The following is a 115343-nucleotide window of genomic DNA, read 5'->3' on the forward strand; positions in this document are numbered from 1 at the left end:
GGCGTGTAGTAGCCGGTAAACTGCACGTTGCCGTAATTGTCGACGCCTTCCATCTGGTAAGCGCTGAGGCCATACTGGCTCAGCATGCGCGTGTCGGCGCCGGACGCCATCCAGCTTTGCACCGCCTGATAAGTGCTGTTGTTGCGATTAAACAGCGAAGGCGACGCGTACTTGATCTCCATCAGCTGATCAGAATAATCCTTGGCGTTGACCGGCGAACCTTTGGCGTTGGGCTGATTGACCAGCTCCAGCGATTGATCCAGACGGCCGTCTTTATATTGCTGACCCCGATCGGTCGGCTTGGACGAACAGCCCGCCAACACCGCCACCATCAACCCGCCAAGCAGGTATTTGCCCCAACGTCCTTTCATCGCGCACACTCTCAAACTGATATGATCTACCGGCTGAACGATAACAAACGCTCATTGATAAAGGAATCGCTGCAAATAAAAAAACCCGCACGGAGGATGGTGATGAAAAAGAAGGCAAATTGCGGGCAAATTCAGCAGAAAAACGGGTTTAGGGCAATAAAATGCAAAAAGGGTTTGCAACAAAACGCATGGAGAGTATAGTGCGCATCCATCGGACGCGGGGTGGAGCAGCCTGGTAGCTCGTCGGGCTCATAACCCGAAGGTCGTCGGTTCAAATCCGGCCCCCGCAACCAACCGATGCCGCATTGGCGGTATTTTTCGTTTGGTTTCGATAACAAAGTATTACACGGACGCGGGGTGGAGCAGCCTGGTAGCTCGTCGGGCTCATAACCCGAAGGTCGTCGGTTCAAATCCGGCCCCCGCAACCAACCGAATGTCGTACCAGCGGCATAACATGAACGGTGGTTTCGTAGTAATACAGCATCAAGACGGACGCGGGGTGGAGCAGCCTGGTAGCTCGTCGGGCTCATAACCCGAAGGTCGTCGGTTCAAATCCGGCCCCCGCAACCAACTCTTGATGACAACAGATAAGCACCCTGACGGGTGTTTTTTTGTATCTGCAATCCGCGAAAATAGCCGGACTCGCGCCCGGCCCTGCCGTTATCGGCTCGCCAACGCGCCGCCGTTGGCGAAATAAGCCTTAATACCCGCCAGAATCGACTCCGCCACCTGCTGTTGGAAATGGCTGGTGCGCAGCTTGCGCTCCTCTTCGATGTTGCTGATAAACGCCGTCTCCACCAAGATCGACGGGATATCCGGCGCCTTTAACACCGCAAAACCGGCCTGATCGACGCGATTCTTGTGCAACCGGTTGATTTTGCCCATCCGATTCAACACTTCCTTGCCGAACTTCAGGCTGTCGTTGATGGTCGCGGTCTGGATCAGATCGAACATGGTGTGGTCGAGATAGCGGTCGCCGCTCTTGCTGACGCCGCCGATTTGGTCCGACGCGTTCTGTGTCTGTGCCAGGAACTTGGCCGCCGAACTGGTGGCGCCCTTGGTGGACAACGCGAACACCGATGAACCGCGCGCCGCGCGGCTGGTAAAGGCATCGGCGTGAATCGAAACGAACAGGTCCGCACGCTGCTTGCGCGCCTTGGCGACGCGCACCTTAAGCGGGATAAACACGTCTTCGTTGCGCGTCATGAACACCTTCATGTTCGGCTCGCGCTTGATCATGGCGCTCAGCTTGCGGGCAATCTGCAGCACGATGTCTTTCTCGCGCGTCTTGTACTTGCCGATCGCACCGGGATCTTCGCCGCCGTGGCCAGGATCCAGCATGATGACGATTGGCCGATCGCGCCCCGCCTTGCCGGCCTGCGGCGCTTCCGGCGGCAGCGTGCGCTCCAGATCGCCCTTGTTGTAATCTTCCAGTAACGCCAGTAGCGGATCATACTCCTCACCGCCGCTGCCGACCTTGGTCGGATAGAGATCCATCACCAGACGGTTGCGATACTCCGGCACCGGCGCCAGCGTGAAAATATGCGGGCTGACGCTTTGTTTGAGCTCCAGCACCAGCCGCACGGTATTCTGATCAAACTGGCCAACGCGCGCCTGCTTGAGATAAGGATCGTCGGCGCGCACCTGCCCGGCGATGCCTTTCAGCACGCTGTTGAGGTGAACGCCTTCAATATCCACCACCACGCGATCGGGATTGGTCAGCGCAAACTGCTTGTATTTGAGTTCGACGTTGGATTCCAACGTGACGCGGGTATAGGTGGAGGATGGCCAGACGCGCACGGCGATCACGTGCGATGATGCGGCGAAGCCCGTACGACTCACACTCAGCAACCAGCTGGCGGCAACGCCCTGTAATAAACGACGGCGGCCCAGATTGTGATTAGAGTTTGGCATGCGGCTCCGGCAGTAATAGCTGTTTACAACAGATGAAAAAAACACCAATGAAATGGGGATGCCGAAAACTTTAACCAATCATTCCAGCCCTGTCATCAGAAAATCTTTTTATGGTTTTTCAATTTATTAACGATTTAGCGCCCTTAGCGCACTCTTCATGACGATTTCCCACTTGCCATCGGCACAATAAAAGAATAAAAATACAAAAATACCGTATAAATATGCAAAGAGGTTTGGCCGTGAAGGAACGTAGTACAGAGCTGGTGCAAGGATTCCGTCACTCAGTCCCCTATATCAACGCCCACCGCGGCAAGACGTTTGTCATCATGCTCGGCGGGGAAGCCATCGAACACGAGAATTTCTCCAACATCGTCAACGATATCGGGTTGCTGCATAGCCTGGGCATTCGCCTGGTGGTGGTTTACGGCGCGCGGCCGCAAATCGACGCCAATCTGGCTCAGCATAACTATGAGCCGATCTACCACAAACACACCCGCGTGACCGACGCCCATACGCTCGAACTGGTCAAGCAGGCTGCCGGCCTGCTGCAGCTCGACATCACCGCCCGGCTGTCGATGAGCCTCAACAACACGCCGTTGCAAGGCGCGCATATCAACGTAGTCAGCGGCAACTTCATCATCGCGCAGCCGCTGGGCGTCGATGACGGCATCGACTACTGCCACAGCGGCCGCATTCGCCGCATCGATGAAGACGCAATCCACCGTCAGCTCGACAGCAACGCCATCGTGCTGATCGGCCCGGTCGCGGTTTCGGTCACCGGCGAGAGCTTCAATCTGACGTCAGAAGAAGTGGCTACCCAGTTGGCGATCAAACTGAAAGCGGAAAAAATGATCGGTTTCTGCTCCTCGCAGGGCGTAACCGATGCCGAAGGCAATATCCTTTCCGAGCTGTTCCCCAACGATGCGCAAAAGCGCCTTGAAGAGCTGGAGGAAGGCGGCGATTACCATTCCGGTACCGTGCGTTTCCTGCGCGGCGCGGTGAAAGGCTGCCGCAGCGGCGTGCGCCGCAGCCACCTGATCAGCTATCAGGAAGACGGTGCGCTGGTGCAGGAACTGTTCTCGCGCGACGGCATCGGCACCCAAATCGTGATGGAGAGTGCCGAACAGGTGCGCCGGGCGACGATCAACGACATCGGCGGCATCCTGGAGCTGATCCGGCCGCTCGAGCAGCAGGGCATCCTGGTGCGTCGTTCGCGTGAACAGCTGGAGATGGAGATCGACAAATTCACCATTATCGAACGCGATAACCTGACTATCGCCTGCGCGGCACTGTACCCGTTCCTGGAGGAAAAAATCGGTGAAATGGCCTGCGTGGCGGTGCATCCCGATTACCGCAGCTCTTCGCGCGGCGAAATGCTGCTGCAGCGGGTAGAAAACCAGGCGCGGCAGATGGGGTTGAAGAAGCTGTTCGTGCTGACCACCCGCAGCATCCACTGGTTCCAGGAGCGCGGATTCACTCCGGCGGAGGTCGACGTGCTGCCGATGCAAAAACAGGCGCTGTACAACTACCAGCGCCGTTCCAAAATCCTGCTGGCCGATCTGTAATCCCTGCGGGCGCGGCCGTTCCTTGCCGCGCCCTTTTGCCGCTTATTCCGCTGTCTGCAGCCGTTCAGCCAGCCCGCTGCGACGCTGGGTCGGCGTGCGAATGGCCCGCAACAGCACCGCCTCCGTAGCGTACAGCGAGAGCTGCTTGCGCGCACGGGTGATCGCGGTATAAACCAGCTCGCGCGTCAGCACCGGCAAGAAGTGATTCGGCAATACCAGGACCGTATGGTCAAACTCCGATCCCTGGGACTTGTGCACCGTCATGGCATAGGCGGTTTCATGCGCCGGTAAACGGCTCGGCTGCACCGATTTGATGCTGCCGTCCGGCAGTTGGAAATGCACGCGCAGTTCCCCCTGTTCATCCGGCAGCGTAATGCCGATATCCCCATTGAACAGCCCCAGCGCGCTGTCGTTGCGGCCGATCATCACCGGCCGCCCTCGGTACCAGCGGCCGAGCACGCCCGGCTTACGGTCGATCAGACCGGCGCGCTGCAACCCGAGCTCAATGCGCTCGTTCAGGCCGGCGACGCCGAACGGCCCTTCACGCAACGCGCACAGCACCTGGAAACGGCCAAAGGCCGCCAGCACCGTCGCTGCGTCCGCGCCTTCGGCGGTCAGCCGTAGAGAATCGCGATAGCCCGCTACGCAGGCATCCAACAGCGCCTGATACTCTTCACTCGTCGCCAGCGCATAGCCCGCGACATCGCCGAAACTGCCCTTTAGTGCCGCCAGCGCGCGATCCCCGGCACCGGCGTTAACCGCCAACGCCAGTTGGCCGATGCCGGAGCGGGCATCGAAGCGATAGCTCTTGCGCAGCAGGCATAGGCTGTCACGCACCGCCGCTTCTGCGTCAGCCTGCTGCCCTTTGATCGCACAACCGGTCAGGCGGCTCAGCTCTGCCGCGCGCACATCGCTGTATCCCTGCTCGGCAAAACGGCAAATGTCCCCCAACACCGCACCGGCCTCCACCGAGGCCAACTGGTCACGGTCGCCAAGGAAAATCACCCGTGCCTGGTCGGGCAGCGCGGCAATCAGGCGCGCCATCATCGGCAGATCGACCATCGAGGCCTCATCCACCACCAACACATCCAAATGCAGCCGGTTGCCGCGGTGATAGCGCATGCGCTGGCTGTTCGGCTGCGCCCCCAACAAACGGTGCAGCGTCGCCGCCTCGGTCGGGAACAGCGCCTGCTGCGCCGGGGCCAGCGCCAGCTGGCGGCTGGCGCTGCCGAGCGACTCCGTCAGGCGCGCCGCCGCCTTGCCGGTCGGCGCCGCCAGCTGAATGCGCAAGCGAGCGCTTTCATCCAGCTGTACCAGCGCCGCCAACAGTTTGGCGACGGTGGTGGTTTTACCGGTGCCCGGCCCGCCGGAAATGACCGCAATACGCCGCGTTGCAGCCACCGCTGCGGCGATTTTCTGCCAGTCGGGCTCGTCGCTCGCCGCGCCGAACAAGCGATCGAGAATGGCACGCAGCTCCGCCTCCGGCACCGCCAGCGATTCGCCTTCACCACCGATAAACGCCGCCACTTCACCTTCGTTTTGCCACATGCGCTGCAGATATAAACGCGGCCCGCGCAGCACCAACGGCGTAGCGCCGCTGCCGTCTCCGACCGCCGCACTGGCCGCCAAACGCTGTTGCCAACGCGCGCTATCCGGTCGCCCGGCGGTTTCCCACATCGCCAGCGCCAGCGCCGGCTGGCGCCCTTCAAACAGGGTGTCCGCCTGCAGTTGATCCAGCATCAGGCAGACGTGACCGGCCCCTGCCTCTGCGCTCAGGCAGGCAGCGGCCAGCAAAATATCGGGTTCGTCTTCGCTCGCCACCACGCGGGCAAACTGCACGTCCAGCGGCCGCAGCGCGCCAAGCGCCACCGCCTGCTCCAGCAGTGCGATCATGATTCTTCCTCCGCCGCCGCAGCTTCGCCGCTGAACAAGCGATCCATTCCCGCCACCAGCTCAAACTCGGGGAGACAGGTGAAAATGCCGTTGCCCGGGTGCGCCGCATCCACGCCGCGCAGGAACAGATAAATCACCCCGCCGAAGTGGCGCCGGTAATCATAATCCGGCAGCCGATGACGCAGATAGCGATGCAACGCCAGCGTGTAGAGCTGGTATTGCAGATCGTAACGATGCTCCGCCATCGCCTGCTCCATCGCCGGCCGGGTATAAGCGCTGCTGTCTTCCCCCAGCCAGTTGGACTTGTAGTCCAGCAGGTAGTATTTGCCCTGCCAACAGAACACCAGGTCGATAAAGCCTTTCAGCATGCCCTGCACCTGATGGAAATCCAGCGCCGGGCAGCGAGCGGAAAGCGGATCGTAACGCTTCACCAGAGCATCGAGCTCCTGCGCCTGCAACAGCCGGTTAATCGGCAAATAGAACTGCAACTCCGCCTGCTTGTGCTGCGGCGTTAGCGCCGCCAGCGTCACGCCGCTGCCATCGAGCGGCGTGTTGAGCAACACCTGCATCCACGTCAGCAAAATCGGCTGCCAGTGTTCAGCGAACCCTTGCTGTTGCAGCTGTTCCAGCAGCCACTGTTCGTCGAGCGGCTGGGTGAAGTCCAGCGTTTCAAACAGGCTGTGCAGGAAGGTGCCGGGCGTCGCGCCGCGCGGGAAAGTATGCGGTGTAAGCGCTGGCTCACTTTCTTCCCCCCGCTCGCCGGCGGCGTCGATATCCAGACGCGGCAGCAGATCCTGCATCAGGCTCGCGCCGTGCTGCTGCAAACCGGTATAGCTGGTCACCCGCCAAAAATCCTGGATCCGCCGGGTAAAGCTTTTCGCCGCCAGCGCTTCGGCCAACGCCGTCTGGGGCTGCCAGGGCACCTCGTCCGGCGATTCAACCAGCGACAGCGCAATGCCGCCACCCGCCAATTGCTGCAGGCGCTCCTGCAGATACACGGCGTCGCCGGGCTGCCCGCCCTGCACCAGATAACCCAATGCGCTGCGGTGCAGATCGGTATCGCCCTGCTTCTTGCGCGTGCCCTGGAACAACGGCGCGATGCCGATGCTGCAGTGGTACACCGAGCGGGTCAGCGCCACGTACAGCAGACGCAGGTCTTCCGCCAAGCGCTCCTCCTCCGCCCAGGCCTGGCTCTCTTCATTGGCATCGAGATCCAGCAACGCCTGGAAACTGTGGCGATCGTGATACAGCGCCTGCTGCTGCTGGCGGAAATTGCCGACGAACGGCAACCACACCAGATCGAACTCTAGCCCCTTGGACTTGTGAATAGTGATCACCTGCACCAGATGCCGGTCGCTCTCCAGCCGCAGCTGCTGATTGTCGGACTGGCGATTGGGCTGGGCGATCTGCTGCGCCAGCCAGCGCACCAGCGCATGCTCGCTGTCGAGCTGCGCCGCCGCTTCCTGCAACAGCTCTCCCAGATGCAGCACATCGGTCAAACGCCGCTCGCCGCCGGGGCTGGCCAACAGGTTCTCCGCCAGCTGGCGCGCTTTCATCACCTCGCTCAGCATCGGCAACACGCCACGGCGCAGCCAAAGCGTGCGGTAATTATCGAATTCGTTAACCAGCGCGTCCCAGGCGCGCTCATCGCGGCTCAGGCCGTCCAGCGTCGGCGCATCCAGCCCCATCAGCCCGGTGGCCATAGCGCTGCGCAGCGTGCGTTCCTGCTCCGGTGCCAACACCGCCTGCAGCAACCACAGCAGGTCTTTGGCTTCCGGGGTGTCGAACACGCTGTCGCGGTTGGACAGGTAGACCGACGGAATGGACAATGCGCTTAGCGCATCACGCACCAACGCCGCTTCATTCCGGCTGCGCACCAGCACCGTAATATCGGAGGCTTGTACTGGCCGAGATTCCTTGCCGCCATGCAGCCGAGCCAGCCCCTGTTGCCCGGCGCTAAGCCAGTCGCGAATTTGCGTGGCGCACAGGCGCGCCATCAGCTGTTGGTAATCGCTTACACCCGCGCCTTCCCCCTGCTGCAGCCAGAACTGCATCGCCGGTTGCAGCTTGCCGTGCAGCTCAAACGCCAGCCCTTGGTTCTTTTCCGCCGCGTTGACCTCGATAAAGGGGATTTGGCCGAACAGGAAAGGTTTTTCTACCTGAGAAAACAGGTGATTGACGCTGGCGACCATCGACGGCGACGAGCGCCAGTTGGTCTCCAGCGTATAGTGGGCGCTCACCTCTGAACGCGCACGCATGTAGGTGAAGATGTCGGCTCCGCGAAAGGCGTAAATAGCCTGCTTGGGATCGCCGATCAACAGCAGGCCGCAATCGGGCCGGCCGACGTAAAGCTTTTGGAAAATACGGTATTGCTGCGGATCGGTATCCTGGAATTCATCGATCATCGCCACCGGGTAACGCTGGCGGATCGCCTGCGCCAGCTGTTCGCCACCGCCGCTTTGCAGGGCGCCGTCCAACCGGCTGAGCAGGTCGTCAAAACCCAACTCGGCGCGCTGGCGCTTTTCCTGCTGAATGGAGGTGCGGATTTCGCTGAGGGCACGCGCCATGATTAAATCACGCAACGTCAACGGCTCATCGAACAGCTCGTCGATCGCTGTAAACAGCGCATGGCGCGGCGGTTCGCCTTTCTTGGTCTTCTCCAACAGCACCGACTGGCGAAACTTGTCCAACTCCTTCGGCAACTGGTAATCCTGGGTTTCCTGCCCGCTCCATTCGCCGACCTTGTTCAGCCAGTTCGGCAGGTGCTTGCTGCTGTAGCTGCGCTTATCGACGCCGGACTGAGCGATCAATGCCTCCAGATCGCCCGCCGCCGCCCGCCATTGCGCCTTGATGGCGTCGATGCGCGCAACGATCTGCTCATGGCGCATCAATACGGTTTCTTCGTCTTTCGGCGGCCGACGCAGCGCCGGCGCTTCGCCGTGCAGATAACCGGCAAGATCTGCCAGCAACGCTTCCGGGCCGCTCCACTCCTGGCTGATCGCACGCGCCACGCCCAGCGGCAACGGATAGCAATGACGGCGCCAGAAATCTGCACAGGCCTGCCGCCGCAGCGGCAATTCGTCTTGCACCAGCGTTTGTTCAAACAGCATGCCGGACTCGAAAGCGTTGTGGGTCAACATCCGTTGGCAAAAACCGTGGATGGTGTAGATCGCCGCTTCGTCCATTTGCCGCTCCGCCGCCAGCAACTGTGAGGCGGCGTCGCTCAAATCGTCGATTTCTTCCATCAGCGCCGAAAACAGCGGATTGGCGCTGACGCCCCGCACGCAGGCGATGCGCAGCCCGTGAATATTGTCGCGGATGCGCCCGCGCAGCTCCTCGGTGGCGGCCTCGGTAAAGGTCACTACCAGGATTTCTTCGACCGTCAGCGGACGGGGAAACGCCGCTTCACCGCCCAACCCCAGCAGCAAACGCAGATACAGCGCGCCGATGGTGAAGGTTTTGCCGGTGCCCGCCGACGCCTCGATCAGGCGTTCGCCGAACAGCGGTAACGTCAGCGGCTCCAGCCTTTGCGGGGCGATTTCCGTCATGGCGTCGCCACTTTGCGCGGCAGGATCTGCTGCAATGCAGAGGCGTTCGGATAGGTGACCCAATCCTTAGGCGCCGCGTAATCCGCTTTGTCTTGCCCGCTGCCACTGACCTGCGACAGCACCGCCAGCCCTTGCGGCTGGATCACCGCCTGATGGAAATAATCCGCCAGTTTGGCCGGCGTCAGCTGTTGCACCTGCGCGATCAGCTTCTGCCGGGTATCGAAAGCGAAATTGCCGCGATCGAAATCGTTGGCGAACCGGCTGGCTTCCTCACTCAACGTTTGCGGCCGCTGCTTCAGTTCATTGATCAGCGCCTGTTTGTATTGTTCAAAATCGGCCTCGCTCATTTCACGCAGACGCTTCTCGGTTTTCGGGTAGAAATCCTGATAGCGCTGGTACAGGTAGGCCGGCTGTTTGCTGTTGCTCTGCAGCAGGAAGCCGACGCCCCACTGGCGCCCCACCGACATCGGGAAGGCGAAGACCGCATACCCCAATTGCTCCTGAGTACGCAGCTGGCTGTAGAACCACGGCTGAATGATCTGCCCCAGCAGCGAGCTGTAGGCCATGCCGGTCACTTCGTCGTAGCCGGTCGGCACGTAGACCGCCGCCAGCGCCGAATCGGTGCTGCTGCCCACCTGTTGCAGGTTGGCCAGCTGATCCTTGTCCACCACCACGTCTTCGCCGTGCCACCATTCGATGCCGGTACAGCCCAGACGATGTTTCAGCGTCGACGCCAGCGTATCGACCTGTTGCTTGCTCATGTTGCCCACCACCAGCAGCTCCGGCGTGGCCTCGGCCAGCAGGCTGTCGCGATAGGCCAGCACGTCTTTCAGCGTCAGCGTCTTCAGCACTTCGCGGCGCTCGCTGCGCTCGGAGTACGGCACGCGTGAAACCATTTGCACCGGCTGAATGGCCAGCTCGAACGCCTTGCCCTTCTCGGCGGCGTCCAACTGCTCCAGATACCAGGACTTGGCCTGCGCCAGCTGATCTTCCGTCGGCGTGAAGCTGGAATAGCCCTCGATCAGCGCAGTCAGCAACTGCGGCAGACGCTGGGTAAAGCCGTTGGCGTTAAACATCAGACCGTTATTCGGTGAGGTCGAGAAGCTCAACCCGCCGACCGACGCCTGATAACTCAGCTGATCCAGCGCGAGGCCGGCCAGATAATCCGTCAGCGAGAACAATACCTGGTTGCGCGCGGAATCCATGGTTTTGGCGTTGCGGAAAGCGACGGTGACGTCGGCCTTCGGCTCGTCGGCAAAGTAGCGGCTCGGCATGTACAGCACGCGCAGACCGGGTTTATCCACCACCATTTCCGGCTTTTTGAACTCGTGCGACGGCTTGGTCAGGGTAAAGTCATCCGGAATGTACGGGTTGAGCGCCGGTAATGACAGGGAAATGCCGCTGCCCAGTTGCTGCCACTGCGTGAAGCGCTGCGGCGTGATTTTGTCGACCTGGTAAGGCGCATTGACGAAATAGGCCGTCTTGTTGTGCGGTTCATCCGGGCTGACGAACCAGATGCGCGCATTTTGCGGCGTCATGGCGTCCAGGCGTTCGGCGATCGCCTTAGGATCATAGCGATCGGCCAGGTAAGGCGCGTCCAGCGCATGCTCAACCGGCACGCGCAGCATGGTGTCCACCAGCCATTCGATATAGTCCATGTCGCGCGTGATCGAGGGATAACGGAAGTCCAGGTTCAGAACATGCGAGATTTCATCGAAGTAGCTCTGCTTGATGCCTTCGCTGCGCAGCATTTTCAGGTAATTGAAGATGGCGGCGACGACCTCGTCGCGCTTGGCCAGGCCTTTGTCGGTCAGGGAAACGCTGATGGCGAAGACGCCGCCGTTGCGATCCACCATCGGATCGGCGCCGGCATTGATGGCGTCCGCCAACCCCTGTTTCTGCAGCCAGTCGGACAGCGTGTTCTTGCTGCGGTTGCCGATCAGGTAACTGATGTAGGTATCGGTTTTGCTGCGAAACGCGGCGCTGTTGTTATCGATGCGGAACTCGACCTTCAGCTGCTTGCGCGGCTGCGCCGGGACATAGTGAATGATGATGCCTTGCTGTTCCGGCGTGACGGCCGGCACGGTGATCGGCGGCACGCTGGCGTCGTGATTCGGCACGCGGCCAAAGGTTTTCGCCGCAATGTCAGCCAGCTGCGACAGCGGCTGATTGCCGTACAAAACGCCCATCATCAGGTTGGCGGAATAGTAGCGCTTATAGAAGCCGGTCAGTTCATCGTGCAGCTTGCTGTCCGGCTTGTCTTTCAGCGTGTCGAGATTGCCGCCGGAGAAGCGCGCGCTTGGGTGCGCCGGGTTAAGAGTTTCCGCGCCGACCTGCGCCATACGCATGCCGTCGCGCGAACGCGCCATCGTCAATTCGGCATTCACCGCGTTGCGCTCGCGATCGGCGTTGCCCGGATCGAGCAGCGGCTCGGCAATGGCGTCGGCCATGCGATCGACCGCCGGCTCCAACGCGTCATTTTCCACTTCCAGATAGAAGGCGGTGCGATAAGAGGCCGTACTGGCGTTGTGGCTGCCGCCGTGCTTTTTCAGGAATTCGGACAGGTTTTCCGGCTCTGGATAGCGTTTGGAGCCCATCAGCACCATATGCTCCAGATAGTGCGCCAACCCCAGTTGGCTGTTCGGATCTTCGAGAGAACCGACCGGCAACGCCAGCGCCGCCAGCGACTTCGGCGCCTGGGCGTCTGACACCAGCAGCACCGTCATACCGTTAGCCAGCTTGATCGCCTCGTACTGGCGCGGATCGTGCTCGCTCTTGTTGATCTTCTCCGCCAGCGGTTGCCATCCTTGCGCGGCCCAACTCAACGGTGCCCAACACATAGCCAATAATACTAGCCCGGCGATACGGGCCAACTGTCTGCGCATATCCAAAATAAACCCCTATTCCGACGTCGCTACGCCCACTCCCTGACGTTGGCGACGTGCATCAAAATCACATAACCAAATCTGTACTCGCCGAGTTCTCCGCCAGTATGTCGGCCTGAGAAACGGCGGGTATATGCCTGTACGTTATGTAAGACCGGGAATCACCCCAATGGTTGAATATAACCTTCGTTATTTTTACCACCTCGCGCCGCACAGCACCACCGGGGGATTGTTACCCCAGGTTATGTCGCGCCACCGGCAGCAGATAACGCTCTGTTTCGGCCAGTATTTGCGCTAAGTAGTCATTGTCTAACTGTCGGAACACTCGCTGCACGTAGGGATCTTCCCCTTCGCCGGGAATGCGCTGATCGCCCTGCCAAGCCTGCAGCAATTTGGCGCGGGCCTTAATTTGCGCGTCTTCCTCCCAGTCGATTTGCTGTGTTTCCGGCTGATAGCACTGACTCAGCCATGCCCAGCCGCTCTTGTTCAGCAGCAACAGCGGCTGACACAAACCGCGCTGATAGCCCGCCAGCAGTTCCGCCAGCTGCGCTTGCGCATCTTCAGGAGCCAGCGCGGCAAAGCGCCAGGCGGAGTTCTTGCGGCCGTAAATGCGGCTCTCGCCGGTGCCGCCGGCGCAGCAGTACACCAGATGCTCCAACCACAGCAATATGCCGTCCACCGCCGATAGCGTGGCGGGCCGCCAGCGCAGCAGGCCGTCATCCTGCACCTGATGCAACCAGCCGCTGAGGCGCACGCCGGCTATCTCGATATCCAGCTCCAGGCTATGGCTCGGTGTGCGCTCCGCACGCACCTGTTCGGCCAGTTCGCTCATTTCTTCCTGCTGCTTTTGCCAATAGATTTCGCCGAAAGCGCCATAAGGCAAGCCGCCGGCGGCGCGCACCCGCTGGAATAGCCGCTCGGGATCGTCGCCGTCGATCAGGGTATTCAGCAGTTGGCTGTTGAATTGGTAGCGGCTGAGATTATCCAGCGTGAAGGGCTCTTCGTCCGGCAGTTCGGTCTCTTCCAGGATGAAACTGACGCCCAACCGCAGCTGGAAGAAGGCGCGAATCGGATGACGGTAAAACCGCAGCAGCTCATCCAACGAGACCTGCTGCAACGCCTCGGCGGGCAGCGGTTGGTTAAAGGCCGGATGCGCCGCGCCACGCCCGTCGGCGGCGGGCAACCACTCGGCGGCATAGCTTTGCTCCTCCGAGCCCGGCAAGAAATTCTCGGCGGCGAACGGCATGCGCGCGTGCCACGTCAACAAGTGCTCGCCAACCCGTTGGGCGCTGTCGTCCGCGCTGAGCTCTTCATCTCCCGGCAGACAATAGCTTTGTTCGAGGTACTCCAGCAGCTCGGTCACCAATACTGAAGGATAGCGCGGGCTGTTGTCTTGGATGGAACGGCCGATGAAGCTGATATACAGCCGCTGTTGCGCGGACAGAATCGCCTCCAGGAACAGATAGCGGTCGTCATCGCGGCGGCTGCGGTCACCGCGTTTGACCTGTTGCGCCATCAGATCGAAGCCCAGCGGCGGCAGCGTGCGCGGATACACGCCGTCGTTCATACCCAGCAGGCACACCACCTTGAACGGAATGGAGCGCATCGGCATCAGCGTGCAGAAGTTGATTTGCCCGGCGAGGAAGCGCTGGCTGATGCGCTCCTGATCGAGCCGCGCCGCCAGATCGTCGCGCAGAATGGTCAACGGCACCTCATCGGGATAGCGGGCCGCCAGGCCAAAATTGATGGCCTGCTGCCATTGCTGCTCGATCAATGCCAGCACCACTTCGGTGTCGCTGTCCGCAACGAAGAAAGCATCCAGCAGTTGCCGGCACAGCGGCAGCCACGCGTCGAGCGAGCGCGCCTCGCTCAAGATTTGCCGCCAATGGCTGAGCTGCGCCAGCAGATCCGCCAGTTGTCCCGCCAGTTCGGCGACCAATCCGCTCGACTCGTCGTAAGGAAAAATGCCCTGCCAATCGCCGGCATTGCTGTCCATCGCGTAGCCGAGCAGCATGCGCGTAATGCCGAAGCGCCAGGTATGCTGGCCAGTGGCGGGCAGATCCAGTTCGCGCACATTATCGTCGTCCAGGCCCCAGCGTACGCCGGATTCACCCACCCAATGACGCAGCAGGCGTAACCCCTCTTCGCCAATGGCGAAACGGGCGGCCAGGGCCGGCACCTCCAGCAGCGCCAGCACCTGCTCCGAAGTAAAGCGGCTTTGCGGCAGATCGAGCAGAGAAATGAACGCCTGCAGCGCCGGATGCGCCTGGCGTGCCTTACGGTCGGAAATGGCGAACGGCAGGTAGCGCTCGGCGGGGGCATTGCCGAACACCGCCTGAATGTAAGGCGTGTAGCTGTCGATATCCGCCACCATCACGATGATATCCCGTGGCGTCAACGAGGGATCCTCCGCCAGCATGGTCAGCAGCCGATCGTGCAATACCTCCACTTCCCGCTGCGGGCTGTGGCAGGCGTGCAGGCTGAGGGAACGGTCTTGCGGATCGAGCGGGCGCTTGCTGAAGCTGCTTTCCAGCGTATCCGCCGTAATGCCGATTACCGCATAGTCTTCCAGCTCCAGCATATCGCGCTGAACGGCGTGCAGCATGGTATCGGCCGGGATATCGACAAAGGCGTCGACCTCTTGCGCCCCCTCCATCTGCGACAGCAGATAGAGGTGATCGCGCCCCAGCTTGCCCCAGGAGGCCAGCAGCGGGTTGCTGAGCTGCTGCTGCCCTTCGGCGTCAAACAGATGCGCCGCGTCGCCAGGCTCGCGAAACAACCCCTGTTCGCGCGCCTGATGGTAGTGACGACGCTTGCGGCTCTGCAAGCGGGCCAGGAAAGCGTAATCCTGAATGTCGCCCCAATAGTAGCGGCAGGGGTTGGTGAACATCAGGTGGATATCGATATGCCGCCCCAGCGCCTGCAGCGCCTCCAGATAAACCGGCGGCAGCGCTGAAATACCGCAGATAAACACCCGCGGCGGCAAACCGGCCGGACACGTTGTCGCCTGCTCCAGCGCGTGGATAAAGCGACTGTACAAATTGGCGCGATGCCATTCAGGCTGCCCCAGCTCGCGCGTGTATTCCACCAGACGCACCCAGAGCGGCGCCTGCCATTGCTGCGCCTCCGCCAGACCGTCGATGCGCTCGCCGCGCTGCCAGCTCTCCAGCCACTGCGGGCGGTAAACCAAGTATTGGTCGAACAGGTCAGCTACCCGGCCGGCCAACTGGTGGATTTTACGCTTGTCGCCGTCATCGGTCAGATAGTGCTGCAGCGGCGCGAACGCCGGCTGGGTCAGCATCTCCGGCAGCAGCCACATCAACTTCCAGGTCATGGCGTCCTTGCTGAAGGCGCTCTCTTTCGGGATATCCGGCAATACCCGGGTGAACATGTCCCAAATGAAGGTCGCCGGCAGCGGAAACGCGACATTGGCGGCGATGCCGAACTGTTCCGCCAGCTGCATTTGCAGCCATTGCGCCATGCCGGGGCTCTGCACCAGTACCACTTCCTGTTGAAAAGGATCGGCCAACGGATCTCTGGCTATCAGCGCGCTGGTCAGCGTTTTCAATAAATCCAGCTGATTGGAATGATAAACCGTGAACATGAAGGCTCCTTTAAAACAAGATACGTACCGGCTCAAAAACGGGTGCAATACCAGCGGCTCAGCGTCGCCCACTGCCGCTGCGGCGTTTGTATACTGGCCGTCAATCGGCGGCACCCCACATCAGCACCCTCGAGCACCGTCTCGCGTCGCCAGCCTTCCGGCGGCGGTTCAGCATCGGGCCGCCCGGTGACGGCAAACGCTTCAAGCTGCTGGTGCGCCAATATCCAGGCTTGCCGGTAGTGCCACTGGCGCTGGAACGACTGCAACAGCACCTGATGATACTGTAACAAGCCAAGCAGCGACACCGAGAACAGCAAAGCCGCCACCAGCACCTCCGGCAAACTGAAGCCGTTGCGGGATATCCGCCGTACGCGAGCATTAGCCGTCACAGTCGGCCAGCCTTTTCTCAGGGCAAAAATCCAGCCGGCCATCGGGCTGCGCCAAGATCCTGCTGGCAACCTCCGCCCCCTCAAACGCACCCAACTGATAAAGCCATAACGGCTCACCGCCGCGCATCTCGCCCCGGCCGCGCACCATCACTACGCCCGCTCTGGCAGATAACCGGGCGCAGGCCGTCAGTTCCGCGCGTTGCCGGCATGACCAGGCCCCTGTAGCCAAATCGGCGCGTGGCCAGCGCTGGATCATGCCCCAACTCAGCGCCGAAGCGGCCTGATTGTAAGCCTGGAGGTAACGTTGCTGATCGGCCGCCAGCAACAGAGCGTTGTCCAATTGCCGATGCTGAGCATTGAGCAACATCAGCCCCAACGCCAGCAGCAACATCACCGCCGCCAGGGTGCTGCCGCCTTGCTGAGTACGCCGGTTCATGGCAACGCCGCCATCTCAACGCTCCCGTTCAGGCTGCGCCCGATACGCGCATCGCCGACAGAGCGCCCCGCCAGGCTCAAACGGGCCAACACGGCCCCGTGCTCCCCCCGTTCGATCGCCACATGAAACCGCTCAATGCGCACTTCGTCACGATCGAGCAACCGCTCCCAGCCGCCGCCATCGCATTGGTTTACGCCGCGCTGCCCTTCCAAGCCGCCATTACGCAGCCGATAACCGAAGTAGCCCGCATCTTCACCCGACGTGAGCCATTGCCCGCTGCGCGTGATGTCGTAGGCGACGATGACGCAGCTCCCCGCCGCCTCTCCCGCTGCCTGACCGATCAACAGCGGACGCCCGGCGCACTGTCCGGCGCAAAAACCGGCGCGGCGCAGGTCTTTCTCGATGTTGAACGCCAGCTGCCGCAGCGTTGACTCCAGCCGGAAATGCTGGCCGACGGCCACGTTTTGCTGGCGCAGCAGCGGGTAGGTTTTCGCCGCGCCGAGCGCGATCACGCTACCGAACACCAGTGCCAGCATCACCTCCGGCAAAGTAAAACCGCGTTCTAAGGTCAACATAGCCCGATGCCCCTTATCCGATGCCCTTCGCTGCACAAACGCAGCCTTCCCCGCGCGGACAGCACCAGCCGCAGGCCGCCAGCATCGTTACTGAGAAGAATGTGCCCCGCCTGGGCGGTATTGCGCAAACCGTAAAACCCGATCTCTTTGCCGGTGTAGCCCCTCAAAACGACGTCGGGATAAGGCGATGAAAAGACCGGCCCCTCGGCGGAAGCGCAATCCGGCGGCGGCGCACCACCGCCCAGGCACCAGGGGGCGCCGTGCTTGAACCACAGCAGCGTCGTGCGGTTGCGCCCGTTAGCCTCCGCCTGCAATCGCAGTAAAAACGCCAGCAGCTGCTGGCCGGTGTGCTCCAGCCGCAGCGCTTGCTGATGGTGGCGCCATTGGCCGACGCCCCAACCGGTGAGCATGCCGGCGATCAGGAGCGCCGCCAGCAGCTCAATCAGCGTCATGCCGCGCTGGCGATCATCGATGTTCGATAGCGTATTTTCGTTCATGCGGCCAGTGTACGGAGGACCACAAGGCGGTAAAGCCGTATGCGCAAGCCTTGCGGCAAGCTGCGCAAGGTTTTTTCTGTAGCGACAAGTGGCGACAGTAAAATGCGGCGCGCAATGCGGATAAAAAAAGGGGGCGCAATCGTGCGCCCCCTGGTGTGATGCGGTTAAGGTCAGATCGCGACCGGCGCCTTGATGGCCGGATGCGGATCGTAACCTTCGATCTCGAAGTCTTCGAAGCGGTAATCGAACAGCGAAGCCGGCTTGCGTTTGATCACCAGCTTCGGCAACGGGCGCGGTTCACGCGTCAGCTGCAGCTGAGTCTGCTCCATGTGATTGCTGTACAGGTGAGTATCGCCACCGGTCCAGACGAAGTCGCCCACTTCCAGATCGCACTGCTGCGCCATCATGTGCACCAACAGCGCATAGCTGGCGATGTTGAACGGCAGGCCAAGGAACACATCGCAGGAACGCTGGTACAGCTGGCAAGAGAGCTTGCCGTCCGCCACGTAGAACTGGAAGAACGCGTGGCACGGCGCCAGCGCCATCTGGTCCAGCTCGCCGACGTTCCAGGCGGAAACGATGATGCGGCGCGAGTCCGGATCTTGCTTCAGCTGTTGGAGCACGTTGCTCAGTTGATCGATCTGACGGCCGTCCGCCGCGCCCCAGGCGCGCCACTGTTTGCCGTAAACCGGGCCGAGATCGCCGTTTTCGTCGGCCCACTCGTCCCAAATGGTGACCTTGTTGTCACGCAGGTAGGCGATGTTGGTATCGCCGTTCAGGAACCATAACAGCTCATGAATGATCGAACGCAGGTGACATTTCTTGGTGGTCACCAACGGGAAACCTTCCTGCAAATTGAAACGCATCTGGTGGCCGAAAATCGACAACGTGCCAGTGCCGGTACGGTCGGCTTTAGGGGTGCCCTCGGCGAGCACCTTGTTCATCAAATCCAGATACTGTTTCATTTGTCCCTCACGACACTTGTTGCTGCGGGCGACGACGGTACGCCCAAATCATCATAATAACACCGGCCACCACCATTGGGATGGACAGGATCTGCCCCATGCTGATCACGCCGTCAAACAGGCCGAGCTGAGCATCCGGCTGGCGGAACGCTTCGACGATGATGCGGAATGCGCCATAACCGATCAGGAACAGGCCCGATACGGCGCCCATCGGCCGCGGCTTGCGAATGAACAGGTTCAGAATGATAAACAGCACCACGCCTTCCAGCAGCAGCTCATACAGCTGCGACGGATGGCGCGGCAGCACGCCGTACTGATTCAGCAGCGGCAGCAGGGAAGGATCGGCGGCGGCGAGAGCCACGTCTTCGCTGCGCGAGCTTGGGAACAGCATCGCCCAAGGGGTGTCGGTGGTCACGCGGCCCCATAGCTCGCCGTTGATAAAGTTGCCGAGGCGGCCGGCGCCCAAACCGAACGGAATCAAAGGCGCGATAAAATCGGAAACCTGGAAGAAGGTGCGCTTGGTGCGGCGAGCGAACCAGAACATCACCAGAATCACCCCCATCAAACCGCCGTGGAACGACATGCCGCCATCCCAGACTTTAAACAGATAGAGCGGGTTATCCAGGAACAGCGGCAGGTTGTAGAACAGCACATAGCCTACGCGGCCGCCGACGAATACGCCCAGGAAACCGGCGTAGAGCAGGTTTTCCACTTCATCTTTGGTCCAGCCGCTACCCGGCTTGTTGGCGCGGCGCACCGCCAGCCACATGGCAAAAACGAAGCCGACCAGGTACATCAGGCCGTACCAATGCAGAGAAACCGGGCCAATGGAGAAAATGACCGGATCAAATTTAGGAAACGCCAGATAGCTATTGCTCATCTATCACCACAACATGTCTGTTATTTTTCCCCATGCGGGGGCGGCAGGTGCCAAACGGCGACGCAGGTTATCCCACGCCCTTCAAGCGGCAGCGTTGACCGCTGCGGTTTGCAGGGCGACGAGCATGCGCCGCGCTGAGGTTGCGCATCATAACATAGGCTTAACGCGGTCCGGTCCGGCTGAGCGGGAAAAGTTCTGTAAAAAAATTACCGCCTGCGGCGGTTATCTGCCGCCGCGAATCAACCCGCCCATGCCGCGTCGTTCCATAAAAGCCGCCACCAAATGGCGCACTTCGGTGGTCATTTGGGTGTTCAACACCCGGTGCGCCAGCACTTCGGCGTCGGACAGCTCGATATGCCGCAGCAGGTATTTGATGCGCGCCACGCTGCGGCCGTTCATGCTCAGATTGCGGTAGCCCATGCCCACCAGCAACAGCGCGCCCATGGGATCGCCGGCCAGTTCGCCACACAGGCTAAGCTGCAACCCCGCCGCCTTCCCCTGTTCGGCGATCAGCTTAAGCACCTGCAGCATCGCGGGATGCAGGCTGTCATACAGCGAAGCCACCCGGGTGTTGTTGCGATCCACCGCCAACAGATACTGGGTTAAATCGTTGGTACCAACCGAGATGAAGTCAACGCGCCCGGCCAAATGCGGGATCAGGAAAATCATCGACGGCACTTCCAGCATCACGCCGATTTTCGGTTTCGGTATCCCGTAGCCGAGCACCTCTTCCACCTCGCGCCCGGCGCGGTCAATCAGGCGTTTGGCCTCGTCGACCTCTTCCAGGCTGGTGACCATCGGCAGCAGAATGCCCAGATTGCCGGTGCCGGCATTGGCGCGCAGCATGGCGCGAACCTGAATCAAAAAAATCTCCGGCTGATCCAGGGTGATACGGATACCGCGCCAGCCCAGACAAGGGTTCTCCTCACTGATCGGCATATAGGGCAGTTGCTTGTCGGCGCCGATGTCTAAGGTGCGCAGCGTGACCGGTTTGCTCGGGTAAAGCTGCAGCATGCCCTGGTACTGCGCGACCTGCTCCTCTTCGGAAGGGAAGCCGCTTTGCAACATGAACGGGATTTCGGTGCGGTATAGCCCCACGCCATCCACCCGGCCGCCCAACAGCTGCTCATGTTCCGGGCTGAGACCGGCGTTCAGCATCACCTGAATGCGTTCGCCGCTTTTCAGCTGCGCCGGTTGCTCGACGTCATCTTCCGCCAGTTTGCTCAGCTCCAGCTCTTCGCTGATCAGCCGCTGATATTCCTGCACCAACACCGGCTCAGGATCGACCAGCAGTTCGCCGCGATAACCGTCGACGATCAGCAGCCGTTGGCTGAGCAGAGAAGGTTGGATGTCAGCGCCCATCACCGTCGGCACCCCCATCGCCCGCACCAAAATCGCCGCATGCGAGTTGGCGGCGCCGTCGCGCACCACCACGCCGACCAGGCGATCCTGCGGCACCTCGGCCAGCAATGTCGCGGTCAGTTCATCCGCCACCAGCACGAAACGCGCCGGCCACTGGGTGGCGCCCTGAGTGGTGTCGTCGAGATGGAACAGCAGGCGCTGGCCGAGCGCGCGCAGGTCGCTGCCGCGCTCGCGCATGTAGGTGTCCTGCAATTTGGCGAACTGCTCGGCAAAGGCTTCTATCACCTGTTTCACCGCCCACTCCGCCACTGAACCGTTGTCGATTTCGGCGAACAGTTCGCGCTTGAGGCGGGCGTCGTTTAACAGGTGAGAATAAAGATCGAAGATCGCCGCGCTCTCTTTTTGCGAGCTGGCGGCAAAACGCTTGCTGAAACGGCGAAATTCCGCGCCGGCCTCTTCCAGCGCCAGCGTCAAGCGTTCGCGTTCGCTGGCGGTGTCCAGCGTCGACGCGCGGTAAACCTGATCGAGCGACGGTTGGCTGCTGTCCTGCCACCCTTCCGCTACGGCTACGCCTGGCGAGGCCGCCAGCGCGCGCACGCGCGTTTGGCGATACTGGCCGAAAATAGCATTCAACTGCGATTGTGAAAGGATCCCGGCCATCTGCGTGGCCAGAGTCACCATGAATGACTCTTCGCTTTCGTCGAACTGGCGCAGCTCACGCTGCTGCACCACCAACACCCCCAACAGCTGGCGCCGATGAATGATCGGCACCCCAAGGAAGGATCGGAAGCGATCCTCTTTCACCTGCGGAACGTATTTGAAGCTGGGGTGGCTTTGGGCATCGGCCAGGTTGATGGGCTCGGCCCGGCGGCCGACCAACCCGACGACGCCCTCGTCAAACGCCAATGCGATAGTGCGCCCGCGCGGCTTTTTCAGCCCGCGCGTGGCCATCAGGTAATAGCAGCGACGGTCATTATCCGCCAGGTAGATGGAACAGACTTCAGTGTCCATCGCCAGACAGGTTTCATTGACCAGCAGATCCAGCGCATCCGTCAGACTGGCCGCCGCGGCCACCTTCTCTACAATTTCTCGCAAGCGCGTGAGCATAGTCTGCTTAACTTAACCTCTCTTTCGGCGATAAGCGGGAGCCTGCCGCGGCGCCGCTTGCTCTTGCATCGGCATCACGGTCACGGCGAATTCTTTCATCACCCGGCGGTAGACGTCGCGTTTAAACGACACCACCTGGCGCACCGGATACCAGAAGCTCACCCAGCGCCAACCGTCGAACTCCGGCGTGCTGCTGCGCTGCATGTTGATATCAGCGTCATTGCACAGTAGCTGCAACAAAAACCATTTTTGCTTTTGGCCGATACAAACCGGCTTTGTGTCCCAACGCACCAAACGTTTCGGCAATTTATAGCGCAACCAGTTGCGGGTCGAAGCCAGGATGCGCACATCCTTTTTATTCAGCCCCACTTCTTCGAACAGCTCACGGTACATCGCCTGCTCCGCAGTTTCACCAGGGTTAATCCCACCTTGGGGAAACTGCCAGGAGTGCTGACCGTAACGGCGGGCCCATAAGACCTGCCCCTGACGATTACAGATTACGATACCAACATTCGGGCGGTAGCCATCATCATCGATCACCGGACTACCTCGATAAGCTTAAATTCGCATAGATATCCTGATTGTTTCACACAAGCTACAGGCGGTAAACCACTGCTTTACGGTGCTGCGGGCCGGATAACATTGGGATAACTCACAGATATGGGCAAAGTTATAAACATACCCCAGCATTTCAGAGCGGTTTTATTCACTTTTTCTGTGGATAGGTGTGTGCAGAACTCGAGGGATAAGCCGGTAAAACTCTCAAACCCTAAAATCGGCCTTTATCGCCAAAAACATACATTAACTTCAAAAACAAAAAGTTAACCAATGATCCGCAGTTATATACAGGGCAAAAATGTGATCTATGCACGGTAAGGATCTTACCCTGGCGAAAGATCCACCAACGCCGTTTTTATCCACAGATTATCCGGGCAAGTTACGCACAAAACGGACAAATTCGTAAAAACCCGCCCGAGTCAAGGCTGTAAATTGAACCAGTGATCGGTAAAAATTTGGGTTATCCCATAAATCTGTGGATAAATAGGTGTAAGATCCTGTTTATTGTCGGTGGCTTCAGGTGAACAAGCCCCGCACGCGCATTGCCGCTCACATCGGGAAAGAAAAAAAGTCATGTAAAATCATGCTACTATTATTCTTTTCCCCAGGCGATAGCGGCCATCGTCCGCCGTGTATAATCGCAGTACATTTTTCAACCAAATTCGACAGGCTTGATTTATGGCGTTTTTATCCCCTTTGCCGCCCCCGCCGGAAAATGAACGGCAGCTGTTCGAGCGCGCTCAGGCGCTGGCCGGCTTCAGCTTCGGCGAACTGGCCGCCCGCGCACAGTTACCGATCCCCAAGGATCTGAAACGCGATAAGGGCTGGGTGGGCATGCTGCTGGAGTTGTACCTCGGCGCCATGGCCGGCAGCAAGCCGGAGCAGGATTTTCCCGAGCTGGGCATCGAGCTGAAAACCATCCCTGTCGACGCCGCAGGCAAACCGCTGGAGACCACTTTCGTCTGCGTGGCCCCGCTCACCGGCAACAGCGGCGTTACCTGGGCCAGCAGCCACGTTCGCCACAAACTGGCGCGCGTCCTGTGGATCCCGGTTGAAGGCGAGCGCCAAATCCCGCTGGCCGAACGCCGCGTCGGTTCGCCGCTGCTGTGGAGCCCGAGCGCCGCAGAAGAAGAGAGGCTGCGCCGCGATTGGGAAGAGTTGATGGATCTGATCGTACTCGGCCACGTAGAGCACATCACCGCACGCCACGGCGAGGTGCTGCAACTGCGACCCAAAGCGGCCAACAGCAAGGCGCTCACCGAAGCCATCGGTGAGCAGGGGCAACCCATCATGACGCTGCCGCGCGGTTTCTATCTGAAAAAGGGTTTTACCGGCGCATTGCTGGCAAGACATTTCTCGATCTAAGCGATTTCGTTTAACTCTGGTTTAGCTAACCCTGTCAGCGCCACGATAAACGCGTATAATTCACGCTTTGCATTTATTAAGTATTAAGGTGTGCCGGGCAATGTTCGAATGGATTATGGATCCCAATGCCTGGTTAGCGTTAGGCACGCTAACCATTCTTGAGATCGTACTGGGTATTGATAACATCATTTTTCTGTCGCTGGTGGTGGCCAAGCTGCCTAAAGCGCAACAGAACAAAGCTCGCCGACTAGGTCTGGCCGCCGCCATGCTGATGCGTCTGGCGTTGTTGGCCTCTATCGCCTGGGTGATCCGCTTGACGCACCCGCTGTTCACCGTACTGGATCACGCCGTTTCCGCCCGCGATCTCATTCTGCTGCTGGGGGGATTGTTCCTGATCTGGAAAGCCAGCAAAGAGATCCACGAAACTATCGAAGGTTCGGAGGAAGAGCACCACACCAAGGTGCACAGCTTCTTCGGCGCTATCGTGCAGATCATGCTGCTCGATATTATCTTCAGCCTGGATTCGGTGATTACCGCCGTGGGCCTTTCCGACCACCTGTTCATCATGATGGCGGCGGTGGTGATCGCCGTCGGCGTGATGATGTTCGCCGCCCGGCCGATCGGTGAATTCGTCAATCGCCATCCGTCGGTAAAAATGCTGGCGCTGGCGTTCCTGATCCTGGTGGGCTTCACGCTGATGCTGGAAAGTTTCCAGGTGCACGTGCCGAAAGGCTACATCTACTTCGCCATGTTCTTCTCCATGTCGGTAGAAGCGCTCAATCTGATGCGCAGCAAGAAAAACCGCTCGCCGGAATAAACCCTATACGAAAGCCGCCCCCGGCGGCTTTCGTCCCTTCGTTGACCTCTCATTTCACTTTTTCTTATCAGATAAAGACTTATCTGAGACGCCCTTCGCCGAGAGTTTGCTAATCTTGAAATAACAATGTTTTCTGCACAATCGAGGATCCGCAGGATGAAAAAGTGGGTAATGGCAGTGTCTGCGCTGGTCATGGCCGCCGGTTTGGCGGGATGTTCCAGCGACTACGTAATGGCGACCAAGGATGGCAACATGATCCTGACGCAGGGCAAACCGGAGATCGACAAAGACACCGGCCTCATCAGCTATAAAGATGAAAAAGGCAATCACCGCCAGATCAACGGCGATCAGGTTTCTCAGGTTATCGAACGCTAATTACCGCTCGCCGGCTATCGCCCATTCAAGCGCGGTAGCCCTCATTCGTGTCCGCACGGAATCCGCTTCCCCCATCTTCACCGCTTGGTTATAGTCAGGAAAGGCGACATCGCCGCCCGACGGACTTCGCGCCGTCTTCTGACATTGGGCTCCTGTTTTACCGGGCCGCGCGGCCCGTCAGCGCTAACAAGAAAGGAAGGCCGTTAATGCAATACCACCGTATTCCCCACAGTTCTTTAGAAGTGAGCGTGCTGGGACTGGGCACCATGACCTTTGGCGAACAGAACAGCGAAGCCGACGCCCATGCGCAACTGGACTATGCATTGGCCGCAGGCGTGAACCTGATAGACACCGCCGAACTGTACCCGGTGCCGCCCCGCCCGGAAACCCAGGGCCTGACCGAGAGCTATATCGGCAGTTGGATCAAGGCGCGCGGCAATCGCGAAAAAATCGTCCTGGCCAGCAAAGTCTCGGGCCCGGTGCGCGGCACCGACAGCAGCATCCGTCCGCAGCAGGCGCTGGATCGAAAAAACATCCGCGCCGCGCTCGACGCCAGCCTCAAGCGGCTGAATACCGACTATCTCGATCTCTACCAATTGCACTGGCCGCAGCGCGCCACCAACTGCTTTGGCAAACTCAATTATCAATACACCGATGACAAAGCCACGGTCACGCTGCTGGAAACGCTGGAAGCGCTGACCGAACAGGTGCGCGCCGGCAAAATTCGCTACATCGGGGTTTCCAACGAAACGCCCTGGGGCGTGATGCGCTACCTGCAGCTGGCGGAGAAGCACGAGCTGCCGCGCATCGTGTCGATTCAAAACCCGTACAGCCTGCTGAACCGCAGCTTTGAGATTGGCCTGGCCGAGATCAGCCAGCACGAAGGGGTGGAGCTGCTGGCCTATTCCAGCCTGGCGTTCGGCACCCTGAGCGGTAAATACCTCAACGGCGCAAAACCGGCCGGTGCGCGCAATACGCTGTTCACCCGCTTCAACCGTTATTCAGGGCAGCAAACCCAGCTGGCGATCGCCGAATACGTGGCGCTGGCCAAAAAACATGGGTTGGATCCTTCGCAGATGGCCTTGGCCTTCGTGCGCCAACAGCCGTTCGTCGCCAGCACCCTGCTGGGCGCCACCTCGGTGGAGCAGTTGAAAATCAACCTCGGCAGCCTCGATGTGGTATTGGATGAGGACGTGCTGCAGGCGCTTGAAGAGATCCATACCCGGTTTACCATTCCGGCGCCTTAATACAGCGAGGGCGCAGCCTGCGCTGCGCCCCGTTTCACCGCCGCTGCGACCACCACAGTGCGCTAATCGCCAGCGCAAACACCACGCCAAATCCGACGCCGACGCCCACCACCGGCACGCCCAGCTTCACCACCAGCGAATACAGCGCCAACATCAGCAACATGGCGGCGTTTTCACCCAGGTTTTGCACCGCGATCGCATTGCCGGCGCCGACCGAATGCTTGCCTCGTTCCTGCAGCAGCGCATTGAGCGGCACTACGAAGAAGCCCCCCAGCATGCCGATGATCGCCAACAAGACATAGGCATTGAGCATGGTGGTTTGCAGCGCGAATACCGCGACCGCGACGCCGATCAGGATCCCGGCCGGCATACAGCGCTTCACCGTCTTCAGCGTAATGAAACGCGCGGCACCGCCAGCGCCCACCACGATGCCGACGGCCACCATGGCGTTCAGCAGCGTCGGCGTGGCGTTATCGGCGATGCCGAGCGCCACCGGCACCCACAGCACCAGCAGAAAACGCAGCGTCACGCCGGCACCCCAAAACAGGCTGGTGCCGATCAGGGAGAAACGCGTCTGCCCATCGCGCCATAGCGTAACGCAGGCGGTAAAGAAGCTGTTCGTCATGGCCCGCGGGCGCCAGGAGGCCCCCGGGCGCGCCGCCGCCAGACGCGGAATATACAGGTTGGCAACCACCGCCCCCGCGTAAACCAAGGCGCAGGCCGCCAGCGCCGCCACCACATGCCAATCCGCCAGCATGCCGCCGGCCACCGAGCCGGTCAGAATGGCGGCAATGGTCGAGGCTTCCATCAGGCCGTTAGCCTTGACCAGCTTCTCGCCGCTGGTGATCTCGCCCAGAATGCCGTATTTGGCCGGTGAATATGCGGCAGCGCCTACCCCGACCAGGCTGTAGCCGAGGAACGGGTTGAACCCAAAGCAGATCACCAACGCCCCCGCCAGTTTCAGGGCGTTGGCGAACATCATCACCCGCCCTTTGGCGAAGCTGTCGGCGACCTGGCCGACGAACGGCGCAAGAATGATGTAGGTGGCGACAAAGGCCATCTGCAGGATCGGCTGGCTCCAGTCCGGATAAAGCTGCTGTTTGATCAGAGCCAGCGTGGCGAACAGCAACGCATTGTCGCCGAACGCCGAGAGGAACTGCGCGCTGATCACAGCGATCATGCCGCGTGACAACAAAGGGGACTCGGTCGAAGGATTCATCAGGCACTCTCCGGCTGTTCGGCCATGTGACGCAGGGTGACGAAATCGGGTTTGCCGCTGCCCAGCACCGGCAACGTTTTCAGCAGGCGGATATCACGTGGCACCGCCAGCTCCGGGCTGCCCAGTTCACGCGCCACCCGCAGCAACGCCTCGCGGGTGATGGCGGGATCGGTGGTGAACAGCACCAAGGCCTCGCCTTTGCTGCTGTCGCTTTTGACCGTGGCGGCATGCAATTTTTCCGGCGACAGCCGCTGCGCCAGCAGTTCGACGCTCTCCAGCGACACCATCTCGCCCGCCAGCTTGGCGAAGCGCTTCACGCGCCCGCGAATGGTGCAGTAGCCCTGCTCATCCAGGCTGACGATATCGCCGGTGTCGTACCAGCCCGGCTGCAGCACGCCGTTGGCATCTTCCGCCGCCGGCGGCTCCAGTTCGCCGGGGCGCTCAACCCGCAGATAGCCTTTCATGATATTCGGCCCCTTCAGCTGCAGGCGGCCGCCGTTATCGATCCCCGGCACCGCGATCAGACGCGCCTCCATCTGCGGCATGATGCGGCCGACGGTGCCTACCTTGGTCGCCAGCGGCACGTTGATCGACACCACCGGCGCGCACTCGGTTACGCCATAGCCTTCCAGGATGCGAATGCCGTATTTATCCTGATAGATCTGTTTGGTGCTGTCCGCCAGTTTCTCTGCGCCAGCCACCACGTAGCGCAGGCGGGCAAAATCATACGGATGGGCGAAGCGCGCATAGTTGTTGAGGAAGGTCGCCGTGCCGAACAACACCGTGCAGTTGCGGTCATATACCAGCTCCGGCACCACGCGATAATGCAGCGGGCTGGGGTAGAGAAAAATGCGGCTGCCTGTGAGAAGCGGCGTCAGCAGCCCCACCGTCAGGCCAAACGAATGGAATAACGGCAGCGAGGACATGAAGCGGTCGCGCGGCGTGAAATCGGCAATGGTGCGGATTTGTTCTACGTTGGCCAGCAGGCTGGCATGCGAATGCACCACGCCCTTGGGGTGGCCTTCAGAACCTGAAGTGAACAGGATCAGCGCCGCATCCTCCGGGCGTTGCGGCAACACCGCGCGCTGCGGCTGCAGCAAATGCCGCAGGATCCACAGCTTGTCCGCCAGCGTGACGGTGTCTTTCAGATCTTCCAGATACACCCAGTTGGCCTGCGTCACCTGCTCCGGCAGGTGGGTCAGCTTGCCCTTTTCCAGAAACTGACGCGAGGTGACGATGGTCTTGATGCCGGCGGCGAGCATCGCGCTGTTCAGGCCGTTGGCGCCGGCGGTGTAGTTGAGCATCGCCGGAATACGGTTGCGCAGCGAAGCGCCGAAGATCGCCGCCGCGGTGATGGTGGCATTCGGCAACAGCAGCCCGACGTGCTCCCCTTCGGCGGTAAAGCGCTGCAGAATGCGGCTGACGCCCAGCGATTTCTTGATCAGCGTCTGGTAACTGTCTTCTTTGAAAGCGATGTCTTCGATGCAGGGCTTGCGGCGCCCGTAGCGGTGCTGCGCCGCCAGCAAGGCATGGAACAGGGTCTGCGGTTCACGCGTATCCATCCGCGCCCGCATCATGATCTGCATCAGGCGATCGCCCGCCAGCGCACGGCGTTCGCGCGCACGCGGCGCCTCCGGCATCGGCAGCGTGGTCGGCGGCAAGATGCGGATGCTGATTCGCGGGAACCAGCGGATCTTGAACACCCCGGCCATGCGGCCGAACGGACTGAATTCGGGGCCGTCGATCCGCACCGGAACCACAGTGGCGCCCGATTTGGCGGCAATAAACGCCGCGCCGTCGTAAATTTTCATCAGCGCGCCGGTCACGGTGATGCGCCCTTCAGGGAACACCACGATCGGCCGCCCCTGTTCGACCATGCGCACCAGCTGCTTGATGGCCATCGGCTTGGTGGGGTCGAGCGAGACAAAATCGATGTAAGGCCGCAGCCAGCGCATAAACCAGCTCTCGCCGATGCTGGCGTAAACCGCAAACACCGGTTTAATCGGCAGGAACAGCGCCAACAGCACGCCGTCAAGAAAAGAGACGTGGTTCGGTGTAATCAGCAGTTTTTGCCGATCGAAGTGCTGGACGTCCCCTTCGACCCGTACCCGAAACAACAGGCGAAACAGCGCGCGCAGCAGTGAAAATATCATGCCCTTCTCCCTTGGCCATGGAGGCGTAAATCGTTGTAGGGAAAAGAATACTATATGGCGGGCAAAAAAAAACCTACGCATCCGCGTAGGTTGGTGCAATTGAAAATGGCTTCAGCATGCAAGGCACGCTGATTTCTCACCAATCAATACCTCTGGGATCACCTACTCTAGAGAGATGCCGTGCAGGAAACTACCGCCGAATCGCAAGAGTTCTGCTCCAAATGCAACCAGCTGTAAATTTCCCGCGACCGGCTGTAATAACTCAATGAAACTTAAACCTTCACGGCGACCAAAAGATAAATAATCGCCGCGGAGCCCCCTCTCCAGGTACGCGATCGGGCGCGCCTCGCTCAGCGAGCGCTAACCTCCACCAGACAGCTCATGGCATTCGGCCCCTGCGTCAGCGGCGAGGTGCCGATATCCAGCGTCAGCACGTTCGGGTTGCCCGCCTGTTCAATCGGTTGACGCTGCGCGCCAACGCCCGGATCGAACCAGGCGCCGGTCGCCATCAGCACCACCCCACGCGTTACACCGTCGGTCAGCGATACCCCCGCCAGGCAACCGCCGCGCGCGTTGCTGACCAGCACTTCGGCGCCGTCCAGCACACCGCGCGGCGCGGCGTCGTCCGGATGCATATACAGGGTTTCGCGTCCGGCGGTTTTGTTCCCCTGCGCCAGCGGCGCCGGATCCATCTGGCTGTGCAGACGATCGCTCGGTTGGATGGAGATCAGATGCAGCGGCCAGTTTTTGGCCTGCGGCGCCCCCAACCACTCCACCGGCGGTTGCCACTGTGGATGCGGGGCGAAATCCTGATAGCGATAACCGGCGATCCGCTCGCTGAACAGTTCAATCTTGCCGCTGGGCGTTTGCAACGGATTGGCCTGCGGATCGGCGCGGAACGCGTCGAAAAACACAAACTCTTTGGCGGGCGCGGGCAGTTCGACATAGCTCTGCCGCCAAAACGCCTCAAACTCCGGCCAGGCGACGCCGGCGCGCTGCTGCGCTACGCCGCATTGCCGGTAGATCTCTTCGATCCAGGCCCGTTCGTCGCGGTTCTCGGTGAAGCGTTCGCGATAGCCGAGACGCTCCGCCAGATCGGCGAAGATATCGAAATCGTTGCGCGCCTGGTGCTGCGGCGCAATGGCCTGATGCATCGCCAGCACGTAGCGATCGCGCGACGAGCCGCCGATATCGTTACGCTCCAGCGAACTGGTGACCGGCAGCACGATGTCCGCCATCTTGGCCGCCGCCGTCCACCAGATATCCTGGACGATCACCGTGTCCGGCTTCTGCCAGCCCTCCACCAGCCGATTCAACTGCTGATGATGATGGAATGGGTTGCCGCCGGCCCAGTGCACCAAATGAATATCCGGGTAGTGCCGCGTCTCGCCGCAAAATTGATAGGCTTCGCCGGGGTGCAGCAGCATATCGCAGATGCGCGCCACCGGGATCGCCAGCCCGGCCGGGTTGTCCCCGACCGGCATGGTCGGCGCGGGCGTGTCCACGCGCGGGTTGCCGACGCCGTTCATCGAACCGTGGCCGAACGAGAAACCGCCGCCCGGCAACCCCACCTGCCCCAGCATCGCCGACAGTGCGATCATCATCCAATAGGGTTGCTCGCCGCGGTGCGCGCGCTGCACCGAGTAAGAACAGGTGATGAAACTGCGCACGCCGATCAGCTGCCGCGCCAACAGCGCGATGCGGGCTGCCGGAATGCCGGTGATAGCGCTGGCCCAGACGGGGGTTTTCGCCACGCCGTCGCCGGCGCCGTTCAGGTAATCCGCCAGCTGCTGATAACCCACGCAGTGGCTATGCAGGAAGGCTTCGTCCTGAGCGCCCAGCCGTTGAATTTCGTAAGCCAGCGCCAACATCAGCGCCACGTCGGTATTCGGCCGGATCGGGATCCATTCCGCATTGACGAACTCGGGGCAATCGTCGCGCATCGGGCTGATGTTGATCACCGGCGTGCCCTTGCGCGCCAGCTTTTGCAGCCAGGGCTTGAGCGCATGCTCCGCCGCGCCGCCGGAAGAGACCTGGGCGTTTTTCAGCGCCAGCCCGCCGAACGCCACAAACAGTTCGCAGTGTTCCACCACGCTCGGCCAGCTGGTGACCCGGCCGGTGAGCGGCGAGAAAGTGCCGATCACATACGGCAGGAAGAACTGCGCCGCGCCCCAGCTGTAGTTGCCCTGCTGATCGACGCCGCCGCCGCCGCTGAAGTAGAACCGCCGCACCAGCGAACGCGCATGGTGCAGTCGCCCGGCCGATGACCAACCGTATGAGCCGGTAAACAGCCCGGAAGCGCCGTAACGGTCGCGCACCCGACGGTTTTCCTCCGCCACCAGATCGAGCGCCAAATCCCAGTCCACCTCGATGAAATCTTCTCTGCCGCGCAGCGTGCGATCGCTGCCTTCGCGCTTTTGCAGCCACGAACGGCGCACCGCCGGCTTGCGGATGCGCTTGTCGGAATAAACCATCGGCGCGATGGAATCGAGCAGCGGCGAAGGGTCAGGATCGTCGACGAAGGGTTCACAACGGATAAGCCGGCCGTCTTCAACCACGGCGGTATAGGCGCCCCAATGGGCGAGCTGCGGATAGCGTTTAATGGACATGGCGTTCTCGGCGCAAATCGGAATCCACAGACGTTACCTCAGCCTGTCGCCAGCGCCAACGTACAAATTGCGCTATCGTTCGGCCGGTGGTGGTTATGCGCGCAGCCACGAAGAGATTCTGCAACGGCCGCCACAAGTTGCGCACGACACCGCTTGCAGCCTCGGTTTTTTTCCGCAAGACTGGGGGATGTAAGCGATTACCCAGGATGTGTTGACTGATATGGCTACGATAAAGGATGTTGCCAGGCTGGCGGGTGTTTCCGTGGCCACGGTATCCCGCGTGATAAACCATTCCCCCAAGGCCAGCGAAGGATCGCGCACCGCGGTGCTGGCCGCCATGGAACAGCTGCAGTATCACCCCAACGCCAACGCGCGGGCGCTGGCGCAGCAATCCACCGAGACGCTGGGCCTGATCGTCTCCGACGTTTCCGATCCCTTTTTCGGCGCGATGGTCAAAGCGGTCGAACAGGTGGCCTACGCCACCCGCAATTTTCTGCTGATTGGCAACGGTTACCACGACGCCGAAAAAGAGCGCCAGGCGATAGAACAGCTGGTGCGGCACCGCTGCGAAGCCCTGGTGGTGCACGCCAAAAGGCTGAGCGATCGGGAGCTTTGCGACTGGATGCAACAAATCCCCGGCATGGTGCTGATCAACCGCACGCTGCCGGGTTTTGAAGCGCGCTGCGTGGCGCTCGACGATCGCTACGGCGCCTGGTTGGCGACCCGCCATCTGATCCAGCAAGGGCATCAGCGCATTGCCATCATCTGCTCCACCCACCAGATTTCCGACGCCACCGATCGCCTGCAAGGCTATCTCGACGCGCTGCAAGAGCATGGCATTGCGGTGGATGAAAAGCTGATCGCCTACGGCGAGCCGGACGAGATCGGCGGCGAACAGGCGATGACCGAGCTGCTCGGCCGCGGCCGCTCGTTCTCTGCCATCACCTGCTACAACGATCCGATGGCCGCCGGCGCGCTGTCAGTACTGAGCGATAACAGCGTCGACGTGCCGGGGCAAATTTCGCTGATCGGTTTCGATGACGTGCTGATTTCGCGCTATCTGCGGCCCCGCCTGACCACCATTCGCTACCCGATCGTGGCGATGGCCACCCAGGCGGCTGAGCTGGCGCTGGCGCTGGCCAATCGGCAGCCGCTGCCGGAAGTCACCAACATGTTCAGCCCGACGCTGGTGCGCCGCCACTCGGTCGCCACCCTCAACAACGCGCACGAACAGCCGTAATGACATCGCTGCATGGGTGAGCCGTCACCCATGCGTTCATATTGCGCAGCCCTCCGCATTTCCCGACTGTTGATTTTTTCCGCTCCCTGCGTTCGTGCATATTGTTCGAATAATAATCTTTACACTATATAGCATAAACGCTATATTCGGAGCGAATCATGTGGCAAGTGGTGACCGTCGAACGGTTCGACGACTGGTTTTTAGCGCTGAACAACGCCCAGCAAACCAGCATCCTGGCGGCGATCTTCAAATTACAGACGTTCGGCCCGCAGTTGGCGCGGCCGCACGCCGATACGCTGCATTTTTCCGACGCGGCCCGGCAGTTGAAGGAGCTGCGCGTTCAACATCGCGGGCGCCCTTTCAGAGTGTTTTTCGCTTTTGACCCACAGCGGCAAGCGGTGCTGTTGTGCGGTGGCGATAAAACCGGCGACAAGCGCTTTTACCAGCGCATGTTGCCCATCGCCGCCATGGAGTTTTCACATTATCTGGCCACCCGGAGGTAGTGCAGATGGCTAAACCTTTATCCCAATTGATCGACAAGCTCGATCCCGCCGTCGTTAGCGCAGCCAGGCAAAAAGCGGACAAGGAAATTTTCGAGCTGCGGCTGGCGATGCTGCGGGAAGAGCTGGCGGTCTCTCAGGTTGAATTGGCGAAGCGGCTCGGCATCAGCCAACCCTCCGTCGCCAATTTGGAAAAGCGCGGCAGCGAAATAAAACTGTCGTCACTCAAACGCTATATCGAGGCTATGGGCGGCACGCTGTCGCTGGACGTGCAATTGCCCAATGGCCAGCACCGCCGCATGACGCTGTGAAGCGGGCGCCAGGCGCCCGCCCGCTTATCAGATAAGCTCCAGCGCGATCAGCTCTTCGATGGTTTGGCGGCGGCGGATCAAACGCGGTTCGCCGTTTTCGAACAGCACTTCAGGCAACAGCGGACGGCTGTTGTAGTTGGAAGACATCGACGCGCCGTAGGCGCCGGTATCGTGGAACACCAGGTAATCGCCGATCTGCACCGGCGGCAGCTCGCGGGTTTCCACGCCGCCGCCCGCCTGCTGGGTGAACACGTCGCCGGATTCGCACAGCGGCCCGGCGATCACCGTTTCGCGCAGCGGCTTCCCCGACGTGTCGCGGCCATCGGCCGGCAACAGCGAAATATGGTGGTAGCTGCCGTACATCGCCGGCCGCATCAGATCGTTAAAGCCGGCGTCCACCAGCACGAAGTGGCGGCTGCCCATGTCTTTCACCGCCCGCACTTCGGCCACCAGCACGCCTGCCTCCGCCATCAGGAAGCGCCCGGGTTCAATCTCCAGCTGCACCGGGTGCCCCAAATGCGCGGCGATACGCTCACGCGCCCGGTTCCACAAACCGAAATAGTGCTCGGTATCGATCGCTTCTTCGCCGTACTGATAGGGGATAGACAGGCCGCCGCCGGCAGAAATGGCGCTGATGTCATGGCCGAGATCGATCACCTGCTGCACCATCGCGTCGCAAACTCGCTCCAGATGCTGGTAATCGACGCCGGAACCGATATGCATATGCACGCCGACAAGCTTCAGGCCGTAGCGGCGGATCTTCTCCACCGCCTGCGGCAGATCGGCATACCAGATGCCGTGCTTGCTGTTCTCGCCACCGGTGTTGGTTTTCTGGCTGTGGCCGTGGCCAAATCCCGGATTAATGCGCAGCCACACCGGGTGCCCCGCAGAAGCCTGACCGAGTTGATCCAGCATGTCGATGGAACCGGCGTTGACCGGGATCTTCAATTCGCTGACGCGCGCCAGCGTGGCGTGATCCAGCACGTCTGCGGTAAAGACGATCTCGCTCGGTTCGCCGCCCGGCTGAAAACCGGCCTGCAGCGCCCGCTCGATTTCACCCAGCGATACCGAATCCACCTTCACGCCCTGCTCGCGCATCAAGCGCAAAATATGAATGTTCGAACAGGCCTTCTGCGCGAAGCGGATGGTGTCGAAGTGGCGCAGCTGAGCGATGCGCTGGCTGATGATGTCGGCATCATAGGCCCAGACCGGGCAACCGAAACGCTGCGGCAAGGCCAGCAGGTTAGCGGCGTTCAACGCGGTGGAGGTGTCGTGCAACGGGCGTGGCATGGCGATATTCCCAATTCGAAAGTAACGGCGGATAAAGCCATAGTGCCGCACGCTGAATCGACTGGAAAATATCTATTTAGCCGTAGTCTATTCATTTATGATATGGCTTTCTTCCCCAGCCGAGCAGCCTCGCCATGCACAACATCTCTTTGCGACAGATCGAAATCTTTCGGGCGGTGATGACCACCGGCAACCTGACCGAAGCGGCGGCCCTGCTGCAAACCTCGCAACCGACCGTCAGCCGCGAGCTAGCGCGCTTTGAGAAGCTGATCCGGCTGCAGCTGTTCGACCGGGTGCGGGGGCGTTTGTCCCCTACCGTGCAGGGGCTGCGGCTGTTTGAAGAAGTGCAACGCTCCTATTACGGCCTCGATCGCATCGTCAACGCCGCCGCCGGCATTCGCCAGTTTCAGCAGGCGCAGCTGTCGATCCTGTGCCTGCCGGTATTTTCTCAATCGCTGCTGCCGGCGGTGTGTCGGCCCTTTATCGAACGTTATCCGGAAGTCAGCTTCAGCGTGATCCCGCAGGAGTCACCGCTGTTGGAGGAGTGGCTGTCGGCCCAGCGCCACGACCTTGGGCTGACGGAAACCGCCCTGACGCCGGCGGGTACCGAGCGAATGACGCTGATGACGTTGAACGAAGTCTGCGTGCTGCCGGCGGGTCACCCTTTATCGGCGAAAGACCAGCTGACGCCGCAGGATTTCGCCGGGCAAAACTTTATCAGCCTGTCGAGCACCGACAGCTATCGTCACTTGCTGGATGCGCTGTTCGCCGAACAGGGCGTCGAACGGCGCATGGTGATGGAGACCCACAGCGCAGCATCGGTGTGCGCCATGGTGAGGGCCGGCGTGGGCGTATCGATCGTCAACCCGTTGACGGCGCTCGACTATGCCGGCAGCGGGGTGCACGTGCGGCCGTTCAGCATCGAGGTACCGTTCACCGTCAGCCTGATCCGGCCGCTGCATCGCCCTTCTTCTGCGCTGGTCACGGCCTTTATCGACCATCTGCATCAGCAGGCGGCCGGTTTCCCCGCTCGGCTCGACGCGGCGATCAGGCGTTAGCCGGGCGCTTGGCGCGTTTAAAGGTCACCAGGCACAGCAGCAGCCCCAGCAGCGCTATCGCCGCCGCCGCCAGAGGAACGCGGGTCAATCCCAGCCCCTGCGCAATCACCGCTCCGCCTACCCACGCGCCGAGTGCGTTGCCGACGTTAAACGCCGCAATATTCAGTGTGGAAACCAGATTCGGCGCTTTCTTGCCGTAAGTCACCACGTTGATCTGCAGCGCCGGCACCGCGGCGAAAGCGGCGGCGGCCCACAGGAACAGGGTCATTTCCGCCGGCACCAGCGCATGGCTGGTCCAGTGGAACAAGGCGGCGAACAGCGCAATGGCCAGGAAAGTGCAGCTGAGCGTCAGCGCCAACCGCCAGTCAGCCAAGCGGCCGCCAACGATATTGCCCACCGTCAGGCCTACGCCCATCAGCAGCAGCGTCCAGCTTACGCCGCTCGCCGAGACACCGGTCACTTCGGTCAGCAACGGCGCGATATAGGTGAACAGCGCAAACATTGAGGCAGCGAACGCCACCGTCATCAGCAGCGACAGCCAAATGCCGCCGCCGCGCAACGCCGCCAGCTCTTTTTTCAGATCGGTCGGCGCCTCATCTTTTAACGCAGGCAGCTTGGCATACAGCGCCAACAACGACAGCACGCCGATCAGCGCCACCGCCCAGAAGGTGGAACGCCAGCCCAGCGCCTGCCCCAAGGCGGTGCCGAGCGGCACGCCCAGCACGTTGGCCAGCGTCAGGCCGGTGAACATCAAGGCCACCGCCGAAGCCCGTCGGTTGGGTGCCACCAGATTGGCGGCCACCACGGCGCCGATGCCGAAAAACGCGCCGTGGCACAGTGCGGTGATGATGCGCGCCAGCATCAGGAAGTTATAGCTGTATCCCAACGCGCACATCACATTGCCGATGATGAAGATCACCATCAGCAGCAGCAGCGTATTCTTGCGCGGCAGTTTGGCGGTCAACAGCGCCATGATCGGCGCGCCAATCGCCACGCCCAACGCATAGCCGCTGATCAGCCAGCCGGCCGACGGGATCGACACCTGCAGATCCCCCGCCACGTCGGGCAGCAGCCCCATGATGACGAATTCGGTGGTGCCGATGGCAAATGCACTTAATGCCAGTGCGAGCAAAGAAACAGGCATGGGTAACGCTCCCGGTCAACACAGCCCGGCGTCAGGCGCTCAGGGCTATTCAATAAACAAGCATAATCCCGGGCCACCCGCAGGGCGGCCCGAACAAGCGGGGTCAGATGAGATGTTCCAAGCGGAGGGATAATGCTTAACCCTATAATTAATAAGTTTTATTCTCGCTTTTCGCCCCACAGAAATAGCACGCGGCGCAGAGCGAAGACCAGCAGAGACAGGCGGACAGCGCACAAATCATTCAGCGCTGGGCGCTAAGCGCTTGAATGCGCTGACGATGAAAAATGTGTGCAAATGTTACCGCATTGTTAATTTCATCAGCGCAGCGTCGCCTGCCACTGCGGATCGCTGGCGAACCACTCCACCAGAAAGTCCAGCATGGTGCGCAGGGTAGCGGGCATTTGTCGACGTGAAGTGTAGATGCCGTAGATGCCCATCGACTGCGGCCGATAGCCCGGCAACAGTTCCACCAGCTCGCCGCTGGCCAGCAGCGGCGCCGCCGAATAATAGGGCTGCATGGAAATGCCTGCGCCCTGCACCGTGCCGGCCATCAACACCACCGACTCATTGGCGCTCAGGTTACCGCTGACCGCCACCGCCGATTTCACCCCCTGCGCGTCGAAATGCCACAGGCTTTTGCCGAAATAGGAGTAGGTCAGACAGTTGTGCAACGCCAGATCCTGTGGCTGACGCGGCGTGCCGTGCGCCGCCAGATAAGCCGGCGCGGCGCACACCACCGACGCGCAGCTGGACAGCGGCCGGGCGATCAGATTGGGATCCAGCTCATTGGTGATGCGTAGCGCCAGATCGATGCGTTCCTCCACCAGATTCACCGCCCGGTTGTTCATCTGCAGATCGACCGCCACCTGCGGGTGACGCTTCAGATATTGAGCGACGGCCCCCACCAGCGCCGTTTGCCCCAGCGACTGCGAACAGGTGATGCGCAGCAGGCCACGCAGCTCATCGCTCTGCCCTTCCTCCACCAGATCGATCTCCCCCGCCAACGCCAACATTTGCCGACATCGCTCAAGAGTGCGCTCACCGGCGTCGGTCAGACTAAGCTTACGGGTAGTGCGATGCAGTAAACGCGCTCCGGCCCATTGCTCCATTTGCGCCAGATAGCGCGTCACCATCGCACGTGACATCTCCAGCGTTTCCGCGGCGGCGATCATGCTGCCGCGATCGACGATGGTGACAAAAACCTCAGCGGCGGTAATGCGATCCATGATTAGTCCGATTTATGCAACGAATAATTGCTTATTATCCGGTTTTTCTATCGCTTTATGCAACCTAACATCATTACAACATTAACCGATACCTAAGGACCTCTGCCCATGTTTAAGAAATCACTGTTAACTCTGGCCTTCACCGGCGTCGCCACCCTGAGCGCTTACGCCACCGCTGCCGACACCCTGACCATGGAAGTGTATAACCCGGGCGAGAAAAGCGTGTTCCCGGTGTCTTCCGAGATCGTCAGCGGCAAACACGAAGTGGCGCTGATCGACGCTCAGTTCCAGCGCAACGATGCCGAAGAGCTGGTGAAAAAGATCAAGGCGACCGGCAAAAAACTGACCACCGTCTACATCAGCCATTCGGATCCGGATTTCTACTTCGGTCTGGACGTGATTAAGGCCGCCTTCCCGGAGGCGAAAATCATCGCTTCGCCGGGCACCATCAAGGACATCAACGCCACCAAAGACGGCAAAGTCGCCTACTGGGGCCCAATCCTGAAAGACAACGCGCCTAAAACCGTGATCGTGCCGCAGCCGCTGCAGGGCGACAGCTTCACCATCGACGGCCAAAAAGTGGAAGTGAAAGGTCTGAACGGCCCGACTCCCGATCGCACCTTCGTCTGGATCCCGGCGCTGAAAGCGGTAGTGGGCGGTGTCGCGGTCGCCGGGGACAATATCCATCCGTGGATCGCCGACAACCAGAGCGTGGAATCGCGCCAGCACTGGCAGCAGACGCTGAAAAACATCGAAGCGCTGAAGCCGCAGGTCGTCGTGCCGGGCCACTTCCTGCCGGGTGCAGCGCAGACGCTGGCATCGGTGCATTTCACTCAGAAATACCTGACCACGCTGGAAGCCGAGCTGCCTAAGGCCAAGGATTCCACCGCGCTGATTGAAGCGATGAAAAAGCACTACCCGACGCTGAAAGACGAATCGAGTCTGGAACTGAGCGCGAAAGTGCTGAAAGGCGAGATGAAGTGGCCGCAATAAGCGCCCGAGCGTGATTGAACCAGTCCTGGCGCGGCGGCGAACCGCCGCGCCAGGCGAGGAGCTAAGATGACCGAAACCACTTTGCATTACATTTTCGATCCGCTGTGCGGTTGGTGCTACGGCGCCGCGCCGCTGGTGAAAGCGGCTCAGAGCCTCCCAGGGCTCAAGGTCGTGCCGCACGCCGGCGGCATGATGACCGGCAACAACCGCCGTCAGATTACCGACGAATGGCGCAACTACGTCATTCCGCACGACAAACGCATCGCCGAAATGACGGGCCAGCCGTTCGGTGAAGCCTATTTCAACGGTCTGCTGCGCGACACCACGGCGGTGATGGATTCCGAGCCGCCGATCACCGCTATCCTGGCGGCGGAAAAGCTGGCGGGGCGCGGGTTAGACATGTTGCACCGCATTCAGCAGGCGCACTATCAGGAAGGCCGTCGCATCGCCGACACGCCGGTGCTGGAAGCGTTGGCGAAAGAGCTGGGATTGCCTTCGGCGGCGTTTATCGCCGAAATGCGCTTCAACAGCGGCGCGCCGACCGCGCAACATATCGCGGAAAGCCGGGCGCTGCTGGCCAAAGTGCAAGGCCAGGGCTTCCCGACCTTTGCACTGCAGGATAGTGATGGCCGCCTGCATCTGCTGCCGGCCGGCAATTATCTGGGCAATGTGGAAGCCTGGAAGAATCTGCTGGGCGCCGCCGCCCTGGCGTAACCCTGCTCGCCCCGGTCGTCGGGGCGGGTCATTCTACCCGCACGAACCGCCCTTCCGCCCGCACGTTGTGACCGAACCCGCAATCGCCCCGCGTGTGCATTTCCAACGCTTGCTCGCCGAACTCCATCGTCACGTCGCAGACCTGCGCGCTGTCCGACTCGTGCTGGTGGTAGACGGCCTTGCCGTGTGCGATCGGCAGCTCCGCGGAAAAGTCCCCCATGTTCGGCCCGTAATACAGCCCCATCTGCGGCATCGCGTAGCCGGAAAAATCGATCAGCCAGTGCTCGCCCTGCGGCTTAACCACCACTTCACTCCACACGCCGCGCCCGGCGTATTGCCAATACACGCCGCCCGGCCCCTGCGGCTGCGGCCGCTGCGCCAGACGTTGACGCAACAGGCTCAGGTTGTGCTGCGATTTATCGTCGTGCGGTGCCAGCGCCAGATAGGCCTGCGCCTTGAGCAATTCGCCGGCGTGCATCAGCGACAGCGCCACGTTGTTGTAAGCCGTGGCAACCGCCTGCTCGCTCAGGCCGCAAAATTCGCTCCAGGCCGCCTGATCGCGAAAGATGTCGGCGGCTTTGGCGTAATCCTGCCGCTGATAGGCCTTTTTTCCCAGTTCGGCGTAGCTCGCCACCTTTTGGCAGTCGGCAGCAATGTCCGGCTCGTCAATGTGCGCCCAGGCCCGGACGCTGGCGAAGACGCCGCAGGTCAGCAACAGGGGAAACCAAGCCTTCATCGTTTATCCTTTCTGCAAAAATTCGGCGCCAGTATAACCGCCCGGCGCCGGAGTGTATGCCGCAATTGCGATCGCCTGCATGGCCGCCGGCGATTCAACCGTATTATTTCAAACGGTTAGCGGAGTCAAAACTGCTTACAGTCACGGTTTGTTTGTTACCGGCCCGCGGCCCATGCTGAACAAAATGCCGCAATGAATGAGCCGCTATGAACGCAACCCCCTTGCAGAAACACGCCGTTTGGCAGCTGATCAAACCCTTTTGGGTGTCAGAGGAGCGATGGCGCGCCTGGATGATGCTGATCGCCATCGTCGTCCTGTCGCTTGGCCTGGTCTATATCAGCGTGCAGATCAACCAGTGGAACCAGGTGTTCTACGATGCGCTGCAGAACAAGAACTACCCAGTGTTCAAGGCACAGCTGTGGCGCTTTACCTATCTGGCGCTGATCTTCATCGTGCTGGCGGTCTATAAAATCTACCTGACCCAGGGGCTGCAGATGCGCTGGCGGCGCTGGATGACGGAAAAGTTCATGGATAAATGGCTGGCGCATCAGGCGTATTACCACACCGAGCAGCAGCAGATCGTCGATAACCCCGATCAGCGTATCGCCGAAGATCTCAACGTGTTGACCCAATATACCCTGTCGCTGTCGCTCGGGCTGCTCTCCAGCCTGGTGACGCTGTTTTCCTTTATCGACATTTTATGGCACGTCAGCGGACCGATGACCTTCGCACTCGGCCAGCACGCCATCACCTTGCCCGGTTATATGGTGTGGTTCGCGCTGCTGTATGCGGTGTTGGGATCGCTGTTGATCTGGTGGGTCGGTAAACCGCTGGTTATGCTGGGCTTCAACCAGGAACGGTACGAGGCGAACTTCCGTTTCGGCCTGATCCGCATCCGTGAAAACAATGACGCCATCGCGCTGTACCACGGCGAACCGCGCGAGGCACAGCAGTTGGGCGACCGTTTCGATACCATTCGCAGCAACTGGTGGGCGATCATGCGCATCACCCGGCGGCTGAACATCGCCACCAACTTCTACGGCCAGTTCGCTATCGTGTTTCCGCTGCTGGTGGCGGCGCCACGCTACTTCTCCGGCGCCATCCAGATGGGCGGCCTGATGCAGATCGCCTCGGCCTTCGGCCAGGTGCAGGGGGCGCTGTCGTGGTTTATCGACGCTTTCAACGATTTGGCGACCTGGAAAGCCTGCGTCAACCGTCTGGCGGGCTTCAACGCCGCCGTCGATCAGGTGCATCATCAGCCGCGCGGCATTCAGCTGCGGGAAGAGGCCGTCCATCCGTTAACGCTGGACAATCTCAGCCTGAGCTTGCCCGACGGCCAGCCGCTGCTGACCGGCGCCGAGATGACGCTGCAACGCGGCGATCGCCTGCTGATCGTCGGCCCTTCCGGCTGCGGCAAGTCGACGCTGCTGCGGGCCATCGCCGGCATCTGGCCTTACGGCGCGGGTGCCATCGGGCTGGCGGCCAACGCCAACACGCTGTTCCTGCCACAGCGCAGCTACATTCCGATCGGCACTCTGCGTGAAGCGTTGAGCTATCCGAGCCTGGCGACAGAATACAGCGACGCGCAGCTGATGCGGGTGCTGGAAAACTGCCGCCTGAAACACCTGCAGCGCTGGCTGGACACCTCCGCCAACTGGAGCCATCGCCTGTCGCCGGGCGAGCAACAGCGGCTGGCCTTCGCCCGCGCCCTGCTGATACGCCCTAGCCTCCTGTTCCTTGACGAAGCCACCAGCGCGCTGGACGATGAAACCGAGCAATTGATGTACTGCCTGCTGGTGGATGAACTGCCGGACGTGACGCTGATCAGCGTGGCGCACCGCAACAGCGTGGCGAAATATCACCAGACCTGCTGGCGCTTCAGCCGCGGCGAAGACCAACCGGCGCGCCTGGCGCTGAGCCCGTTGCCGGCATAACTCACGAAGCCGGGCGCGAGCGCGCCCGGTTTTCGTTCAGATGCCGTCGGCCTGCACGTTTTCGCATTTCACCCGGCGGCGCTCATGCCACAGGCTGGTCAGGCCGCGTTTACCGCACGCCAGCGCCACCTCGCGAAACTCATCCAGGCTCAACCCGTCGCGCTCCAGCATCATTTCCGCCGCCAGCTGCATATTCACGCCGGTCAGCACTTCACAATCCCCCTGCGCATCCGCCAGCTCGCAGGCGCTGCGAAAGGGCGAGCCGCCGAGCATGTCGGTGAGAAACACCACGCCGTCCGGCTGCGCCACTGCGACCAGCGCCGAACGCAAAGCCTCCCTGAGCTGCGCGGTGCTCATCTGTTCGGGGAAATCGACCGCCGCGCAGTGCGGCTGTGGCCCCACCACCTGTTCCACCGCCTGCAACAGCCCGCTGGCGAAGCCGCCGTGGCCGGTAATCACAATGCCTGGCATATTCCGCTCCTCACAAAATGCCGATAAATTTGCCCGCTACGCCGATGACTACGGTGACGCCAATCAGCTTCACCGGCGAGAATCCGCGCTTCATCAGGAAGAAAATGAGCAGCGTGAAACACAGCGGCAGTAAGTTGGGCATCAGCTTGTCCAGCACGTCGGTCTGCAGCGCCACGCTGGCCTTGCCGGCATGCATCACCAGCGGCGTGGACAGATGCACATACGAGGCCACCAGCGCGCCGATCACCGTCATGCCGACAATGGAGGCGGCGTGCGAAATACGCCGGGTGTGGGTCTTCAGCAGCGCCAGCGCGCTGGTGCCGGCCTGGTAGCCGTAGTGCGCCAGCCCGAAACGCAGGCCGAAGTGGAACAGGTTGAACAGCAGCAGGAAGACGATCGGCCCGAACAGGCTGCCCTCCAGCGCCAACGAAGCGCCTATCCCGGCGCAGATCGGCAGCAGCGTCAACCAAAACAGCGCGTCGCCGATGCCGCCAAGCGGCCCCATCAGCGCCACTTTCACCGCGCGGATGGTGGAGATCTTCTCCTTGTTCTGCTCCATTGCCAGCACCAGGCCGGACAGGAAGGTGACGTCGAACGGGTGCACATTGATAAACTCCATGTGCATCTTCATCGAATTGGCCAAATCCTGCGGGTTGCGGTGGATCTTGCGCAGCCCGGGGATCAGCTGATACAGCCAGCCGCCGGCCTGCATGCGCTCGTAGTTGAACGATGCCTGTAGCAGCAGCGAACGCCAGGCCATGCGGTTGATGTCGCCGCGCGTCAGCGCTTCGGCGGGCTGGCTGTCCAGGTAATCGTCCTGCTCCACCTGGCTGGTGGCCAGCGCCTGCGCCATACGCTGATCGGCCTTTTGCGCCAGCAGATCGTCGGAATCGTTAAATGCCATCTTCGGCGTCCTCCTGCGGAGCGGGCCGAGCCGTCGCCTCTGCCGCGCCGCGTTGCGTGTTGAAGAAGTCGATCAGAGCGATCGCCAGGGCGCCCAGCGCCACCGCCAGAATCGGCAGTTTGAGAAACGTGACCGAGATGAAACCGAGAATGAAATAGGCCACGTAGGTTTTTTTCATCATCACCTTCATCAGCAGCGAGAAACCGATCGCCGGCATCATGCCGCCCGCCACCGCCAGCCCGTCCAGCAGCCAGCCCGGTGCCTTCTGCACCATGGCGCTGGCCGCATCGGCGCCGAAGTAAATCGGCAGGAACGCCACCACGAAATAGAAGATGAACAGAATGCTGATGCCGAGGTAGTTCACCCGTTCGATGCCGCGCCAGTTCAGCTCTTTCACCATACGATCGCAGCGGTGCATCATCGGTGAGAACAGCGTAAACAGCAGCGTGATGCAGCCCTGCACCGCTATCGAGAACGGCACCGCCACGCCGATCGCCACTTTAGGATCGGCCTTGGTCAGAATGGCGAACGCGGTGCCGATCACCCCGCCGATCACCACGTTCGGCGGTTGGGCGCCCGCCAGCGGCACCATCCCCATCCACACCAGCTCCAGCGTGCCGCCCACCAGCAAGCCGGTGTAGACGTCGCCCAAAATCAGCCCCACCAGCGGCCCCATCACCACCGGCCGGTGGAAGTGGGTCAGGCCGTCGAACAGATCAACCCCCGCCAACCCGGCCAACAGCGCAATCAATAACGCATCCGTCAACATGCTTCCCCCCCAGGCTCAAAAGAGCAGTTTGCCGATCGCCTCGCCCGCCTCATCCGGCACCCGGCGCACTTCGCACTCCACGCCCAGCGCCGCAAGCGCGCGGAACGCGGCCACGTCGCCGTCGTCCAGCGACACCGTTTTGTGCACCTGCCGCTTCCCCTCGGCGAAATGCATATTGCCGACGTTGACGAAACGGATCGGCACCCCGCCGCGCACCAGCGTCAACACGTCCTGCGGCGTTTTGCATACCAGAAAGATCTTCTGTCGATCCGCCGCCTTGTGGATCACGTCGATGGTTTTCTGCAGCGTGAAATAACGGGTCTGCACCCCTTCCGCCACCACCATGTCCATCAGGTTCTGCTGCACCGGATCGGCGGCGGCCTCGTCGTTGGCCACCACCACCAGGTTGGCGCCGAGAGTGTTGGTCCAGGTCACGCCCACCTGGCCGTGCACCAGGCGATTGTCGATGCGGGTCATTAAAATGTTCGGCATGTCAGCGGCCCTCCGGATAGCAGGCGGCGTGGTAATCGTCGAGCACCTGCGTCACTTTATGCAGCACCCACTCCTGCGGATCGGCGCTCAATTCGCCGGCGTTCAGCGCCCGCGCCTGATCCGGCAGATACTGACTGAGCAGCGCCAGCGGCGCCGGGCTGCGGCGCAGGTTGTCCAGCAAGCCGTCGACCGCCTGCTGCACCTGCGGCTGCGGCCAGTAGTAACGCACCCGATCGCTCAGGCTGTAGTGGCGATCGAGGTACTGCTGGTGCGGCGTACCGTGGTAATAGCGGCTCCACTGTTGCGGCTGCTCGCGCATCACCTGTTCCAGCGTGGCGCACAGCTGCGCCGACTGGCGTTCCCCCAGCCATTCGCGTTCGATGCGATCGAGGGCGAACAGCGCTTCGCGCAGCGCAAAGGTCAGCGCCGGCCCCACCTTCAGGATGGCGAAATGATCGCGCACCAGCTGGCGATAGGCCTGCGGCGGTTGGTAGTCCGTGGAGTGCGCTTCATAGATCATGCCCGGCTGCCGTTCGATGAAATGGCTCAGTGCATCGGCGCGTTGCGGCTGGTAACGTTCGACGCTGTGGTGATCGAACTCGACGCCCGGCTGCACCACCAGCGCGATGGTTCGCTGCCAGGCATCGTTCAGCTCGGCCTTTTGCCAGGCGATACGGTGTGTTTCCAGGGTTTGCGCCACCGCCTGCGGCGTGGTGACCTGCAGGCCCGCCAGCGCTTCCTGCGCGCCGCCCGGCACCGGCACTTCGGTGCCGATCACATAGACCGGCGCTTCGCCGCCGCTCTGCGCCCAGGCGCGTTCCGCCACCGCGCACAAACGCGCTGCCCGCTCGGCGACAGCGGCATCCCCCAGAGGCGAGGGATCATCGGCGCACGACATGGAACAATCGAGATGAATTTTGCGAAATCCCGCGCGGACGTAATCGTCGATCAACGTTTCCGCCAGCGTCATCGCTTCCTGAGCCGGGCGATCTTGCCAGGCGTTGGGCCCCAGATGGTCGCCGCCCAGCCACACGCGCTCGCGCGCCAGGCCAACCTCATCCGCCAGCCGCCACAGCGCATCGCGAAACTGGGTCGCCGTTTGGCCGGTATAGCCGCCGAACTGATTGACCTGGTTGGACGTCGCTTCCACCAACACCGGCGTGCCACGGGCTTTGGCCTGCCGCAACGCGGCCTTCAGAACCCAGGGATGGGCGGAACAGACGGAAAAGATCCCGACCGGCATACCGGCCTTGTGCTGCTCGACAAGCTGTAACAACTGCTGCATGAAGCCCCCATGCAGGCGCCCTGCTACCGATCGGCGATGATGACCTCCACGCCCAGCTCGGTTAACGCCCGCTCGTAATCGTCCGGAAGACGGCTGTCGGTGATCAGCCGATGGATTTGTCCGGCTTCGCGAATCATGCAAAAGCTCTTGCGACCAAATTTGCTGGCATCCGCCACCGCGATAATCTCGCGTGCCACCTCGCACATTACGCGATTGAGGTGCGCCTCACCGGGGTGAGGCGTGGTGATGCCGGCGCTCAGATCGAACCCATCGACGCCCAAAAACAGTTTGTCGAATCGGTACTGACGCAATTGCTGCTCGGCAGCCGGACCGTAGAGTGAGTAAGAGTTGCGGCGCACGCTGCCCCCCAGCACCATGACCTCCACCCCGTCGTTTCCCGAAAGCTCGTAGGCAATGTTCAGCGCATTGGTCATCACCACCAGATCGCGCCGCCCCTTCAGGAACGGCACGATCTGCGCGGTGGTGGAGCCGGAATCGAGGATCAGCGCATCGCCGTCGCGCACATAGCCGGCCGCCGCGTTGGCGATCAGCGTTTTGACGTCGCGATTCAACCGCCCTTTGTCCCGCAACGGCCGATCGAAAGCGAATTGCTGATTGAGCATCGCGCCGCCGTAAGCGCGCAGCGCACACCCTTTTCGTTCCAGAAAGCGCAGATCGTTGCGGATCGTCACCGTGGATACCGCAAACTGTTTGCTGAGCTGCTCCACGCGCACGCTGCCGTGCTCGCATAACAGATCGATGATGTGTTCACGTCGCTTTGCGGTATTCACTGGCATGAGCTGCGGTCCTCAGGTTTCCGGCATCGCCGGGGAGAAGATGGCTTTCGCTCTACTGCGCTGGCATTACAGCAAAGCGAAAGCAATGAAATTGTGATCGGGCTTACAGCCCCGTTTTAGCAAAAAAATCGCCAAAAAACCTTTCGAATCGAAATAGATCGAAAAGTCAGGAAGCGGAATGGAGGCAAAGTGAAATGCCATGACGAGCGCGCACGCCGGAGAGCAGCCGCATGGGGGGAGAGAGAAGTGAAAGCGGCGCATGGCCCGCCCCGCGCCAGGACTTTTAGTTCACTCAGTGACCAGGATCACATAATGGCAATTATCCTGTCACCGACGGGGATTAACCGCCCCTATCACGCCGGCCCCTCCCCTTGTCAGCGTGAAGCATCTTCCCTACACTTGCGATCGGATACCGCCAATTTGGCGGTACGTAAGCGTTAACGTCAATCAACGCATCACGCCATGCAGCGCTGATTGACTGCATGCCCTGGTGCGAGGAACCCATGCCGCAACCCGCTTCATCCCCATCATCCAGCTTAACCCCGCGCCGCCGTTTACATCGCCCGGTACTGCTGATCGTCGGCATCATGCTGATCGCGGCCAACCTGCGCGCCGCCCTGACCAGCGTGGGCCCGCTGCTGGAGCAGATCCAGCAACAGCTGGCGTTATCCGCCACCGCCGCCGGCCTGATCAACTCGCTGCCGCTAATCCTGTTCGCCGTTCTTTCGCCGCTGACCCCGGCGCTGGCGAAACGCATCGGCATCGAGCGCACCCTGGGCCTCGCCCTCGCGCTGCTGGTTTGCGGCATTGCGCTGCGTTCCCTGCCGCAAGACGCCATGCTGTGGCTGGGCAGCATCCTGATCGGCGCCGCCATCGCCCTCGCCAACGTAGTGCTGCCGACGCTGGTGAAAAGAGATTTCCCACATCGCGCCGCCGCCATGATCGCCGCCTATGCGGCGGTGATGTCGCTGGTCGCCGCCATCGCCTCCGGCCTGGCGGTGCCGCTGGCTTCGCTGGGCGATCTCGGCTGGCGGTTCTCTTTGCTGTGCTGGGGGTTGCCCGCGCTGCTGGCGCTGCTGGTGTGGCTGCCACAGCTGCGACGCCCCGCCACGCCCGCAGTCAAAGAGCCGCTGTCGACGGAGCCGCAACGCTATCGTTCTCCCTGGGGCAGTGCGCTGGGATGGCAGGTGGCGATGTTCATGGGGCTGCAATCTATTGCTTTTTACACCATTATCGGCTGGTTCAGCGCCTTTGCCGCCAGCCACGGCACCTCGGCTCAGCAGGCGGGCTTCGAGCTGTTCGTGTATCAGGTGGTGGCGATCGTCGCCAACTTTGTGATGGTGGTGATTTTGCCGCGGGCGCGCGATCAGCGAGCGATCGCGCTGGGCAGTTCTCTGCTGATCTTTATCGGCGTCGGGGGATTATTGGTGCAACCCGCCAGCTCGCTGGTGTGGTTGACGTTCGCCGGGTTGGGCGCGGGGAGTTCGCTGGTGCTGGCGCTGTCGTTCTTCGGATTGCGCAGTCAGCATCATCACCAGGCGACGCTGTTATCGGGTATGGCGCAATCCGTCGGTTATCTGCTGGCGGCCTTGGGCCCCACCCTGTTCGGCCTGCTGCATGACCTGACGGAAGGCTGGCGTTTGCCACTGATCGTGTTGCTCTGTCTGACTCTCCTGCAAATGCTGTTCGGCGCATTGGCCGGCCGTAGCCGCCTGATCGGTTAGCGCCGCTGGGCGATAGGTCGCTCCGCCTCAGGGGCGTTATCCTGCCACAAATCTTCAATGAAGGCGCGCTGCTCATCGCTCAGCACCCATGAAGGCGGAATTTTGGACTGCGCGCGACGCCGAGCGCCCTCACGATTTTTAGCCTGCTTTTTGTTCACCAATCGTCTTCCTGCTCAGCTTACTTAATCAGTAGCCAGTAAATCACGGCAGCGGTTAGCAGCCAGAACAGCCCACAACCGATAAACACGCATAGCCATGCCTTACGTTTGATATTTGATCCATCCTTGCTCACCACAGCGCCCCTAACCAATAGATTAAACCATTCAAACGATGATTATTGATCTGTTTTAACGATCGATAAAGTAGTTTGTTCCTATGGATATTTAAAAAATCACTGCTACCCAAATACCTGCATTGCAGTATCAATGAGCACGGCACCGTGGATACCACTGTTATCGGCAGCCGATAACGCGTATTGATAGGCGAACGAACATACAGTGTGTCACACCTTTAATGGCTAAAATTAAACCACTGGTAAATAATTAGTCACTAAATCATTTGACTGGTCATAAGCCAAATCGGCAACAGGCGACGCTGAAGAAGAGGATGAAAATGAAGCGACGTACTGAATCGCATGAGGAGAAGCGCCGGCCCGTTTGGGTTTCGCCCGGGCCGGCGAGGATTAGCCAATTCGACTGACGGAGTCTCGGCTGGCGTGTTCACGCTCGCAGCCGGTCAGTTCGCGCAGCTGGCCGGAGCGCATCTCAAGCAACCGATCGGCATGTTCGAAATAGTGGTCGTCATGGCTGATGGCGAATACCGTTTTGCCTAACGCGCGCAACTCTGGCAACAGCTCGCGATAAAAAATACGCCGGAACTGCGGATCCTGATCCGCGGCCCATTCATCCAACAGCAGGATATCGCGCTGTTCCGCCACCGCCAGCAGCAGGGCCAGACGTTTGCGCTGCCCCTGCGACAGCTGCGGGTTGGTCACCCTGTCGCCGTCGAACTGCAGTTTGCTTTTCATATTCAAGCGCTCGAGCCAGACGGCGACCAACTCCGCATCGGGTTCGCCACCTTCCGGCCCTTGCAAGCGATCGAACTGATGAAAATCGGTGAAAATCGCCGAAAACAGCCGACGATAATCCGGCATATCCGCTGCGGTCTGGGCGATGCCATCCACAACGATGTGCCCGCTCACCGGCCGGTACAACCCGGTCAGCAGCATCGCCAGCGTTGACTTGCCGCTGCCGTTGCCACCGATCAAAAAGACCAGCTCGCCACGCCGCAGCGTCAGATTGAGCGGCCCGACGGCAAAACCGGGCTGCTGTTCCGTATCCGCATAGTGAAAAACCACGTCGCGCAGTTCCAGCGTCTGCCAGGCACGGCCGGTGGCGGCAGGGAACGCCGGTTGGTACTCGGCCAGGCGCAGCGTCTTCAGCTTGTTGAAGGCGACTTCGGCGCTGACCAGCGTCGGAAACGCTCCGACCGCCTGCAGTAATGGCGTGCGCAAGAACAGCAACGTCAGGGAATACGTGGCGGCTACCGTCGAGTTCGCCCATCCCAGGCTGTTGGCCATAAAGAACACCAGCCCGATCGCCCCCAACATCATGATATTTGACCAGTTGAGCGCACTCAGATGGAAGGTATCGGCGCGAATGATATGGTAGCGGTAAGCTTGCGCATCAGGCTGATAGACCTGTTCGTACAGCGCCTGCGCTCGCTTGCGGTTCAACGTCAGTTCCTTACGACCGTCAATCACCGATTCATAATGATGATAGAGACGCTCTTCTGACTCGCGCAAACTGGCCATATGGCGATAAACCCGCGAGACCAGACAACCGCTGCCCACCACGGTGATGGCGACCCACACCGCCGTCACCGCCAGCATTTTCGGTGACAGCCATCCCAGATAGGCCGCCGATCCCAGGGTTAAAATCACCCCTTGCACCAGTTCGGGCAAGCGCACGAAGGCGACGGTGATATTGCGCACATCGCTGGACAGGCTGGCCAATAATGAGGCGCTGCCTAGCTGTTCGAGACGTTCAATATCGGTATCCAGGATGCGCTTCACTAACTGCCCGCGCAGGCGGTAGACGAAGTAATGGCCCAAGGTCGTCAGCGCCAATTGCGAGCCCAGCGTGACCGCCATCAGCAATGCCAGCAGGGCAAGAAACATCGGCAGCACGGCCAATGCATCGCCGCCGGCGTCCATCAGGTATTGATTGATAAATGCAATGATACCGATGCCTAAGCCGGCGCTGGTCATGGTCAATGCCATCACCGCCAGAAAGGGCCAACGATACTGGTGATAAACCACCCGTAGCAGTTCCATGAAAAAACCTCTGAAGTCGCGATCTGGCAGGCATTGTAAGCGGCGCGAGAATGAGATCAAGACGAATTCTCATTGTTCGCGCAGCCTCTGATTTCGGCGTCGGGGGCATTTTGATGATTGCTTATTGAAACGAGAGACTTACACTGGCGCCACTTGCCGCTGAAGGGAACAGCCGATTATGCTCGCCACTCACGAATACGCCAACGACCTGATTCTGTTTGCCCTGATTGTCGACTGCGGGTCGTTCAGCAAGGCCGCGGAGAGCGCCGGCATCACCAGCTCGGTGGTCAGTAAACGCATCGGGCGGCTGGAAAAATCGCTGGGTGCCCGCCTGCTGTACCGCACCACCCGCAGCCTGACGCTGACCGAAAGCGGCCAGGCGCTCTACCAGCAGGCCAAAGAGATCGGCGCCAAAGTGCAGGAGGCGCTGTACGCCGTCAGCGAAAAGAGCGAAGAGTTGACCGGCACCATCCGCATGTCGGTGCCGACCATTTCGGGCGAGCTGCTGCTGAGCGAAAGCGTGGCGGAATTTTGCGCCCAGCATCCCAGCCTGAAGGTCGAAATGCGGCTGGAAAACCGCTTCGTCGATCTGGTGGAAGAAGGCATCGATCTGGCGATCCGGACCGGCACCATGCCGGATTCCAGCCTGATTGCCCGGCCGATCTTCGATTCCCGCTGGGTGATCGTCTGCTCGCCGGGCTACCTGGAAAGCCACCCGGAACCGCGCAGCGCCGACGATCTGCTTAGCCACAACTGCCTGACCTACACCTATCAGGAGAGCGGCACCGCCAACTGGCTGATGAAGCGGCCGGGGCGCAACGACATCTACGAGCTGCAGGTTAACGGCAACCTGTCGGCCAACAATGCGCGGGCGATCCGCAAAGCGGTGATCGGCGGCCACGGCATCGCCATGGTGCCGCGCTGCATGGTGTACGAAGACTTGCAGGACGGAAAACTGACGGAGATTTTGGCCGGCCACTGCGGCAAGGTGCTGGGCATTTACGCCGTCTATCCTTACACCCGCAATCTGCCGTTAAAAACTCGCCTGCTGATCGAACATATCATCGGTTCCTATCAAAATATCAGCCATTACTTTTGAGTTTTCTGCTCTGATTATTTCTCCATGGCCGGAAAATGCCGTGGGGATTACGGCATTTTTGGACATAATCTATTGAACATTACCGCTTAATTAATGTGAACTCGCGCATTCATCACACAAAAACCACTTCTATTAGTCTGATTTTAAACACATTAATTTAACCCCTCACACCGACGTTTTCCCCGCCGGCGGCGCCGTTCGCCGATGTTAAAAAATTACCGCATGGCATCGTCGCCAACGTTGTGATTAGAATAAAAATGTTGCGGTAATTAACCTTTCAGCTACATCTCTCTGCCCATAAAAATAATAACCCTGAGGATCTTATGCCCCTGCTTTTCAGTATTGCGCCCATCATCCTGCTGATCTGGATGATGACCAAAAGGAATGGCGTGCCCTCTTACCTCGCCCTGCCGCTGACGGCCGCCGTGGTGTACGCCGTACAGCTCTTGTGGTTCGATGCCTCGCTGCGGCTGCTGCATGCCCATATCATCACCGCGCTGGTGTCGACGCTGACGCCGATCACCATCATCGCCGGCGCCATCCTGCTCAACAAACTGATGCAGGTGAGCGGCGCGGAAAACGTGGTGCGCCGCTGGCTGGAAACCATCAGCCCCAATCCCGTGGCCCAACTGATGATTATCGGCTGGGCGTTCGCCTTTATGATTGAAGGCGCCAGCGGCTTCGGCACCCCGGCCGCCATCGCCGCGCCGATTCTGGTCGGGCTGGGCTTCAACCCGCTGCGCGTCGCTCTGTTGACGCTGGTGATGAACTCGGTGCCGGTCTCCTTCGGCGCCGTGGGCACCCCCACCTGGTTCGGCTTCGCCAATCTCGGCCTGTCGGACGCCAACCTGCTGGAGATCGGCCGACAAACCGCGCTGATCCACTTTGTCGCCGGTTTCGTCATTCCTCTGCTGGCGCTGCGCTTTATCGTTTCCTGGCGGGATATCCGCCGCAATCTGCCGTTTATCCTGCTCAGCGTACTGAGCTGCACCGTGCCCTATCTGCTGTTGGCCCAGGTGAACTATGAGTTCCCGGCGCTGGTCGGCGGCGCGATCGGCCTGGCGCTGTCGGTGCTGCTGGCGCGCGGCGGCATCGGCCTCGCCCGCAGCGACAAACCGCAGAGCGCCGGGCAAGCGGTGCCGTTCTTGCAGGTGGTCAAGGCCATGACCCCGACCCTGCTGCTGATTGCTATTCTGATAGTGACGCGCGTTCACCAACTGGGCCTCAAGGCGCTGCTCAACAACACCGCGCTGCTGTGGCAGGAAAATCTCGGCTGGCTCGGGGAGCTGCGCGTCAGCCGGGCGCTGATCGTCGAACTGCAACAGGTGCTGGGCACCTCCGCCGCCGCCGGCTACAAAACGCTGTATGTCCCGGCGCTGATCCCGTTCCTGCTGGTGGTGCTGCTGTGCATTCCGCTGTTCCGGCTGAATGGCGGCCAGGTGCGGCAGATGTTCAGTGAAACCGGCGGGCGCATCGCACGGCCCTTTATCGCCCTGTTCGGCGCACTGGTGATGGTCAACCTGATGATGCAGGGCGGCGACAACGCGCCGGTGATCCTGATCGGCAAAGCGCTGGCGGCGCTGACCGGCGACAGCTGGCTGCTGTTCTCGTCATTCCTCGGCGCGCTGGGATCGTTCTTCTCAGGTTCCAATACCGTCTCGAACCTGACGTTCGGCGGCATTCAGCAGTCGATTGCCCAGAGCAGCGGCCTCGACGTCAATCTGACGCTGGCCTTGCAGTCCGTCGGCGGCGCCATGGGCAACATGGTGTGCCTGAACAATATTATCGCGGTCTGCTCGATCCTCGGGATCGGCAACGCCGAAGGAAAAATCATCAGAAAGACCGTGCTGCCGATGCTGGCGTACGGCGGGATTGCGGCCGGTATGGCGGCGATCCTCACGCTCTGACCGACAACTCGTTATCGCAAGCAAGACAAGAAGGTAAACACTATGATCATCTCCGCGTCAACCGACTACCGGGCCGCCGCCCAGGCTAAACTGCCGCCGTTTCTGTTTCACTATATCGACGGCGGGGCCTACGCGGAGCATACGCTAAAGCGCAATACCGCAGACCTGGCCGATATCGCCTTGCGCCAGCGCGTGCTGCGCAATATGTCCGAACTCAGCCTGGAAACCACGCTGTTCGGCGAGCAGCTGGCGATGCCGGTGGCGTTGGGGCCGGTGGGGCTGACCGGCATGTACGCCCGCCGCGGTGAAGTGCAGGCCGCGCGCGCCGCAGCCCAAAAAGGCATTCCGTTCACCCTGTCCACCGTGTCGGTCTGCCCGATCGAAGAGGTGGCGCCGGCGATCGATCGGCCGATGTGGTTCCAGCTCTACGTGCTCAAAGATCGCGGTTTTATGCGCAACGCGCTGGAGCGCGCCAAGGCCGCCGGCGTGAAAACGCTGGTGTTCACCGTCGACATGCCGGTGCCGGGCGCCCGTTATCGCGACGCCCATTCGGGGATGAGCGGCCCTAACGCCGCCCTGCGCCGCGTGCTGCAGGCGTTTACCCATCCGCAGTGGGCCTGGGACGTCGGCCTGCTCGGCAAGCCGCACGATCTGGGCAACGTTTCAGCCTACCGCGGCAAACCGACCAGCCTGGAAGACTACATCGGCTGGCTGGGCGCCAACTTCGATCCGTCGATTTCCTGGAAAGATCTGGAGTGGATCCGCGAATTCTGGGACGGCCCGATGATCATCAAAGGCATTCTGGATCCGGAGGACGCCAAAGACGCCGTGCGCTTCGGCGCCGACGGCATCATCGTTTCCAACCACGGCGGCCGCCAGCTGGACGGCGTGCTGTCGACCGCGCGCGCCATGCCGGCGATCGCCGACGCGGTGAAAGGCGACATTACCCTGTTGGCCGACTCCGGCATCCGCAGCGGCCTGGACGTGGTACGCATGATCGCGCTGGGCGCCGACACCGTACTGCTGGGGCGCGCCTTCGTCTATGCGCTGGCGGCGGCCGGCGAAGCCGGCGTCGCTAACTTGCTGGATCTGATCGACAAAGAGATGCGCGTGGCCATGACGCTCACCGGCGCGAAAACCATCGCGGAGATCAACGCCGGTTCGCTGGTCAGAAACGCCTGACTCACAGCGGCTGCACGCCCTCCGGATAAGCGTTGTAGCTCATCTTGCTGATGAAAGCCCCGGCCGGCGACACCAGAACCCGGCCGGCGGCGTCCAGCCCGAGGAAGGTGCCGGTGCAGCGCCCGGAGATAAAGTCGAAGAAGAATACCGAGCACACCGGGATAATCTTTTCCCGGAAGGTGAACAGGAACATCTCTTCCTCAAATTTGTAGTAGGTGGCGTAGTCCATGTCGCCGTGGCCGAATTGCTCGCCGCGCAGGTTCTGCCAGGCGTAGCGCTCGGTGTTGACGTAAAAGTGTTCGTAATAGTGATTGGGGCTATAGACGTTCAGCGTGCGGTACCCGATCAGCTCGCGGGTCAGATGCGGCGCAACGCCGCCCGGTGCGATGCCGGCAATCCGGCCGATGTGGAAGCTTTGTTTGAGACGGGACCCCTTTTCCACCGTCTGTTCCGGCAACAGCGTGCTGCGCACCAGCAGCGCCCGGCCACTTTCACGGTTGAGCACCAGCGTCAGGCACTCGTTGCCCGGCGACTGCAGCGGAATATTGAAGAAATAACGTGCGGCGGAGGTTTGCACCTCTTCATAAGCGTCCTCGCCGCTCTCCCCGCCCCAGGCCCAAAGCACCCGCTGCCGATCGGCGCTGAAGCGCAGCGTGATTTCCCCGCCGTCTTCAAAGGCGATCTGCAACGTTTTGCCGCGCCAGTCCTGAGTGCCCGGCAGCCGGTTGGTGTCGATGCCGCGCGCGAAATCGTCGTAATTCTTCCAGTCCGGTTCGGCATTTTGATTCAGTACGGATGGTTCTGCTGACATCTTCGCTCTCCTTGATTAATGGGATGAAAGCCGCTTTAAACGTCGACGACGCCCGCCGGTTTCACCGCTCTGCGGTTCACCACGGCAGGAGCCGTTTCATCGAGAAAACAACTCAGTACGCCGGCGCAGACGGCGCCGGCAGCCGCCAGCCACATCACGCTGACCAACCCGTAGCGATCGGCGATCAGCCCGGCGATGAACGGCGCCAGACAGCCGCCAATCACCTCGCCGATCCCCATCACCAGCCCCAACGCGGTGGCGATACGGGCCGGCGACACCGTTTCAGAGGGGATGGTGGCCATAAACAGCGTGAAGCACCCAAGGCCGGTATAAGACAGGAACACCAGCACGCCCAGCAGCCACGGGTTGTCGACGTAGCTCAGGAACAGCGGGCAGCACACCGCCAACAGCGAAAAGAAGATCAGCGTCGGTTTGCGGCCAAGGCGATCGGAGATCGCCGGTACCGCCACGCCCCAGAAGACCCAGGCGGCGCCGATGGCGCTCATGATGCCGCCCATCGTGCCTTCGCCGAAGCCGCGGTCGGTCACCAAAAAGTTAGGGGTGAAGGTAATGATGATCATGAACCAGGTGACGAACACGCAGGAGATCAGAATGCACAGCGCAACGTTCTTGATTTTGAACAGCTCGCCGTAAGCGGCTTTGCCCGCCGCCTTGCCGGCCGCCGGCGCGGCGATAAAGGCGGGATCCTTTTTACCGTTCACATAGCGATAGATCAGCCACGCCAGAATGATGCCCGGCACGGCGGTCAGGTGAAACGCCATGCTCCAGCCCCACTTCTGCGCCAGATAGATGATCAGCGGCGGCGCGATAATGCCGCCCAGCAGCCCCGGCGCCGCGCCCTGGATCAAACCCATGTTGAAACCGCGGCGCTGCGGCTGCGATTTTTCCACCATCAGCGACTGGGCGATCGGCAGCACCGGCCCTTCGGCGATCCCCATCAGCGCTCGGAAGATCAATAACATGGCAAAGCCGCTGACCAGCCCCGACAGTGCGGAGAACAGCGAAAACACCAGGATCGATAGGATCAGCATCGGTTTGCGGATATTAAAGCGATCGGCGATAGCCCCCAATCCCGCGCCGGACAGCGCCCAGGTTAACGCCAACACCGCCGACAGCGTGCCGAGATGCACGTTGCTCAGCTTAAGGTCGGCGGCAATCATCGGAAACAGAAACGAGATGGTGAGGCGATCGACGAACACGCAGCCGAAGACAAAAAATAAAATAATCAGCAACCGGTTCTCTTCACTTAATGTTCCGCGTGGCCCTGGCGATGTATTCATAGCGTCATTGGTCCATAAGTTAACTTATGAATGGCGACCCGCCATGGCATAAGTGCGTTAAGCGTTCGGCCAAGGGAGAATTTGGCCATCCGTCACAACAACAACTCATTAACATGTTAATGACATAAAATTATCGCAAGCTGCGGACATGTCAAACGGCCGTTGAAAACGGCGTCGGGAGAACAAATCAGGCATTTTTCACCGCGCGTGAACGACATGAAAATAAATCAACTTTTTGTTTTTAATAAATAAACCAAATTTATTCGGCACTTTTTCTTTTTATAAAAGAAACCAAAGCCACGTGATTTATAAATACGTTAATAAACAAAACTTAATCCTTTCTTATAAATAGACGGTATCTTCCCTTTCATCGGCCTTATAACCCCACCCTCTTTATTATTTGAATCTGTTTGCTTTATAGCGACCATAATGCGAACGATTAACTCCATTGTGTTAATCAATAATCACGCGATGACATTATCAATGCTGAATAATAATAAAAGCGCAGGCCGTGACAAGAATCACAAACAGAGCTCCCTTTTTCATGCCCAGTGAACGGGTTATTACCGGCGCGGCTAGCTTATGCCAACTCGATCCAAACTCGGATGGAAAATGGCGGCATGATAAGCGGCAGACAACCCGCAAGGAGATGAACATGACGGCAAAACTGACCGAAGCCGGTTTCTGGCGCAAAACCGCCGACTCTTCATCGCGGCGCGAGCCGCGCGTGCTGATTCGGGTCTACGTCGACGAAGGCGAGATTGACCGTGCCATCGCGTTCTACGAGCAGCTGCACGGCGTGGAAGCGGATATGCGCTTCGACTTTCCCGAGCATCGGCTGGTGCTGGCGGCGGTGGGGCCGTTTCTGATTCTGGAAGGGTCGGAAGAGCAGCTGCGCCCTTTCCGCAGCACCGTCGGCACGCTGCTGGTCGATGACATTTATCCTTACCACCGGCGGCTGCTGGCCGCCGGGGCCGAGATCTTCTTCGGCCCGGTGGAGGTGCCCACCGGCGCCTGTTTCAATGCGCGCCTGCCGGACGGCACGATTGTCGAGTACGTGCATCACCGGCCGCGCGCGGACGAATAATCTGCCTCAGGGAAGCGCCGGCTTCATGGCGTAACCGCACAGGTCCTTGCGCAGGCTAAGCATATACAGCACGATCACCGCCGAGAACGGCAGGCCGCACAGCACCACTGCGGTCTGCATCGCGCTGAAGCTGCCGGCGTACAACAGCCCGGCGCACACCAGCGTGGTGACCGCCGCCCAGAACACCCGCAGCCAGGCCGGCGCGTCATCGTGAGCGGAACCGCCCTGGCAGGAGAGGTTGGCTATCATCAGCGTGCCGGAATCGACCGGCGTCAGAAACAGCACGAAGCTTATCACCACCACGAAACCGGCGGTCAGCTGGGTATAAGGCAGATATTCGAACAGCTTGAACACCGCCATCGGCGGATCGCTTTGCGCCACCTGTCCCAGGATCGCCTGCCCGCCTTCCAGCACCAGGCTGATGGCGGTATTGCCGAAGATCGACAGCCACGCCAGCGTGAACCCCAGCGGGATCAACAACACGCCGAAGATCAGTTCGCGGATAGTGCGCCCTTTGGAAATGCGCGCGATAAACAGCCCGACGAACGGCGCCCACGCCACCCACCAGGCCCAATAGAACAGCGTCCAGGCGCCCTGCCATTGGCGCGCCTTGCCGTACAGGTACATATCGAAGCTGCGGCTGACCAGCGAAGTCAGATAATCCCCGACGTTCTGCAACAGGCCGTTGAGCAGGTTCAGCGTCGGCCCGGCCAGAAACACGAACAGCAGCAGCAGGCACAGGAAGCCGACGTTGATGTTCGACAGCATGGCAATACCCTTCTCGACGCCGGTGATCGCCGCCAACGTGGCCACCACCATCATCACCACGATCAGTGCCAACAGCACGCCGGTGCTTTGCGGGATATCGAACAGGTAAAACAGCCCCGAGTTCACCAGCAGCGCGCCGATCCCCAGGTTGGTTACCATCGAGATGACCGTCACCAGAATGCCGAAACTGTCCACCAGATGGCCGACGCCGCCGTGGATGCGCTCGCCGAAGATCGGATACAGTGCGGAACGCAGCGCCAGCGGCAAACCGCGGCAATAGGCGAAATAGGCCAGCGCAGTGGCGATCAGCGCATACAGCGCCCAACCGTGCAGCCCCCAGTGCAGGAAGGTGAGTGCCATCGCCTGTCGCGCCGCCTGCACGCTGCCGCCGCTGCCTTCCGGTGGCGACAGGAAGTGATCCAGCGGCTCGTAGGCGCCGTAATACACCAGCGCAATGCCGATGCCCGACGAAAACAGCATCGCCACCCAGGAGGGGTAGCTGAACTGCGGCGGCTCGTCATCCTGGCTGAGGCGAATGTGGCCAAAGCGCGACAGCGCCAGCCAGAACACGAACGCCATGCAGGCGACCATCAACAACATGTAATACCAGCCGAACACGTCGGCCACCCAGTTCTGCGCAACATTCAGCCACTGTTTGCTGGCGGCGGGAAACAGCACAATCAACGCCCCCAGCAGCAATATCACCGCTGCAGAGCCGAAAAATACCGGGGCATTCAATCTGACAGGTTCTTCGTCAAGCGATGGAGGAGTTTTTATTGTCATTGGCAGGCTTCCATGAGGCGAAAGACTGACGATTTAAATGCAACTTTTATTTAACATTTAATCGTCATTTATTTGACATTTTTGCAGCATATAGAGTATTGATTGACCGTTCAATCAATCAAATCCAAAGTGTGATTGGCCTATCAGTTGAGGAAAATATGTACCGCAGAGACATTCCTGAGCAGCGCAAGGAACAGCTGATTAACGCCGCCTTCGAGGCTATCAGCGTGGTGGGACTGGCCGGCGTCACCCTGTCGCAGGTGGCGAAAGAAGCCGGACTGTCGACCGGCATCGTCAGCCACTATTTTGGCGATAAGGAGGGATTGCTGAGCGCCACCATGCGCAAGATCCTGCGCGATTTGCGCGACGCGGTGGCCGAGTGCCGCGCTCAGGCGGCGAGCGACAGCCAGTCGCAGCTGTGCGCCATCATTCAGGGCAACTTCCACCCCAGCCAAACCAACGCCATTTCCATGCGCGCCTGGCTCGATTTCTGGGCCGCCAGCATGCATCAGCCGGTGCTGCGCCGCCTGCAGCGCGCCAACGATCGGCGGCTCTATTCCAATATTTGCAGCCAGTTCCGCCGCGAGCTGCCGCTGCAGCAGGCGCGCGACGCAGCGCGCGGGCTGGCGGCGATGATCGATGGCCTCTGGCTGCGCGGCAGCCTGGCCGGGGATGAAACCGATCTGCAGCAGGATTACCGCATCGCCTGCGACTACGTGATACAACGGCTGCAGGCCGCTCCGTCGGCGGAGTAAACGGCGGCGTCAGCTCAGTTCGTGATCTTCGCTGTACTGGGTTTGCCACATCGCAGCATAGCGGCCGTTTGCCGCCAGCAGCGCCTCATGCCCCCCGCGCTCGACGATTTCTCCCGCCTCCAGCACGATGATCTCATCGGCGTCCACCACGGTGGAGAGCCGATGGGCGATCACCAGCGTAGTGTGGTTGCGGCTCACCTCGCGCAGGTGCCCCTGGATTTCGCGCTCGGTTTGGGTATCCAGTGCGCTGGTCGCCTCGTCGAACACCAGAATGGCCGGATTTTTCAGGATGGTGCGCGCGATCGCTACCCGCTGCTTTTCACCGCCCGACAGCTTCAGCCCACGCTCGCCCACCCGGGTATCGTAACCGTCAGGCAGACCGACAATAAAATCATGGATATGCGCCAACCGCGCCGCCCGCTCTATTTCTTCATCGCTGGAGCCGGTTTTGCCATAGCCGATGTTGTAGCGCAGCGTATCGTTGAACAGCACCGTATCCTGCGGCACGATGCCGATCGCCTGCCGCAGGCTGGCCTGGGTCAGCTGGCGAATGTCCTGGCCATCGAGGGTAATGGCGCCGCCCTGCACGTCGTAAAAGCGAAACAGCAGGCGCGACAACGTGGACTTGCCCGCGCCGGAGGCGCCGACCACCGCCACCGTGTGGCCCGCCGGTATGGCAAAACTCACCTGTTTGAGGATCGGCCGACGCACGTCGTAGCCGAAGCTGACCGCATCGAACCGCACTTCGCCGCGATCGAGACGCAGCGGCTGCGCATCCGGGCTGTCGACGATTTCGCGCTTCTCCTGCAGCAGATCGAACATGTTCTCCATGTCGATCAGCGCCTGACGCACCTCCGAGTAGATGAAACCAAAGAAGTTCAGTGGCTGATACAGCTGCAACAGGTAGGCGTTAACCAGCACGAAATCGCCGACCGTCATCGTCCCCCGCGTAATCCCCTGCGCCGCCATCGTCATCATCACGATCAGCCCGATCGAGATAATGGCGGTTTGCCCCAGGTTAATCGCGGTAAAACTGAATTGGTTCTTGATGGCGGCGTATTCATACAGCCTGCGCGACAGATCGAAACGCTCGGCCTCGAACTCTTCATTGCCGAAATACTTCACGGTTTCATAGTTCAGCAGGCTGTCGATGGATTTGCTGTTGGCGTCGGCATTGGCCTTGTTGAGCTCGCGGCGAAAGCGGGTGCGCCAGCTCACCGCCAGCACGGTGAACAGGATGTAGCAGCCGACCGTCGTCAGGATCGCCAACGCGAACCAGCCGTTCAACATGTGCCACATAATCGCCGTGACCAACGTCAATTCGAACAGGATCGGCACGATAGAAAACAGCAGCCGCGACAGCACGGTAGACACCGCCTGGGTGCCGCGCTCAATGGACAGCGACAGCCCGCCGGTCTGGCGTTCCAGATGGAAGCGCAGGCTCAGCGCGTGCAGCTGACGAAACACCCGCACGCCCAACAGGCGCGTGGCGTTCTGGCTGACGTGGATAAACATCACGTTGCGCAGCTCTTCAAACAGCGCGCCGCCCACTCGCGCTACGCCGTAGGCGACGATCAGCCCCAGCGGCACCGCCAGCATTTTCGCCGTCTCGCCGCTCAGCGCATCGACCATCGCTTTGTAGGCCAGCGGCACCAGCGTGGTGCTGACCTTGGCCGCCACCATGAACACGAAGGCCACCACCAGATACCAACGCAGCCGCGGGTTGTCTTTCGGCCACAGATAGGGCAGCAGGAATTTCAGCAAACGGGAACGATCCATCATGTAATATTCATCTTCTCGGTCGGGCTCGCGGCGCACGGCCGCGCGGGGTTATGATTTTGGCCTGGCCGGCAGCGAACGCCGCGGCCATCCCATTTTCCTGCGATGGCAACTCAGCATCATCCGTCAGGAGACGCGGCGGCGGTTCGGGCAAAGTTCAGGCATGGAGGAGACAATCACATGACCCACTCGTATGCAAAACGCTTTGCGCAGGTCTTTGACTATATCGACCGCCACCTGGACGAGGCGCTCACCGTCGAAAAACTGAGCGAAGTGGCCCATTTTTCGCGCTTTCATTTTCAACGCCAGTTTAGCGCGTATTGTGGCATCTCGGTGTGGCGTTATATTCAGTGGATGAGGCTTAAACGCGCCTCGTACCGCCTGGCGTATAACCCGCTGGAGCCGGTGATTGACATCGCGCTGGACGCCGGTTTTCAGAACCCGGAGTCCTTCAGCCGCGCCTTCAAACAGGCGTTCAGCCAAACGCCGAGCCAGTTTCGCAAACAGCCGGCCTGGATCGATTGGCAACAGCGCTTTCCCGAACCGAAACACAAAAGGAAACAACCCATGAAGGTAGACATTGTCGATTTTCCGGCCACACAGGTGGCGATGATCGAACATAGCGGCCCGCCCGCGCTGGTCAACGAAACCGCCGCACGCTTTATCGAGTGGCGCAAACCCAGCGGCCTGTCGCCGGTCAGAAGCAGCCGCACTTACGGCATCGCGCCGCACGATCCGGCCATCACCGAAGCGCAGGACTTCCACTTCTTCATTTGCGGCGAAGTCACTACGCCGATCCCGGAGGACAACGCCTTCGGCGTGGTGAACGGCACGCTGCCGGCCGGGCGCTGCGCGGTGCTGCGCCATCACGGCTCGCTGGATGGGCTCTCGGAAAGTGCCCACTATCTGTACCGCGAGTGGTTGCCGGCCAGCGGCGAGGAACTGCGCGATTTCCCGCTCTATTTCCACTACCACAACTTCGTGCACGAGGTGGCGGAATATGAACTGGTGACCGATCTTTATCTGCCGCTGAAATAACTCATCTCAGGCTCCGCAAGGAGCCTGAAATTAATGGCAAATCTGATGCCGTTGCCGGGCTTACAGAAGACAACCTATAAAAAATAAGGAAAATCAATGTATTGATTTTCGGCTGATCACCACCAGGGAGGAAAAACCACGCTTTTTCCTCCCTGGTCAACAGGCTAGGGCTCCGCAAGGAGCCTGATTGGCGTTAACAGGATGGCGACGAACCCTGCGGCGGCAGATAACGCTGCGGATCGAGCGCGGTGGCGCGGTAGCGAATCTGGAAATGCAGGAACACCGAATCGGTGCCGGTGCTGCCCATAGTGCCGATCTTCTGCCCCGCTTTCACATCCTGGCCGTTGCGCACCAGCGTAGTGTCGTTGTGCGCATAGGCGGTGATAAAGTCTTCACCGTGCTTAATCATGATCAGGTTGCCGTAGCCGCGCAGCTGGTTGCCGACGTACACCACTTTGCCTTTGGCGGAAGCGTAGATCGGCTGGCCGCGTTTGCCGGCAATATCGATGCCCTTGTTGCCGCCGTCTGAATTGGAGTATGCCTGCACGATTCGGCCGCTGGTCGGCCAGCGCCAGCAGCGAGCGGCGCCCGGCGGCGGCGTCTGCTTGGCGATCGCGGCGGAAGAAGAGGTTTTACGGCGCGTGGCGGCGGTTTTGGTCGGCGCACCGCCGCTCAGCCGCAGTTTCTGCCCCACTTCCAGATTATAGGGCGCGCGTATCTTGTTGATTCTGGCCAGATCGCTGACTTCGCTGTCGGTGATCCAGGCGATGTAATACAGCGTATCGCCCCGTTTGACGGTGTAGGACTTGCCGGTGTAGCTGCCCTTCGGCAGTTTGTCGTAGTCGCGGTTGTAGGTGTTTTTACCCGAACACCCGGCCAACAGCAGCCCCAATGTCAGACACACCGCGATGCGGCGCCACCCTGCCAGTTTGCTTCCTGTGCTCAAATCCTGTCCTCGGTCGTCGTTTCGGTTCTGATGCGCGTCAGCCGCACAGTGTAACATTTGCGCCGGGTCAGTCAAAAACCCCCAGACGGTCTATGCTAAACAGGTAAGGATGACTGATTTATTACCCAACGACGAAATGGAGTACTGTCATGTTGAACCTCGACCGCAATAATCTGCCCCTCCTGAGCGAAGATCTGCTCAAAAAGCAACGCACCACCCTGCTGATCATCGCCTTCCTGCTGCTGGCCGGCGGCATACTGTGCCTGGTTAATCCTTTCGCCTCCGGCGCGGCATTGAGCATCGTGGTGGGCATCCTGCTGCTGTTGAGCGGCGCCGGGCTGATTATCGCCATGATCGCCAATCGGGCGCAGAATACCTGGCCGATGATCGGCGGCATTTTGCTGGGCGTGGCCTACCTGATTATCGGCTATGTGTTCATCACCAGCCCGCTGGCGGGCATTTTGGCGCTGGCGGTGTACCTTGCCGTGCTGTTCGCGCTCGGCGGCATCGCGCGCCTGGCGGCTGGCTATATGCGCCGCGGATTGCCGGGCAACTGGCTGCAGTACGTCATTGGCGTACTCGATTTGATCATCGCCTGGATGCTGATCGGTTCAGGCCCGGCGGCGTCGGTCACGCTGGTGACGGCGATCGTCGGCATCGAGATGCTGGTCAGCTCCTTTGCGCTGTTCCAGGCGGCGAACCTGTTTAAAAAAAGCTAAATCGGTAGCCGCCACTCCTTTGAGCGGCGGCTTTGAATATCACGGCAATAAAAACTCCCTAAGGCATTCTTATTGCGTAACGCCATTCCCCAATCGTTGAACCTATACCATCGAGAGAACGTAGGTGAATACCAAAGTATTGATTATCAAAAATAGCCGCATAGCCGACGTACTCGGCGGAAAACGAGACAAAGCAATAAACGTGGTCAATCTCCTTAGGAGCGCCAATCGGTCCAGAGACACAAATATCTCCCGGTACCAGACTCGCGCGATTGGTTATCTTCTGCCATCCCTGCTCCAGAGCCCATTCAACGAAATAATCAACATTAATAGACTGCATGCTGCCAAGCTGCGGATAAGGCAGGCCACAGAGCTTAAGGCAACTGACCTGGTGTGCAACGCAGGCATTACTTGTCGCGGTAGGGCTGTATTCCGGCACAAACCAGTCTTCTACTGTTTCCCTGATTGAACGGTAATCTTCTTTAAACATCCCGACAAACCGTTCAGCATTGCTAAGAAATGGCTCATTCCACATCATTGCATCAGCCAGTTGCACGGCAAACGGTGCATCTATCGTGACCTTTGTTTTGGGCATCAGTTGCAATATCAGAGCGAGTTCCTGAGTATCACTATATTCTTTAACAACATGACTTTCTCCCGATTTCGACGAGATAACCACCGTCGGCGTTCCCTTTCCATTACTACCCAACATAACACCAGATATATCTTCGATTTTCATCGGCAAACTAAAAGGCAAATTTTCTTTGAATAACTCTCTACCATATGCTTGGATTGTTTCAAAACTCACCGTTGCCCCCAAGCTTGCAGAACCTGCAATGACCTCATAGGTCACGCCATATCCGATCCCCCTAATTATTTTTTTCTTATTTTTACTCCATGGGCTAACGCCAAGCGCTTCTACTGCGGCAATGGAGGCCTCTCCGATAGAATCTTTTCCACCGACGTCTGCACAGATTGCATAGATATGATTATTTCTATAGCTTATTTTAGCCATATCTCCCATATTCACAGCAACCCCGGTGATCTTCTTCCAGTTACCTGGAATAACAAAATAGGGAATAATACGTGCATTAACATAATCTCCCTCACCTCGCCAACCATTCCCTCTTCTTAAGCTGGTTTCCTTTTGTCCTGTCGGATCGATGTCCTCCGCATCAGGACTGCCATCGGCATCCGTATCCGCATCGGCAATAATTAAAACATGGCCATCATCTTTAATCATAACCACAGGATCTGGCATGACCGGCTCATCTGGAGAAGTCCGGCCATTTTTCCATGGGTGGGTGATGATATTTGACATAATGTTACCCTCGGTGAAATCATGGCACCATTTGATATATTCCCGACAAGTATAAAATATACTAGATACATTATTACGGCTTGTCTGACATATTAATTCGGCAGAGTTTTATTTTCGACTTCACATATGCAACTGCCAACTCCTTGTCTTCTTTACTGTAAAGTTCACGCCCCTGACTCGCTGTGACACTCAGCAAGCTTTCTTTATTTTTTTGTTCTTTTTTAATGGCTTCCGCCAATGCATCAAGATTAGGTGTGATTAACTCAACCCCCGCCTGTCTGATCTCCAACTCATATGCCAAGTCCTCCAAATTCTGGTAAAGATAATTTCCAACATCAGCATAGTATGTCTTGTTAGTATCAATAATTAACACAACACCCTGGTCTAAAAGGTTGATAACTTCATACATGCAATTAGCCGATGCCGCAGCCGTCTTGTAATTATAGATTTGCGTTGCATAATTATAATGACCGGGAAAAACATTAGCACCAGCAGCAATACCGCCACTGTACATCGCAGTGGTCACTGAACCACTTGCGGCAGAAATAACAGCAACGAGAGTGCTAAAGAAACCCACTTCATTATATCCATAGGTTTGCTGATAAAGACTTATGTATTTTTCTCGCCATAAATCCCGATAAACCAAAGCGATTCTTTTAATGTTATCAATCTTAGGTTTTTTTTCTTCCGCGACCGGCCACGGTGCGGGCCGAGGTTTTTCCACCGGAATCGGATAAGGACTGGTACAGCCAGAAAGTATCCATACTAATGATAATGAAGCTAATAGATTATTCATATTCCAGCTCACAACGCAGACACTTATTTATAAAAATAGCTCAGCGCTTTTTTTCCTCCACTTTTCTAGTTATAGACTTTAACTTTGAAATTAAAATCTAAAAAATCAACACCCGCCTGATATTTTGTTCTTCACAATGGTTTACCTATGCATAAAAATCTTGGATAAAATATCTTGACCACCGTTCCTTTTCACTAAAGTTAAAATATTCAATATAATAAAGCAGACTTCTGCCCTAACGGAAAATCGCCAATAGATATGATAGTCTTGTGCACACCATCCGATAATTTGTCCTTTTATCCCTCCCCTCTCATCTGACGGGCAGTGTTTTATCATGCCCCCACTCCTTAGCCTGGTGTAAACCAAACTTGATTGGGATGTTCTTGTAAAAATGAAGTTTACCTCTCATTACTACCGAAAAACGCGTTGATGCAACCGCCCCCTCTCTGCTGTTCACCCAGCTTTACGACCGCCATCACACCTCGCCAACCTCAAATTGCGTTGGTTATAGAGTCGTCTACAATTCAATCGAATTACCCCCTACAACATCAGAAATTATTATTATTAGAGGTGATTATGTTACAGAAACACGAAAACGTAATAAGTATGACTGTACTAAGCCCACAAGCCACCCAACAACTGATGCCTTCGTTTTCCTTCTTGCCCCACACGCAACACGCCGATGGCAAATATCGCCTGCGCCGTTATTCGGTCGTCAAATATCTCAACCCCAACGTCGCTGAAGTGGGGCCACGCACCTTCATGCAGTCCGATCAGATCAACCACTTCCAGGGCAACGTGGTGCGCCGCTTCGAACCTATCGACAGCGCCGTGCTGCAGAGCGCCGGCATGGCGGAGATGTGCAACCTGTTCGCCGAAAATAACGAGCTGCCGGAAGGCACCGAGATAGAGATCCACCAAATGCGCGTGGTCGCCATCCAGAAAGATACGCTGGTGGCACCGGAAGGCATTCACCAGGACGGTTTCGACCATATCGCCATGATCGCCATTCACCGGCACAACATCGTCGGCGGCGAAATCATGCTGTACGACGACAGCCATCACGATCCCTTCTTTAAAAAAGCGCTGGCGGACGGCGAGGCCGTGCTGCTGGCGGACAGCAAACTGTGGCATAACGCCACGCCGATCAACGCCGTGAGCCCGCAAGAAGAAGGCTACCTGGATCTCTTCGTCCTCACCGCCCGGGGAGAGAAAGCATGATCTTTACGCCCGAGCTCGCCCGAAGCCAGTTCAGCGCCCTGTCTCAGCAGATCGACGGCAAGCCGGTGATTTTTTTCGACGGCCCCGGCGGTGCGCAGGTCTCACGGGGCGTGCTGGAAAAAATGACGGACTACCTGGGGAAATACAACGCCAACCTGGGCGGCCACTACTTCTCCAGCCGCGTCACCGGCGAGGTGATGGGCCAGGCGCGGGAATCGGTGCGCGCCTTGTTAAATGCGCCGTCACCCGACAACATCGTCTTCGGCATGAACATGACCACGCTGACTTTTCACCTCAGCCGCACTATCAGCCGTGGCTGGCAGGCCGGCGATGAGGTCATCGTCACCGCGCTGGATCACTACGCCAATGTCTCCAGCTGGCGGCAAGCCGCCGCCGATAAAGGCGCTGTGGTGCATCAGATAGCCTTGGAGCACGCCGACTGTTCCCTCGACGCCGCGAAAGTGTGTGAACGCATCAACGCCAACACCCGCCTGGTGGCGGTCAGCTACGCCTCCAACGTCACCGGCAACATCGTCGATATCAAAACCATCGTCGAAGCCGCACATCGGGTAGGCGCGCAGGTATATGTCGACGCCGTACACTATGCGCCGCACAACCTGATCGACGTACAGGCGTTGGGTTGTGATTTCCTGGTCTGTTCCGCCTACAAGTTCTTCGGCCCGCACGTCGGCATGGCCTATATCGCGCCGCAGTGGCTGCAGCGTCTGCAGCCGTACAAAGTCGAACCGGCCACCGACGTCGGCCCCGGCCGTTTCGAGACCGGCACGCAGAGCTTCGAGGCGCTGGCCGGCGTCACGGCGGCGATCGATTATCTGGCGCAATGGGGCACGCCCGGCGCGCCGTTAAGACAGCGTCTACAGGAGAGCTTCGCCGCTTACCACCGGCACGAAGAGGCGCTGTGCCGCCACTTTTTGCAACGGCTGGAGACGCTCGACGGCATCCGGCTCTACGGTAATCCGCAGGCGGACAGCACACGTCGCACGCCGACCTTCGCCCTGACCTTCGATGGCCATACGCCTGATGCGATCGCCCGCCGCCTGGGGCAGCACAATATCTGCGCCGGCAGCGGGCATTTCTATGCGCTGGGCCTGGTTCAGCAGTTGGGGCTGCAAGAGGGCGGCGTGCTGCGCATCGGCATGATGCACTACAACACCCAGGGCGAGATCGACACGCTGTTCGAGGCGATCGCCGAAGATATCCTCAGTTAACCGCAGCATCGGCTCGCTCACCCCATTGGGCGGGCCGCAAAGGGGTAAATGGCCTTTTCCTCCCTTGATATCAAACCGTCATGATCTGCGAGGAAAAGAGCCTATTAATGCCGGTATGGCATGGAAAAGATATCGAGAACGGCGCATCTTGCGGTAGCCGCCCGACGCCCGGAGACAGCACATTGCACTCATTCTCTTTTGACTCGGCAGTCGGCATAATGACAAACATGGTCTGGGTCAGATGAGAATCAATGGTGAAGTCGCAGCGAATTACGTTAAATGACATAGCTGTACTGGCGGGTGTCACCAAAATGACGGTCAGTCGCTATCTGCGCACGCCGGAGAGGGTGAAACCAGAAACGGCGGCGCGCATTGCCAGCGTGATCGAGGACGTCGGCTATCAGGCCGATCCTGACAACCCGACCCTCTCTGCCAACAGCCCTCCCCTGATCGGCGTTCTGGTCCCTTCCTTTAACAATCTGATCTTTGCTGACGTGCTTGCGGGCATTGAATCTGTGTCGTCTGTGCAGGGCTATCAGACGCTGGTGGTCAATTATGACTACAACAGCAAACGTGAAGAGGAGCAAATTGCCGCCATTCTGGCTTTTAAGATCAAAGGGCTGCTGCTGACCGAGTCGGTCCATAGCCTGCGGGCGGAAAAATTCCTGCGGGCGGCGAAGATACCCGTTGCCGAAATTATGGGGCTATCGGGCAACGCAGATCGAATTAACGTGGGTTTTGACAATGTCAAAGCCGGCTATGACATGACCACCATGCTGCTGGCTAGCGGTAAAAAGCGCATTATCTATTTTGGTTCAATGTCTGATATCCGCGATGAACAGCGCTATGCGGGATACTGCCAGGCGATGGCGAATCAGGATTTGCCTACCGGGCGCATTTCCCCCAATAAGGTCTCTTCCATTTCGATCGGGACAGGCATGATGACGCTCGCGAGCCAAATGTACCCGGATATGGACGGTATTCTCTGCACCAATGACGATCTGGCCGTGGGGGTGCTGCAGGAGTGCCTGGCAAACGGCATCCGCGTCCCCGCGCAAATCGCCATTGCCGGATTTCACGGTCTTGAGATCGGGCAGGTCATTACTCCCAAACTGGCCAGCGTACTGACGCCACGGTATGAAATGGGGAAAGTGGCGACAGAGATCATCATAAAGAAAATCAAAGGGCTGCCGACCATTGAGCACGTCGATCTCCACTATCGCCTGTCGATGGGGGAGACGATATAGCTTGCCCTGCCGGTTTCGTCTGCGGAAAAGCCCGCCTTGCGCCGTTCAACTTCAGCCAGGCGGCGTCGCCCACCTGGCCGTTCCCTCCCCTTAACGCGCCTTACGGCGACGGAGCCAAAATAGTATCAGCAGGATGACGACTATCGCGCCGCCGGCCATGCCCGGCAGAATCATCGGCTGCGCGCGTGCCAACAGCGGTTTCGGCCCCCCGGCGCGCACTTCACTCACGTCGGCCTCGGTCACGCTCAGCCTACTGTTGCCGTATTTCTGCAGCACGAAGTTCGCAATATCGGCAACCTGCTTATCCGTCAGCTCGCCGATGTAAGAACCGGCCCCAAAGCTCGGCATCAACACATGCTTACCGTCAACCCGGCGATCGACCCCCTGCAGAATAACGGCTATCAAATTTGACGGGTTGCTCGCTGCCGTGGTGGAGTTATTGAACAGCGATGGGTAGGCCTGGTTAAGGCTGCCGCTGCCGTCCGGCTGATGGCAACTGGCGCAGTAACCGCTGTAAAGCACCTCGCCGCTATTGAGCGTGTGGTTGGCGTTGGGCGAGTTCACGCCGCGCAGGTTGCGCTCGACGTTGTAGTGCGCCAGGCTAAGACTGGCGCTCTGACGATCGTCGCCCTGCGCAGGCACGCTCTTCAGGTAAATCGCTATCGCCCGCAGCTGCCGGTCGGTAAGGTATTGGAAGCTGTGCTCAACGGCCTCGGCCATCGGCCCCGCCGCTTGCGCGCGCCCTTCCACCCGGCCGGTTTTCAGATAGTCCATCAACTCCTGCTCGCTCCAGCTGCCGATGCCCTCCTGACGATCGGCGGTGATATTTGGCGCGTACCAGGCGCCCAGCGAAGCCCCCATCAGGAAACGCGAGTTGTCTTCCGCCATCAGCACATTACGCGGCGTATGGCAGGTTCCGCAGTGAGCCGGGCCCTGCACCAGCGCGGCCCCTTCGTTCCATGCGTCATCCTTTGTCGGATCCGCGACGTAGCGCCGATTGTCCAAATAGAGCATATTCCACACCGCCATGGAGAGACGGATATTGAACGGGAACGGCAGATCGGTGTAGTGCTCGGCCGGTTCATCGACCGGGGCGACGCCATGCATAAAGTAGGTATACAGCGCATGGATCTCGTCATCACTCAGACGGGTGTAGGCGGTGTAAGGCATTGCCGGGTAGAGATGCGAGCCATCTTTGCGGATCCCGGATCGCAGCACGTCGGCAAACTCAGCTTCGGAATAGCCACCGATGCCGTATTTCACCGATGGGGTAATATTGGTGGCGTAGATGGTGCCCATCGGGGAAGCGATGCCATATCCCCCGGCAAAAGGTTTGCCCTGCTGCTGCGCATTCGTATGACAGGCCATGCAGTCCGAGGCGATAGCCAGCGCCTGCCCTTTAGCGATCAGATCGCCGTCCCGAGCGTGCGCCGCGAGGCCGCATCCCAGCAGCAGCGCCGCCGCCAACGAGTGGGTTACTTTATTCATTTGCTCTCCAGGGCGCGCAGTACGTCATTGGCCGCCTTAAGCCCAAGCGCCGCCATCGTCAACGTGGTGTTGACGACGCTGGCCGAAACCATCGCGCCTCCGCCCGGGATCCAAAGGTTGTCATGATCGTGAGCGCGGCAGTTACCGTCCACCACCGAGTTGCTGGGATCGCTGCCCATGATCGTGCCGCCCATAATGTGGTTGTTGGCATTCAGCTTGTCGTTAATCACAAACTCTTGCGCATCAAACAAGTCGCCGATCTGGCGCAGCTGAGTTTTGACCACTTCCAGCCCTTTGCGCACGTAGTCGCCGACGTCGTAGTGGATATCCGGGCAAGCCAGGCCATGTTTGTCTTTGCGGGTTGGGCTCAGCGTTAGGCGGTTATTCGGATCCGGCAGCGGTTCCAGGCTGATGGAGAGATCCACCGAGCGGCTGGCGCGGTCGCGCACTTCCTCCTGCAGCACCTTGCCGACCTTGCCCGTTTTCAGCACCTCCAGGGCGGATGGGATAACCCGATTGATGTTATTGATGATGATCTTGTTGGCGGAATGGTCGCTGCGGAAGGCGCCGTCGCGATACCCCACCATGCAGCTGCTCTGCGCCGGACCGCGGCCAACCCACAGAGGCTCACGCGCCAGGAAGGAACAGTGCAGGCCGGAGTGGTCCATCATGTTGCGCCCCACCTGATCCGAGCTGTTCGCGATGCCGTTCGGGTTCTTTTCGTTGGCCGCCAGCAGCAGCAGGCGCGGGTTTTCAATCCCATTGCAGGCCAGAACGAACGCTTTGCCGATCGCCCGATGAGAGCTGTGTGTGGTGTCGTACCAATGGACGGCAGTGACGCGGTTATTGTCGTCGGTGTCGATTTTGTACACCACCGCTTCGGGGATCACCTTCGCCCCTTTGTGTTCGGCCCGTTCAACGTGGTGAATGCCGTTGTACATCGCTCCGATCGGACAGATCGGTTGGCAGTTGTTGTTACCGCAGCAGGTGGGCCGCCCATTCCAGGGCCGAGTGCTGCGACCTTGCGGAATGGGCACCGATTTGAAACCGTGAGGATTTACAATCTCCGCGATACGCCGGTCGCCGTAGGCCCAGGGCACCATGTCCATCGGGTAAGGCCCACTGCGTTCCGCAGGGGACTGCCACTCCGGGTTGTTCGGGCCGGCAACGCCGATCTCCTCTTCGGCTTTGGCGTACCACGGTTCGATTTCTTGGTAGGAAATCGGCCAGTCTCGCCCTACGCCGTAGAGGGATTTCATGCGAAAGTCATTGGGGTGATTGCGCCAGCAGGAGGCGGCCCAATGCCAGGTGGTTCCCCCCACCACGCGCAAGTAGCCCTGCTTAAAACCAGATCCATTGGGGCCGGTCAGCTTGATATAGTCGTTTTCCGGGAAATAGAGCGGTGCGGTGGCGTACTCCGATTGAGGGTAAAGTCCCTGGAAGTCCGACCCCGCACGGTTGTGCAGCGGCATATTGCGCCAGTTTTCCACCGCCTGAGCGCGCTCAATGCGCGGGCCGGCTTCAAGCACCAGCACCGAATATCCCTGGCTCACCAAAGTATCCGCCATCAGGCCGCCCACGATGCCGGAACCGACAATGACGACATCGGCTTCAGCATCGCCGGCAGCATTTATGATTGGGCTTTTCACGCGGGCTCCTTATCTTTTTCGGCAAATAAGGCAGGCAAATCTGTTGCGGGAATAGCGGGTTGGCGGGTCACGCCCGGCGGCAGGCCGGTCCACCACAGGGGGCCAAAATTACACCAGGTCGGCACAATCAAAGCATCCTGCACCGTGCGGTACATCAGCGCCTCTTTATAAGCGATCAGCTGGCCATGTTCGGCGTTTGAAGGATCTACGGTTCCGGTATACCACGCGGTCACAATTGCCTGGATCAGCTCACTCTGCCCCTGCTCGATCGCCTTTCGGTTAAAGGCTTCCGCATCTGTGGTTTGTTGGCTCAGGATGAACAGGGCGTTGAGCTGTGGGTTCAGCTGCGGAAAATGCTCGCGCAGTGCAGAAAAATAGCGGGCGGAGAGCGTGACGTCCAGATCGTCAAACGCCGTAATTTTCCTCGAAATTTGCAAAAATTGCGCGTATTCAATGGGCGAAGCGGCAATCTGAGCCCGTTCCGCATAGGTGATATTTGAATAAGGTAACAGGCTGGCGGTGACGATTACGCCCACCATTTTTGCCAGCGCCTCCCTGCGGGTAAGCACGGTTTGCAACGACATAGTTAGCTCCAAAATAATTATGTTTTTGTATAGTTTTTTTTAATATGTATCAGAATGCATGCAAACCAAAATGAAAAATGGCATCTAAATGAGGAATAGCATTAAAAGATCAAGGTGTTATGGCGTTGCCGTTTTTTGCACCGACGATAAACTCACGGTGCATTAATGACATAATAAAAACGCGCGACGAATTACCCGGAAAATAACTCGGCGTAATTTATGTCGTGAATGGATTCGACCCGACGCAATATTTAAATGCCAAACGTTAGCCGTATTTACGAGAGGGGCGTGCCCTTGTGCGACATCTGAAATAACGCTCGTGCACCATTATTCAGGTGGTGGATGAGGGAGGTTTTCCGCCGGCAGTCTGAGCCGCTGCGGGATCGTCTTTGACATGACGGAATAAACGCCGGCCTATCTCACGGCTTTTCGCCGCTTAAAACCATGACAAAAATCACTTAATGGCATGTTACGAAACGGCGTTACTTATCCTGTGATCCACAGCAGATAATCGCTGGATATTCACCGATTCCAACAGGGTTGATAGGTTTCACTGACCCGGCCACCGGCATAATGTGCTTATTCCCCCTGATAATAACTGACAGAAATAATGAAATTGCACACCAGATCACGCCAGCAGTAACACGGTTTTTTAACACTCTTTGGCGTGATGCAGATCGCAAAAACAAGCGGTAAAAAAACGTCTGATACAGGATATCCCATTTTGTTTTCAGACAGGATCGCAACCATGCATACTGACACTCAACCTACCGTTTTACTTATCGCGCCGGTCATGGACGCTTTACAGATCGCGTTGGACGCCAGTTACCGGGTATTCCGTCTCTATGAACAATCTGACATTTCGGCCTTTTTGGCTCGCCATGGCGCAGAGGTTCGGGCGGTGGTCACCCGTGGCGATGTGGGGGTCACCCGAGAGATGCTGGAACAGCTGCCGCAGGCCGGCATGATTGCCGTCTTTGGGGTGGGCACAGACGCTATCGATCTCAACTACACCCGGGAGCGTGATATCCACGTCGGGATCACCGCCGGCGTGCTGACCGATGATGTGGCCGATCTGGCGATGGGGCTGCTGCTGTCCGCCAGCCGCCGCCTGTGCCAAGGGGACCGCTTTGTGCGTGAAGGCCGCTGGGAAACGACGCCGCCACCGCTGGCGACCAAAGTGAGCGGCAAACGCATCGGCATTTTTGGCATGGGGAACATCGGCCAAGCCATCGCCCGACGAGCCAAAGGCTTTGATATGACCGTCCTGTATACCGATCGCCAGCGCAAAGGCGGCCTGGACTATCAGTGGTGCGCCGATCTGCATGCGCTCGCAGCACAGAGTGATTTTCTGGTGATCGCAGCGTCTGGCAGTGCGGAGAACCGCGGGATTATTGATGCTAGCGTATTTGCCGCCATGCCCGATCGCGCCTGGCTTATCAATATCGCCCGCGGCAGCCTGGTCGATGAACCGGCGCTGATAACGGCGTTACAAAATCATGTTATCGCCGGGGCCGCTCTGGACGTATTTGAAAACGAACCCCATGTACCGGCGGCGCTCTTGGCTCTCGAGAATGTTCTGCTTCAGCCCCACGTGGCCAGCGCTACCGTAGAAACCCGCCAGGGAATGAGCCAATCCGTTTTGGATAATCTGGCTGGTTATTTTTCCCATCAGGATATTCCTGGCTTAATTCAATAAAAATGATCGCCTGAATGGCGAACCATCATTTTTATTCAGCCTAACAAAATATCCGCTTATCGTGGCGGATATCATCGAGGCGTTACTATGACCGATAAAATACCAGGAACTCGCTGGCTGCGGGTTATCGCGCCGATCCTTATCACCTGCATTATTTCATTTATGGATCGCGTTAATATCAGCTTTGCTCTGCCGGGCGGCATGGAACAGGATTTAGGCATTACCAGCCAGATGGCTGGCGTGGCCAGCGGTATCTTTTTTATTGGTTATTTATTTCTGCAGATTCCCGGCGGACGGCTGGCGGTTTACGGTAGCGGCAAACGTTTTATTGCCTGGTCGCTCGTGGCCTGGGCGATTGTCTCTATCGCTACCGGGTTTGTCACCCATGAATATCAGTTGCTCGCGCTGCGTTTTATTCTCGGAGTCTCCGAAGGTGGGATGTTGCCGGTGGTGCTGACCATGGTAAGCAATTGGTTCCCGGAAAAAGAACTGGGCCGGGCCAATGCCTTTGTCATGATGTTTGCGCCATTGGGAGGGATGCTGACCGCCCCGGTTTCCGGCGCGATTATTGCCGCCCTCGACTGGCGCTGGCTGTTCATTATCGAAGGCTTATTGTCGATCGTGGTGTTGACCATTTGGTGGCTGGTGATCAGTGACCGCCCGGAAGAAGCGCGTTGGCTACCGGCCAAGGAACGCGAATACCTATTGACCGAGCTGGCCCGGGAGCGCAAAGCGCGAGAAGGGATGGCGCCGGCGGCCAAAGCGCCGCTCAAAGCCGTGTTCCGTAACAAAGGATTGATGCGCCTGGTCGTGCTGAATTTCTTCTACCAAACCGGTGACTATGGTTATACGTTGTGGCTGCCCACCATCTTGAAGAACCTGACCGGCGGCAGCATGGCTAATGTTGGCGTGCTGGCGATCCTGCCGTTTATTGCCACTCTGGCGGGGATTTATGTGATTTCGCTGTTCAGCGATCGCAGCGGTAAACGCCGTTTATGGGTGAGGATCTCCCTGTACTGTTTTGCGGCGGCGCTGGTGGCCTCGGTAATTCTGCATGAGCATGTGGTGGCCGCTTATATCGCGCTGGTGGTATGCGGCTTCTTCCTTAAAGCGGCAACCAGTCCATTCTGGTCCATTCCCGGGCGCATTGCGTCGGCAGAAGTCGCCGGCAGCGCACGCGGGGTGATCAACGGGCTGGGCAATCTCGGTGGGTTCTGCGGCCCCTATCTGGTGGGCGTCATGATTTATCTGTATGGGCAGAATGTCGCGGTTTGCGCGCTGGCCGTATCGCTGCTGCTGGCAGGCACCATCACCTTCCTGCTGCCGAAAGAGTGCGATCGCGCCGGCGGAGAAACCGACGACCGCCTGCCATCAGGGGCTAAACAGAAGTGGAGTTAAGCGGCAATAGCGCGGTGTGGGCAGCGACGGCGGCTCACACCCGCGTCAGGCTTGGGTGGCGCGTTGTTTATCGCGCCAAAACGCAGGACCAGGGGGTGAGATGATCACAAGCCAACTCGATACCCAAACGGTAATGCGGCTCGGTGAGAAATCGTCTTTTCTGAAAGTGGTTATAACTTAATGAAATGATACATAAGGAGATTTTGGAGCGGGTGAAGGGAATCGAACCCTCGTATGCAGCTTGGGAAGCTGCCGTTCTACCATTGAACTACACCCGCATCGGTGTGCGACAGGCATTATAACCGGTTATCGGCGGCGGGCAAGCGGAGATGGTGCGTAACTGTCGATGTTTTAAGCGGTTAAGTTCCGTGGGCGAAAAAAAACCGGCGCAGCTGCCTGCACCGGTTGTTGCACGCTAAACGCGATTACTTCTGCGGGCGCATCGCCGGGAACAGAATCACGTCGCGGATGGTGTGGCTGTTGGTGAACAGCATCACCATGCGGTCGATACCGATGCCCAGGCCGGCAGTCGGCGGCAGGCCGTGCTCCAGCGCGGTGACGTAGTCTTCGTCGTAGAACATCGCTTCGTCGTCGCCGGCGTCTTTGGCGTTCACCTGGTCGGCGAAGCGCTGCGCCTGGTCTTCGGCGTCGTTCAGCTCGGAGAAGCCGTTGCCGATTTCACGGCCGCCGATGAAGAACTCGAAGCGGTCGGTGATTTCCGGGTTAACGTCGTTGCGGCGCGCCAGCGGCGACACTTCAGCCGGGTACTCGGTGATGAAGGTCGGCTGAATCAGATGGCTTTCCGCCACTTCTTCGAAGATCTCGGTCACGACGCGGCCCAGACCCCAGCTCTTCTCAACCTTGATGCCGATGGATTCGGCGATGGCCACCGCTTTGCCCATGTCGGCCAGATCAGCCAGATCGGTTTCCGGACGGTATTTCTTGATCGCCTCGGTCATGGTCAACTTCTCGAACGGCTTGCCGAAATCGAACACTTCGTCGCCGTACTGCACCTGAGAGGTACCCAGCACTTTCTCGGTCAGGGTGCGGAACAGGCTCTCGGTCAGTTCGATCAGGTCTTTGTAATCCGCGTAAGCCATGTAGAGTTCCATCATGGTGAACTCTGGGTTATGACGCGGAGAAACGCCTTCGTTGCGGAAGTTGCGGTTGATTTCGAACACGCGCTCAAAGCCGCCGACCACCAGACGCTTCAGATACAGTTCCGGCGCGATGCGCAGGTACATGTCGATATCCAGCGCATTGTGGTGCGTGATGAATGGACGCGCGGACGCGCCGCCCGGGATCACCTGCATCATCGGGGTTTCGACTTCCATGAAGCCGCGTTCCACCATAAAGTTACGGATAGCGGACATCACCTGCGAACGCACTTTGAAGGTGTTGCGCGATTCTTCGTTGGCGATCAGATCCAGATAACGTTGACGGTAACGGGTTTCCTGATCCGCCAGGCCGTGGAATTTGTCCGGCAGCGGGCGCAGCGCTTTGGTCAGCAGACGCAGTTCGGTGCAGTGGATCGACAGTTCGCCGGTCTTGGTTTTGAACAGTTTGCCGCGCGCGCCGAGGATATCGCCCAGGTCCCACTTCTTGAACTGGTCGTTGTACACGCCTTCAGCCAGGTCGTCGCGCGCGACGTACAGCTGAATGCGGCCGCCCACGTCCTGCAGCGTAACGAAGGACGCCTTGCCCATAATGCGGCGAGTCATCATGCGGCCGGCGACGGTCACTTCTACGCCCAGCGCTTCCAGCTCTTCGTTGTCTTTATCGCCGTACGCGGCGTGCAGTTTGTCGGAGGTGGAATCGCGACGGAAGTCGTTCGGGAACGCAATGCCGTTCTCGCGCAGGCCGGCCAGTTTCTCGCGGCGGGACTGCAGTTCGTTATTGAGATCCAGCGCCTGATCGGCGCCCTGTACTTGTTGTTCAGACATTTCTATTCCTCATAACCCGGCTTTCAAACTTGCCTCAATGAATTTATCCAGGTCGCCATCCAGTACGGCCTGCGTGTTACGCGTTTCGACGTTGGTGCGCAAATCCTTGATGCGGGAGTCATCCAGCACGTAAGAACGGATTTGGCTGCCCCAGCCGATGTCGGACTTGTTGTCTTCCATCGCCTGTTTATCAGCATTTTTCTTTTGCATCTCAAACTCGTACAGCTTGGCTCGCAGCTGTTTAAACGCTTGATCCTTGTTCTTATGCTGAGAACGATCGTTCTGGCACTGCACCACGATGTTGGTTGGCAGGTGAGTAATACGTACGGCGGATTCGGTTTTGTTGACGTGCTGACCGCCCGCACCGGAGGCGCGGTACACGTCGATGCGCAGATCCGCCGGGTTGATATCGATATCGATATCGTCGTCCACTTCCGGGTAGATGAACACCGAACTGAACGAGGTGTGGCGACGACCGCCGGAGTCGAACGGGCTCTTGCGCACCAGGCGGTGCACGCCGGTTTCAGTGCGCAACCAGCCGAACGCGTAGTCGCCGATGATCTTGATGGTGGCCGATTTCAGGCCCGCGACGTCGCCGTCGGACTCTTCGATCACTTCGGTTTTGAAGCCTTTGGCTTCGGCCCAGCGCAGGTACATGCGCAGCAGCATGCTGGCCCAGTCTTGCGCCTCGGTGCCGCCGGAACCGGCCTGGATGTCCAGGTAGCAGTCGGCGCTGTCGTATTCGCCGGAGAACATGCGACGGAATTCCAGCAGCTCAAGCTTGGCGATCAGTTGATCCAGCTCGGCGACCGCTTCGTTGAAGGTCTCTTCATCGTCGGCTTCCACCGCCAGTTCCAGCAGCCCGCTGACGTCTTCGCCGCCCTGCTGCAGTTGATCGATGGTTTCAACGATGGTTTCCAGCGCGGCGCGCTCTTTGCCGAGCGCCTGTGCGCGCTCAGGCTCGTTCCAAACGTCCGGCTGCTCCAGCTCGGCGTTGACTTCTTCTAGGCGTTCCTTCTTGGCATCATAGTCAAAGATACCCCCTAAGAACCGCAGTCCGCTCGGACAGGTCCTGAATTCGGTTTTTTACCGGATTAATTTCAAACATGGTTTCGTTCTTTTACGTTGATGTCGTCGATGGCGGAATGCCATTGGAACCGCTAATTCTAACGGATCCGGGCGGCAGTTTATAGCGAGTTGGTCAGTTTTTGTGGCGATCGGGTAGGATGCAGGGGATTGGAGAGCCCAATCCCCGAATTGCGTTCAATTTCGCCTCAGCGCGGCCAAAGATGCTGGATCAACAGCTGCACGTTGCGGTTGCCGCGAAACTCATTGACGTCGAGCTTGTAGGCCAATTCCACTTCGCGCACGCTGCTGTCCGGCCACAGCGTGGTGTCCACGTTGAAAGCGATGCCGTCGAGCAGCGGGCCGCCGCCGAGCGGCTCCACCATCAGCTTCAGGTGTTTCTCGCCCACCAACCGCTGCTGCAGAATGCGGAACTTGCCGTCGAAGGTCGGTTCCGGGAACGCCTGGCCCCACGGGCCGCCCTCGCGCAGCAGCTCCGCCGTCGTCAGCGACAGCTCCTGCATCGCCAGTTCGCCGTCAGACCAGATAACCCCTTCCAGCATCGCCGGATCGAGCCACTCCCCCACCAGCTCGCCGAAACGCTGGCGAAACTCGTCGAATTTGGCTTCTTCCAGCGACAGCCCGGCCGCCATCGCGTGGCCGCCGAACTTCATCATCAGCCCAGGGTTCAGCATATCCAGCCGCTCCAGCGCGTCGCGCATGTGCAGGCCTGGCACCGAACGGCCTGAGCCTTTCAGGATGCCGTCGCCCGCCGGCGCGAACGCGATCACCGGACGGTGGAAACGCTCTTTGATACGCGAAGCGAGGATGCCCACCACGCCCTGATGCCATTCCGGGTGATACATCGCCAACCCGTAAGGCAGCTCGGTGCTGGTGCGCTCCAGCTGATCGCACAGCTGCAAGGCCTCCACCTGCATGCCCTGCTCGATCTCGCGGCGCGTCTGATTCAACGCATCGAGATCGTTGGCCAGCATACGCGCCTGAGCAATGTCGTCGCTCAGCAGCAGTGCCACGCCGATCGACATGTCGTCCAGCCTGCCGGCGGCGTTGAGGCGCGGGCCGAGGGCGAAACCGAGATCGTTGGCCGCCAGTTGGCGGGCGTCGCGGTTGGCCACCTCAAGCAGCGCGCGGATGCCTGGGCGGCATTTGCCGGCGCGAATACGGTTTAACCCCTGATACACCAGAATGCGGTTGTTGGCGTCCAGCGGTACCACGTCAGCCACGGTGCCGAGCGCCACCAGATCCAGCAGTTCCGCCAGATTGGGCATCGCCAGGACGCGCTGCTCGAACCAGCCGCTCTCCCGCAGGCGGGCGCGCAGCGCCAGCATCAGATAGAACGCGACGCCCACCCCGGCCAACGACTTGGACGGGAAAGCGCAGCCGCGCAGGTTGGGATTGACGATCGCTTCGGCCGCCGGCAGGGTCTCGCCCGGCAGGTGGTGATCGGTCACCAGCACTTGCATGCCCTTGGCGTGCGCCACGTCGACGCCGGCGTGGGAAGAGATGCCGTTATCGACGGTGACGATCAGCTCCGCGCCGCGCGCCGCCGCCTGTTCCACCACTTCGGGGCTCAGGCCGTAACCGTCTTCGAAGCGGTTCGGCACCAGATAGTCGACGGCAGCGCCGCCCATGCTGCGCAGCGCCAACACCGTCAGCGCAGTGCTGGTGGCGCCGTCGGCGTCGAAATCGCCCACCACCATGATGCGGCGGCCGTCAGCCAGCGCCTGTTGCAGCAGGCTGACCGCGGCGTCGATGCCGTCCAGCTGTTGCCAGGGCAGCATACCTTTGACGCCGCGCTCCAGTTCTTGCTCAGCCTGCACGCCGCGCAGGGCGTAAAGCCGCCGCAGCAACGGCGGCAAACTGGCGGGCAGATGCGTGTCGTCCGCCGCCGGGCGGCGGCGTAGTTGCGTTTTGATACTCACCGGCGATTAACCACCGGCTTTGGTAGCGGCCTGGTGCGCGTCCAGCATGGCGGCCATCTCTTTCGGCCCCTGATAGCCTGGAATCATCATGCCGTTTTCCAGGATGATCGCCGGCGTGCCCTGAATGCCGAACTGCACGCCCAGCTCGTAATGCTTGCTGATGTCGGTTTTGCAGGTCGCCGGGGAGATGGCGTCGCCCTTCATGGCGGCGTCAAACGCCTTGGCCTTGTCGGCGGTGCACCAGATTGACTTCATGTCTTTTTCAGCCTGGGAGGCCAGCCCCTGGCGCGGGAACGCCAGGTAACGCACGGTGATGCCCAGATCGTTGTACTCTTTCATCTGCTGGTGCAGCTTGTGGCAGTACCCGCAGGTGATGTCGGTGAACACGGTGATCACGTGTTTTTCTTTCGGCGCCTTGTAAACGATCATCTGATCTTTCAGCGCGTCCAGCTTGGTGCTCAGCAGCTGATTGGTCACGTTGACCGGCTCTTTGCCGCTGACGTCGAACAGCGGGCCTTGCAGAATGTGCTTGCCGTCTTCGGAAGCGTACAGTACGCCGCTGTCGGTCAGCACCGTTTTCAGGCCGGCGACCGGCGAAGGCTGCACGTCCGCCTGCTGGATGCCCAGACCGGCGAGCGCTTTTTTGATCGCTGCGTCATCGGCATGGGCGGCGCCGGCCACCGAAGCCACCAGCAGAGAAAGCAGCATTAAACCTTTTTTCATTGTTCCAATCCTTTCGAACCCGCCGCTCAGGCGCGCGGGTGATGCTGTTGATGTAGCTGTTTCAGTCGTTCGGTCGCTACATGAGTATAAATTTGCGTGGTCGAGAGATCGCTGTGCCCTAACAACATCTGTACGACACGGAGATCGGCCCCATGGTTCAGCAAATGGGTGGCGAACGCGTGCCGCAGCACGTGCGGCGACAGACGCTCGCTGTCGATGCCTGCAAGGATCGCATAGTGTTTGATGCGATGCCAGAACGTCTGTCGGGTCATTTGCTGGCAGCGGGTGCTGGGGAACAGCACATCCAGCGTCTGGCCGTTGACCAGCCAAGGGCGGCCATGTTCCAGATAATTTTCGATCCAGTAAACCGCCTCTTCGCCCAGCGGCACCAGCCGCTCCTTGTTGCCCTTGCCGATCACCCGCACCACGCCCTGGCGCAGGCTGACGTCGCTGATGCTCAGCCCCACCAGTTCGGAGACTCGCAGCCCGGTGGCGTACAGCACTTCGAGCATCGCCTTGTCGCGCAGCTCCAGCGGCTGATCGACGCAGGGCGCCTGCAGCAGCGCATCGACCTGCGCCTCGCTCAGATCCTTCGGCAAACGCTGCGGCAGCTTGGGGGAAGCCAGCTGCGCAGTGGGATCGTCGGCACGCAGTTTTTCGCGGTACAGATACTGAAACAGGCGACGCATGGCGCTCAGCAAGCGCGCGGAACTGGTGGCCTTGTAGCCGCCGTCCACCCGCTCGGCGAGAAACGCCTGCAGATCCAACGCCTGCGCCTGCAGCAAGGTGGTGTTTTGCTGGCCAAGCCAGGCGCCCAGGGCCTGTAAATCCAGCCGGTAAGAGGCCAGCGTATTTTCCGCCAGATTACGCTCAAGCCACAGCGCATCCAGGAATTGTTCAATCAGCGCATTGTCTTGCTGTTGCACGCGGTCCTCTCTTTGTTGCATTTCCACCCGCGCCATTATGCCTTAAGCCGGCGCAAATCAGGTATACTCGCTGCAATTCTCTAAACAGCAACGTAACGGTTTACACATGAAGATTGGTCTGTTTTACGGCTCCAGCACCTGCTACACCGAGATGGCGGCGGAAAAAATCCGTGAGATTCTGGGTGAGGACCTGGTCGACCTGCACAACCTGAAAGACGTCTCGCCCAAGCTGATGGAGGAGTATTCCATTCTGATCCTCGGCATCCCAACCTGGGATTTCGGCGAGTTGCAGGAAGATTGGGAAGCGATCTGGCCGCAACTGCCGGCGCTGGATCTGAAAGGCAAGATCGTCGCCATGTACGGCATGGGCGATCAGCTCGGTTACGGTGAGTGGTTCCTCGACGCGCTGGGCATGCTACACGATCACATCGCGCCGCTGGGTGTACAGTTCATCGGCTTCTGGCCGACTGAGGGCTTCGAGTTCACCAGCCCCAAACCGCTGAGCGCCGACGGCAAACACTTTGTCGGCCTGGCGCTCGATGAGGTCAACCAATACGATCTGAGTGAAGAGCGCCTGCAGCAATGGTGCGAACAGATCCTGTTGGAAATGGAGCCGCTGCTGTAACCGCTATCGGGCGCTTAACGCGCCCGATTTCCCCGCTTATTTCCACAGCCGGAAACGTGGCTCTTCTTCGCTGGCTGGCGTTTCCTTTGTCAGACGCGCCGGATCAGCCACCTGATACCAGTCCAGCTTGCGCGTCAGCAGCATGATGCCCGCCAGAATGGCGAACAGCAGCCCTGCCCCCAGCACCAACGCATTGTCCTCCGACTGCAATAGCAAATAGAGCACGCCGTACAACAACAATAAGCTCGCGGCGAACAGCGCACCGCGCAACTTGCCGCGCAGTACGGCGCTCAGATAGAAGGCGATCAGCCCGCTGCAGGCGATGCTGGCCGCCAGGTAAGCGAGAGCGAACCCCAGGTGTTCGGAAAAGGCCAGCAGAATCAGGTAGAACAGCACCAGCGCCGCACCGACCAACAGATATTGAATCGGGTGCACTCGCAGCCCGGTCAGGGTTTCGAACAGGAAGAACGCCATAAACGTCAGCCCGATAAACAGCAGCGCGTATTTGACTGCGCGCTCGGTCAGCTGATAGTGATCGACCGGTTCGACCAGGCTGGCGCTGAAGGCCGGCAGCTTATCCTCGTCGATAATGCCATCATCGTAATAGAACGCACTGTTGATGTTGTTGGCAAACCAGGTGCTGCGCCAGCGAGCGCTAAACCCCTGCTCCGTCACCTTGCGTTCGTCCGGCAGGAAGTTGCCGAGGAAATTCGGATGCGGCCAGTTGCTTTGCAACTGCAGTTCGCTGCTGCGCCCCAGCGGCACCAGCGACAGGCTGCTGGTGCCCGCCAGCGTCAGGGTGAAATCGGCGTTCAGTCCCTCTTTTTGTTGCAGCGCCGCCAGCGTCAGCGGTGCGTGGATCCCCTGGCGCAACGATCCCACACCGGTGCCCGGCTCAAAGGCCACCGGCTGCGGTGTTGCCAGCGGAGAAATGCTCTTGATGCCGCGAGAGTCGCTCAGCGCTACCAGTAAGAACGGCTGGCCGACGGTCACGTTGGCGCGTTGCAAATCCGTCAGCTCCGGCTGACCGAAACGCACCTTGAAGTTCAGCGGCCCTTGGTAAACCTGCGTCTGATAAATACCCAGCTTGCGCACCTCCACATTCGGCGCCCCCTGCACCTGAAGCGACTCCGGCAACAAATAGCGGTAATGCTGCACCCGCTGCACCACCGTTTGCCCTTTCTCGTCTTTCTTCTCTTCTCGTTCGACATAAGGAATGACAATCAACGGGCCGAGCACGCGCTGTGCCCCGCTGGTGCTGTCGCTCACCTGCCCGACCACGCTTTGCCGATAGCCGCTGCGTTCGTCGATCACGCTCATCAGCTGGGCGATGGGAATCAACATCACCAACATCAATCCCAGCAACGTGGTTATTTTCCAGAAAAGTACCGATTTCATCATGCTCACTCCTTGTAGGTAATGAGGTCACGATAAAACCCGCAGGTGAAATCAGAATGTGGTTATGTGAAGGGAAGGTGAAGTCACAGCGATAACATGAACGTCGCTTCCACCCCGTGCGGCTGGCGGTTGCGCAGGTGAATGCCGCCATGATGCAGACGGGCGACTTCCTGCACGAAGTTCAGGCCCAGCCCGCTGCTTTTCGGGCGTTCGGCGCGCGGCAGCGAATAAAAACGCTCGAACACCTTATCGAGCGCATAGTCAGGAATGCCGCTGCCGTCGTCGCAGACGCTAATGCAGTAATGCTGTTCCCGCCGTTCGCCCCGCACGCTGACGCAACCACCCGGCGGGGTAAAGTCGATCGCGTTGTCCAGCAGGTTGGTCAGCGCCTGGCTGATCAGCAACGCATCGCCGTTCAGCGTCACCTCCGCCAACGTATCCAGTTGCAACCTGACGCCGCGCTGCGTCGCCTGCGCCTCTTTACCCGCCACCGCCTGGTCGATCAACGCCGCGATAGCGATGGGCGCCGTCTCCATTTCAGGCCGGCTCTCCAGCCGCGCCTGCACCAGCAGTTTATCCACCAGCTGCTGGATACGCGCGCTTTGCTGCTCGATGTTGGTGAGAAAACGCCGGGCGGTTTCCGGCGGCGGCAGCTCCTGCAACAGCTCCGCCGCGCCCCTGATCGCCGCCAACGGGCTTTTCAACTCATGCGTCAGGGTATGCGCATACTGTTCGATATAAGCTTTGCCTTCCAGCTTAAGGCGCATGCTCTCCAACGCCTGCGCCAGTTGCGTCAGCTCCTTGCCGCCCACTTTGGGCAGCGGCGCGTTTTCCCCCTGCGCCACCCCGTCTGCATAGCGCACCAGCCGGCCTATCGAGCGGTTGATCCACCACACAAATACCGCCCCGATCAGCAACGCGATCCCCAGCAGCAATGCGCCGGCCCACAGAATGCGCCGTTCGCTGCGTTTGATCACCGGCGCCATGGTGCTGTTGGGTTTGCCCACGGTGAGCACACCGATAATGCGCCCTTGTTCTATCACCGGCGCGGCCACATACATCACCGAACTGTTTTCATCCTGTGGATCGCTGCGGGTGCTGCGGGCGCCGTACTGGCCGCGCAGCGTTCGATAAACGTCATTCCAGCGCGAATAATCCTGCCCCAGCGCGCGGCCGGCGGAATCGAAGATGACCCTGCCCCGCGCATCGGTAAGATAGACGTGGTATTCACTGCGATCCTTGCGGATGCCGGAGATATTGGCGCCGATCGGCCGCTGATTCAGCTGCATAAACGCCTGCGCCAGTTGGCCATGCGCCGCATCGCCGCGCTGCATGTCCTGACGGGCGATTTGCGCCAGCAGGTTGGCGGTGTCCACCAGCGTGCCTTCGGTAGCGCGCCGCACACCGGGCTTAACTTCCTGGACGAAAATGCTCAGCACGAAATACCCGGCCACCGCCACGATCAGAAAATATCCCAGCAGCAGACGCAGGCCAATTTTCATGGCTGGCGGCTCACGCTGTAGCCCAATCCCCGGTGGGTGTGGATCGGCGGTTCACCCGGCTCAACCGCACGCAGCTTGGCACGCAGCGTTTTGATGTGGGTATCGACGGTGCGATCCAGACTTTCTTCCGCCTGCGCCCAGACGCTTTCCATCAGTTGCTGCCGCGAGAACACCCGTCCGGGTGCCAACAGCAGAGTTTTCAGCAGCAGGTATTCGTAACGGGTCAGCGGCAGCGGCCGCTGGTGATAGCAGATGATGGCGGCGTCTTCGTCGAGGACGAAAGCGCCGAAATGGTAGAGCGCGCTCTGCTGCAGGCGCTGCTGCTTATGCAGGCGGCGCAAAATGGTACGCACCCGGGCGCTGACCTCGCGAGGGGAGAACGGTTTGGCGACATAGTCATCGGCACCGATCTCCAGCCCGATCAGGCGATCCACTTCATCACTGCGGGCGGTAAGAAACAGAATCGGCAGATCGGCCGCCTGAGCCAGCAGGCGGCGGCACAATTCAAAGCCGTTGATATCCGGCAAACCGACATCGAGGATAGCGAGCGCGGGCGCGCCCTGCGCCAGCGCCTGCAACGCCGGCTCTGCGCGTTCGAACCAGCGCACCTCGAAGCCTTCGCTCTCCAGCGTGTAAACCAGCGTATCGGCAATGCTGGGTTCATCTTCCACCAACCAGAGTACGGGTTTCATCAGTGCTCCTCGCCGTCACCCGCCGGAGGATACAGCAACAGCTGCCGCAGATGGCGCCACTCCTCCTTGCCCATGCAGTCGGAAGCCAGCCACAGCCGGCGGCGCTTTTTGCCCTCCATCGGCTGCAGCGTCAACAGCATGCCGTAGCCCGGCATCCAGGGTTTTTTCGCCAGCTGCCATTCGCGGCCGTGCCAGCTGAAGCGCCGGTCTGCCAGCAGCCGCAGTTCACCCTGCACCGCCGCGATGCGCTTCTGGCTGCGAATGCACTGAAACACCACCAGCGTCAGCAACACCAGCCAGAGCGGGCCAAAGCCTTCCGGCCAGGGCGAAATCAGGATCAGCAGGATCAGAACCCCGTGGGTCAACAGGGAAAACAGCTGGGTGCGCCAGGAAATACGGATATCACATCGCCACTGGGCCACGGTCTTTATTTCGCGTTTGGATCAGGGTCACCATTCTTTGCAGCTCGCTGTCCTGCGGCGCGCCATGATTCATCAGCCAGTTGAACAAATCGGGATCGTCGCACTCCAGCAGGCGGATGAACAACGCCTTGTCCGCGTCATTCAGGCTGTCGTATTCGTATTCGAAGAACGGCATGATGGAGATGTCCAGCTCGCGCATGCCACGGCGGCAAGCCCAGTGAATACGTGCTTTGTTGTTAATATCCATGTTGTTATGACTCACCTCTTTTCAGCGCGGCAGCGCCAGCGCAGGGTTCAAATGACACACTGTATGGCAACGCCGTCGCAATATAATTCCATCAGCCGGGGGATCTGTCTGCAAGGGCGCCCTGGCCGCAAGCCTATAGAGTAACAATTTGACATACACGCCGGGAAGCCGCTTGGAGGTGGAAAACGCAATAAAGCGCAAAATGCCAAAAAAAGCGCCCCCCGGCACCGCGGCGCGAATAACAGTTTGCAAAGCCCGCCGCCTCTTTTACCATGGGTTCAATACCCTTCAGGTAAGCTAAACGTTGAGCAGGAACTTACTATGGCGCATAACATTCCATTCCCACCCCGTCAGCCCTCCGCTTCCACCCATCTTCCCCTGACGCTGATCTCGCTGGAAGATTGGGCGCTGGTGACGCTGAACGGGCCGGACACGGTGAAATATCTTCAGGGCCAGGTGACGGCGGACATCGACGCGCTGGCGGCCGATCAACACGTGCTGTGCGCCCACTGCGACGCCAAGGGCAAAATGTGGAGCAACCTGCGTCTGTTCCGCCGTGGCGAAGGCTTCGCCTATCTGGAGCGCCGCAGCGTGCTGGACAGCCAGCTGGCTGAAATCAAAAAATATGCGGTGTTCTCCAAAGTCACCATCGCCGCCGACAATGACGCGGTGTTGCTGGGCGTCGCCGGTTTCCAGGCGCGCGCCGCGCTGGCGGGCCTGTTCGCCACGCTGCCGAGCGCCGAGCACCCGGTGGTGCAGGAAGGCGAGACCACGCTGCTGCACTTCAATGCGCCGGCGGAGCGTTTTCTGCTGGTGACTCGCCCCGCCGTGGCCGAACAGCTGATCGGCAAACTGCACGATCAGGCGGAGCTGAATGACAGCGGCCAGTGGCTGGCGCTGGAGATCGAGGCCGGTTATCCGGTTATCGACGCCGCCAACAGCGCGCAGCTGATCCCACAGGCCACCAACCTGCAGGCGCTGGAAGGCATCAGCTTCAGCAAGGGCTGCTATACCGGTCAGGAGATGGTGGCGCGCGCCAAGTTCCGCGGCGCCAATAAGCGTGCGCTCTACTGGCTGGAAGGTAAAGCCGCCCGCGCCCCGCAGGCGGCGGAAGATCTGGAGCTGCAGCTGGGGGAAAACTGGCGCCGCACCGGCACCGTACTGGCGTCGAGTCAGTTGGCCGACGGCACGCTGTGGGTGCAGGTGGTGATGAACAACGATCTGGATGCCGACAGCAAGCTGCGGGTACGCGAAGATGCCGCCAGCCAGCTGGCGATCAAACCGTTGCCCTACTCGCTGGCCGAAGAGAAATAATCCGCCGGCCGCAGGCGCCCTGCCTGCGGCCGTCTTAATTACTCGTCCAACTCCCCATCGCGCTGCACCAGGTAGATCAGCACCAAGATGATGGTGACGAAGAAGTGAAACGCACTCGGTACGCCGTTCCATTGCTGCGACATCCACATGCCGAACCACTCTCCCCCAATCGACATAAAGCCGACCTGCCAGGTGAGGAAGCCCAGCGTCAGCCCCATTACCGCCAGCTTTTTCCGGCCGTTGAAAGCGTTAGCGGGCAGTTTCAGGCCGCCCAGCAGGCGCAGGCCGCCGATCCAGCACAGCAGCGCGGTCAGACTCTCCAGCGTAATGATGAAAATATAGCCGGCGTGATGCAGCCACGGTGTCTGTATCGAGCGGTAGCCGATGGTGGCGTCGGGGAAAAGAGTGTCCATCATAAAGACGTGGCGCACGAAGGCGAAGTTGGAGCCGTAATCGGTGATATTGCCGAAGGCCACCAGCGAAGCGAACAAGGCGATAGCGCAGACCAGCAGCGCTTTGGATAAGCGAACGATCATCTTAGTGAGTCCTGAACAGAGGTGAGAGAAACGGTATGCGGGCTCAGAAATGAAGGAACGGGCTTGCTGGATACCCGAAAGAAGCAAGCGCCTCTTTTTTAAAACAAAAGAGGCGCCAGTGCAATACGCATTCAGACGTAGCGGCAACGCTTAGACGTACAGGTAGATCGCCATGAAATGGCAGGCGCTGCCGCCGAGCACGAAGGCGTGCCAGATGGCGTGGCCAAAGCGAATGCGCTTGGAAGCGTAGAAAATCACGCCCAGGGTATAGACCACCCCGCCGATCGCCAGCAGCGTGACGCCGCCGGCCTCCAGCCGCGTAACCAGCTGATAAATCACGATCAGCGACAGCCAGCCCATCGTCAGGTAGGTCACCAGCGACAGGGCTTCAAAACGGTGGGCGAAGGCCAGCTTGAACAGTACGCCAAGCAGCGCCAACCCCCAGATTACCGCCATCAAGCCCTTCGCCAGCGGCGAATCCAGCCCTACCAGCAAGAACGGGGTGTAAGTGCCGGCAATCAGGAGATAAATGGCGCAGTGGTCAAATTTTTTCAGCCAATGCTTGGCCTTTTGATGCGGAATCGCATGGTACAGCGTAGAAGCGAGAAACAGCAGGATCATGCTGCCGCCATACAGGCTATAACTGGTGATGGCCGTCGCATCGGCGCCGGTATTCACCGCCTGCACCAGCAGCAACACCAGGCCGACAATACCGAACACCAGCCCGATGCCGTGGCTGATGCTGTTGGCGATCTCTTCCGCCCACGGATAAGCCGCGGCGACGATCTTATCGGCCCCGGTTTTCACTACGTCCGTTTTCCCCATAACGCGCAACCCCTCAAAATGCCCTGCTTTGTGCGAAATTAACGCAAAGCAGCTTAACTGAGAATAATTCCAGTGTACACGTGTACGCTAAAATAAAAATGTGAACGCGTGTAACCATCGAAATCCCCCGCCCGCTGGTCTACAATCGTCAGGCTTCAACCCACCCACCTTGAGGTTTACACCATGTCATCCGCTGTACCCGCGTTAGATTTCGGTTCAATGACCCAGGTCATCCAGTTCCTGATGGAAATCGATAAGTTGAAAGGCGTACAACGCCGCACCAAGGTACTGGGCACCCAGCGCCAGGAAAACTCCGCCGAACACAGCTGGCATTTCGCCATCGCCGCCATGAGTCTGGCGCCCTACGCCGGTGATGACGTAGACATTCAGCGCGTGATCCAGATGGCGCTGCTGCATGACATCGTGGAAATCGACGCCGGCGACGTGCTGGTCTACGATCTGGCGGCCCGCGCGGCGATCCACGATCAGGAAGTGGCGGCGGCGCGCCGTCTGTTCGGCATGTTGCCGGAGGCTCAGCGCGAGTATTTCACCGCTTTATGGCAGGAATATGAAGACGGCGAAAGCGCCGATGCACGCTTTGCCTTACTGCTGGATCGCACCATGCCGATGCTGATGAACCTGCACAACGAAGGCCAGAGCTGGGTAGAAAACGGCATCAGCCTGGAGCAGGTGCTGGCGCGCAATGCATCGATCGCTGACGTACACCCCGAGCTGTGGCACCACATGGAGCAACATCTACGGGATGCGCAGCGCAAAGGCTGGTTGAAGTAAGGGGACCGGGCTGCCGCCTCTGCGCAGCAGCCCGTCGCCGTCACGCGCACGCCCGTTGGCGCGCCAGCGCCTCGTCATAGCTCGGCATCGACACCGCCGCTCCCGCTCGCTCCACGCAGACCGCCGCATAGGCGGCGGCGAAGCGCACCGCCTCGGCTAACGGCACCTGATTCGCCAACTGCGCCGCCAGGGCGCCGTTAAACGCATCGCCCGCGCCGGTAGTGTCTTTCGGCTGCGCCGGAAACGCCGGGATCAGCTCGCTGCGCTCCCCGTCCGAGAACAACGCCCCCTGCGTGCCCAGCGTCACGATCAGCAAGCGAATGCCCTTGGCGTGCAGCACCTGCGCCGCCTGCCGCGCTGAAGCCTCATCCCGCACCGGCACGCCGGTCAGCAACGTGCATTCGGTGGCGTTGGGCGTCAGCAGATCGACCTGCGCCAGCAGGCTGTCCGGCACCGGCTGAAACGGCGCCGGGTTGAGAATGATGAACGTCCGCGCCTCACGGGCGATAGCGATCACCTGCTCGATCGCCGGCAGGTTGTTCTCCAGCTGGGTCAGCAGAATATCCGCCGCGGCGATCGCCGGCCGGCACTGGCGCACCTCATCGTCGCTGACCGTCAGATTGGCGCCGGGATCGACGGCGATCATGTTCTCCGCATCCTCGCCGGCAACGTAGATAAGCGCATTGCCGGTCGGGCAATCGCCGGTCGAGAACAGCGTCACCGCATCGAAGCCGGCGGCGGCGAGATGACGCCGGGCGAAGGCGCCGAAGTCGTCGCGCCCCACCTTGCCGATATAATGCACCCGCGCCCCGGCGCGCAGCGCGGCGGTGGCCTGATTGGCGCCCTTGCCGCCCGCCCCCATCATACTGTTGCGGGCAATCAGCGACTCGCCGGGCTGCGGAAAGCGCGCCATGCCGGCGACGATATCCAGGTTGAACGAACCGAACACGCAAACTTTGCCTTTCATTGCTGATACTCCCTGCTCAATTGGAGGTGGCGCCGGGCGGCCAGACAGGCGCCTTTGCTGCCGGTTTCATCGCTGAGGCGGCTGACGGAGATCGTCAGCCCCTGTGCCGGCTGCGGCCCGCGCAAATGGCGGCGGATCTCTTGCTCCAGCTGCGCCAACGGAAAACCGCTCATGGCGATCACGCCGCCGCCCAGGATCAGCCGCTCTGGATCGAGCACATTCATTTCGATGGCGATGGTCTGCGCCAATCGATCGACGAAGCGGCGCAGATCAGGATGATCGCCGTGGCATTCGAACAGCCGCTCGAACGGCGTTTGCGGCGCGTTGGCGCGCGCCCAGCCGGTCAGCCAGTGGCCGGAGGTCAGGCTCTCGACGCAGCCTCGTTTGCCGCACGGGCATTCACCCTGATGGCCTGGCCAAGGAATGTGCCCCAGCTCGCCGGCGGCGCCGTGCGCCCCGTGGTAAAAATCACCGTTCAGCCACAGGCTGTTGCCCATGCCGGTGCCCAGATACAGCCCCACTGCCACCTGCGGCAGCGCCGGCAGCTGCTGCAGATCCCACCACAACAGGTGGTTGACGTCCTTGTCCATTCGCACCGGCAGCGTCAGCCGTTCGCTCAATAACGCCGCCACCGGCTGGGCATCCAGCGCCGGGATAAACGGCAACGACAACACCCGAGAACGATCGCGGCTGAGGATCCCCGGCAGCCCCAGCATCACCTGCACCACCTGACGATCCTCGCAATGCCGGGCGATAAGATCGCCCAACGCCGCCAGCGGATCGGCCCGCTGCGCCCAATCGGCGGTCGCTATCTTGCGGTAACCGCTGAACTCGCCTTCATCATCCATCAACAGCAGGCGGGTATTGGTGCCGCCGACGTCAACGCCAAGAAAATGCCGCATCATATCCCCCGCCTCAGGCCGCTTGCCGCATCTGATCCAGCATCTTTTCCCACGCCGTTTCCAGATCCGGATCGAGGTTGAACAGCCCGGAACTGCCGACGATCAACACTTCCGCACCGGCGCCCATCAGATCGCGGTAGGTGCGCTGGTTGCAGGATCCATCTATTTCGATCAGATAGTTCAGATCCTGTTGGCGTTTCAGATCGCGTAATTGGCGGATCTTTTCCAGCATTTCGGGAATGAACGGCTGCCCGGCATAGCCCGGATCGACGGTCATCACGGTGACTTTATCCAGCAGATGAATATAGTGGCGGATAAACTCCACCGGCGTGGCCGGGTTCAGCACCACCCCCACTTTTTTGCCCAGCGCGCGGATTTGGTTAATTACCCGGAACGCGTCGCGGTTGATGGTTTCGGCGTGCGGACAGATAAAATCCGCGCCGGCGCGGGCGATAGGGTCGATAAAATCGGTCGGGTTCTCCACCATCAGATGCACGTCCAGCAACAACGAGGTGTGCGGCCGGATCTGTTCGATAAAGAACGGCGACAGCGTGATGTTTTTAACGTAGTGCCCGTCCATGATGTCGATGTGCAACATATCGGCGCGGCGGTTCAGCACCGCCAATTGCTGCCGAATATCCATCAGGTTCATGCACATCAGTGAAGGTGAAATCTGGTATTTCATTAGCGTTATCCTGCGCAAAAGGGAAAAAAGATCAGTGGCCCGCCGCGGTTCTGGCCCGTGCCGCGCTGCGGCGCATCGCCCGCCGCTGCCGATAGCGATGGCGGAAAAACTTCAGCGCCAGCACCGCGATCAGCACCGCGCCCCACATCGCCAGACTGAAGTGCGGGCTGACGTTCATCAGGTTCAAACCGGTGGCGATCACCTGCAGCACCACCAGCGCCAACACCACGCCGCTGACCCGGCCGAAGCCGCCGAACGGATCGGTGCCCCCCAGAATGATCGCCAGCACCGTCAGCAGCAGGTAAGAGTCGCCGTAGCCCATGCGCGCCGAGTTGAAGCGCGCCATCATCACCAGCCCGGCGATCACGCACAGCAGGCTGGAGAGGGTGTAAATGGCGATCAGTACCCGGTGGGTATTCACGCCGCTGAAGTGGGTAGCGTTGATGTTGCTGCCGCTCATGTAGATACACTTGCCGAGCCGGGTTTTCTGCAAAAACAGCGCCAGCAGCGCGGCGACCGTCAGGAAGATCAAGAGCGGCACCGGCACGCCCAGCACGCTCTCGGCGCCGATAAACCGCACGATCTCCGGCATGCCGCTCAGCGCCGCACCGCGCGTCAGGTAAATGCCGATGCCGTTGACCGTGGTCATGGTGGCCAGCGTCACCAGAATCGGATGCGCGCCGACGTAGGCCACCAGCGCGCCGGTCGCCGCGCCGATAAGCCCGGCCAGCAGCATCGCCGCCACCAGCGCCAACGCCAGCCACAGCGCCTGCATCCCCAGCCCGGCGTCCGCCGGCAGATAGCGGATAAACAGCCAGGCCATCAGCAGGCTGGTCAGGTTGGCGCAGGCGATAATGCACAGGTTCAGACCGCCGCTGAGAATCGGAATGAACATCGCCAGAGTCAACAGGCCCAGTTCCGGCAGCTGGAACGCCACGCTGGTGAAGGTGGCGCCGCTGAAGAAGCGCCCCGGCATCAGCAGGCTGAAGGCCAGCACCACCGCCAGCAGCAATGCCATCAGACCGACGGCGGCGCCGTCCGGACGAAATTTCAGGTTATTGCCCATCAGGCGCTCCTCAGGCGAAACCGACGTCGGTTTCTTTGCGTTTCTTGTAGTGGGTGACGGTGATCGCCGCGACGATCACCAGACCGATCGCCACGTTCATGAAATAGCTGGACACGCCGATCAGGTTGAGGCCGTTTTTCAGCACGCCGATCAGGAACACGCCCATCAGCGTGCCGACCACGCTGCCCTTGCCGCCGTTCAGGCTGGCGCCGCCCAACACCGCCGCCGCCAGCACGTCCAGCTCGCCGCCCACCAGCGCGTTGGGCACCACTTCCCCCATGCGGTACACCTGCACCAGGCCGCCGATCGCCGCCATCGCGCCCAAATAGCCATAGGCGAACAGGTGCAGCAGGCCGACGCGGATGCCGATGCGCCGCGCCGATTCCGCATCGCCACCGACGGCGAACAGCTGGCGCCCGAGGTGGGTCTTGTTCAGCAGCAGCCAGGTCAGCAGCGCCACCGCCAGCATCACCAGCGTCGGCAAGCCGAGCTGATAGCTTTGCTCGCCCAGTTGGAACGGCAGCACGCTGCGTGGCAGCGTCCACCAGTCCGGCAGCGCGTACAGGCTGCGGCCGTTGGTCAGCCACATCAGCATGCCGAACAACAGCGCCTGCATGCTGATGGTGACGATGATCGAGACGATGCGCAGGCAGTAGATCAACAGCGCGTTGACCATGCCCAGCGCGGCGCCGATCGCCAACGCCAGCAGGATGCTGCCTGTCGGGCTGGCCAGCCCGTAGTGGGTGGCCAGCGTGGCGATCAGGTACTGCACCACCGAGGCCACCGCGGCGAAGGAGATATCGATACCGCCGGTCACCAGCACCACGAACAGGCCGAGGGCGAAAATGCCGCTCACCGCGTAGCTTTCGCTGAGATCGAGCAGGTTCTGCACCGTCAAAAACTGGTCGCTGAGCAGCGAAAAGACGATGATCGTCAGCAGCAGCACCCAGGCCAGGTAGCCTTCGTTGCCGCGCGGTTTCAGGCTGAATCTACGCATTGATCGCCTCCGCCAGCCGTTGCTGGCTCACCTGCTCCGGCAGGTACTCGCCGATCACGCTGCCGCCGCTGAAGTGCAGCACCCGATCGCAGTTGTAATACACCTCCGGCACCTCGTCGGAGATCAGCAGAATCGCGATCCCCTCCTGCGCCAGCAGATGGATCAGTTGGTAGATGCTGGCCTTCGCGCCGACGTCGACGCCGACGGTCGGCGAATCGAGGATCAGGATCCGCGGCTGGGTCAGCACCCACTTGGCCAGCACGATCTTTTGCTGATTGCCGCCGGACAACGTCGAGACCGCCTGATCCGGATCCGCTACCCGCACGCCGAGTTTGGCGATCCACTCCGCCACGATGCGATTCTTGCGGTAGTCGTCGATCAGGCGAAAACGCCCGCGCAGCTTATCGAGAATGGTCAGCACCGCGTTGTCCGCCACCGACTGTTGCTGCACCAGCCCCAGCGTCAGGCGATCCTCCGAAACGTAACCGATGCCGGCCTTGATCGCGTCCTCATGGCCGCGAAAGCGCACCGGTTTGCTGTCGAGGTAGAGTTTGCCGCTGTCCGGCCGGGTCATGCCAAACAGGCTCAGCGCCAGCTCGGTGCGCCCGGAGCCGAGCAGCCCGCACAGACCGAGCACCTCCCCCTGGTGCAGCCGGAAGCACACGTCCTGATACTGGCCGGCGCGGCTCAGGCGATCCGCCTCCAGCATCACCCGATCCTTATTCAGGCTGGGCGCTTTCAGGCGATAATCCAGCTTCAGACCGGTCATCAGCTCGGTCAGACGATCGCCGGTGATCTCCGCCGCCGGCCAGGTGCCGACTTTGTTGCCGTCGCGGATCACCGTGACGCGATCCGAGATCTCCAGCACCTCGTCCAGCCGGTGGCTGACGAACACCACGCAGATGCCCTGCGCTTTCAGATAGTCCACCGTGCGCAGCAGTTGGTTAACCTCGGTGCGGGTCAGCGAAGCGGTCGGTTCGTCCATGATCACCAGCCGCGCCTCCGCCACCAGCGCACGGCAGATCGCCACCTGCTGGCGCTGCGCGATCGGCAGCTCCGCCACCCGTTTGTCGAGATCCAGATTGAAACTCAGCGATTGCAGCTGGCGCTCGGCGGCGCGCCGCAGCCGTGCCGGGCGGTGCCAACCCAGCAACCCGCGCAGGTTGTGTTCGAAGGCGATGTTTTCCGCCACCGTCAGATTGGGAAACAGCGACAGATCCTGGTAAATCACCTGAATGCCGAAAGCGCGCGCCTGATCCGGCGACAGCCGGCCGAAGGTTTGCCCATCGATGATGATGCGGCTGCCGTCGTCCGGTTGATAGACGCCGGCGATCGCCTTGATCAGCGTGCTCTTGCCACAGCCGTTGGTGCCGGCCAGGCAGTGCACTTCTCCCGGCATCAACGCCAGTGAAATCTCGTTCAGCGCACGCTGCCCGCCAAAGGTCATCGACAGCTGTTGCAGCGCGATCAGCGGCGCGCCCTGCGTTGCCGTATTGCCGGAAATCGCCATGATCACAGCCCCATCTTCACCAGTTTCGGCAGGTTTTGCTTATCCAGGCTTTCGGTGGCGTTGCCGAGAATGGTGTGCTGCTGCGCATCCACCTGCACCTTGCCCATGCCTTCAATGGTCATGCCGTCGGTGATTTTCTCCCCCTTGTGCATCATGTCGGCGATGCGCACGAACACTTCGCCGGCCACCATCGGATTCCAGATGTAACCGCCCTTGATGGCGCCGCGATTGACCAGCGAAGCGCCCTGGCCCGGGCTGAACGGCCCGATGACGCAGATATCGTTGCTTTTGCCGCGGTTGAGCACTGCGCGCCCGGCGCCGATCGGCCCCTGCGAACCGAACGCCAGCACGCCTTTCAGATCGGGATATTTAGCCATCAGGTCGTTGGTGGTGCGCACGCTGTCATCCAGCGATTCCCCCACGCCAAACTTGTCGCCCACCAGTTGCATGTTCGGGTAGTGTTGCTTCTGGTAGTTGATGGCCGAGTCCGACCAGGTGATGTGCAGCGGCACCGTCAGGCTGCCGACATACACCGCATACTTACCCTGCTCTTTCATGCAGGCGGCCAACGCTTTCATGTGGTTGACCCCATGCTGCGAGGCGTCCACCAACTCAAAATCCCAATCGGCGTACTTCTGGCCGGGGGACTCGTGCACGATCACCTTGATGCCCGCCTCCTGCGCGCGCTTGAGCACCGGTTCCAGCACCCGGGCGTCGTTCGGCACCACGCCGATAATGTCCACCTTCTGCGCGATCAGATCTTCGATGGCGCGCACCTGCAGCGCCGGATCCGCCGCCGTCGGCCCAACCATCCAGGCGTCGATACCGCGTTTGGCGCTCTCGCTTTTGATGCCGGCCTCCATGGCGTTGAACCAGGGAATGCCGCCGATTTTCACCACCACGCCCATTTTCAGCTTGTCCGCCGCCTGCGCGGATAGCGACAGCAGCAGCGAGGCAAACAGACCGACCAGTACGGATTTTTTCATTGTTCTCTCTCCACAAGTGTTGGCTGTAATAAAGGGTTTTCGTTGTTGTTATCGCGCCGCCCTTTTCGCGGCGGGTGAAACTTCGATCACGTCGACGTTGTTCCAGGCCAGTTCCTGGCGAAACTCGTCGTCGCTGAGCCTATCGGTGATTAAGGTATCTATCTCCCGGTAGTGGCAGATGCGCGCGAACGAGCGGCGGCCGAACTTGTTGCTGTCCACCAGCAGGAACTTGCGCTCCGACGCCAGCAGCATCTGCTGCTTCAGCCGCGCATGGTGCTCATTGCTCTCGCGGATGCCGCCGTCCTGGCAGATGCCGTGGCAAGAGAAGAACAGCTTGTTGATCACGAACTCTTTCAGCATCTGCTCCGCCAGCACGCCGATAAAATCCTCGTACTTGGCGGAATACTCGCCCCCCAGGCCGATGGTGCGCACGTTGGCTTTGCAGGCCAGCGTCTGGATGATGTGCAGCGAGTTGGTCAGCACCACCAGCGAGATATCCGGCAGCTGGCGCGCCAAAAACCAGCTGGTGGAGCTGCTGTCCAGCAGCAGGCAATCCCCCGGCGCGATAAATTCCAGCGCGCGTTTGGCGATGCGCGTCTTCTGCTCCGGCGCTTCGTTGCTGCGTTGGCGGAACGATTCGCCCTGGTCAATCTCGGCGGGCACATAGGTTTTTTCCACCGCCGGCGGCTCGACGAACACCGCGCCGCCGTGGCTGCGCAGCAGCAGGCCGCGCCGTTCAAGCAGGGCCAGATCACGCCGCGCCGTCTCGATAGAGATGTGGCACAGCTGCGCCACCTCCTGCACCATCACGCGGCCGCGCTGGCTCAAGACTTCGGTGATAAAGCGATGACGTTCTACAGGCAGCATGTTTCTTTTCTCCTCCACAACGATGATTACGATATCGATTTGCTGCGCCGCGTTTTGCGCGCAGACGCAAAGCGCCTCGCCCCGCGATCGGTCAACGATGGCGCTGTGATAGTTGTCAAAAAAATCGGGAAGGAATTGAAATGAATAATTACGAAAGTGTGGAGTAACAGACAGTTATGATGAACGAATGCCTGAGGCGCACAGCAGAGAAACGGTAAACGGTCACAATTCCACGTTCCGCAACATGACCGTTAATGACCGTTTTTGTGGTTTTGACCGAACGCCGCCAATAGACAGTCGAGGTTGAGAGGCATTACCTGAAAAAACGGCAAAAAAAATCCGGCGAGAGCCTCACCGGATTGTTAGCCGCCTGACACACATTATTCCTCGTGCTCATGCTCTTTCAACATCGCTTCACGCAGAACGGCATTCAGGCGTTTCTGATAGCCTTTGCCTGGCCGCTGAAGCCAGGCCAGCACATCCGCATCGATGCGGATGGTTTTCGATACTTTCATCGGTTTATAAAAACGCCCCTGCACCGCAGTCTGCCACGTTTCCTCCCCCAGCGCCGGCGCATCGGCGTAATCGATATCCTCGTCCGGCAACGCGCTCAGCGAAGCAAGTTGCGCTTTCTGCTCCTCCGTCAACGGAGGGAGTACGCTATGGGCCAGATTTTTGGCGGAATTTTTGCGCTTCATATCTTCCCCTCTGTTTGGCATCGGCCTTGCGCGCTGAAATGATGCGCACGATCTCTATCGTATCGCCATCGACATCCGTTTCGATCGTCGTATGCGCCACCAGCAGCAGCAAACAGGAGCCGACCATACCGATCGTTTGCCAAGGTTCTTCTCCGCCCTCGATCCTTTCCAGCACAGCCAAATGGTTGGGATCCAGAAAAACTCGCTGCGCAATCTCAACGCTGACACGGTGTTTGCGTTGGTTACTGTGATTTTTATTCTGATTCCATTCAAAATAAACATACATTTTTGTAACCACATTTTGGTTGTTATTTAACCAAAACACATCGCCTACGGAGAGATGCCAAAACCCTCCGGATGCGTTCAACGCCCGCCTGCAGCCTCGATAAAAGTGCCGGTCACGTAAGACGCGGCGTCGGACAGCAACCAGGCGATCGCCTCCGCCACTTCCTGCGGATGGCCGCCGCGCTGCATCGGCAAACTGTCCTTCACGCGATCCACCCGGCCGGGCTCGCCGCCGCTGGCGTGCATCTCGGTATAGATGAAACCGGGCCGCACGCCGTTGACGCGAATGCCCTGCGCCGCCACTTCCCGCGATAACCCGATGGTCAGCGTATCGACGGCGCCTTTCGAGGCGGCGTAGTCGACATACTCTCCCGCCGCCCCCAGTCGGGACGCCGCGGAGGAAACGTTGACGATGGCGCCGCCCTGCCCGCCATGGCGCAGCGCCATGCGCTTCACCGCCTCGCGGCAACACAGGAAGTAACCGGTAACGTTGGTGCTCAGCACCTGATTGATGCGCTCGGCGGTCAGCTGTTCAATGTTCGCCTGCTGGAACAGAATGCCGGCGTTGTTGACCAGCGCGCTGAGCGTGCCCAGCCCGGCATCCAGTGCGCCGAACATCGCCATCACCTGCGCTTCGTCGGCCACGTCGGCCTGCAATGCCAGCGCCTTGCCGCCCTGCGCCTCGATCTCCGTCACCACCTGCCGCGCCGCACTTTCGTCGCGCAGGTAATTCACGCCCACCGCATAGCCCTGCCGGGCCAACAACAAGGCGGTCGCGCGGCCAATTCCCCGGCTTGCGCCAGTCACCAATGCCACTTTCGTCATCGTATTTTTTTCTCTGGTTGGCGATATAAAAATAACGGCCTGCACACAGACCCCGTTTGCCAGTCAGAGTATAGAGCGGCGCTCTAGAAAACGCTTCAGAGCTGAGCCAGGCGGCGCAGCAGCTTTTTAATCCGGTATTTCGCGCAGCCGGAGGCGTCCGTTACCGCCACCTGATGGCCCCGCTGCAAAGCGGAAGCATGCAGGCCTTTGTGAGCAGGGCTGTGCACATCACCGCGAAACGACAGCATCAACAGAATGAGCAGCATCGCCAAGCCTGAATCCATCAGCCGCCGCGAAGCGCCCGCGCTCGGGTAACCGTCAGTGCGCATTGTCGCCCTCTCTGTGGTGATATCGAATGGCGACAAAAATAACTGAAATTCCCTCGCCCTCCCTTAACGCGAGATTAAAGCCAGATTAAGGTTTGCTTAAGAACGCGCAGGCAAAGCGGGTTTCCCCGTTGTCTTCCCGTCAGGGTTATAGTTAGATAATCGCGACTCAAGGATCTCAGCGGAATAAACGTGAACATACTGTTGGTGGAAGACGACCTGCAATTAGGCAAGGCGCTGTGCCGCGCATTGGAGCTAACCGGCTTTAATTTGTGCTGGGTGCGCCTGCTCGCGGACGCGGAAAATAAACTTTCACCCGGCGGGTTCGACTTGATGCTGTTGGATCTCACGCTGCCGGACGGCGACGGTCTGCAGAAACTGATCGCCTGGCGCGCCGCCGGGCAAAATATCCCGATCATCATCCTGACCGCCCGTGACCGCATCGAAAGCCTGGTGAACAGCCTGGATTCCGGCGCGGACGACTTTCTGGCCAAACCCTTTGCACTGCCCGAGCTCATCTCGCGCGTCAAGGCGGTCAACCGGCGCATGGCCGGCTTCGCTTCGCAAACCTGGAGCCTCGGCACGCTGTATCTCGATCCGGTCAACCATCAGGTGACGCTGGATAACGAACTGCTGATGCTGTCGAAAAAAGAATACCACCTGCTGCACGAGCTGATGCGCTGCGCCGGCACCGTGGTGCGCAAAGCGGTGTTGGAACAGCGGCTGTTCGGCCACGGTGACAGCGTGGAAAGCAACTCGCTGGAAGTGCATATGCATAATTTACGCCGCAAGATCGGTAAAGAAAGAATCATTACCGTACGCGGCATTGGCTATTTGCTGAAAAAAGAGTAACGGGATGATCAGTTTCAAATCCTTCTTTATGCGCACCATTGTTTTTCAGGTTATGGCTATATTGCTGCTGTGGGGAGTATTAATCGGCTGGGTGAAATACTTCTATTACCCTGATGCAGAAAAGTATTTGGATAATCAGCAGCGCCTTGTCGCACTCGGCATCGCTAATATTCTCGACAAAACCGACATTGCCGATCCCCGTTATATCGACATCATCAAAGATATCGAGGAGATGTATATCGAATCGATTAAAAACGGCGCCGTGGAAGAACTAGACTATCGCCCGTTATTTTTGGTTTACGATCGTGACAATCGGCTTATTTACGCCTCGCCCCGGCAGGAACAACCGCTGAATCTGCCTCCGACGGTGCTGACCGGCACCATCAGCTACGCCAACGTGGAATGGCATATCGCCGGTAGCTGGAGCGATAAGCAGCAGTTTAGGGTGATTGTCGGCGAATCCTTCGACAACCGTACCACCATTTTCGGCAACCCGGCGGAGAGCACCGCCCTACCGCTGCTGGGCATTCTGGCGGCGATCATCATCACCTTACTGTTTACCGCCTACTTCAGCCTGCGGCCGCTGCGCCAGATCGCCCGCACCATTTCCGATCGCCAGCCGGGCAACCTGTCGCCGATCAACGTCAGCGAGCAGTATCAGGAGATCCGGCCGGTGGTGGTGGAGGTCAATAAGCTGATGGCGCGCATCGACGCCGCCAACCAGCGCGAGAAACGCTTTATGGCCGATGCGGCGCACGAACTGCGCACGCCGATCGCCGCCGTGCTGGCGCAGCTGCATCTGCTGACTCAGGTTTCGGAGCGGCAGGAACGCCAGGAGATCATCGGCGACATGCAGCAAGGGCTGGATCGCGCGGCGTCGCTGTCGCGCCAGCTGATCAACCTGGCCAAGCTGGAGGCGGAAGATTTTCCGCTGAAAATTGAGGCGGTGGACATCTATGCCGAAATCGGCAAATGCATCGCGCAGCACGTTCCCTATGCGTTGGAAAAAGACGTCGAACTGTCGCTCGACGGCAGTGAGGACGTGGTGGTGAGCACCGATCGCCATGCGCTGATCGCCATCTTCACCAATCTGCTGGACAACGCGCTCAAGTACGCGCCGCCCGGCAGCCGCATCGAAGCCAATATCCGCTCGCTGGCGCCGCTCGGCTGCTATATTACTTTGCGCGACAACGGCCTCGGAGTGAGCGAAGAGCACCTTCCGCGCCTGTTTGAACGCTTTTACCGCGTGCCCGGCACGCAGCAGACCGGCAGCGGACTGGGATTAGCCATCGCCCGCAACCTGGCCGACAAAATCGGCGCACAGCTGCGCATCACCGAGGGCCTCGACGATCGCGGCATCGGCTTTATCATCGATTTGCCGGAAAGTTACCGGCCACAGATTGAGAGTTAATCACGAACATGATCGCCCCTGTACTGCTGCAACGGCAGCAACTTGACCGGCTATGGGATATCGACCGCAGTGAAATTATCGACACCCTGTATCGCCTGCAAGACGGCAAGCTGCAGCCCTACCCGGACTACTATGATGTACGCGGTTGGGATCCGCACGATCGGGAAACCTATACGCCAATCCATGAGGCATGTTTCGATCGCGGTGGCGCGTTTTTCGCGCTGTTCGACGGCGAGGAGATCGTAGCGGCGGCGGCGCTGGACACCGAGCCGCGCGGCCCGCAGCAGGATCTGCGCCAATTGCTGTTCTTTTACGTTAGCGCGCACCAACGCGGCCAGGGGCTAGGCAAGCAGCTGTTCCAGCTCTGCCTGAGGCAGGCCGAGCAAGAAGGGGCCGCCGGGCTGTACGTCTCCTCCATCCCCAACAAAAGCACCGTAGACTTCTACCTGGCGCAGGGTTGCCGGCTCATCGAGCGCCCGGATGCCGAGCTGTTCGCCCGCGAGCCGGAGGATATTCACCTGGTCTGCGCTTGCCGCTAGCGGCTGCAGCTTAGCGAGCGATGCGCATCACCGAACGTACGTCGCTTTTCTTGTTCAGATCCCACACCTCAGCGATCTCCTCGAGCGCGTGCTCCTGCGTCTCGATAGTGAGCGCCCCTGTCGCCGCCAGCGCCAGAATCTCGGTCGCGTAACGCTGCATCTCAGGGATCGGCGGGAAGTTGCCGGTGCCGCTGCCGAGGATCTGCAGCTGATTGCTGCGCAGCACCGCCGCCGGCAGCCGGATGTCCGGCGCCGCCATCGAACCGACGTTGACCAAACGAATACCGCGCCCGCCGGCATAAGACGAAAGATCGTGATTATTGAGCGTCGCGAGCAGCGCTTCCGTCGCCGGGCCCCAGATGTAATCGACGATCACCTGATAACCGCTCGGCCCCGCCGCCGCCGCGAAGGCCTGCGTCAACGCTTCGCCCTGCAGGCTCAGATCCACCGTGGCGTCCACGCCCAACGCCTCCAGCACGCTCAGGCGGCGGCCGGCGGCAACGATGCGTCCGGCCCCCGCCTGACGCGCTGCTGCAACCGCCAGTTTGCCCGAGGTGCCGGTAGCGCCGATGATCAGCACCGTTTCACCAGGCTGCAGATCCGCTCGCCAGCGCAGCGGCAGCCAGGCGGCGAAGGCGGGATTGATCAGCGCCGCCGCCGTGGCGTCGTCCACCGCCTCCGGCACCGGCACCGTCCATGACGCGACGCTGCGCTCGGCCATTGCGCCGTAAGGGCGGCGGAAAGAGGCGAAGTACACCCGTTGTCCGTCCGCCGTACGGCCCACGCCGTCGGTGCCGGGCACGATCGGCAATTGCTTCGGGCTCGAATAATGGGTGCCGGCGACGGTGGCGCGATCCAGCTGTTTGATACCGGCCGCCAGCACGGCGATCGGCACCTCGCCGGCTTGCGCCTGAGGCTCCTCAAAGGTGCCGAAAACCGGGGCTTGCCCCAACGCTGTTACGATTGCCGCTTGCATGATGACTCCTCAAATCGTGGGAACGTACAGAAAAGAATAGGCCGCAATAAAATAAAAAGGGACACCGCATGATGCGGTGTCCCTCAAGCACAAACTTTGCCGAACGTGTTATTCGTAGTCGCTCATCGGCACGCAAGAGCAGAACAGGTTACGGTCGCCGTACACGTCGTCCAGACGTTTGACGCTCGGCCAGTACTTGTTCTCACGCACGCCGGCGACCGGGAACACCGCCAGCTCGCGGCTGTACGGGTGCTGCCAGTCGTTGACCAGCTCCGCCTGCACGTGCGGCGCATTCACCAGCGGGTTGTCTTCCAACGGCCATTCGCCTTTGGCGACGCGATCGATCTCGCTGCGGATCGCCAGCATCGCATCGATAAAGCGATCCAGCTCCACTTTGCTTTCCGACTCGGTCGGCTCGACCATCAGCGTGCCCGCTACCGGGAACGACATGGTCGGCGCGTGGAAGCCGAAGTCGATCAGGCGTTTGGCGATGTCCATTTCGCTGATGCCGGTCTCTTCCTTCAGCGGACGAATGTCGAGGATGCATTCGTGCGCCACGCGGTGATCGCGGCCGGTATACAGAATCGGGTACGCGTCTTTCAGACGGGTAGCGATGTAGTTGGCGTTCAGGATCGCCATCTGGCTGGCCTGCTTCAGGCCTTCCGCGCCCATCATGCGGATGTACATCCAGCTGATCGGCAGGATGGAGGCGCTGCCGAACGGCGCCGCGGAGACCGCGCCCTGCTGGGTGGTCACACCGTCGATCTGCACGACGCTGTGGCCCGGCACGAACGGCGCCAGGTGCGCTTTCACGCCGATCGGGCCCATGCCCGGGCCGCCGCCGCCGTGCGGAATGCAGAAGGTTTTATGCAGGTTGAGGTGCGAAACGTCCGCGCCGATGTAGCCTGGCGTGGTGATGCCCACCTGGGCGTTCATGTTGGCGCCGTCCAAATATACCTGGCCGCCGAACTGATGCACGATCTGGCACACTTCGCGGATAGTTTCTTCATACACGCCGTGGGTCGACGGGTAGGTCACCATGATGCAAGAGAGTTCTTCGCCCGCCTGCTCCGCCTTGACGCGCAGATCGTGCAGGTCGATGTTGCCGTTCTTGTCGCAGGCGACCACCACCACGCTCATGCCCGCCATCTGGGCGGAGGCCGGGTTGGTGCCGTGCGCGGAGCTCGGGATCAGACAGACGTGACGGCCCGCCTCGTTGCGGCTTTCGTGGTAGCGACGGATCGCCAGCAGGCCGGCGTATTCGCCCTGCGCGCCGGAGTTCGGCTGCATGCACACCGCATCATAGCCGGTCAGCTGCACCAGCCACTGGGACAGTTGGCCGATCATCTGCTGGTAACCGGCGGCCTGCTCCGGCGGGCAGAACGGGTGCAGTTCGGAGAATTCAGGCCAGGTGATCGGGATCATCTCCGCCGCGGCGTTCAATTTCATGGTGCAAGAGCCCAGCGGGATCATCGCCTGGTTCAGCGCCAGATCCTTACGCTCCAGACGATGCATGTAACGCATCATCTCGGTTTCGCTGTGATAGCGGTTGAATACCGGGTGGGTCAGGATCGGGTCCTGGCGCAGCATGGCGGCCGGGATCGATTGGCTGTTTTTGCTCACCGCCGCGTCCAGCGCGTCGATGTCCAGACCGTGGTTGTCGCCGGCCAGCAGTGCGAACAGCGTTTGCACGTCTTCACGCGAGGTGGCTTCATCCAGCGTGATGCCCACGGCGCCGTGAATGTCGGTACGCAGGTTGATGCCGAAGCTCAGCGCGCGTTCCAGCACCGCCGCCTTGTCTTTCACTTCAACGGTCAGGGTGTCGAACCAGGTGTTGTGACGCAGCGTCAGGCCGGCCTTCTGCAGCCCGGCGGCCAGAATGTCGGTCAGGCGATGGATACGCCCGGCGATGCGCTGCAGCCCTTGCGGGCCGTGGTACACCGCGTACAGGCTGGCGATGTTGGCCAGCAGCACCTGCGAGGTACAGATATTCGAGTTGGCCTTCTCGCGGCGGATATGCTGCTCGCGGGTCTGCATCGCCATGCGCAGCGCGGTGTTGCCGGCGGCATCGCGGGAAACGCCGATGATGCGGCCCGGCATCGAGCGCTTGAACTCGTCGCGGCAGGCGAAGAAGGCGGCATGCGGGCCGCCGTAGCCCATCGGCACGCCAAAGCGTTGCGCGGAGCCGAACACCACGTCGGCGCCCTGCTTGCCCGGCGCGGTCAGCAGCACCAGGGCCATGATATCGGCGGCCACGCTGGTGATGATTTTGCGCGATTTCAGTTCGGCCAGCAGCGCGCTGTAGTCGTGCAGTTCACCGGTAGTGCCCACCTGTTGCAGCAGCACGCCGAACACGCCGTCCAGCTCCAGCACTTTTTCCGCTTTATCGACGATGACGTCGAAGCCGAAGGTTTCGGCGCGGGTGCGCACCACGTCCAGCGTCTGCGGATGCACGTCGTCAGCCACGAAGAAGCGGTTGGCGTCTTTCAGCTTGCTGGCGCGTTTGGCCAAGGCCATCGCTTCTGCGGCAGCGGTGGCTTCATCCAGCAGCGAAGCGGAGGCCAGATCCAGACCGGTCAGATCGAGGGTCACGGTCTGGAAGTTCAGCAGCGCTTCCAGACGGCCCTGCGACACTTCCGGCTGATAAGGGGTGTAGGCGGTGTACCAGCCCGGGTTTTCCAGCATGTTGCGCAGGATCACCGGCGGCGTCAGCACGGCACTGTAGCCCATGCCGATATAGGATTTGTAGCGCTGATTCTGCGAGGCGATCGCCTTCAGCTCAGCCAGCGCCTGATGTTCGGTCGCCGCGTCGCCGACCGGCGGCGGCCCCGGCAGCTGAATGTCCGCCGGCACGATCTGTTGGATCAGCGCGCTGAGCGAGCGAGCGCCCACCGCTGCCAGCAACTCCTGGCGTTGTTCCGCAGAAGAGCCGATATGGCGTTCGATGAACGCTTCGCTGTGTTCGAGTTGGCTGAGTGTCTGAGTCATTGCTACAAATTCCTGAATGCTTGCGTGATACGGGATATAGCTTGAGCGGTAACTAAAACGCCCCGGCCGGAAGGGCCTGGGGCGTGGTCACGATTACTCGTCGATCGAGGCCTGATAAGCCGCGGCGTCCAGCAGGTTCGCCAGTTCGCCTTCGTCTGAGGCTTTAATCTGGAACAGGAAGCCTTCACCGTAAGGTTCGCTGTTCACCAGCTCAGGGGAGCTTTCCAGCTCGGCGTTCACCGCCACGATTTCGCCGCTGATTGGCGCGTAGATGTCCGACGCCGCCTTAACCGATTCCGCCACGGCGCAATCTTCACCGGCGGCGACCTTGCGGCCCACTTCCGGCAGATCGACAAACACCATGTCGCCCAGCAGTTCCTGCGCGTGTTCGGTGATGCCTACGGTGTAAACGCCGTTACCTTCTGAACGAACCCACTCGTGGGAGGATGCGTATTTCAATTCTGTTGGCACATTGCTCATAGCCGGTTACTCCTTCGAAGAAATAATTTCCCGTCGTCTTTCACACTGCAGCGTTGTTGGCTGCGTACGTTCACCTCGGTCACTTACCGCAGTAAGCTCCCGAGGACTCGCGCACTTGCCGCCTAGCCGCAGCGCGAAATCCCTAGGGAAGAATCAATAAAAATCAATTTGTCAGCGGCTTGCCGGCGCGAACGAAACCAGGCTTGGTCACTTTGACCGGCATTTCACGGTTGCGGATCTGCACGATGGCCTGCTCGCCGATGCCGGCGGGCACGCGCGCCAGCGCGATGCTGAAGCCCAGGGTCGGAGAGAACGAGCCGCTGGTGATCACGCCTTCGTGGGTCTGCCCCGCCGCGTCGGTGAAACGCACCGGCAGCTCATTACGTAATACGCCTTTTTCCGTCATGATCAAGCCGACCAGTTGCTCGGTGCCCTGATCGCGCTGTTGTTCCAGCGCTTCGCGGCCGATGAAACGGCGATCTTCCGGCTGCCAGGCGATAGTCCAGCCCATGTTGGCGGCCAACGGCGAAACGCCTTCGTCCATCTCTTGGCCGTAAAGGTTCATGCCCGCTTCCAGACGCAGGGTGTCGCGCGCGCCCAGACCGGCCGGCTTGACGCCTGCGGCCAGCAATTTCTGCCAGAAATCCGCCGCCTGTTCTTTCGGCAGCGCGATCTCATAGCCGGCCTCACCGGTGTAACCGGTGGTGGCGATGAACAGCTCGCCGGCCTGCACGCCGAAGAACGGCTTCATGCCTTCGACCGCGCTTTTTTGTTCCGGGGTAAACAGGGTGCCGGCGCGCTCTTTGGCCTGCGGGCCCTGCACCGCGATCAGCGCCAGATCGTCGCGCACCGTCAGCGCTACGCCATACGGCGCGGCGTGCTCTTCGATCCAGGCCAGGTCTTTGTCGCGCGTGGCGGAGTTCACCACCAGGCGGAAATAGTCTTCTGTGAGGAAATAAACGATCAGGTCGTCGATCACGCCGCCGGAGGCATTCAGCATGCCGGTATACAGCGCTTTGCCGGGTTGGGTCAGTTTGGCGACGTCGTTCGCCAGCAGGTAACGCAGAAACTCGCGGGTGCGGGCGCCGTGCAGATCCACAATGGTCATGTGAGACACGTCGAACATGCCGGCATCCTGACGCACCGCGTGGTGCTCATCGAGCTGCGAGCCGTAATGCAGCGGCATCATCCAGCCGTGAAAGTCTACCATGCGCGCACCGCACGCCACGTGCTGGTCGTACAGTGGGGTTTGCTTTGCCATCTTTTCCCTCTTTCCACTCGGTCGCTAGAAGTTAGGGTGCTGCCACGCAATGCGGCGGAGCCTGGCTCGCGGCCCGATCGCCATGGCGCACTGACTGCTCAACACAAATGCTGCGCCGGGACGGGCGGAAACTGCGTGCAACCGCCGTGACGCAAACGATACCTTTCCCTCGAACTTATCACCGAACGACCACATTAACCATAAGTTAAAATAGGCTCATCGCCGTTCCGGGGCGGTAAAATGCCGGGCTAGTGTGCAGAGTTTTTCACTGAAAAAATGCGCTTTAAGGCACAAAATTAACAATTAAAGCGGCAAAACTCCGAACTTATATAACAAACCGACGGCCGGGCATGGGATCCTGACTTTTGATAACCAAACATGGAATTAGAAAAAGTAATGATAAAAAGCGGCTGAAATTAGATTATTTCAAATGAAGGGTTATATAAGGAAAGACGATGGCATAAGGCGAGAAGCGCGAGCCCGATACGGGCTCGCAGAAGGCGGGCGGTCAGGCAAGCCACTCGGGCAGATCGTTCAGGCCCATCGCCTGACGCACCAACTTCGGTTTGACGCCCGGCAGGCTGTCCGCCAGCCGCAGCCCCACGTCGCGCAGCAGCTTTTTGGCCGGATGGTTGCCGTCGAACAGTTCGCGGAAACCCTGCATGCTGGCCAACATCACCGCCGCACCATGTTTACGGCGGCGCTCATAGCGGCGCAGATAGAGGTGCTGGCCGATATCCTTGCCCTGCCGCTGCAGGCGGTGCAGTTCGGAAATCAACTCGGCGGCGTCCATAAAGCCCAGGTTCACGCCCTGCCCGGCCAGCGGATGCACGGTATGCGCCGCATCGCCCACCAGCGCCAGGCGGTGCGCGGCGAAGCTGCGCGCATAGCGGCCGGTCAACGGGAACGCCAGCCGTTCGCTTTCCAGGCTGCAGGCGCCCAAACGCATATCGAAGGCCATCGCCAGTTCGCGATTGAATTGTTCCGGCTCCAGCTGCTTGAGGCGTTCGGCCTCTTCCGGCGCGACCGACCAGACGATGGAGCTCAAATGCGCATCGCTGAACGGCAGGAACGCCAGAATGCCGTCACCGTGGAAAATTTGCCGCGCCGTCGCCTGATGCGGCTCTTCGGTGCGGATGGTGGCCACCAGCGCATGGTGGCGATAGTCCCAGAAGGTCAGCGGGATATCGGCGTGCTGACGCAGCCACGACTGGGCGCCGTCGGCGCCGATCACCAGCCGGGCGGTCAGCATGCGGCCATCCTCCAGCGTGATAAAGGCGTCGTTCTCGCCCCACGCCACCTGCTTGAGCGCGGCCGGAGTGATCAGCGTGATGTCCGACAGGCTTTCGGCGCGCTTCCACAGCGCCTGCTGGATCACCGAGTTTTCGATAATGTGGCCGAGATGGCTGAAGCCGCATTCGTCGCCGCGGAAGGCGATTTTGCCGAAGCTGTCCCGATCCCACACTTCCATTGCGTTGTAGGCGCTGGCCCGCAGCTGGAGAATGTCATCCCATACGCCGATATGCTGCAGCAAACGCTCGCTGGCGGCATTGATGGCGGAGACGCGCAGGGCCGGCTGTTCCGACGGCGGCGCCATCTCCGGCTGTCGCTGCTCCAGCACCGCCACGCGCAGCCCGCTGCCCTGCAGGCCGCAGGCCAACGCCAGCCCCACCATACCGCCACCGGCGATAATCACGTCAAATGATTGCATGCTGCTCGATTTCCTTAAATAACGCGCGACGTCTTGACGCACCGCGCTTTGGGCGCGCCAACGCGCCCGACTATGTCTTTAACGTTCCACCCAGCCCAACGTACGCTTGGCGAAGGCGTCGCGCACTGCGGGCAAACGCTCCATCGCCATCAGCCCCAAATTGCGGCCAACCACCAGCGGGCCGTAACGGTTGGCGAACAGATGGATCAAGCCGTCGGTCACGCCGATCGTCGCCTGCTGATCTTGTTGCCGCCGCTGCTGATAGCGGCTCAGCAACGCATAACCGCCGGCGTCTTCGCCACTGTTCACCGCTTCCGCCAGCGTTTCCGCCAGCGACATCACATCGCGCAGGCCGAGGTTGAACCCCTGCCCGGCGATCGGGTGCAGCGTCTGCGCCGCGTTGCCTACCAACGCCAGCCGGTGGCTGACATGGCGATCGGCAGTCAGCAGAGCGAGTGGGTAACTGTGCCGTTTGCCGGCCTTGAGGATACGCCCCAGCCGCCAGCCGAAAGCCTGTTGCAGCTCGGCGATAAAGCGCTCGTCGTCCCAGGCGTCGACCTGGGCGCGATCCTCGCGCGCATGGCACCACACCAGCGAACTGCGCCCCTGCGACATCGGCAACAGCGCCAACGGCCCGTAACGGGTAAAGCGCTCGAAGGCGCGCCCCTGCGGATCTTCCGCCGTGGTGACGTTGGCGATGGTGGCGAACTGTGGATAGTCCTCCTGGCGCCACTGCATATTGCAGGCCTGCGCCAGCGCCGAGCGCGAGCCGTCGGCCGCCACCAGCAGCTGCCCGGCCAGGCGTCGGCCATTATCCAGCAGCACTTCCGCCCGCTCTGCGGTGCGAATAACGTCCACCACCCGCGCGGGACAGTGCAGCGTGACGCCCGGCGCCTTCGCCAGCAGCGCGAACAGCCGCTGCCCGGCGTCGTGTAGTTCGATCACCTGGCCGAGCGCATCGACCTGATAATCCTGCGCCTGCAGATTCACAAAC

100 protein-coding genes and 4 tRNA genes (2 of these 104 cut by a window edge) are annotated in these 115343 nt (G+C 60.1%); 34 read left to right on the forward strand and 70 right to left on the reverse strand.

What is annotated here, in order from left to right; genetic code table 11:
* Window positions 1-371: the beginning of a murein transglycosylase A gene (gene mltA, locus ATE40_RS16345; RefSeq protein WP_019455730.1), read on the reverse strand. Its footprint begins 766 nt before the window's first position; 371 of the gene's 1137 nt are visible here — the first part of the coding sequence; it begins with the start codon at window positions 369-371; its stop codon lies off the left edge, out of view.
* A gap of 216 nt (window positions 372-587) precedes the next feature.
* Here mltA and ATE40_RS16350 point away from each other — a divergent pair.
* From ATE40_RS16350 to ATE40_RS16360, 3 genes are all read left to right on the forward strand, one after another.
* Window positions 588-664: transfer RNA gene (locus tag ATE40_RS16350), tRNA-Met, on the forward strand.
* Window positions 665-722: 58 nt separating this feature from the next.
* A tRNA-Met gene (locus ATE40_RS16355) sits at window positions 723-799 on the forward strand.
* Between the two features lie 65 nt (window positions 800-864).
* Window positions 865-941 (forward strand) — tRNA-Met (locus ATE40_RS16360).
* Window positions 942-1031: 90 nt separating this feature from the next.
* On the opposite strand, the gene amiC is transcribed toward ATE40_RS16360, so the two are convergent.
* Complete coding sequence (gene amiC / locus ATE40_RS16365) at window positions 1032-2285, reverse strand: N-acetylmuramoyl-L-alanine amidase AmiC (protein ID WP_019455729.1); 1254 nt, start codon at window positions 2283-2285, stop codon at window positions 1032-1034.
* 221 nt (window positions 2286-2506) lie between these two features.
* On the opposite strand from amiC, the gene argA reads away from it, so the two are divergent.
* Entirely contained in the window at window positions 2507-3850 is a 1344-nt protein-coding gene (gene argA / locus ATE40_RS16370; protein ID WP_154747479.1) for an amino-acid N-acetyltransferase, read from the forward strand.
* 42 nt (window positions 3851-3892) lie between these two features.
* On the opposite strand, the gene recD is transcribed toward argA, so the two are convergent.
* From recD to rppH, 12 genes are all read right to left on the reverse strand, one after another.
* The gene (gene recD, locus ATE40_RS16375) at window positions 3893-5743 is read right to left on the reverse strand and encodes an exodeoxyribonuclease V subunit alpha (RefSeq protein ID WP_063917942.1); all 1851 of its coding nucleotides are present in this window, start codon (window positions 5741-5743) and stop codon (window positions 3893-3895) included.
* Entirely contained in the window at window positions 5740-9291 is a 3552-nt protein-coding gene (gene recB / locus ATE40_RS16380; RefSeq protein WP_063917943.1) for an exodeoxyribonuclease V subunit beta, read from the reverse strand. The genes recD and recB overlap by 4 nt, the downstream gene beginning before the upstream one ends.
* Window positions 9288-12176, reverse strand: a complete 2889-nt coding sequence (gene ptrA, locus ATE40_RS16385; RefSeq protein ID WP_063918000.1) for a pitrilysin — start codon at window positions 12174-12176, stop codon at window positions 9288-9290. The genes recB and ptrA overlap by 4 nt, the downstream gene beginning before the upstream one ends.
* Window positions 12177-12408: 232 nt before the next feature.
* Window positions 12409-15780, reverse strand: coding sequence for an exodeoxyribonuclease V subunit gamma (recC, locus tag ATE40_RS16390; protein WP_063917944.1), 3372 nt, complete (start codon window positions 15778-15780; stop codon window positions 12409-12411).
* A 32-nt stretch (window positions 15781-15812) separates the two neighbouring features.
* Window positions 15813-16169, reverse strand: coding sequence for a prepilin-type N-terminal cleavage/methylation domain-containing protein (locus ATE40_RS16395; RefSeq protein ID WP_156785438.1), 357 nt, complete (start codon window positions 16167-16169; stop codon window positions 15813-15815).
* On the reverse strand, window positions 16159-16605 hold the full coding sequence (locus ATE40_RS16400; RefSeq protein WP_063917945.1) for a YgdB family protein: 447 nt from the start codon (window positions 16603-16605) through the stop codon (window positions 16159-16161). The genes ATE40_RS16395 and ATE40_RS16400 overlap by 11 nt, the downstream gene beginning before the upstream one ends.
* Window positions 16602-17180 (reverse strand): prepilin peptidase-dependent protein, encoded by a 579-nt coding sequence (locus ATE40_RS16405; protein WP_019455721.1) that lies wholly within the window; start codon window positions 17178-17180, stop codon window positions 16602-16604. The genes ATE40_RS16400 and ATE40_RS16405 overlap by 4 nt, the downstream gene beginning before the upstream one ends.
* On the reverse strand, window positions 17174-17677 hold the full coding sequence (locus ATE40_RS16410; RefSeq protein ID WP_019455720.1) for a prepilin peptidase-dependent protein: 504 nt from the start codon (window positions 17675-17677) through the stop codon (window positions 17174-17176). The genes ATE40_RS16405 and ATE40_RS16410 overlap by 7 nt, the downstream gene beginning before the upstream one ends.
* A 170-nt stretch (window positions 17678-17847) precedes the next feature.
* A complete protein-coding gene (thyA, locus tag ATE40_RS16415; RefSeq protein ID WP_016929918.1) occupies window positions 17848-18642 on the reverse strand; it encodes a thymidylate synthase in 795 nt (264 codons plus the stop codon).
* 7 nt (window positions 18643-18649) lie between these two features.
* Window positions 18650-19522: a prolipoprotein diacylglyceryl transferase gene (gene lgt / locus ATE40_RS16420; protein WP_019455719.1), complete on the reverse strand. Its 873-nt coding sequence runs from the start codon at window positions 19520-19522 to the stop codon at window positions 18650-18652.
* Window positions 19523-19744: 222 nt separating this feature from the next.
* Window positions 19745-21991, reverse strand: coding sequence for a phosphoenolpyruvate--protein phosphotransferase (ptsP, locus tag ATE40_RS16425; protein ID WP_019455718.1), 2247 nt, complete (start codon window positions 21989-21991; stop codon window positions 19745-19747).
* Between the two features lie 12 nt (window positions 21992-22003).
* Entirely contained in the window at window positions 22004-22531 is a 528-nt protein-coding gene (gene rppH, locus ATE40_RS16430) for an RNA pyrophosphohydrolase (RefSeq protein WP_025160232.1), read from the reverse strand.
* A gap of 696 nt (window positions 22532-23227) precedes the next feature.
* Between rppH and mutH the strand changes: the two genes are divergently transcribed.
* From mutH to ATE40_RS16450, 4 genes are all read left to right on the forward strand, one after another.
* Window positions 23228-23914, forward strand: coding sequence for a DNA mismatch repair endonuclease MutH (mutH, locus tag ATE40_RS16435; protein ID WP_019455716.1), 687 nt, complete (start codon window positions 23228-23230; stop codon window positions 23912-23914).
* A gap of 100 nt (window positions 23915-24014) precedes the next feature.
* Window positions 24015-24731: a TerC family protein gene (locus ATE40_RS16440; RefSeq protein ID WP_019455715.1), complete on the forward strand. Its 717-nt coding sequence runs from the start codon at window positions 24015-24017 to the stop codon at window positions 24729-24731.
* Window positions 24732-24887: 156 nt separating this feature from the next.
* A complete protein-coding gene (locus ATE40_RS16445) occupies window positions 24888-25106 on the forward strand; it encodes a YgdI/YgdR family lipoprotein (RefSeq protein ID WP_019455714.1) in 219 nt (72 codons plus the stop codon).
* Window positions 25107-25312: 206 nt separating this feature from the next.
* Window positions 25313-26353, forward strand: coding sequence for an NADP(H)-dependent aldo-keto reductase (locus tag ATE40_RS16450; protein WP_019455713.1), 1041 nt, complete (start codon window positions 25313-25315; stop codon window positions 26351-26353).
* A gap of 34 nt (window positions 26354-26387) precedes the next feature.
* Here ATE40_RS16450 and lplT read toward each other — a convergent pair whose 3' ends face one another.
* From lplT to ATE40_RS16465, 3 genes are all read right to left on the reverse strand, one after another.
* On the reverse strand, window positions 26388-27572 hold the full coding sequence (lplT, locus tag ATE40_RS16455; protein WP_019455712.1) for a lysophospholipid transporter LplT: 1185 nt from the start codon (window positions 27570-27572) through the stop codon (window positions 26388-26390).
* The gene (aas, locus tag ATE40_RS16460) at window positions 27572-29725 is read right to left on the reverse strand and encodes a bifunctional acyl-ACP--phospholipid O-acyltransferase/long-chain-fatty-acid--ACP ligase (RefSeq protein ID WP_063917946.1); all 2154 of its coding nucleotides are present in this window, start codon (window positions 29723-29725) and stop codon (window positions 27572-27574) included. The genes lplT and aas overlap by 1 nt, the downstream gene beginning before the upstream one ends.
* A gap of 350 nt (window positions 29726-30075) precedes the next feature.
* Complete coding sequence (locus tag ATE40_RS16465; RefSeq protein WP_063917947.1) at window positions 30076-32334, reverse strand: molybdopterin guanine dinucleotide-containing S/N-oxide reductase; 2259 nt, start codon at window positions 32332-32334, stop codon at window positions 30076-30078.
* A gap of 220 nt (window positions 32335-32554) precedes the next feature.
* On the opposite strand from ATE40_RS16465, the gene galR reads away from it, so the two are divergent.
* The 3 genes from galR (at window position 32555) to ATE40_RS16485 (ending at window position 34385) form a co-directional block, all read left to right on the forward strand.
* Window positions 32555-33574, forward strand: coding sequence for an HTH-type transcriptional regulator GalR (gene galR / locus ATE40_RS16475; RefSeq protein ID WP_025160231.1), 1020 nt, complete (start codon window positions 32555-32557; stop codon window positions 33572-33574).
* A gap of 158 nt (window positions 33575-33732) precedes the next feature.
* On the forward strand, window positions 33733-34077 hold the full coding sequence (locus ATE40_RS16480; RefSeq protein WP_033652133.1) for a type II toxin-antitoxin system RelE/ParE family toxin: 345 nt from the start codon (window positions 33733-33735) through the stop codon (window positions 34075-34077).
* 5 nt (window positions 34078-34082) lie between these two features.
* Complete coding sequence (locus tag ATE40_RS16485; protein ID WP_025160230.1) at window positions 34083-34385, forward strand: helix-turn-helix domain-containing protein; 303 nt, start codon at window positions 34083-34085, stop codon at window positions 34383-34385.
* A gap of 27 nt (window positions 34386-34412) precedes the next feature.
* Here the strand turns inward: ATE40_RS16485 and lysA are convergent, their stop codons facing one another.
* Window positions 34413-35675 (reverse strand): diaminopimelate decarboxylase, encoded by a 1263-nt coding sequence (gene lysA / locus ATE40_RS16490; protein ID WP_019455706.1) that lies wholly within the window; start codon window positions 35673-35675, stop codon window positions 34413-34415.
* A gap of 134 nt (window positions 35676-35809) precedes the next feature.
* Here lysA and ATE40_RS16495 point away from each other — a divergent pair, with 134 nt between their 5' ends.
* Complete coding sequence (locus ATE40_RS16495) at window positions 35810-36733, forward strand: LysR family transcriptional regulator (RefSeq protein ID WP_019455705.1); 924 nt, start codon at window positions 35810-35812, stop codon at window positions 36731-36733.
* Here the strand turns inward: ATE40_RS16495 and ATE40_RS16500 are convergent.
* Window positions 36723-37877: an MFS transporter gene (locus tag ATE40_RS16500; RefSeq protein WP_063917949.1), complete on the reverse strand. Its 1155-nt coding sequence runs from the start codon at window positions 37875-37877 to the stop codon at window positions 36723-36725. The genes ATE40_RS16495 and ATE40_RS16500 overlap by 11 nt on opposite strands.
* Before the next feature lie 317 nt (window positions 37878-38194).
* Window positions 38195-39103, reverse strand: a complete 909-nt coding sequence (locus tag ATE40_RS16505; RefSeq protein ID WP_019455703.1) for a LysR family transcriptional regulator — start codon at window positions 39101-39103, stop codon at window positions 38195-38197.
* 108 nt (window positions 39104-39211) lie between these two features.
* Here ATE40_RS16505 and ATE40_RS16510 point away from each other — a divergent pair, with 108 nt between their 5' ends.
* Together ATE40_RS16510 and ATE40_RS16515 are read left to right on the forward strand one after the other, a co-directional pair.
* A complete protein-coding gene (locus ATE40_RS16510) occupies window positions 39212-40096 on the forward strand; it encodes an MBL fold metallo-hydrolase (RefSeq protein WP_063917950.1) in 885 nt (294 codons plus the stop codon).
* Window positions 40097-40162: 66 nt separating this feature from the next.
* Window positions 40163-40810, forward strand: coding sequence for a DsbA family protein (locus ATE40_RS16515; protein ID WP_015378930.1), 648 nt, complete (start codon window positions 40163-40165; stop codon window positions 40808-40810).
* Window positions 40811-40838: 28 nt separating this feature from the next.
* On the opposite strand, the gene ATE40_RS16520 is transcribed toward ATE40_RS16515, so the two are convergent.
* A complete protein-coding gene (locus ATE40_RS16520; protein WP_063917951.1) occupies window positions 40839-41546 on the reverse strand; it encodes a hypothetical protein in 708 nt (235 codons plus the stop codon).
* A 206-nt stretch (window positions 41547-41752) separates the two neighbouring features.
* Between ATE40_RS16520 and ATE40_RS16525 the strand changes: the two genes are divergently transcribed.
* Window positions 41753-43480, forward strand: a complete 1728-nt coding sequence (locus ATE40_RS16525; protein ID WP_063917952.1) for an ABC transporter ATP-binding protein/permease — start codon at window positions 41753-41755, stop codon at window positions 43478-43480.
* 36 nt (window positions 43481-43516) lie between these two features.
* Here ATE40_RS16525 and agaF read toward each other — a convergent pair whose 3' ends face one another.
* From agaF to agaR, 6 genes are read right to left on the reverse strand one after another with little or no spacing between them, the layout of a single operon-like run.
* The gene (gene agaF / locus ATE40_RS16530) at window positions 43517-43951 is read right to left on the reverse strand and encodes a PTS galactosamine/N-acetylgalactosamine transporter subunit IIA (RefSeq protein ID WP_019455699.1); all 435 of its coding nucleotides are present in this window, start codon (window positions 43949-43951) and stop codon (window positions 43517-43519) included.
* A gap of 10 nt (window positions 43952-43961) precedes the next feature.
* Window positions 43962-44855 (reverse strand): PTS system mannose/fructose/sorbose family transporter subunit IID, encoded by an 894-nt coding sequence (locus ATE40_RS16535; protein WP_019455698.1) that lies wholly within the window; start codon window positions 44853-44855, stop codon window positions 43962-43964.
* Window positions 44845-45624 carry a PTS N-acetylgalactosamine transporter subunit IIC gene (gene agaW / locus ATE40_RS16540; protein WP_019455697.1) on the reverse strand — a complete coding sequence of 260 codons (780 nt, stop codon included), beginning with the start codon at window positions 45622-45624 and terminating at the stop codon, window positions 44845-44847. Before agaW ends, ATE40_RS16535 begins: the two co-directional genes overlap by 11 nt.
* Window positions 45625-45639: 15 nt before the next feature.
* Window positions 45640-46116: a PTS N-acetylgalactosamine transporter subunit IIB gene (agaV, locus tag ATE40_RS16545; protein ID WP_019455696.1), complete on the reverse strand. Its 477-nt coding sequence runs from the start codon at window positions 46114-46116 to the stop codon at window positions 45640-45642.
* 1 nt (window position 46117) lies between these two features.
* Entirely contained in the window at window positions 46118-47401 is a 1284-nt protein-coding gene (locus ATE40_RS16550; protein ID WP_019455695.1) for a D-tagatose-bisphosphate aldolase, class II, non-catalytic subunit, read from the reverse strand.
* A gap of 23 nt (window positions 47402-47424) precedes the next feature.
* The gene (agaR, locus tag ATE40_RS16555) at window positions 47425-48198 is read right to left on the reverse strand and encodes a transcriptional repressor AgaR (RefSeq protein ID WP_004931804.1); all 774 of its coding nucleotides are present in this window, start codon (window positions 48196-48198) and stop codon (window positions 47425-47427) included.
* Between the two features lie 503 nt (window positions 48199-48701).
* Here agaR and ATE40_RS16560 point away from each other — a divergent pair.
* Window positions 48702-49922, forward strand: a complete 1221-nt coding sequence (locus ATE40_RS16560) for a CynX/NimT family MFS transporter (protein WP_019455693.1) — start codon at window positions 48702-48704, stop codon at window positions 49920-49922.
* Window positions 49923-50100: 178 nt separating this feature from the next.
* Here ATE40_RS16560 and ATE40_RS24305 read toward each other — a convergent pair whose 3' ends face one another.
* Both ATE40_RS24305 and ATE40_RS16565 read right to left on the reverse strand, forming a co-directional pair.
* On the reverse strand, window positions 50101-50217 hold the full coding sequence (locus tag ATE40_RS24305; protein WP_071532867.1) for a YmiA family putative membrane protein: 117 nt from the start codon (window positions 50215-50217) through the stop codon (window positions 50101-50103).
* 387 nt (window positions 50218-50604) lie between these two features.
* Complete coding sequence (locus ATE40_RS16565; RefSeq protein ID WP_063918002.1) at window positions 50605-52257, reverse strand: multidrug ABC transporter permease/ATP-binding protein; 1653 nt, start codon at window positions 52255-52257, stop codon at window positions 50605-50607.
* A gap of 178 nt (window positions 52258-52435) precedes the next feature.
* On the opposite strand from ATE40_RS16565, the gene ATE40_RS16570 reads away from it, so the two are divergent.
* The 3 genes from ATE40_RS16570 to lldD all read left to right on the forward strand — a co-directional run bounded on the left by ATE40_RS16570 (window position 52436) and on the right by lldD (window position 56445).
* Window positions 52436-53356, forward strand: a complete 921-nt coding sequence (locus ATE40_RS16570) for a LysR family transcriptional regulator (protein ID WP_019455690.1) — start codon at window positions 52436-52438, stop codon at window positions 53354-53356.
* 323 nt (window positions 53357-53679) lie between these two features.
* Window positions 53680-55263, forward strand: a complete 1584-nt coding sequence (locus ATE40_RS16575) for an L-lactate permease (protein ID WP_063917953.1) — start codon at window positions 53680-53682, stop codon at window positions 55261-55263.
* 42 nt (window positions 55264-55305) lie between these two features.
* Entirely contained in the window at window positions 55306-56445 is a 1140-nt protein-coding gene (lldD, locus tag ATE40_RS16580; protein ID WP_063917954.1) for an FMN-dependent L-lactate dehydrogenase LldD, read from the forward strand.
* Window position 56446: 1 nt separating this feature from the next.
* On the opposite strand, the gene ATE40_RS16585 is transcribed toward lldD, so the two are convergent.
* Both ATE40_RS16585 and ATE40_RS16590 read right to left on the reverse strand, forming a co-directional pair.
* Window positions 56447-57256 carry a MoaF C-terminal domain-containing protein gene (locus tag ATE40_RS16585; protein WP_063917955.1) on the reverse strand — a complete coding sequence of 270 codons (810 nt, stop codon included), beginning with the start codon at window positions 57254-57256 and terminating at the stop codon, window positions 56447-56449.
* A 35-nt stretch (window positions 57257-57291) separates the two neighbouring features.
* A complete protein-coding gene (locus ATE40_RS16590; RefSeq protein WP_063917956.1) occupies window positions 57292-58557 on the reverse strand; it encodes an MFS transporter in 1266 nt (421 codons plus the stop codon).
* 655 nt (window positions 58558-59212) lie between these two features.
* On the opposite strand from ATE40_RS16590, the gene ATE40_RS16595 reads away from it, so the two are divergent.
* Window positions 59213-59644: a VOC family protein gene (locus tag ATE40_RS16595; RefSeq protein WP_019455685.1), complete on the forward strand. Its 432-nt coding sequence runs from the start codon at window positions 59213-59215 to the stop codon at window positions 59642-59644.
* A 6-nt stretch (window positions 59645-59650) separates the two neighbouring features.
* Here ATE40_RS16595 and ATE40_RS16600 read toward each other — a convergent pair whose 3' ends face one another.
* Window positions 59651-61195, reverse strand: coding sequence for a BCCT family transporter (locus tag ATE40_RS16600; RefSeq protein WP_063917957.1), 1545 nt, complete (start codon window positions 61193-61195; stop codon window positions 59651-59653).
* A 158-nt stretch (window positions 61196-61353) separates the two neighbouring features.
* On the opposite strand from ATE40_RS16600, the gene betI reads away from it, so the two are divergent.
* On the forward strand, window positions 61354-61950 hold the full coding sequence (betI, locus tag ATE40_RS16605) for a transcriptional regulator BetI (RefSeq protein WP_063917958.1): 597 nt from the start codon (window positions 61354-61356) through the stop codon (window positions 61948-61950).
* Window positions 61951-61959: 9 nt separating this feature from the next.
* Here betI and ATE40_RS16610 read toward each other — a convergent pair whose 3' ends face one another.
* Window positions 61960-63729, reverse strand: coding sequence for an ABCB family ABC transporter ATP-binding protein/permease (locus ATE40_RS16610; protein WP_025160225.1), 1770 nt, complete (start codon window positions 63727-63729; stop codon window positions 61960-61962).
* 180 nt (window positions 63730-63909) lie between these two features.
* On the opposite strand from ATE40_RS16610, the gene ATE40_RS16615 reads away from it, so the two are divergent.
* The gene (locus ATE40_RS16615) at window positions 63910-64767 is read left to right on the forward strand and encodes an AraC family transcriptional regulator (protein ID WP_063917959.1); all 858 of its coding nucleotides are present in this window, start codon (window positions 63910-63912) and stop codon (window positions 64765-64767) included.
* A 193-nt stretch (window positions 64768-64960) separates the two neighbouring features.
* Here the strand turns inward: ATE40_RS16615 and actS are convergent, their stop codons facing one another.
* Entirely contained in the window at window positions 64961-65713 is a 753-nt protein-coding gene (gene actS / locus ATE40_RS16620; protein ID WP_025160224.1) for an amidase activator ActS, read from the reverse strand.
* 149 nt (window positions 65714-65862) lie between these two features.
* Between actS and ATE40_RS16625 the strand changes: the two genes are divergently transcribed.
* Window positions 65863-66432: an HdeD family acid-resistance protein gene (locus tag ATE40_RS16625; protein WP_063917960.1), complete on the forward strand. Its 570-nt coding sequence runs from the start codon at window positions 65863-65865 to the stop codon at window positions 66430-66432.
* Window positions 66433-66490: 58 nt separating this feature from the next.
* On the opposite strand, the gene ATE40_RS16630 is transcribed toward ATE40_RS16625, so the two are convergent.
* Window positions 66491-67753 (reverse strand): glycoside hydrolase family 75 protein, encoded by a 1263-nt coding sequence (locus ATE40_RS16630; RefSeq protein ID WP_063917961.1) that lies wholly within the window; start codon window positions 67751-67753, stop codon window positions 66491-66493.
* 73 nt (window positions 67754-67826) lie between these two features.
* Complete coding sequence (locus ATE40_RS24780; protein WP_156785439.1) at window positions 67827-68549, reverse strand: hypothetical protein; 723 nt, start codon at window positions 68547-68549, stop codon at window positions 67827-67829.
* A gap of 606 nt (window positions 68550-69155) precedes the next feature.
* Here ATE40_RS24780 and ATE40_RS16640 point away from each other — a divergent pair.
* The 3 genes from ATE40_RS16640 (at window position 69156) to ATE40_RS16650 (ending at window position 72246) form a co-directional block, all read left to right on the forward strand.
* On the forward strand, window positions 69156-69770 hold the full coding sequence (locus ATE40_RS16640) for a 2OG-Fe dioxygenase family protein (protein WP_230329007.1): 615 nt from the start codon (window positions 69156-69158) through the stop codon (window positions 69768-69770).
* Window positions 69767-70999: a cysteine desulfurase-like protein gene (locus ATE40_RS16645; protein WP_063917963.1), complete on the forward strand. Its 1233-nt coding sequence runs from the start codon at window positions 69767-69769 to the stop codon at window positions 70997-70999. Before ATE40_RS16640 ends, ATE40_RS16645 begins: the two co-directional genes overlap by 4 nt.
* Window positions 71000-71253: 254 nt before the next feature.
* Window positions 71254-72246, forward strand: coding sequence for a LacI family DNA-binding transcriptional regulator (locus ATE40_RS16650; protein WP_025160221.1), 993 nt, complete (start codon window positions 71254-71256; stop codon window positions 72244-72246).
* Window positions 72247-72336: 90 nt separating this feature from the next.
* Here ATE40_RS16650 and ATE40_RS16655 read toward each other — a convergent pair whose 3' ends face one another.
* The 3 genes from ATE40_RS16655 to ATE40_RS16665 are packed head-to-tail and all read right to left on the reverse strand — an operon-like array spanning window position 72337 to window position 75967.
* Window positions 72337-73734 (reverse strand): c-type cytochrome, encoded by a 1398-nt coding sequence (locus tag ATE40_RS16655; protein WP_063917964.1) that lies wholly within the window; start codon window positions 73732-73734, stop codon window positions 72337-72339.
* On the reverse strand, window positions 73731-75383 hold the full coding sequence (locus ATE40_RS16660) for a GMC family oxidoreductase (RefSeq protein ID WP_063917965.1): 1653 nt from the start codon (window positions 75381-75383) through the stop codon (window positions 73731-73733). Before ATE40_RS16660 ends, ATE40_RS16655 begins: the two co-directional genes overlap by 4 nt.
* Window positions 75380-75967 carry a sugar dehydrogenase complex small subunit gene (locus tag ATE40_RS16665; protein ID WP_019455671.1) on the reverse strand — a complete coding sequence of 196 codons (588 nt, stop codon included), beginning with the start codon at window positions 75965-75967 and terminating at the stop codon, window positions 75380-75382. The genes ATE40_RS16660 and ATE40_RS16665 overlap by 4 nt, the downstream gene beginning before the upstream one ends.
* A 748-nt stretch (window positions 75968-76715) precedes the next feature.
* On the opposite strand from ATE40_RS16665, the gene ATE40_RS16670 reads away from it, so the two are divergent.
* Both ATE40_RS16670 and ATE40_RS16675 read left to right on the forward strand, forming a co-directional pair.
* On the forward strand, window positions 76716-77666 hold the full coding sequence (locus ATE40_RS16670) for a 2-hydroxyacid dehydrogenase (protein WP_063917966.1): 951 nt from the start codon (window positions 76716-76718) through the stop codon (window positions 77664-77666).
* Window positions 77667-77753: 87 nt separating this feature from the next.
* On the forward strand, window positions 77754-79064 hold the full coding sequence (locus ATE40_RS16675; RefSeq protein ID WP_019455669.1) for an MFS transporter: 1311 nt from the start codon (window positions 77754-77756) through the stop codon (window positions 79062-79064).
* A gap of 204 nt (window positions 79065-79268) precedes the next feature.
* Here ATE40_RS16675 and ATE40_RS16680 read toward each other — a convergent pair.
* From ATE40_RS16680 to xerD, 6 genes are all read right to left on the reverse strand, one after another.
* Window positions 79269-79342 (reverse strand) — tRNA-Gly (locus ATE40_RS16680).
* Window positions 79343-79489: 147 nt separating this feature from the next.
* Window positions 79490-81007: a lysine--tRNA ligase gene (gene lysS / locus ATE40_RS16685; protein WP_019455668.1), complete on the reverse strand. Its 1518-nt coding sequence runs from the start codon at window positions 81005-81007 to the stop codon at window positions 79490-79492.
* Between the two features lie 9 nt (window positions 81008-81016).
* Window positions 81017-82115 (reverse strand): peptide chain release factor 2 gene (gene prfB / locus ATE40_RS16690; protein ID WP_100219139.1). Its coding sequence is split into 2 segments (ribosomal slippage): window positions 81017-82039 and window positions 82041-82115, totalling 1098 coding nucleotides; the frame shifts between segments, so codons are not numbered across the junction.
* Between the two features lie 166 nt (window positions 82116-82281).
* Window positions 82282-84015, reverse strand: a complete 1734-nt coding sequence (recJ, locus tag ATE40_RS16695; RefSeq protein WP_019455665.1) for a single-stranded-DNA-specific exonuclease RecJ — start codon at window positions 84013-84015, stop codon at window positions 82282-82284.
* 6 nt (window positions 84016-84021) lie between these two features.
* Window positions 84022-84738, reverse strand: coding sequence for a bifunctional protein-disulfide isomerase/oxidoreductase DsbC (dsbC, locus tag ATE40_RS16700; RefSeq protein ID WP_063917967.1), 717 nt, complete (start codon window positions 84736-84738; stop codon window positions 84022-84024).
* A gap of 26 nt (window positions 84739-84764) precedes the next feature.
* Window positions 84765-85685 carry a site-specific tyrosine recombinase XerD gene (gene xerD, locus ATE40_RS16705; RefSeq protein WP_154747450.1) on the reverse strand — a complete coding sequence of 307 codons (921 nt, stop codon included), beginning with the start codon at window positions 85683-85685 and terminating at the stop codon, window positions 84765-84767.
* A gap of 85 nt (window positions 85686-85770) precedes the next feature.
* On the opposite strand from xerD, the gene fldB reads away from it, so the two are divergent.
* The gene (gene fldB, locus ATE40_RS16710; protein ID WP_019455662.1) at window positions 85771-86289 is read left to right on the forward strand and encodes a flavodoxin FldB; all 519 of its coding nucleotides are present in this window, start codon (window positions 85771-85773) and stop codon (window positions 86287-86289) included.
* Between the two features lie 36 nt (window positions 86290-86325).
* On the opposite strand, the gene creD is transcribed toward fldB, so the two are convergent.
* The 5 genes from creD to sdhE all read right to left on the reverse strand — a co-directional run bounded on the left by creD (window position 86326) and on the right by sdhE (window position 90550).
* Window positions 86326-87690 carry a cell envelope integrity protein CreD gene (gene creD / locus ATE40_RS16715; protein ID WP_019455661.1) on the reverse strand — a complete coding sequence of 455 codons (1365 nt, stop codon included), beginning with the start codon at window positions 87688-87690 and terminating at the stop codon, window positions 86326-86328.
* 80 nt (window positions 87691-87770) lie between these two features.
* Complete coding sequence (gene creC / locus ATE40_RS16720) at window positions 87771-89189, reverse strand: two-component system sensor histidine kinase CreC (protein ID WP_063917968.1); 1419 nt, start codon at window positions 89187-89189, stop codon at window positions 87771-87773.
* On the reverse strand, window positions 89186-89881 hold the full coding sequence (gene creB, locus ATE40_RS16725; protein ID WP_019455659.1) for a two-component system response regulator CreB: 696 nt from the start codon (window positions 89879-89881) through the stop codon (window positions 89186-89188). The genes creC and creB overlap by 4 nt, the downstream gene beginning before the upstream one ends.
* Complete coding sequence (locus tag ATE40_RS16730) at window positions 89881-90303, reverse strand: protein YgfX (RefSeq protein ID WP_019455658.1); 423 nt, start codon at window positions 90301-90303, stop codon at window positions 89881-89883. Before ATE40_RS16730 ends, creB begins: the two co-directional genes overlap by 1 nt.
* Window positions 90284-90550, reverse strand: a complete 267-nt coding sequence (gene sdhE / locus ATE40_RS16735; RefSeq protein WP_019455657.1) for an FAD assembly factor SdhE — start codon at window positions 90548-90550, stop codon at window positions 90284-90286. The genes ATE40_RS16730 and sdhE overlap by 20 nt, the downstream gene beginning before the upstream one ends.
* Before the next feature lie 321 nt (window positions 90551-90871).
* Here sdhE and ygfZ point away from each other — a divergent pair, with 321 nt between their 5' ends.
* Window positions 90872-91864, forward strand: coding sequence for a tRNA-modifying protein YgfZ (gene ygfZ / locus ATE40_RS16740; RefSeq protein ID WP_063917969.1), 993 nt, complete (start codon window positions 90872-90874; stop codon window positions 91862-91864).
* Window positions 91865-91902: 38 nt separating this feature from the next.
* On the opposite strand, the gene ATE40_RS16745 is transcribed toward ygfZ, so the two are convergent.
* Both ATE40_RS16745 and trhA read right to left on the reverse strand, forming a co-directional pair.
* Window positions 91903-92400, reverse strand: a complete 498-nt coding sequence (locus ATE40_RS16745) for a DUF2165 family protein (RefSeq protein ID WP_063917970.1) — start codon at window positions 92398-92400, stop codon at window positions 91903-91905.
* A 150-nt stretch (window positions 92401-92550) separates the two neighbouring features.
* The gene (gene trhA, locus ATE40_RS16750) at window positions 92551-93225 is read right to left on the reverse strand and encodes a PAQR family membrane homeostasis protein TrhA (RefSeq protein WP_063917971.1); all 675 of its coding nucleotides are present in this window, start codon (window positions 93223-93225) and stop codon (window positions 92551-92553) included.
* Between the two features lie 183 nt (window positions 93226-93408).
* Here trhA and ATE40_RS16755 point away from each other — a divergent pair, with 183 nt between their 5' ends.
* Complete coding sequence (locus tag ATE40_RS16755; protein ID WP_025304127.1) at window positions 93409-94017, forward strand: HD domain-containing protein; 609 nt, start codon at window positions 93409-93411, stop codon at window positions 94015-94017.
* 40 nt (window positions 94018-94057) lie between these two features.
* On the opposite strand, the gene rbsK is transcribed toward ATE40_RS16755, so the two are convergent.
* The 12 genes from rbsK to ATE40_RS16815 form a co-directional block, all read right to left on the reverse strand.
* A complete protein-coding gene (rbsK, locus tag ATE40_RS16760) occupies window positions 94058-94984 on the reverse strand; it encodes a ribokinase (protein ID WP_019455653.1) in 927 nt (308 codons plus the stop codon).
* Window positions 94981-95889 (reverse strand): allose kinase, encoded by a 909-nt coding sequence (gene alsK / locus ATE40_RS16765; protein ID WP_019455652.1) that lies wholly within the window; start codon window positions 95887-95889, stop codon window positions 94981-94983. The genes rbsK and alsK overlap by 4 nt, the downstream gene beginning before the upstream one ends.
* A gap of 10 nt (window positions 95890-95899) precedes the next feature.
* The gene (alsE, locus tag ATE40_RS16770; RefSeq protein ID WP_019455651.1) at window positions 95900-96571 is read right to left on the reverse strand and encodes a D-allulose 6-phosphate 3-epimerase; all 672 of its coding nucleotides are present in this window, start codon (window positions 96569-96571) and stop codon (window positions 95900-95902) included.
* 31 nt (window positions 96572-96602) lie between these two features.
* Complete coding sequence (locus ATE40_RS16775) at window positions 96603-97637, reverse strand: ABC transporter permease (protein WP_063917972.1); 1035 nt, start codon at window positions 97635-97637, stop codon at window positions 96603-96605.
* Window positions 97638-97647: 10 nt separating this feature from the next.
* Window positions 97648-98634: an ABC transporter permease gene (locus ATE40_RS16780; protein WP_063917973.1), complete on the reverse strand. Its 987-nt coding sequence runs from the start codon at window positions 98632-98634 to the stop codon at window positions 97648-97650.
* Entirely contained in the window at window positions 98627-100144 is a 1518-nt protein-coding gene (locus ATE40_RS16785) for a sugar ABC transporter ATP-binding protein (protein WP_063918003.1), read from the reverse strand. Before ATE40_RS16785 ends, ATE40_RS16780 begins: the two co-directional genes overlap by 8 nt.
* Before the next feature lie 2 nt (window positions 100145-100146).
* Window positions 100147-101130, reverse strand: a complete 984-nt coding sequence (locus ATE40_RS16790) for a substrate-binding domain-containing protein (RefSeq protein WP_019455647.1) — start codon at window positions 101128-101130, stop codon at window positions 100147-100149.
* A gap of 48 nt (window positions 101131-101178) precedes the next feature.
* Window positions 101179-101997 carry a DeoR/GlpR family DNA-binding transcription regulator gene (locus tag ATE40_RS16795; protein ID WP_004931653.1) on the reverse strand — a complete coding sequence of 273 codons (819 nt, stop codon included), beginning with the start codon at window positions 101995-101997 and terminating at the stop codon, window positions 101179-101181.
* A gap of 380 nt (window positions 101998-102377) precedes the next feature.
* Complete coding sequence (locus tag ATE40_RS16800) at window positions 102378-102695, reverse strand: BrnA antitoxin family protein (protein ID WP_063917974.1); 318 nt, start codon at window positions 102693-102695, stop codon at window positions 102378-102380.
* Entirely contained in the window at window positions 102658-102981 is a 324-nt protein-coding gene (locus ATE40_RS16805) for a BrnT family toxin (RefSeq protein ID WP_063917975.1), read from the reverse strand. Before ATE40_RS16805 ends, ATE40_RS16800 begins: the two co-directional genes overlap by 38 nt.
* 77 nt (window positions 102982-103058) lie before the next feature.
* The gene (locus tag ATE40_RS16810) at window positions 103059-103805 is read right to left on the reverse strand and encodes an SDR family oxidoreductase (protein ID WP_063917976.1); all 747 of its coding nucleotides are present in this window, start codon (window positions 103803-103805) and stop codon (window positions 103059-103061) included.
* Window positions 103806-103900: 95 nt separating this feature from the next.
* Complete coding sequence (locus ATE40_RS16815) at window positions 103901-104134, reverse strand: hypothetical protein (RefSeq protein ID WP_019455641.1); 234 nt, start codon at window positions 104132-104134, stop codon at window positions 103901-103903.
* 189 nt (window positions 104135-104323) lie between these two features.
* On the opposite strand from ATE40_RS16815, the gene ATE40_RS16820 reads away from it, so the two are divergent.
* Genes ATE40_RS16820 through ATE40_RS16830 form a run of 3 tightly spaced genes read left to right on the forward strand, consistent with a single transcriptional unit; the run spans window position 104324 to window position 106933 of the window.
* Window positions 104324-104983 (forward strand): response regulator, encoded by a 660-nt coding sequence (locus ATE40_RS16820; RefSeq protein WP_019455640.1) that lies wholly within the window; start codon window positions 104324-104326, stop codon window positions 104981-104983.
* A 4-nt stretch (window positions 104984-104987) separates the two neighbouring features.
* Window positions 104988-106394: an ATP-binding protein gene (locus ATE40_RS16825; protein ID WP_019455639.1), complete on the forward strand. Its 1407-nt coding sequence runs from the start codon at window positions 104988-104990 to the stop codon at window positions 106392-106394.
* A gap of 11 nt (window positions 106395-106405) precedes the next feature.
* On the forward strand, window positions 106406-106933 hold the full coding sequence (locus tag ATE40_RS16830) for a GNAT family N-acetyltransferase (protein WP_025160214.1): 528 nt from the start codon (window positions 106406-106408) through the stop codon (window positions 106931-106933).
* A 10-nt stretch (window positions 106934-106943) separates the two neighbouring features.
* On the opposite strand, the gene ATE40_RS16835 is transcribed toward ATE40_RS16830, so the two are convergent.
* The 6 genes from ATE40_RS16835 to ubiH form a co-directional block, all read right to left on the reverse strand.
* On the reverse strand, window positions 106944-107909 hold the full coding sequence (locus ATE40_RS16835; protein ID WP_063917977.1) for a quinone oxidoreductase family protein: 966 nt from the start codon (window positions 107907-107909) through the stop codon (window positions 106944-106946).
* Window positions 107910-108017: 108 nt separating this feature from the next.
* Window positions 108018-110897 (reverse strand): aminomethyl-transferring glycine dehydrogenase, encoded by a 2880-nt coding sequence (gene gcvP / locus ATE40_RS16840; RefSeq protein ID WP_004931634.1) that lies wholly within the window; start codon window positions 110895-110897, stop codon window positions 108018-108020.
* Window positions 110898-110990: 93 nt separating this feature from the next.
* The gene (gene gcvH / locus ATE40_RS16845) at window positions 110991-111377 is read right to left on the reverse strand and encodes a glycine cleavage system protein GcvH (RefSeq protein ID WP_025160212.1); all 387 of its coding nucleotides are present in this window, start codon (window positions 111375-111377) and stop codon (window positions 110991-110993) included.
* 163 nt (window positions 111378-111540) lie between these two features.
* Window positions 111541-112638 carry a glycine cleavage system aminomethyltransferase GcvT gene (gcvT, locus tag ATE40_RS16850; RefSeq protein WP_019455634.1) on the reverse strand — a complete coding sequence of 366 codons (1098 nt, stop codon included), beginning with the start codon at window positions 112636-112638 and terminating at the stop codon, window positions 111541-111543.
* A gap of 508 nt (window positions 112639-113146) precedes the next feature.
* Window positions 113147-114349 carry an FAD-dependent 2-octaprenylphenol hydroxylase gene (gene ubiI, locus ATE40_RS24785; protein ID WP_063917978.1) on the reverse strand — a complete coding sequence of 401 codons (1203 nt, stop codon included), beginning with the start codon at window positions 114347-114349 and terminating at the stop codon, window positions 113147-113149.
* Window positions 114350-114427: 78 nt separating this feature from the next.
* A protein-coding gene (ubiH, locus tag ATE40_RS24790) for a 2-octaprenyl-6-methoxyphenyl hydroxylase (RefSeq protein ID WP_063917979.1) crosses the window boundary here: on the reverse strand, window positions 114428-115343 show its 3' portion. The gene runs 263 nt beyond the window's last position; the window shows 916 of its 1179 coding nt (coding positions 264-1179); its start codon lies beyond the right edge, outside the window; its stop codon occupies window positions 114428-114430.

Source organism: Serratia surfactantfaciens (assembly GCF_001642805.2).
Lineage (GTDB): Bacteria > Pseudomonadota > Gammaproteobacteria > Enterobacterales > Enterobacteriaceae > Serratia > Serratia surfactantfaciens.

Bases quoted from the DNA above. Each gene is read 5' to 3' on its own strand.
- ATE40_RS16550 (WP_019455695.1), bottom strand. From the start codon at position 47,401: ATGCAGCAGTTGTTACAGCTTGTCGAGCAGCACAAGGCCGGTATGCCG.
- alsE (WP_019455651.1), bottom strand. From the start codon at position 96,571: ATGAAATACCAGATTTCACCTTCACTGATGTGCATGAACCTGATGGAT.
- mutH (WP_019455716.1), top strand. From the start codon at position 23,228: ATGGCGTTTTTATCCCCTTTGCCGCCCCCGCCGGAAAATGAACGGCAG.
- ATE40_RS16440 (WP_019455715.1), top strand. From the start codon at position 24,015: ATGTTCGAATGGATTATGGATCCCAATGCCTGGTTAGCGTTAGGCACG.
- creC (WP_063917968.1), bottom strand. From the start codon at position 89,189: ATGAAAATTGGCCTGCGTCTGCTGCTGGGATATTTTCTGATCGTGGCG.
- ATE40_RS16625 (WP_063917960.1), top strand. From the start codon at position 65,863: ATGTTGAACCTCGACCGCAATAATCTGCCCCTCCTGAGCGAAGATCTG.
- ATE40_RS16445 (WP_019455714.1), top strand. From the start codon at position 24,888: ATGAAAAAGTGGGTAATGGCAGTGTCTGCGCTGGTCATGGCCGCCGGT.
- betI (WP_063917958.1), top strand. From the start codon at position 61,354: ATGTACCGCAGAGACATTCCTGAGCAGCGCAAGGAACAGCTGATTAAC.
- recC (WP_063917944.1), bottom strand. From the start codon at position 15,780: ATGTTCACGGTTTATCATTCCAATCAGCTGGATTTATTGAAAACGCTG.
- ATE40_RS16645 (WP_063917963.1), top strand. From the start codon at position 69,767: ATGATCTTTACGCCCGAGCTCGCCCGAAGCCAGTTCAGCGCCCTGTCT.
- ATE40_RS16520 (WP_063917951.1), bottom strand. From the start codon at position 41,546: ATGAAGGCTTGGTTTCCCCTGTTGCTGACCTGCGGCGTCTTCGCCAGC.
- trhA (WP_063917971.1), bottom strand. From the start codon at position 93,225: ATGGGGAAAACGGACGTAGTGAAAACCGGGGCCGATAAGATCGTCGCC.
- ATE40_RS16505 (WP_019455703.1), bottom strand. From the start codon at position 39,103: ATGGATCGCATTACCGCCGCTGAGGTTTTTGTCACCATCGTCGATCGC.
- ATE40_RS16485 (WP_025160230.1), top strand. From the start codon at position 34,083: ATGGCTAAACCTTTATCCCAATTGATCGACAAGCTCGATCCCGCCGTC.
- ATE40_RS16515 (WP_015378930.1), top strand. From the start codon at position 40,163: ATGACCGAAACCACTTTGCATTACATTTTCGATCCGCTGTGCGGTTGG.
- dsbC (WP_063917967.1), bottom strand. From the start codon at position 84,738: ATGAAAAAAGGTTTAATGCTGCTTTCTCTGCTGGTGGCTTCGGTGGCC.
- recB (WP_063917943.1), bottom strand. From the start codon at position 9,291: ATGACGGAAATCGCCCCGCAAAGGCTGGAGCCGCTGACGTTACCGCTG.
- aas (WP_063917946.1), bottom strand. From the start codon at position 29,725: ATGATATTTTCACTGCTGCGCGCGCTGTTTCGCCTGTTGTTTCGGGTA.
- ATE40_RS16815 (WP_019455641.1), bottom strand. From the start codon at position 104,134: ATGCGCACTGACGGTTACCCGAGCGCGGGCGCTTCGCGGCGGCTGATG.
- ATE40_RS16630 (WP_063917961.1), bottom strand. From the start codon at position 67,753: ATGTCAAATATCATCACCCACCCATGGAAAAATGGCCGGACTTCTCCA.
- ATE40_RS16615 (WP_063917959.1), top strand. From the start codon at position 63,910: ATGACCCACTCGTATGCAAAACGCTTTGCGCAGGTCTTTGACTATATC.
- ptrA (WP_063918000.1), bottom strand. From the start codon at position 12,176: ATGCGCAGACAGTTGGCCCGTATCGCCGGGCTAGTATTATTGGCTATG.
- ATE40_RS16495 (WP_019455705.1), top strand. From the start codon at position 35,810: ATGCACAACATCTCTTTGCGACAGATCGAAATCTTTCGGGCGGTGATG.
- ATE40_RS16670 (WP_063917966.1), top strand. From the start codon at position 76,716: ATGCATACTGACACTCAACCTACCGTTTTACTTATCGCGCCGGTCATG.
- lgt (WP_019455719.1), bottom strand. From the start codon at position 19,522: ATGAGCAATAGCTATCTGGCGTTTCCTAAATTTGATCCGGTCATTTTC.
- ATE40_RS16805 (WP_063917975.1), bottom strand. From the start codon at position 102,981: ATGTATGTTTATTTTGAATGGAATCAGAATAAAAATCACAGTAACCAA.
- recD (WP_063917942.1), bottom strand. From the start codon at position 5,743: ATGATCGCACTGCTGGAGCAGGCGGTGGCGCTTGGCGCGCTGCGGCCG.
- gcvT (WP_019455634.1), bottom strand. From the start codon at position 112,638: ATGGCAAAGCAAACCCCACTGTACGACCAGCACGTGGCGTGCGGTGCG.
- ATE40_RS16525 (WP_063917952.1), top strand. From the start codon at position 41,753: ATGAACGCAACCCCCTTGCAGAAACACGCCGTTTGGCAGCTGATCAAA.
- ATE40_RS16810 (WP_063917976.1), bottom strand. From the start codon at position 103,805: ATGACGAAAGTGGCATTGGTGACTGGCGCAAGCCGGGGAATTGGCCGC.
- ATE40_RS16535 (WP_019455698.1), bottom strand. From the start codon at position 44,855: ATGGCATTTAACGATTCCGACGATCTGCTGGCGCAAAAGGCCGATCAG.
- ATE40_RS16835 (WP_063917977.1), bottom strand. From the start codon at position 107,909: ATGCAAGCGGCAATCGTAACAGCGTTGGGGCAAGCCCCGGTTTTCGGC.
- fldB (WP_019455662.1), top strand. From the start codon at position 85,771: ATGAAGATTGGTCTGTTTTACGGCTCCAGCACCTGCTACACCGAGATG.
- ATE40_RS16825 (WP_019455639.1), top strand. From the start codon at position 104,988: ATGATCAGTTTCAAATCCTTCTTTATGCGCACCATTGTTTTTCAGGTT.
- ATE40_RS16775 (WP_063917972.1), bottom strand. From the start codon at position 97,637: ATGGGCAATAACCTGAAATTTCGTCCGGACGGCGCCGCCGTCGGTCTG.
- ATE40_RS16745 (WP_063917970.1), bottom strand. From the start codon at position 92,400: ATGATCGTTCGCTTATCCAAAGCGCTGCTGGTCTGCGCTATCGCCTTG.
- ATE40_RS16610 (WP_025160225.1), bottom strand. From the start codon at position 63,729: ATGGATCGTTCCCGTTTGCTGAAATTCCTGCTGCCCTATCTGTGGCCG.
- creD (WP_019455661.1), bottom strand. From the start codon at position 87,690: ATGATGAAATCGGTACTTTTCTGGAAAATAACCACGTTGCTGGGATTG.
- ATE40_RS16480 (WP_033652133.1), top strand. From the start codon at position 33,733: ATGTGGCAAGTGGTGACCGTCGAACGGTTCGACGACTGGTTTTTAGCG.
- ATE40_RS16510 (WP_063917950.1), top strand. From the start codon at position 39,212: ATGTTTAAGAAATCACTGTTAACTCTGGCCTTCACCGGCGTCGCCACC.
- rbsK (WP_019455653.1), bottom strand. From the start codon at position 94,984: ATGAAAGGCAAAGTTTGCGTGTTCGGTTCGTTCAACCTGGATATCGTC.
- gcvP (WP_004931634.1), bottom strand. From the start codon at position 110,897: ATGACTCAGACACTCAGCCAACTCGAACACAGCGAAGCGTTCATCGAA.
- ATE40_RS16590 (WP_063917956.1), bottom strand. From the start codon at position 58,557: ATGAATACATCGCCAGGGCCACGCGGAACATTAAGTGAAGAGAACCGG.
- ATE40_RS16465 (WP_063917947.1), bottom strand. From the start codon at position 32,334: ATGTCCATTAAACGCTATCCGCAGCTCGCCCATTGGGGCGCCTATACC.
- ATE40_RS16655 (WP_063917964.1), bottom strand. From the start codon at position 73,734: ATGAATAAAGTAACCCACTCGTTGGCGGCGGCGCTGCTGCTGGGATGC.
- agaW (WP_019455697.1), bottom strand. From the start codon at position 45,624: ATGTTGACGGATGCGTTATTGATTGCGCTGTTGGCCGGGTTGGCGGGG.
- galR (WP_025160231.1), top strand. From the start codon at position 32,555: ATGGCTACGATAAAGGATGTTGCCAGGCTGGCGGGTGTTTCCGTGGCC.
- agaV (WP_019455696.1), bottom strand. From the start codon at position 46,116: ATGCCGAACATTTTAATGACCCGCATCGACAATCGCCTGGTGCACGGC.
- ATE40_RS16575 (WP_063917953.1), top strand. From the start codon at position 53,680: ATGCCCCTGCTTTTCAGTATTGCGCCCATCATCCTGCTGATCTGGATG.
- agaF (WP_019455699.1), bottom strand. From the start codon at position 43,951: ATGCCAGGCATTGTGATTACCGGCCACGGCGGCTTCGCCAGCGGGCTG.
- ATE40_RS16560 (WP_019455693.1), top strand. From the start codon at position 48,702: ATGCCGCAACCCGCTTCATCCCCATCATCCAGCTTAACCCCGCGCCGC.
- lplT (WP_019455712.1), bottom strand. From the start codon at position 27,572: ATGAATCCTTCGACCGAGTCCCCTTTGTTGTCACGCGGCATGATCGCT.
- ubiI (WP_063917978.1), bottom strand. From the start codon at position 114,349: ATGCAATCATTTGACGTGATTATCGCCGGTGGCGGTATGGTGGGGCTG.
- ATE40_RS16405 (WP_019455721.1), bottom strand. From the start codon at position 17,180: ATGTTGACCTTAGAACGCGGTTTTACTTTGCCGGAGGTGATGCTGGCA.
- ATE40_RS16755 (WP_025304127.1), top strand. From the start codon at position 93,409: ATGTCATCCGCTGTACCCGCGTTAGATTTCGGTTCAATGACCCAGGTC.
- ygfZ (WP_063917969.1), top strand. From the start codon at position 90,872: ATGGCGCATAACATTCCATTCCCACCCCGTCAGCCCTCCGCTTCCACC.
- sdhE (WP_019455657.1), bottom strand. From the start codon at position 90,550: ATGGATATTAACAACAAAGCACGTATTCACTGGGCTTGCCGCCGTGGC.
- lysA (WP_019455706.1), bottom strand. From the start codon at position 35,675: ATGCCACGCCCGTTGCACGACACCTCCACCGCGTTGAACGCCGCTAAC.
- ATE40_RS16785 (WP_063918003.1), bottom strand. From the start codon at position 100,144: ATGGCGATTTCCGGCAATACGGCAACGCAGGGCGCGCCGCTGATCGCG.
- ATE40_RS16665 (WP_019455671.1), bottom strand. From the start codon at position 75,967: ATGTCGTTGCAAACCGTGCTTACCCGCAGGGAGGCGCTGGCAAAAATG.
- argA (WP_154747479.1), top strand. From the start codon at position 2,507: ATGCAAAGAGGTTTGGCCGTGAAGGAACGTAGTACAGAGCTGGTGCAA.
- ATE40_RS16640 (WP_230329007.1), top strand. From the start codon at position 69,156: ATGACTGTACTAAGCCCACAAGCCACCCAACAACTGATGCCTTCGTTT.
- ATE40_RS16795 (WP_004931653.1), bottom strand. From the start codon at position 101,997: ATGCTGCCTGTAGAACGTCATCGCTTTATCACCGAAGTCTTGAGCCAG.
- ATE40_RS16565 (WP_063918002.1), bottom strand. From the start codon at position 52,257: ATGGAACTGCTACGGGTGGTTTATCACCAGTATCGTTGGCCCTTTCTG.
- ptsP (WP_019455718.1), bottom strand. From the start codon at position 21,991: ATGCTCACGCGCTTGCGAGAAATTGTAGAGAAGGTGGCCGCGGCGGCC.
- ATE40_RS16400 (WP_063917945.1), bottom strand. From the start codon at position 16,605: ATGAACCGGCGTACTCAGCAAGGCGGCAGCACCCTGGCGGCGGTGATG.
- ATE40_RS16450 (WP_019455713.1), top strand. From the start codon at position 25,313: ATGCAATACCACCGTATTCCCCACAGTTCTTTAGAAGTGAGCGTGCTG.
- ATE40_RS16500 (WP_063917949.1), bottom strand. From the start codon at position 37,877: ATGCCTGTTTCTTTGCTCGCACTGGCATTAAGTGCATTTGCCATCGGC.
- ATE40_RS16600 (WP_063917957.1), bottom strand. From the start codon at position 61,195: ATGACAATAAAAACTCCTCCATCGCTTGACGAAGAACCTGTCAGATTG.
- ATE40_RS24780 (WP_156785439.1), bottom strand. From the start codon at position 68,549: ATGAATAATCTATTAGCTTCATTATCATTAGTATGGATACTTTCTGGC.
- ATE40_RS16570 (WP_019455690.1), top strand. From the start codon at position 52,436: ATGCTCGCCACTCACGAATACGCCAACGACCTGATTCTGTTTGCCCTG.
- agaR (WP_004931804.1), bottom strand. From the start codon at position 48,198: ATGCCAGTGAATACCGCAAAGCGACGTGAACACATCATCGATCTGTTA.
- ATE40_RS16675 (WP_019455669.1), top strand. From the start codon at position 77,754: ATGACCGATAAAATACCAGGAACTCGCTGGCTGCGGGTTATCGCGCCG.
- ATE40_RS16410 (WP_019455720.1), bottom strand. From the start codon at position 17,677: ATGAACGAAAATACGCTATCGAACATCGATGATCGCCAGCGCGGCATG.
- ATE40_RS16780 (WP_063917973.1), bottom strand. From the start codon at position 98,634: ATGCGTAGATTCAGCCTGAAACCGCGCGGCAACGAAGGCTACCTGGCC.
- ATE40_RS16585 (WP_063917955.1), bottom strand. From the start codon at position 57,256: ATGTCAGCAGAACCATCCGTACTGAATCAAAATGCCGAACCGGACTGG.
- xerD (WP_154747450.1), bottom strand. From the start codon at position 85,685: ATGCAACAAAGAGAGGACCGCGTGCAACAGCAAGACAATGCGCTGATT.
- ATE40_RS16800 (WP_063917974.1), bottom strand. From the start codon at position 102,695: ATGAAGCGCAAAAATTCCGCCAAAAATCTGGCCCATAGCGTACTCCCT.
- alsK (WP_019455652.1), bottom strand. From the start codon at position 95,889: ATGATGCGGCATTTTCTTGGCGTTGACGTCGGCGGCACCAATACCCGC.
- gcvH (WP_025160212.1), bottom strand. From the start codon at position 111,377: ATGAGCAATGTGCCAACAGAATTGAAATACGCATCCTCCCACGAGTGG.
- lysS (WP_019455668.1), bottom strand. From the start codon at position 81,007: ATGTCTGAACAACAAGTACAGGGCGCCGATCAGGCGCTGGATCTCAAT.
- ATE40_RS16790 (WP_019455647.1), bottom strand. From the start codon at position 101,130: ATGAAAAAATCCGTACTGGTCGGTCTGTTTGCCTCGCTGCTGCTGTCG.
- thyA (WP_016929918.1), bottom strand. From the start codon at position 18,642: ATGAAACAGTATCTGGATTTGATGAACAAGGTGCTCGCCGAGGGCACC.
- lldD (WP_063917954.1), top strand. From the start codon at position 55,306: ATGATCATCTCCGCGTCAACCGACTACCGGGCCGCCGCCCAGGCTAAA.
- creB (WP_019455659.1), bottom strand. From the start codon at position 89,881: ATGAAACCCGTACTCTGGTTGGTGGAAGATGAACCCAGCATTGCCGAT.
- amiC (WP_019455729.1), bottom strand. From the start codon at position 2,285: ATGCCAAACTCTAATCACAATCTGGGCCGCCGTCGTTTATTACAGGGC.
- ATE40_RS16595 (WP_019455685.1), top strand. From the start codon at position 59,213: ATGACGGCAAAACTGACCGAAGCCGGTTTCTGGCGCAAAACCGCCGAC.